The following is a 114793-nucleotide window of genomic DNA, read 5'->3' on the forward strand; positions in this document are numbered from 1 at the left end:
GCGCGCTGTCAGTCACCGGCAACCTGTCGCCGAAGGCGGCGATCAACGGCATGATGCCGGAAGTGCAGTTCATGCCTTATCCGCATGAATACCGCTGCCCGCTGGGCATCGGCGGCGAAGCCGGCGTCAAGGCGCTGACCTACTACTTCGACAACCTGATCAACGACGTGGAAAGCGGCGTGCGTAAACCGGCGGCGGTGATCCTAGAAGCCGTTCAGGGCGAAGGCGGGGTTAACCCGGCGCCGGCCGAGTGGCTGCAGCGCATCCGCAAAGTGACGCAGGAGCATGGCATTCTGCTGATCATCGACGAAGTTCAGGCTGGTTTCGCCCGTACGGGCAAGCTGTTCGCCTTCGAACACGCCGGCATCGAGCCGGACATCATCGTGATGTCGAAAGCGGTCGGCGGCGGCTTGCCGCTCGCGGTGCTGGGCATCAAAAAAGAGTTCGATGCCTGGGAACCGGGCCACCACACCGGCACCTTCCGCGGCAACCAGCTGGCGATGGCCACCGGCCTGACCACCCTGCAGTACCTGAAAGAGCATAAGGTCGCCGATAAAGTGGCCGCTCAGGGCGAATGGCTCAAAGGCAAGCTGACCGAGCTGCAGAAACGTTATCCGGTGATCGGTCACGTCCGCGGTCTGGGCCTGATGATCGGCATCGAGATCGTCAAGCCGAACGAAGCGCAGGATCACATGGGCTGTTACCCGGCCGATGGCGAGCTGTCCGCGCTGCTGCAGAAAAAATGCTTCGAATCCGGCTTGATCCTGGAGCGCGGCGGGCGCAACGGCTGTGTACTGCGCCTGTTGCCTTCCCTGCTGATCACCAATGATGAGCTGGGTATTTTCCTGGATAAATTTGAGCAGGCGCTGTTGGCCGCCGGCGTCAAGCCTGTCTGATTGGAGCGAATGACCGCGATGTCCAAGTTAAACCCGATTCTGGCTTCCTCGGCGCACAGCGCCGAGGCTTACCGCCAGGCGATCGCACAGAGCAGTGAAGCCGTCGTGCAGTGGCTGCAACAGCCCGAGATGTATCAGGGCAAAAGCGTTGCCGAACTGCGCGAGCGCATTCAGCTAGACTTTACCCCGCAAGGCCTGGGCAACCAGGCGGCGATCGAGCGCGCCATCGAGTACTTTTTGAAAGACAGCCTGTCGGTGCACCACCCGCAGTGCGTGGCGCACCTGCACTGCCCGAGCCTGGTGATTAGCCAGGCTGCCGAAGTGCTGATCAACGCCACTAACCAGAGTATGGACTCCTGGGATCAGAGCCCGTCGGCCACGCTGATCGAAATGAAATTGATCGAGTGGCTCCGCGCCCAGGTCGGTTACCCGTCCGGCGACACCGGGGTGTTCACCAGCGGCGGCACCCAGAGCAACCTGATGGGGCTGATGCTGGCGCGCGACGCGTTCTTCGCGCGTCAGGGCCACTCCGTGCAGCAGGACGGTCTGGTGGGCGATCTGCGCAAGCTGAAGGTGTTCTGTTCTGAAAACGCCCACTTCTCGGTGCAGAAGAACATGGCGCTGATGGGCCTCGGCTATCAGTCCGTCACCCTGGTGAAAACCGATCGCTTCGCCCGCATGGACGTGAACGATCTGGCGGAAAAACTGGCGCAGGCCAAGGCCAACGGCGAGCAGGTGATGGCGATTGTCGCCACCGCCGGCACCACCGACGCCGGTGCCATTGACCCACTGCGCGACATCGCACGGCTGGCGGCGGAGCAGCAGATTTGGGTGCACGTGGATGCGGCCTGGGGCGGCGCGCTGCTGCTTTCCGAGCAGTACCGCGACTACCTGGACGGCCTGGAGCTGGTGGACTCCATCACCCTGGACTTCCATAAACAGTTCTTCCAGACCATCAGCTGCGGCGCCTTCCTGCTGAAAGACGAGCGCCACTATGAGCTGATGCGCTATCAGGCGGCCTACCTGAACTCCGAGTTCGACGAAGCGCAAGGCGTGCCGAACCTGGTGTCCAAGTCGCTGCAGACCACCCGCCGCTTCGATGCGTTGAAGCTGTGGATGGGGCTAGAAGCGCTCGGGCAGAAGCAATACGCCGAGATCATCGATCATGGCGTGACGCTGGCGCAACAGGTGGCGCGCTACATCGCCGATCAAGAAGCACTGGAACTGGTGATGCAGCCGCAGCTGGCCAGCGTGCTGTTCCGCTACCGTCCGGCGCAGCTGGCGGCGAACGGCGATGCGGCCGTCGCGCTGTTCAACCAGCGTATCGGTGACGCCCTGTTGGAATCGGGGCGCGCCAACGTCGGCGTGACCGAGTTCGATGGCGTGACCTGCCTGAAGATGACGCTGCTGAACCCGATCGTGACGCTGGAAGACATCAAGCTGTTGCTGGCGCTGGTCGAGAAAACCGCCCAGCAGCTGCCCGCGTAACCCTCTGCCACTGCGCATTAAAAGCCGATAACCCCAGGTTATCGGCTTTTTTATCGCGCTCACGCCGTGCGCGTATTCAATCCGTTGACATGTTTTCCCAGGATGTCGCTTGTAGGTCCAGATCGATTTCCAGCGTTTCCAAAAAGCGCGCCGTCATCATGTAGTGCCCAATCATTAATGCCAGTTCAGCCAGTTGAACCTCGTCATAATAGCGCCTGACCGCGTTAAATGTGTCGGCAGAGACCTTCACCTGCTTCACGCATTCATCGACAAAATGCAAGATGGCCGTCCCTCTGGCGTCGATGCCCACACCCTGCTCTATTTTCTCGATGTCGTCATCGCGCCACCCCGCAAGGATCGCCAGCGGATAGTGTTGCATACGCTCATAAGCGCTGTGGCTTAACGCGCCAACCCTTAATATGATCATTTCCCGATCTTTATCACACAGTCGCCCGGCCGGAAAAGAAGCGCCCAGGGACAGATATCCCTGCGCCGAACGGCTGGTTTTCAACAGACCCAGCGTAAGATTGGCGGGAAAACGGGCATATTGCTGCTGCTGCTCAGCCGTTAATTCACTCACTACCGGCAGTTTTATTCTGGCCATCGCTTATTCTCCCGCTTGAGCTTCGATAATTGCAACCGGCCGAGCCCAGCCGGCGGATGCCTTATAAACCTTCACCGGCAGACTGATCACGTTAAATCCGCAGGGCGGCAGCAATTCAAGATTGCACAGTTTTTCAATCTGGCAATAAGGATATTGACTGCCGGCATAGTGCCCTTCCCAAATAAGCGAAATATCGCCGCTTTGTTCAAATTTGGTGCGCGTATGGCTGAATGGCGCGTCCCAGCTCCAGGCATCGGTGCCCACCACTCTGACTCCACGTTCAGTAAGATACAGCGTCGCTTCACGGCCCATGCCGCAACCGCGATGAATAAAATCTTCGCTGCCGTAACGCCCGCCGGCCGCCGTGTTGACCAGGACAATATCGCCGGCGGCGATAGGATGGCCGATCCTCGCTAATTCACGCTCAATATCATGTGCAGTGGCTACATAGCCGTCGGGAAAATGCCGAAAATCCAATTTGACGCCAGGGCCGATACACCATTCCAGCGGTATTTCATCAATGGTTTTTGATGCAGAGCCGTCGTCCATATGCGAATGGTAGTGATAAGGGGCGTCCATATGCGTTCCCGCGTGGGTGCTCATGCGGACAAATTCCACCGCCCAGCCCTCCTGACGCGGCAACTCCCGGGGATCCAGACCGGGGAATGATTCCGCCAGCTGCAACGCTCCGTGCTTGTTATCAACATACTCGATTTCCGGCAGAAACCGCTCCGGATCGGAAGCGATCCCGCTCATCAGCGGCACCGAAAGATCAATGATTTTACCGTACATATTGTTACCTTTATCCAGGGGAATGACCTGCCCAGAGTAAGCTTTCCCCATAGAATAGAAATGCCGATTATCAGACAACTTATTGTTATAATAGGAAGACACAGCCATGAACGGACAGGAAGGCGTCATGAAACCGTCAGAATTGACCGGGGAAATCCCAATATCGATTTGGTTCAGAAATAAATCCTGGCCGGCAGGAACGCAATTCCCTTTACAGGCGTTGCCATGGGGCAAACTGATGTATTCCATGAAAGGGTTGGCGGAAATAAATATTGAGAACAATATTTATTTATCCACACCGGAATATGCCATTTGGCTCCCCGTTAATACCGAACATGAATCCGTAGCAAAGAGTGCAATTGACTATGTCATTCTTCATGTCAGCCCCTCGCTATGCCAATCCTTACCGAGCAGACCGCAAACCCTGCGGCTGAATAAGATCGTCAAAGCGGTGCTGGCCGATTTTTCAGAAAGGCTTATTGGCTATCCGCACACGCCTCAGGACCAGACGCTGGTTACCGCGTTGCTTGAGCAGCTGGCGCTGTCGGAGCGTTTTGACAGCTACCTGCCGCTCGGCAGCGATGACGTTGTCAAGATCATGACCGAAAAGATGAGCGCCGCGCCGCACGATCTCAACACCCTGACACAATGGTCGGGCATGCTGGGCTTGAGTGAGCGTACGCTGTCGCGGCGATTTCTCGCCGCTACCGGCATCTCTTTCAATGAATGGAAGCTGAGAAGCAAAACCCTCATGGCGATGACGCTGTTACAGGAAGGGAAAGCCGTCAAATATGTCGCCTCTACCCTGGGATATAACGATCCGTCCGCGTTTATCGCCATGTTCAGACGGCAAACGGGCCAGTCCCCCTCCGGTTTTTTAGCGGTAAGTCATGGCACAGCGAAAACAGGCTCAGGCATAATGCATGGCGACTGATGCAGCATTCGCACGCACAAACTGCATCGAACGCCTTCCCCCCTATTCAGCACGACAGGATGCGCACGCATGACCGACCCTGATTTCAACCTGCTGATCGCACTCGACGCGCTGCTGACGGCGGGCAGCGTTGCCGGCGCGGCGCGGCGTCTCGGTTTAAGCGCCTCGGCGATGAGCCGCACCCTCAGCCGGCTGCGCACGGCCACCGGTGATCCTCTGTTGGTGCGCGCCGGCCGTCATATGGTGCTGACGCCTTATGCCGAAACGCTGCGCGAACGGGCGCGAAACGCGGCATTCGAAGCCCGTGCGGTGCTGCGTCCGGCGCAGGGAGCATTGGATCCCGCCGCGCTGGATCGTACCTTCACGCTGCGCGCCAATGACGGCTTCGTCGAGGCCTTCGGCCCGGCGCTGATCGCCGCCGCCGCCGAACAGGCGCCGCGGGTGCGGTTGCGCTTTGCGCCCAAGCCGGAGAAAAGCGACCGCCCCCTGCGTGAAGGTCTGGTCGATCTGGAGATCGGCGTGTTGGGTGACATGGGCCCGGAAATCCGCCTGCAGGCGCTGTTCCGCGATCGCTTCGTTGGCGTGATGAGAACCGCACATCCGCTGGCGCAACAGCCAGAGATTGGCGTCGCCGACTACGCCGCTTGCGGCCACGTGGTGGCCTCGCGCAGCGGGCGCATTCTAGGGCCGGTAGACGCTGCGCTGGCGGAGCTGGGGCTGGCACGCCATATCGCCGCCGTGGTGCCAAGCTTTCCCGCCGCGCTGGCGGTGGCGCAAGCCTCAAACCTGTTGGCGTTGCTGCCCACCTCTTTCCTGCAGGCTCAACCTGCCGATGGCCCGCTGCGCGTCTTCGAGCTGCCGGTGAAAACGCCGCCCATTACCGTCTCGCAAATGTGGCACCCGCGCCTGGACGCCGAGGCGGATCACCGCTGGCTGCGGCAGTTGGTGTTGTCGGTTTGTCATCGGGAGGCGCAGCCCTCGGTGAATGACAATGTCACCTAAAAAGCGTTTACGGCCTCTGATGCCGGTTTAAATCGGCCAGATAAGCGCAAAACATGTCCGCCATCGCATCGGCATAAGCCGCGATCTCGGTATCGGTTCGCGGCGTTTCGGAGAATTGCTTGCCCGCCGCCCCCAACGTGCCGACGATCAGAGCGCCCGCCAACCGGCGAGTGACCTGCGGAACACCAGGCAACGCTTCGCACATGAAAACCTGCACGATATCCTTGCTGGCTGCCTTTACCGCCTGTGCCTCCGGCGCATCGCGGTAAAGCGGCGCCGCATCATTCAACGCTACGCGCATCTGCGCCTCTTCACATTCCGAACGGATAAACGCCTGCACCAACAACCGCAAGCGCGCGAACGGCGTTTTCTCGCGATCGGCCAAAATACGGCTCAGCATATCCGTGGTCTGCCGCCATTCGTCGCTCTGCAAACGAAACAGGATCGCCGCCTTATTGGGGAAATACTGATAAAGCGACCCGACGCTGACGCCGGCACGCTCGGCCACCCTGGCGGTGGTGAAACGCGCCGCCCCCTCCTGCGCCAAAACCTGAATAGCGGCGGTCAGAATAGCGGACACCAGTTCGGCGGAGCGCGCCTGTTGCGGTTGTTTTCTCGAAGAAATTTGCTTACTGCGGCGTTCAGTCATAGCGGGCGGCCAATGCGAATAGAGGAATGCGAATAGTTCGTCATATTATAACGGCATGCGCTAACGCGCTCCATTTACGACAGGAAATTTGCCATGAGTACCCTGACCACTGCCCCCTTAGCGCCGCTGCTAACCCGTCTGTTCCAACAGGCATCCCGCCGGTCCCCGGCGCTTGCCGCCCTGTTCCGCGACGTGCCGGACGCAGAGCAAAGCCGGCTGATGCAGAGCAAAACCGAGTACCGCGAACTCTACCACCGCCTGAAGGATTTACCGCTGGCCGTGTCGCCGGCGACCGGTGCCTTGCTCTACATGTTGGCGCGGGGTTGTCGGGCGCAAAACATCGTCGAATTCGGCACGTCGTTCGGTATTTCGACCCTGCACCTGGCCGCCGCACTGCGCGATAACGGCGGCGGCCGATTGATTACCTGCGAGTTTGAACCGAGCAAAGCGGCGCGGGCGCGTGACAACCTGACCGAAGGCGGCGTCATCGACCTGGTGGAGATCCGCGTCGGCGACGCCCTGGAAACGCTGCGCGGCGATCTGCCGGCCACGGTCGACCTGCTGCTGCTCGACGGCGCCAAGGGACTTTATCCCGATATTCTCGACCTGCTTGAGAGCCGTCTGCGGCCCGGTGCGCTGATCGTCGCGGACAACGCCGATGACAGCCCGGATTACCTGGCGCGGGTGCGCGATCCGGCGACGGGCTATCTCTCCACGCCGTTCGCGGATGACGTCGAATTGACAATTCGGCTTTAAAATCCCCATCGAGCGAGGGTTGTTCCCCCTCGCTCGATGGGAGAACATAGCGTTCACGATGCCTGACTCAGTGAAACGCCCATGACGCTTCCCCCTCTCTGGCCGGTCTTCGACGGCCATAACGACCTGCTGCTCAATCTGTGGCTGCAGCATGACGACGATCCGGTCGCCGCCTTTTATTCCCGCGTCACGCCGGGCCACCTCGATTTCTCCCGCATGCGGCGCGGCGGATTTTTCGGCGGGCTGTTCGCGGTATTTATTCCTCCGGTCAGCTATATAGCCCAGATGCGTAATCAAACGCAAGACGAGGCGCAGGCCGCCTTCGATCCGCTGGCGATCGCCGAACGGCAGATCGCCATCCTGCAGCAGCTGGAGCAGGCTTCTCAGGGGCAGCTGCGCATCTGTCGCACCGCCACCGAAATAGAACAGTGCCGCCTCAACCGGCAAATCGCCGCGGTGCTGCATATCGAAGGCGCCGGCATGATCGATGCAGAACTGACGCAGTTGGAGGCCTTCTACCGGCTGGGCGTGCGCAGCATCGGGCCATTCTGGAATCTGCCAAACGCCTTTGGTACCGGCGTCAGCGGGTCGTTCCCCGGCTCACCCGATACCGGCCCCGGCCTGACGCCGGCCGGCGAGGCGCTGATCCGTGCCTGCAATCAGCGCCGCATCATGATAGACGTCTCGCACATGAACGAGAAAGCCTTCTGGCAAACCGCCGCGTTGAGCACCGCACCGCTGGTCGCTACCCACTCCAATGCCCATGCCCTCTGCCCGCAGCCACGCAACCTGACCGACGCGCAGCTGGACGCCATCACCCAGAGCGGCGGGATGGTCGGCGTCAATTTCGGCACCGCCTTCCTGCGGGCGGACGGTAAACGTGACAGTGCAACGACCGGCTTAACAGAAATTGTTAAACACGTTGAGTATTTGATCGCTAAACTTGGTGAAGATCGCGTGGGGTTTGGCTCTGATTTTGACGGGGTCAACGTACCGCAACCGTTGGAGGACGCCGCAGGCCTGCCGCGCCTGACGCAAGCGCTGGCGCAGGCCGGGTTCGATAACCGGCTGCTGGAGAAGCTGACCTGGCGCAACTGGCTGAACGTGCTCGCCGCCACCTGGGGTGAATAACCCGGTTACGCTTTAAAGGTTGCGATCTCCGTCACATTTCGCCAACATTGTGCCGGCCGAATGCGAACGTTTCTCATTGGGTTCGACATATTACGATGCATGCTAAGGAGCACCGCTATGACTACCTGGACTAAACCTGAGTTTGTTGACCTGCGTCTGGGGCTGGAAGTAACGCTGTACATTTCCAACCGTTAATCGCCCGTCTGCCCGCCCTTCGCGCGGGCATTTCTTTCCCTCTCTTTCTGGTTTAGACATGCAGATAAAAGTTCTCGGCTCGGCGGCGGGCGGCGGCTTTCCCCAGTGGAATTGCAACTGCGACAACTGTCGGGGCGTTCGCAACCACAGCATCAGCGCCACGCGCCGCACGCAGTCTTCCATCGCTATCAGCGACGACGGTAAAAACTGGGTGCTGTGCAACGTTTCCCCGGACATTTGCCATCAACTGTTGGCCTCGCCCGAATTGAATAACCCCGACGTGCTGCGTGGCACCGGCATCGGCGCGATCGTGCTGACCGACAGCCAGATCGATCACAGCGCGGGCTTGCTCAATTTGCGTGAGGGCTGTCCGCACCAGGTCTGGTGCACGCCTGAAGTACATGACGATCTCAGCACTGGCTTCCCGGTGTTTCCCATGCTCTCCCATTGGAACGGCGGGTTGATTCACCACCCGGTGACGCCCGGCGAACCGTTCCACACGGCGGTCTGTCCGACCGTGCGCTTTACCGCCATTCCGCTGCTCAGCAACGCGCCGCCCTATTCGCCGTACCGCGATCGTCCGCTGCCGGGCCACAACGTGGCGCTGTTTATCGAAGATACCGCACGCGGGGTCGGGCTGCTGTACGCACCGGGCCTGGGTGAGCCGGACGAGGCGCTGATGCCGTGGCTGCGCCGCGCGGACTGCCTGCTGATCGACGGCACGCTGTGGCGCGACAACGAGCTGGCCAACGCCGGCGTGGGCCGTAATACCGGCAAGGACATGGGGCATCTGGCGCTGGCGGAAGAACACGGGCTGGCGGCCCTGCTCGCCACCTTGCCCGCCAGGCGCAAAATCCTGATCCACATTAACAATACCAACCCTATCCTCAATGAAAACTCGGCAGAGCGGCAAAGCCTGACCGCCGCCGGCATTGAAGTGAGCTGGGACGGCATGAATATCGAACTGTAGGGAACCGCCATGACGCAACCACTCCCCCTTGACCCACAGGCGTTTGAAGCGGCGCTGCGCGCCAAAGGCGCTTATTACCATATCCACCACCCGTACCACATCGCGATGCACAACGGCGAAGCGACCCGCGAGCAGATCCAGGGCTGGGTGGCCAACCGGTTCTACTACCAGACCAGCATTCCGATTAAGGATGCAGCGATCATGGCCAACTGCCCACAACCGGAAACACGCCGCAAATGGGTACAGCGCATCCTGGATCACGACGGCTACGGCGGCAGCGAAGGCGGCATCGAGGCCTGGCTGCGCCTGGGCGAAGCCGTTGGGCTGCAGCGCGACACTTTGCTCTCTGAAGAGCGGGTACTGCCGGGCGTGCGCTTCGCGGTGGACGCCTACGTCAACTTCGCGCGCCGCGCCTGCTGGCAGGAAGCAGCCTGCAGCTCACTGACCGAACTGTTCGCGCCGCAAATCCACCAATCGCGCCTCGACAGCTGGCCGCAGCACTACCCGTGGATCGACGCCGCCGGCTACGACTATTTCCGCAGCCGCCTCGGCCAGGCCAACCGAGATGTGGAACACGGCCTGGCGCTGGCGCTGGACTATTGCGACACCGTTGAAAAGCAGCAGCGCATGCTGGAGATCCTGCAGTTCAAGCTGGACATTCTGTGGAGCATGCTGGACGCCATGAGCATGGCCTACACCCTGAACCGCCCGCCTTACCACAGCGTGACCGCCGCGCGGGTATGGCACAACCAGAGGCTGGTGTAATGACGCTGAACCCTGAACACACCCCCGTCTTCCGCCGCGGTTACCGCCTGCAATGGGAGCAGGTGCAAAACAGCCATGTGATCCTCTACCCGGAAGGCATGGCCAAGCTGAACGACAGCGCCGCCGCCATTTTGCAACTGGTCGACGGCCACACTACGCTGAACGGCATCATCGCCCAGTTGAACGCCCGCTTCCCCGGCGCCGAAGGGTTAGCGGACGACGTGCTGGAATTTTTCCAGCGCGCCTACGAACAAAAATGGGTGACCTTCCGTGACTGAACCACGTGCGCCGGCGGTGAATCCGCCGCTCTGGCTGCTGGCGGAGCTGACCTACCGTTGCCCGCTGCAGTGCCCCTATTGCTCTAACCCGCTCGATTTTGCCGCGCAGGAAAAAGAGCTGACCACCGCGCAGTGGATCGAGGTGTTTCGCCAAGCGCGGGCGATGGGCAGCGTGCAGCTCGGCTTCTCCGGCGGCGAGCCGCTGGTGCGTAAAGACCTGCCCGAGCTGATCGCCGCCGCCCGCGATCTCGGGTTTTACACCAACCTGATCACCTCCGGCATCGGCCTGACCGAGAAAAAGCTGCAGACCTTCGCCGACGCCGGGCTGGATCACATTCAGATCAGTTTTCAGGCCAGCGATGAAACGTTGAACGCCGCGCTGGCGGGCTCCGCCAAAGCATTTCAGCAGAAGTTGGCCATGGCCAAGGCGGTCAAGGCGCTCGGCTATCCGATGGTGCTCAACTTCGTGCTGCATCGCCATAATATCGGCCAGATCGACCGCATTATCGAACTGGCGATCCAGCTGGACGCCGACGACGTCGAGCTGGCGACCTGCCAGTTCTACGGCTGGGCGCACCTGAACCGTGAAGGTCTGCTGCCGACCCTCGAACAGATCGCCGATGCGGAAACCGTGGTGAAACGCTACCGCGAATGCATGGCCGCCGACGGCAAGCTGGCCAACCTGCTGTTCGTCACGCCGGACTACTACGAGGAGCGCCCCAAAGGCTGCATGGGTGGCTGGGGCGCCATCTTCATGAGCGTGACGCCGGAAGGCATGGCGTTACCCTGTCACAGCGCCCGTCAGTTACCGATTGCCTTCCCGTCGGTGCTGGAGCACGATCTGCAGCATATCTGGTACCACTCGTTCGGTTTTAACCGCTATCGCGGCTATGACTGGATGCCGGAGCCCTGCCGTTCCTGCTCGGAGAAAGAGCAAGACTACGGCGGCTGCCGCTGTCAGGCGTTCATGCTAACCGGCAACGCCGACAACGCCGACCCGGTGTGCGGCAAATCGCCGCACCACGGCACCATTCTGGCGGCGCGGGAAGCGGCGAACCGTTCGCAGATCGGTATCGATCAGCTGCGTTTTCGCAATCAGGCCAACTCCCGTCTGATCTTCAAGGGTTGACGATGGCACTCGCCGGCGCCTCTTGGCAGCTCGATAACGGTTTGGCCGTCAAGGCGATAAGCGACCCTGCTGCCGACTGCGCCGCCGCGCTGGTGCGCATTGAGGCGGGCAGTTTTCAGGCGCCCGTCGCCTGGCCGGGCCTGGCGCACCTGCTGGAGCATATGTTGTTTCGCGGCAGCGCGAACTTCAGCGCGCAAGAGGGCCTGATGAGCTGGGTACCGTCGGTCACTGGCCGACTGAACGCCACCACCCAGGCTACGCAAACCGCGTTTTTCTTCGAGGTGGGCACCGAACATTTGGCGCAGGGGTTGGCGCGGCTAAGCGATATGCTCGCCGCCCCACAGCTGGCGACCGAGGCGATTGAGCAGGAGATCGAGGTCATCGACGCCGAATACCGCCTGCTGCGCGCCGAGGTAGAAACCCGCTGCGAAGCGGCGCAGCGGCAGATGTTCGGCGGCCTTGGTGCAATGCATCGCTTTCATATCGGCAGCCGCGCCGCTTTCGGCAACGACATTTCCGCGTTGCAGCAGGCGCTGCGGCAGTTTCACCAGCGCTATTTTCGCGCGCCAAACATGACGCTGTGGCTGCAAGGCCCGCAATCGCTGGCGCAGCTGCATGCGTTGGCACAGCGCTACGGCAGCCGCTTGCCATCGGGCAGCGCCATACCGCACGAAGCCTCACCGTCGCTGACCGCTGCGAAAGATTACACCCTGTCTCTTCCCGGCACGCCGCAGCTGAGGCTGGTGTTTGCCCTGTCGCGTTCCCATTCACGCGGTTGGCTGCGGCGGCTGGAGCGCCTGCTGTTGGACGAAGCCCCCGGCGGGCTGCTGGCGCGGCTGCGCGCTCAGGCGTGGTGTGACGCCGTTCGGCTGGATTATTCGCGCTGCAGTGAGAACAACGCCCTGCTGAGTTTTATCTTTACCGTTAATCACGGTTCAGCCGCTGAAGCTGCCCACATCGAAAGCGCCCTGCTGGCGTGGCTACAGGCGCTGCAGGTGCTGACACCGGCTCAGCTTGCGCATTACGAGCGGCTGGCAAATCGCGATTTCCACCGTTTGGCGCCGCTCGATCAGCTGCGGGCCAGAGCGCTTGGGCTACCGCCGGTGGAGTCGAACGACGATTGGCCGCGGCATATTGCGGCGCTGATTAGCGCGCCGCGCCGTCGCCTGGCCGTGCGGTCTGATGGCCACGGCGAAACCCGTGAAATTCAAGGGCTGCCGCTGGCGCTTGGCCCCTTCGCCGGCGCCGCGCTGACGTCTGCCGCGGAACCATTCCGCTTTTTCGCCACCTCGGCGGCGCTGCCGAGCCCGAGATTGCCTTCCGGCCTGGCGCCGCTGCGGCATCTGCTCCCCGGCGAAGCGCAGCCTGTGCTGCTGCTGCGGCCGGCGCCGTCGAGCCGCTTCAGCGATGGACAGGCCTACGGCTTACAGGCGGCGCTGCGCACCGGGGCGGCAGAACTGGCGCATCGGGAGGGACATTTGAGCTTCGAGCGCCATCAGGGCGTGTGGCTGCTGCAACTGGCGGGCAGCCACGCGCTGATCTGCCACGGGCTGAGTGAGGTGAACCGAGCGCTGGCGGTGTTGCCGCCGACCGTTCTCAGCGAAGCGGCGAGAAACCTGCGCCATACGCAGCTGAAAGAACAAAGCGATATCGCCATTCGCCGCCTGTTAGCTCAATTGCCGGCGGCGCTCAGTGCGCCAACCGAAGCAGCACAATGGCATGCCACCTTGATCGGCGGCGATGGCGAGTTAAAACGGCAGCTGTCGCACCTGCTGTACGACTTCCCCTATTTCGTGGCCGCGGAGCCGCCGCTGCCGACACATCAACATCATTGCCCCATCACGCTGACGGAAAGCGGCGCCGAAAGTGCCTTACTGCAGTTTTACCCGCTGCAAAACGATGAAGCCGAAGGCCGTTGGGCGCTGCGGGTGCTGGCCCAGCTTTACGCGCCGCGCTATTTTCAGCGGCTGCGCGTGGAACGCAACGTGGGTTACGTGGTGCAATGCGCCTTCCACCGCTGCGCCGATGCCGAAGGCCTGCTGTTCGCGCTGCAATCCCCGACGTTCACCGTTGAACAGCTGAGGCAGTTAACCGACGAATTCTTATTGCAGATGCGTCATGAGTTGCCGCACGTTAGCGCGGGTGAACTGGCGCAAATACAACAGGCGACGCAACAAAACTTGCAGCGCCTCAGCACCGAATCGTTGCAGCGCGCCCGAGAAATTGCCTTGGAAGATCGCGTGGCCATGGCTGACGCGGCGCCAGTCACGCTGACCCAACTGTTGCACTGGCAGCAGCGTTTGCTTTCCTCTGATTGATTAACCCGACGGGAAACACCAGCCGGGGGGAATAGGACGCGGAGAAAGTATCACCTCATGCCAAAGAAGGCCGGCTGGCCGCGAAAAAAACCCCCATCGTCACGATGAGGGCTGAATAAAGCGAAGCACGCTAACCGCGATCAGAAGCGCCAGGTCAGACCGGCGTTGACGCTGTTATCCTGGTGGTTGGACGACAGCTGCCCGCCGTAGCCAAGGGACAGGACGGCGTTTTTGTTAATCGACACATCGACGCCCGCTTTCAGAATCGCCCCATCGCGGGAAACCGGCACGCTGTTTACGTCGAACGCCGCATCAGTGCGTTTGAACATCAGCTGCGTTTTACGTTCCAGCTTGCCGTACTGATGTTGCCAACCCAGCTCGCCGCGCAGCGCGATCGCCACACTGTCGGTTTGCCACTCGGTGTCGGCGCGGAGACCCAGCGTCGAGGCGGTGGCGGACTGACTTTGTTTGTCGCCGCGCAGTGCCGCTGCCCCGCCTTGCTCGTTGATCTCCTCGTTACGGTAATGGGTATACGCCAGGTTGGCGAACGGCTCAAGGTTGACCGCATCGCTCGACCAATCGTAGCCGCTTTCGATGAACAGCTGACCGGTACGCGCGTTATACTTGGCCTTCTCGCGATCCGACTGCGCGCCGTAGTTCACCGAGCGCGAGGTGTCGATGCGATGCCAGGTATAGGTGCCGCCTGCTCGCAGGGCCAACGCGCCGAAGCGTTTGTCGCCGTACAGCCCCAGATGGTAGTTGTCGCTGTGGGCATCTGACTGATAACCGCCATCCAGCGAAGTGCGGGTATACCCGGTCATCACCCCAAGCCGGCCGTCGTCAAACAGTTCGCTGTCCAGACCTAACAGTACGCCATAGGTAGAGGTCTGGTAGCCGGTGGCGTTGTCGTTGCCGGAAGCATGCCCCCAGTTGCCCAGCAGTTTCGCCCAGGCCCCATTATCATCCGCCTTGATATCGGAAGCGATACGGCGGCCTTCCGCCTGGCGCAAGCGCTCGGTGGCGGCATCGCGCAGGTAACGGCTTCCGTTAATCTGGGCGGAAGCCATATCCGCGTGGATCTGGCCGGACAGTTGACGGGTCGCCTGTTGCAGCTCTCTGGCCGACGTGAAGCCGAGGAAGCTTTCATACACCGGATGGCCGGTTACGACGCCCGCATCTTCGGTAGCGGCTTGCGCTTTGCCTTCATCACCTTGCAGTGCGCTTAGCGCCTCAGCGGTAGGGGCAGCCACGCTGCGCTTCACCGTTTCCGTGACTGGCTCCGTCGCGTTGAGCGTCTCCACCGCACGAGCTACCGCTTTCTCGTTCTCAGTGCTGGCCAGGCTGTCAAAGCTGGCGTCGGTGCGCGTGATGCCAAGGCCGACGTCATTGCCCTGATAATCCAGCGCGACTTTAACAAACGGATACGCTGGGTTGGCGTTTTCGAACCGGCCGTTGACGCCGTCCGTCGTGGTCAGGATGGTGTACTTGTTGCCCAGCAGACTCTGCGCCTCATTCTGCGACAGCAGGTTTTGGCTGCGCTCCAGGCTGACATTCACACTGCCGCCGTTGAGGAAAGCGCGCCGCGCGGCGATCTTATCGCTGCGGCCATTGTCCGCCACTTCCACGTTATACTGCGAACCGCGATCAAAAATGGCGTCGTGCAACACATGCAGCGTGCCGATGCCGTTACCCGGCGCGACGCTGCCGCCCCGAACCGCTCTGAAGGCGCCTACGGTACCCTCACCGGACAACGTGCCGCTATTTTCGATATAGACGTTGGAGGCCACCGAACCGTTGATCGCCAACACGCCCTGTTTCACCCAGGTATCACCGCGATAGGTGTTATTACCCAACAACGCCAGCGTACCGGCGCCCGTTTTGGTCAAGCCGCCGTGCCCGCTGATGTCGTTACTCCACGAATCGAAGTCGCATTCGCTCGACGTGCAGCGCCGCTCAACAGAGGTACCGGGTTCGACGATATTTCCCAGGCCGGGGATATTCACCACGAACTGTTTTTCACTGTAGGAGCCCGGTACATAATATTCCTGCGGGATATCCTCTTGGGTAATAAACATTTTCGGACCGTTGATCGCATCGCGTAAATTGACACGTCCCCAGCCGAACAGATTATCAATACCGGCAACACCCAAATCGGTGGCGGTGGTTTTAATTACCGCGGATATTTGATCGGCGCTCATATAAGGGAAACGTTGCATCAATACGGCGGCAACGCCGGTAACGTGCGGCGCCGCCATTGAGGTGCCGGATTTATTGCCGTAGCCGGGATTAACCGACAGCTCGCCCTTATTATAAGCTTCGCGATTCACGGCGCCACCGGTATTGGATTCCAGCCGGCCAACGGTGCTGTAAATATCAGAACCCGGCGCGGAAACGCAGTAGCTGGCCGTTTGTCCGCAGCTGGTCGAGGAAACGCTTAACTGATTTTCGTCACTCAGGTTGGTCACAATCAGGTAATTATTCAGTACGTCCGGGAAAGCGTAAGGCAGTGACTTTTGCGCTTCCGGGATATTGTAGTTGTTGTAATTTCCTGCCGAGAAGACGATCAGCTTGCCGTGCCTGGCCGCCCGCAGCAGCGTCGACATGGCGCTGTGCCCGCCGGTGGGCACCGGTTGTTCGCTGCCCCATTCCACGCTGGATTTGCTGCGCATCATCTCGGCGATCACTTCGTTTTTTACAAATGCCACGTAGTCCGGCCTACCGTTCGGCAACCAGATGATATCGCCTTTGGCGTCTCGCCGTATATCTGGCGCGATCCCCCAGCTGTTATTGATGACGCGGGCTGCGCTCTGAATCAGCTCTTCACGGCCGTTGCGATTACCGTAATCATTCAATTTGGTGCCGATAATATCCGCGTCGAAAGCAACGCCGTGCATACCTGCGCCATCTCTTTTAGCCGCCGCGATACCGGCTACGTGCGTGCCGTGATCGCCGAAAGACATATTATCTTGTTTATCATACGAGAAGTTATAACTGCCGTTATCCAGGCGCGTCAGTTTACCGGCGAATTCAGAATGGGAAAGAATGGCGTTATCGATAATGCCGATGGTTATACCTTTACCGGTATAGCCTCTGGCATAGGCGAATTCGGCGGAAATAGCCTTAAGCCCCCATTGGCGATTAAACTCCGCGGTTTTCCAACTGTCAGGCACGCCCAATCGACCGGGATCCTGATAAGCGGCAAGAGAAGAATGAATGGATAAGCCATAACAACCCAGAAAAACGCAATACGCTAACTTCAATCTTTTATTAAGTATCATTTTACGCTCCATGTTTATTTATACCCAGAAGAAAACTTACGTTTTAACCGCGCTGAAACCTCCTATGATCGTGAAACGACGGATAACACATGCGGGCCCGACGCGGGCCGCGCGAACAGACAGGCTGAGAGATGCAAATGGGCGCAGACAGACAAAGAGATGCCATCGCGCCGGGCGCCTATGGCGCAGACGTTTGGAGAGGAGGCGAATGTACGCTTGCCGGCGCCGTTGCGCCGAAATGCCCCGACCATCGGGTGCGGGCGTAAGGATCAGGCTGTGGGTGCATTTCGCCTCACCATCCAGTTTTGCTAATGATTATCATTCGCGAGGCTATCTTATACGTAAGCAAAGTGTCAACAGATGAAACAAAACATTTCTTGATTTGCATCATAACTTTTCTCTAAACGCCGGGCGACGGTGCTGCGACAACCGCTGAAGAGTGCATAAAATGGCGGTTATTGCCGCCATAAGTGAGATTTTCGTCAGTGAAGACGCATAGCGCCGGCAGAGCAACCGGTGGAAGAGCATAAAAACACCTGAACATTTCATCAAATAGAAACATCAGATTGATTAATTTTTATGGCAAAACCCCATCGTGGTCCGATCACTTATTTTTCGTTGCAATATAAGGGGGGCTTATAAATAACAGGAATATTCCTAATGCGTTCACGCTGGATGTATTCCATGCTAGCGGGCTGATTTTTAGCCGCGCCCGCTGGCTATTCCCAATTTCATTGGCAAGACTATATTGAAAGAGGCTCTGCTAGAGAGCGAGAATATGGGTAATTTTCCGAGGAAATGCCGCATGACCCTGTTGCCCAAGCAGACCAATAACAAAAATCCGATTGATCTCTATAGCGAAATCGTAGACGACTTGCCCGGTCTGATTTGCTTCGGCAACCGCCTTGGCGGCTACTTCAATAAACAGTGGCGCGACTATACCGGCGCAATCGCCGGTGAACACGGCGCCGCTGATTGGCTCGATACCCTGCACCCCGACGATCGCGAGCGGCTGGCCACACAATGGCGCCAGGCGATCGTTGCCCTCTCCTCATTCGCCGGTGAGGCTCGCCTGCGCGATCGCAGCGGCGCCTACCGTTGGTTTATGTTGGCGTTTAACGCCCGTCAGGACGGCATGGCGCTGGAGCCCAGCTGGTACCTCACCGCCACCGACATCCACCCGCAAATGCTGCAACGTCAGCAAAACGTTCAGGCGCTCTCTATCCAGCAAGACATGCTGGACGCCAGCGTCGACTGCATCAAAGTGATCAATCGCGACGGCACGCTGCGGCACATGAACCGCTCCGGCAGCCTGGCGCTCGGCCTGGATCCGGCGCAAAAAGAGTTTGGCATGCCCTGGCTGGGGCTGTTGTCGCCCGAAGTCCGCCGCCGTGGCAGCAAGGCGCTGCACAGCGTCAGAGCCGGTAAAAATGCGCGCTTCGCGGGATTAAGCGTGACGCCGCAAGGAAAAAAACAGCATTGGGACAACATTCTCTCTCCCGTCAGCGATGAACACGGCGCAGTGGCCGAGATCTTGTGCGTCTCGCGCGACGTGACGTCGCAACGCGTGATGGAACAGCGTCTGTTGCTCGCCAGCGAATATGACGAATTGACCGGCCTGCCCAACCGGCGCTTATTCAAGAAAAAGCTGAAGCAAGAGATGAAGCGCGCCCTGCATGGCAACAAGTCCCTCGGGCTGATGCTGCTGGATCTTGACCACTTCAAGCTGGTGAACGACACGCTGGGCCACGCGGCGGGCGACCATCTGCTGCGGGTTCTGGGTAAAAGGCTCAGCGCCTGCATGAATACGCATTCGTTCGTCTCCCGCCTCGGGGGGGACGAATTCGCGGTGGTAATCAGCGACGTTGAAAACGAGCAGGATATTTTCCGCATCGCCAACAAGTTTCTGCTGCAGCTGGAGACGCCGATCACCCACGGTGGCAAGACGCTGCATTGCGGCATGAGCATCGGCGGCGCCATCTACCCCAAAGATGCCCGCGACGCTTCGGAACTGATGAAATGCGCCGATACCGCGCTGTATGAGCTGAAAGACGGCGGCCGCGGCGGCGTCTATATGTTCGATCGCAAGATGATGGACAAGGCCCGTGCGCGCGCCAGCCAGCTCAACTACGCGCGCCAGATCGTGCGCGACAACTGCATCCGTCCCAGCTACCAGCCGAAGGTCAGCCTCTCCGACGGCAGCATCGTCGGCTTCGAAGCGTTGCTGCGCTGGCATTGCCCGCAAAACGGCATACAGCTGCCGGCGACGGTCAGCGAAGCCTTCAACGACTACGAGCTGGCGACCAAGATCAGCGAAGCCATGCAGCTGAAGGTCTTCGCCGATATCGCCCGCTGGCGCACGGCCGGCGTGGCGGTACGCCCTATCTCGCTGAACGTGTCGCCGATCGAATTTTTACGCGACAACTACGCCGAAACCTTCCTGCAGCGCCTGCTGAAATTCCATATTCCCCACCACCTGATCGAACTGGAAGTGACCGAGCACGCGTTCAACAAACATGGCTCCAAGTACGTGCTGCGCGCGCTGCAAATGCTCAAAGAGATGGGCATCCGCATCGCACTGGACGACTTCGGCACCGGCCATTCCTCATTCAGCCATATCATGGATTACCCGCTGGACTGCATTAAGCTGGACTGCGATTTCGTTCAACGCATGAACACCGAACCGGCGATCCTGGCGATCGTGGAAAGCATCGGTATCCTCGGTCAGAAGCTGTCGATCGATATCATCGCCGAGGGCGTGGAAACCGAGCAGCAGCGGCAAACGCTGTGCGAAGCCGGTTTCCATATTGGCCAGGGTTTTCTGTTCAGCCGGGCGGTGGAATCCCAGCGGGTGCCCGAGCTGCTGCAAGCGGTGCCGCAATCTGTCGAGGGCCGTTAAGCCCCCTGCCGTGCGCCAAACGGCGCCAGTTGCATACCGATAAGCGTCACTACGCAGATGAGTGCCCCGGCGTAGAAGGTGGAGGCGGAACCGAACAGCTCCCACAAGGTTCCAGCCCCAAGACTCGCCAGCAGCAGCGCCACGCCGCTGATCAGATTGAACATGCCAAACGCGGTGCCGCGCAGATGAGCCGGCGCTGTATGCGCCACCATCGCCGCCAATAGCCCCTGGGTCATGCCCATGTGCACCCCCCACAGCGCTACGCCAAACAGCACCCCGCCCCAATGATCGCTCAGCGCCAATACCAGGTCGGCGGCGATCAGCACCAGCAACCCGGCTTTCAGCAATCCTTCATGGCTCATGCGGTCAGACAGTTTTCCGAACGGATAGGCCGAGCAGGCGTAGACCAGATTCATGGCGACCATCACCAGTGGGATCAGCGCCAGCGGCGTGCCGCCCTGCTGCGCCTTCAACACCAGGAACGCTTCGCTGAAGCGCGCCAGCGTAAAGATCGCGCCGATGCTCACCACCCACCAATAGCTGCGCCCCAGCAGCCGCAGGTTGGCGCGGGTGATCGGGTTGGTACGCTTGTGGGTTATCGCGGCGGTCGGCTCTTTCAGGCCGAAAAACAGCAGCGCAATCGCCAGCGCCGCCGGGACCGTCGCCACCCAAAAGATGGCGCGAAAATCGTTGTGCCACAGCAGCATCAGGCCGACGGCCAGCAGCGGCCCTAAAAAGGCGCCGACGGTATCCAGCGACTGCCGCAGCCCGAAGGCCGCGCCGCGAATTTCCGGCGGCGTCACGTCGGCCACCAGGGCATCGCGCGGCGCCCCGCGGATGCCTTTGCCCACGCGATCCAGCAGGCGCGCGCTCATCACCATGCCGGACGACGATGCGATAGCGAAAAACGGCTTGCTGATGGCGCCCAACCCGTAGCCCAGCAGCGCCAGCCCTTTGCGTTTACCGAGGTAATCGCTGAGCACGCCGGAGAACACCTTGACGATCAATGCCGTCGCCTCCGCGAGCCCTTCGATCAGCCCGATGACGATCACGCTGGCACCGAGCGTCGTCGCCATAAACAGCGGCAGCAGGCTATGGATCATTTCCGAGGAAACGTCCATCAGCAGGCTCACGCTACCCAATACCCACACGCCGCGCGGTATGCGGCCCAACGTAGCGAAACGCGACGACATGGTTCATCCTCGATCGATTCAGCGCCGCCAGAGGCGCCTCATGATTTTTCCAAGATTGGTTAGTTGATTTTGTTCGTTCACAGATCTGCAGCCTTTAGAGATAGTGCAACGACCGTGTGACACCCATAATAATGAAGGTAATTAACATAATGATATATAGCAAAAAGATGATAGTGATTGCGGCGCTGCTGAGTTTTTCCGCCGCCGCCGCACCGGGCGTGGATCTCGTCGCCAACGAAACGCCGATCCACACGGTGAAGAGCGCCGAAGCCGTGGCCAAAATCCCCGCCGGCTTCCGGTTCGTGGAACCCGGCACGCTGACGGTGGCCATTTCCCTGCTGGGCAGCGGCCCGCCGTTCGGCCTGTACGCCCGCGACAATAAAACGGTGATCGGCAGCGAGGCGGACATCGCGCGCCTGGTGGCCGACGGTTTGGGGTTGAAACTCAAACTGGTGCCCACGTCGTGGGAAGACTGGCCGCTGGGGGTGGCCTCCGGCAAATATGACGCCGCGGTTTACAACATCACCGTGACCAACGAACGCAAGACCAAATTCGATTTCGCCACCTATCGGCAGGATACGCTGGGCTTCTACGTCAAGTCCGACAGTAAAATCACCCAGATCAAAACGGCGCCGGATATCGCCGGTAAAAAAATCATCGTCGATTCCGGCACCAATCAGGAAGCGGTGCTGCTGGCCTGGGACAAGGAGAACCGCGCCAAGGGATTAGCGCCGCTGCAGCCGGTGTACGTCACCGATAAGGCCGCCTCCACGTTGGCCATTCAGTCTGGCCGCGCCGACGCCACCTTCGGGCCCAACGTCTCCGGCGCTTATCAGGCGCGGCTGACCGGCAAAACCCGGCTGGTGGGCATTGTGCCCGGCGGCTGGCCGAAGACCGCCAACATCGCCGTCACACTGAAGAAAGGCAACGGTCTGGTGGACGCGGTGCAGGCTTCGCTCAACAGCGCCATCGCCAACGGCAGCTATCTGCAGGTGCTGGATCGCTGGGCGGAAAGCGACGAGAAGATTGCCCGTTCGGAGATTAACCCGCCGGGGCTGGGGGACTAGAGCATGAACCGGCCCCGCATCGAGGGGCCGGTTATTGATGAGCAATCATGACGTTTCATTCCGCCACCGCTTTCTGCCTCCACAACTTGCGGTACAGCGTGCTGCGCGAAACGCCCAGCGCCTTCGCCGCCCGGCTGAGATTGCCGCCCGCCCTGTCGATCGCCGTCTGCAGATCCGCCTGGCCGGTATCGGCGTTCTCCTGGCGCGGCGCCAGCACCGCGATGGACTGAGGCAGATCGTCCAGGGTGAGCACCGCATGATCGTCCGCCAATGCCAGCAGCACCTTGAGCGTACTCAACAGCTGCCGCACGTTGCCGGGCCATGGATAGCGCGCCAGCATCGCCAGCGCCTCCGGCAACAGGCGAATGTCGCGCCGCTCGCCGCCCAGCTCACGCCACAACTGCAAAATGAAGGTCTCCAGCTGCGCCCGCTCTCTGAGCGGCGGGATGCACAGGCTGTATTCCTGTATGCGGTACAGCAAATCCTCACGAAACGCCCCGGCCTCTACCTGCCGATGCAGATCGTGGTGCGTGGCGCAGACCAGCGCGAAATCGACCGGATAAGCGCTGCGGCTACCGAGCGGCGTGACCGTTTTTTCCTGTAACACCCGCAGCAGGCGCGTTTGCAGGCCCGCCGGCATGTCGCCGATTTCATCGAGGAACAGCACGCCGCCGTCCGCCTCGCGGATCTTGCCGATATACCCTTTCGGGTTGGCGCCGGTAAACGCCCCCGGCGCATAGCCGAACAGTTCGGATTCGATCAGCGGCTCAGGCAGCGCCGCGCAGTTGATCGCCACGAAGTTGCCGTTGCGCCAGCGGCTCTGTTGAAACAAGCGTCGGCTGAAATGCTCTTTACCGCAGCCGGTTTCGCCGGTCACGCACAGCGAAAGGCCGGCGTTGAGAATGCGTAGCGCCTTCTGATGCTGTTCGTCATGCCTTTCCGCCGGCGGCGGAACCGACCGCAGGGCGCTAACGCGGCGCTGCGGCGCCTCGAGCAGCGAATAATAATGCCGTTGATTGCCGGCCAGCGTCTGGTGCGGTGCGCCGGAGGGCTGTCGCAGCAGGTCGGGAAACAGCTGGGCAAACTCAACCGAGCCTAATGCGGCCGGTGAAAGCCGGAACTCCAGCATCGCCAGCCGATTGGCGGCGACCAGCACTTCGTCGTGAAACACCAGCAGCAGCTCCTGCGCGCTGCCCAGGCTCCCGGCGTTGGCGTGCAGGCGCAGCGTCCAGTGACGGTCGGCGATCGCGCTTCTGACCCAGCGGTGTTCGATATGCCGCACCGCCTGCATGATCAGGCGCTGTGCATCGCGGTACGGGCGCTGCGCGGGGGCGGAGAGATCCAGTATGCCGGCAATGCGGCCATCCGGCCGATAGATCGGTGCGGCAGTGCAGTTCAATCCGGCATTTTGGTTGAGGAAATGCTGGTCGCCTCGGACCTCGCAGAACGCGCCGAGTGCCAGCGCGGTGCCGATGGCATTGGTACCCCGATCCGCTTCGCCCCACTGGTTGCCCGGCGCCAGCGCAAAGCGCGACGCCTTGTGCAGAAAGTCGGTATTGCCGCGGGTTTCCAGCACCAGTCCGTCGGCGTCGGCGATCACCACGATGGCGGGCTGGCGCGTAATTTGCGCGCCCAGCTGCTCGATCAGCGGCTGTACCCGTTGCGGCACCCAGTCATTGCGGCTGCGTAGCTCTTCGAGTAATCCGGCTTTGATAAAAGGGATATGTTGATCGGCGCGCGTCAGGCCGTAGCCCCGGCTGCGCTGCCAGGATTCCGCCAGCGGGCGGGTCAACAAACTGGCGCCCTCGGTGGGCAAGCGGTCATCAGGCAACATGCGTTTCTCCCCCCGTTTACGAGTGTTGCAAATATGTATCACATATGTGTATCAGGCGTTGCGACACAGAACACAAAAACCCAGCGCCGGCGGCGGTACCGCATGATTCGTCACGTCATATCAATTTTTAACGCGTTAATAAATGAGATCTTTTAACGATCATCTTCGCCATTCATCAATCTGGCACGGGCCGTGCTTCTCCGTGCTGCGGCGACATGCCGCACTCACAGGCGCAGCCCAATAGCGCCGGTTATCATCTGCAGAGAGGTGCTTCACATGAAATATGTCCACCCCGGTTTGCCTGGCTCGCTGGTTTCGTTCCGCAAACGCTATGGCAACTACATTGGCGGTAAATTCGTCGAACCGGTATCCGGCAACTACTTCACCAACACCTCGCCGGTGACCGGCCAGCCGATCGCCGAATTCCCACGTTCCGACGCCAAAGACATCGAACTGGCGCTCGACGCGGCGCATGCGGCGGCGGACGCCTGGGGCAAAACCAGCGTGCAAGAACGCGCCAACGTGCTGCTGGCGATCGCCGATCGCATCGAGTCGCGGCTGGAGATGCTGGCGCTGACCGAAACCTGGGACAACGGCAAACCGATCCGCGAAACCCTGAATGCCGATTTGCCGCTGGCGGTCGACCATTTCCGCTACTTCGCCGGCTGCCTGCGCGCGCAGGAAGGCACTGCGGCGGAGATCGACCAAAATACCGTGGCCTACCATATCTATGAACCGCTGGGCGTAGTCGGTCAGATCATACCGTGGAACTTCCCGCTGCTGATGGCCGCCTGGAAACTGGCGCCGGCGCTGGCGGGCGGTAACTGCGTGGTGCTGAAACCGGCGGAACAGACGCCGCTCGGCATCAGCGTGCTGATGGAAGAGATCGGCGATCTGCTGCCGCCGGGGGTGCTCAACGTGGTGCAAGGCTTCGGCGCCGAGGCCGGCGAAGCGCTAGCGCGCAGCAAACGCATCGAAAAAATCGCCTTCACCGGCTCCACGCCGGTCGGCCGCCACATCCTCGCCTGTGCGGCGGAGAACATCATCCCCAGCACCGTCGAGCTGGGCGGCAAATCGCCGAACATTTATTTTGAAGACATCATGCAGGCGGAGCCGGAGTTTATCGACAAGGCGGTTGAGGGGCTGGTGCTGGGCTTCTTCAATCAGGGGGAGGTGTGCACCTGCCCTTCACGCGCGTTGATCCAGGAATCCATCTACCCGCAGTTTATGGAGAAAGTGCTGGCACGCATCGCCACCATCCGCCAGGGCGATCCCTTCGACACCGAGACCATGATCGGTGCCCAGGCGTCAAAACAGCAGTATGACAAGATCCTGTCGTACATCGACATCGCTAAAAACGAGGGAGGCAAAATCGTTGCGGGCGGCGAACCCGCTCAGCGCGGCGACGAAGTGCAAAACGGTTTCTACCTGCAGCCGACGCTGATTACCGGCAACAACAGTATGCGTTTCTTCCGTGAGGAAATCTTCGGGCCGGTGATTGGCGTCACCACCTTCAAGGATGAGGCCGAAGCTCTAGCGTTGGCCAACGACACCGAGTTCGGACTGGGCGCCGGGCTCTGGACCCGCGACATCAACCGCGCCTACCGCATGGGACGCGCGATCAAGGCCGGGCGCGTGTGGACCAACTGCTACCACCTGTACCCGGCGCACGCCGCGTTCGGCGGCTACAAGAACTCCGGTATCGGGCGCGAAACCCACAAGGCGGCGTTGTCGCACTATCAACAGGTGAAAAACCTGCTGGTCAGCTACGACGCCAAACCGCTGGGCCTGTTCTGAGCCGGGCATAGCGACAAAAAGGCCACCCGCGGGTGGCCTTTTTTAGCGATGCTTATTTCGCCATGCCGAGATCGATCACCATGCGACCGCGAATGGTGCCCGCCTTCATCTCGTCGAAGATGGCGTTGATATCGCCCAATGGCCGTTTGGTCACTTTCGGCGTCACTTTACCTTCGGCAGCGAACTGGAACGCCTCTTTCAGATCTTCGCGTGTACCGACCAGCGACCCCACCACCTGAATGCCGTCCAGCACCAGGCGCGGAATGCTCAGATCCATGCTCTCCGGCGGCAGCCCCACGGCCACCACTTTACCGCCGGCGCGCACCGCATTGACCGCCGAGTTGAAGGCGGCTTTCGCCACCGCCGTCACCACCGCCGCGTGAGCGCCGCCGGTTTGCTGCTGAATGATCTCCTCCGCATTTTGCGTTTTGGAGTTGATGGTCAGATCGGCGCCAATCTGTTTGGCGAACTCCAACTGGCCGTCGTTGACGTCGATGGCAATCACTTTGGCGTTAAACACGTTTTTGGCGTACTGCAACGCCAGGTTGCCCAGCCCGCCCAGGCCATAGATGGCGATCCACTGCCCCGGCTTGATATCGGAAATTTTCACCGCCTTGTAGGTGGTGACCCCGGCGCAGGTGATACTGCTGGCGGCGAAAGAATCGAGCCCGTCCGGCACTTTCACCGCGTAGTCCGCCACCACGATGCACTCTTCCGCCATGCCGCCGTCAACGCTGTAGCCGGCATTTTTCACCGAGCGGCACAGGGTTTCGTTGCCGCTGACGCAATATTCGCAATGGCCGCAACCCTGGTAAAACCAGGCGACGCTAGCGCGGTCACCCACTTTTAACGAGGTAACGCCCTCACCGACGGCGGAGACCACGCCGATACCCTCATGTCCCAACGTAATGCCCGGCACCTCGCCGAAATCGCCGTTTTTCACGTGCAAGTCGGTGTGGCACACCCCGCAACACTCCATTTTTAACGCCGCCTCGCCGTGCTTCAGCGGGCGCAGCACTTTATCCTGAATGTCTACGGTATGGTTTTTCGTCACTACGGCAGCTTTCATGCTGTATTCCTCCAGCCGGATTATAAAAACGGTCTTGATCACGGTCGTTACTGTCACCCAGGGCGACAATTCACATTCTCTTTTTCCGCTAAACGGTTAGCTTTAAAATATAGCAGAGAAATTTTTTTTATTGAATTAATTGCACGGCATTGCAGAAGCATGAGTGCCATTCACTTAACACAATAAAAACAACGCTCTCTAATTAATGTAACATCACCTGTCACAGAAATACCCTTAGTTCAATAACGACTGAATAAGATTATAATTAACACGCTTAATATCATTGATAAAAAAGTTATTTTATTTATCATCATGATTTTGAAATGGTTTAATTTTATTTATACTTTCATTGACAGAATCAATTACCTCCCCTAGTTTTAACTATGCTGTTTATCTCTGATAAGACTTTTCTTCACCTTCTATTTTTCATCGCCGCTATTTTTAGCGGCGCTACCCACAGCTGTCTAAAAATTCGAGGTTATATATGTCGACGACACAATTTAAAGTTATTAGCGTCAGTTCCGGCTCCACTCAAAGTTTGGATTTTGGTTCACGGGTGATTAATGCTTCCGTCGCCGTTCAGGGGTTTAACGTTTCTTACGGCAACACCGACCACCACCTGAAAACAATCGACGTCTCCAGCGCGATCGCCGGCCTCAGCGGCAGCAGTGTCACGGTGTCCGCCACCTGCTTTATGGAGGACAAATCCAACAATAAAACCTCAGGTACGGTAAGAGTGCTGGTGATCGCCGAATGCGAATCCTGAGACGTTGAGCGGCCGCTGGCCCGCCGTTTGGGCGCAGAGGCGCATCGCCTGGCTTTCAATCGCCCCTGGCGATTGAAAGCCATTTTGTTTCCCTGCGCTTTATCGATGAGGGTATTTAAAAATGAGTGACAAAACCAACGGTCAGATCCCGCCAGTACGGCCAAGCCAATTCGAAAGCAATGAAAAAAACATATTCGAAGACAGCGTCAATCTGTTTCGCGGCGATGTGAATTTATCGCTTGATTTGGTTGCGTTAACCGGAAGGAATCAACTCGACGTCAAAGTCACTGCATTTTATGGCAGCAACATCAAAAATGAAATTTATCAATCAAATGTTAGCGCACCAACCGGAATTATGGGATTAGGCTGGCAATTGCCTTTCGAACGCATTGAAGTCGATCACCGGGATAATGCAACACCCGGTGACAACCTTTATCGAATTTATACCAACAACGCCTCATCAGAATTAATTCGCGCGCCCAACGATTGGCTGAGAGCGAAATTACCAATCGCCGCCACCACCGCGCTCAATAGCGGCAAAGTGGACACCGAAAGCCAATCCGCTTTCATCGCCGCCGGCCTGCAGTTAGGTTGCCATGCTCAGGTCGTCACGCGGTTCGACGATCGACAATGGGAAATTATCGACCCAGTCTATCAGCGCACCTTCAACGTGCTGCGCCAGGACGCCGAACTCGCCGTCTTCTCCGGCGGTGAAGCGTTTGAGTGCTTCCACTATGATTTCAGCAAGGTCCTGTATTATCCGCAGTTCGAACGCTGGGAGCTGGTCAAGGACAACGGGGTCAGCTACTTCTACGGCGGCAACGCGCAGGATGATCAGAGCATTCAATGGAAAGTGCGCTGGGGCAACTGGTCGGGACAATCCGCTTTGACCCACTCGCCCCAGGGCGATGCCTTGCAGTCTCGCTTTGCGGCAATCTGGAATCTGGCGCAGGTGGAAAGCCTGTGGGGCGATCGGATCGCCTTCCGTTACGAGGCCGTTGAACAGCCGGTTGGCGAACGAGGTTTAAGTTTTACCAAAGCCTGCTACCTGACGCGCATCACCGACATGTTCGATCGCACCGTCGATTTTGGCTATCAGGAGAAGCGGTACGACACGCAGTCGCCCGCAGGCCCACGGGAATACCTGTCTCCGCATTGGGATACCCCCTACAGCAAGGCCCCCGGCAACGCCGCTTCAGCCTATCAGGATCGCTACGAAACGCGCTATCTGGACAACATCGTCGTCAAAAACTCGCAGGGCACATTGCTCTATGCGGTGCAGCTGAGCTACGACACGCAGAGTAATTTCAGCGGTTACCCGCAAAGCGATCCGCTTTACGGTGATACCGTCAAACGCACGCTCACCGGCGTCCAGCGGCGCTATGCGGAAAATTGTGCGCTGCCGCAGATGCAGTTCAGCTACTGGCCGGCAGGTACGGTCAATGCCGGCGCGCTCAGTGGCGCCGTCACGCCGGACGGTGCGAAAATCGCCTACCGGTATAAGCAACAAACGCTGCCGCTGTGCGATCGCCAGCGGCAGATCGTCAGTCCCTGGCCGCGCAGCGCCAAACCGCGCGTATGGTTCGGCGGCGATTACGCGGTCTGCCTGTGGCTTAACGAGTCGAGCGACCAAATCCACGTCACGTTTTACACCTGGCTTGGGCGCTGGCAATGCTGGGCTCCCGAGCAGCAAACGATCAAGGCCGCTTTCGACATCAACAGTGTCAACGTCGTCACTGCCGGTGATTTCGCCTGCCTGACCTATGCCACCCCGCAGAGCGGCAAATCCTATGCGCATGTCTATCACAAGGATAACCGCAAATGGGGCGAGTGGTTCGACAGCGCGCCAATCGCCGCCAACACCACCCAACTGCAGCTGGCCGCCGGCGACAACTTTTTTGTGGTCTGCGACAAGGATCAACGGACGCTGCTGCGCTACACCTGGGATAATTTCACCAAACGGTGGGCGATCGCCGATAGGTCGGGCGATCTCAACGCCACCGCCCGCCCCTACATCGCGGCGGCCAACGGCTATTACGCCGTCCTGGATTATGCCCCCCTCACCGGCGGCGAACACCGTAATCGGCTGGCGCTTTATTATCAGGATAGCCAAGAACAATGGCGAAACGGCGCCTCACTCCCGCTGGTGTTCACCCTCGGCGGCGATGCGTCGGCCACCCGTTTCGGTTTTGCCGCCGGCGCCTCGTTTATCGCGCTGACCTACATCACGCAGGAGGTTTCGCTCAGCGTTGATTACACCGTCAAGGTCATCGGATGGGACGCGGCATTCGGCGCCATGACCAGCACTGACTTTCCCTGCCGCCTGCCGAAAAGCGCGCCGTCGCAAACCCTCACCATTCCGTTCCTGGCAAAATTCGTCAACAACGCCATGATTGCGTCCGGCCCCTATCTGCTGCGCTATAACGGCGCAGACTGGCTGCGTAACGACAGCCTGCTGTTACGCAGTACCTGCAGCGATCAGGACATCAACTGGTTCGCCTACGGCGCCGATTACGCAATCGCCGTCAGCAACCGCGAATTCGCGGCTCAGGCGCGCATGGTAGCCTACGATCCCAACCGGCAAATCACCGCCTGGAACGATGCGGCGCGCGATCTCTATACCCGTGACGATCCGACTTCGGAAAGAAAAAGACACTACTTCCCGACGGCAGGCGCGGATATCGCCACCATGGGCAACCGCGTCTATCACCGCGGTTCCTGGTGCAATTGGTTGGACGCGGCAGCCGGATATGCCGAAGTGCCCTACGCGATAGACAGCACCACCATGATCAATCAGGGACCGCGCTTTATCTCTTATCTGAACCTGGACGGCACGGCAGCCAAAAACACCACCGTGAAAACCTTCCGCAATCAGGCCTTCGCCGGCGATGACACGCTCACGCAACGTTATTTCACGCAGATTGGCGTCTCCGGCATGGTCAAACCCAATATCAACGGCCAATATCCCGCCGGCCTGTCCGCGTTCGTTACCTATCTACCGCTGAACAAAGACTTCGATAATGCGGAAAGCCTGACGCTGAATCGCTACCTCGACAACACGCTGCAAGGCGCACTGGTGGATTACTGCGTCGACACGGTCAGCATCGATGACGGCTACGCCGTCAGCACCACCTGCTACGTGTTCGACATTGCGACAGCGACCTGCGACCCTACCGGCGCGGTCTTCAAGTACTACAAGAGTGCCAGCTATCCCGGCAGCGAGAGCATGTCCGCGCCGCGCTTCGGCTATCGCGAGAACTATTACTTCAATGGCCTGACGCGCCAGGATCCGCAGGTCGGCGAGCGAGTTCGCGCTGCAGATCAAGCGTCATCCGGGCTGTTGGACGGCCAATTGATCGAGCAAAAGGTGTTTGACGCCGACGGCAATCTGTTGGTTCACGAACAAAAAAACCTGATGGCCTTCACCTCCGTAGCGATCGACGGCGTCGAGCGACCGCTGTTCGGCGGTTATACACGCTGCATCGCCGACAACAGCCTTAATGATGGCCTAGCGATACGTACCGATTATCGCTATGACTCACGCTTCGGCAAATTGATCCGCGAGCGCTTTGACAATGTGACCGCCACCGGAGAAACGCAGGGCGTTGCCAAACTCTACGGCTATGCGTTCGAAGCCTATCCCTGGTTCTTACTGAAAAATGCGATCGACGCGCCCTTCAGCCAATTCGACGCAGCGGGGAGCGCGGCGCTGGGAGAGGCGCTGCCAATCTACGCCGGCAGTCTGCAACGCTACGGCGCTCTGCAACGGCAACAGCCGCTTGCCGATGAAGCTGCGCCGACAGTGTGGGCCGCCACGCAAGCCTATGTGCTGCAAGCCGCGATTGGCGCCCAGCCCCCCAGCCCGCCGGCGCTGGCAAGCGATCCGGGTGACGCGTGGTTGCCGGTAGGCACAATACTGGCCAGAACATTCTATGGTGCGATCCTCTCCCAGAAAAACAGCGAAAGCCAGGTCGAAAGCACGCTGTGGGACAACAACCAGATCCTGCCGGTGGCGGCGTTCGTCAGCGGCGCGGCGGATGAGTGCGATTTCATCGGTTTCGAACCCTATCAACACAGCACCGATCCCTGGCGGCTCGACGGCGATACGGCGATCGTCGACGACGACGCCTATGTCGGCAGCCGCAGCCTCAAACTCGGCGTCGGTGCGACACTGACCCGAACGGCGCCGCTGCGGCAAACGCAGCCGGTCGTTGTCTCCGCCTGGATCAAAACCTCGCCCGGTTTCAACGCGGCACCCGGTGCGGCAAACTTGATCAGCCGTAGTGGCAACGCCGCGCCGCACACCACGCCGATCGTCCCCACGGCAGAAGGCGCTTGGGTTTACTGGCAAAGCGTCATCCCCTATAACGGCGATCCGGAGCGTCCGCTCGCGCTCGCCTTCGACAACCAAAAAACGGTCGGCTATGTGCTGTTCAACACCGTCAGCGTCACGCCGTTGGCCAGCAAGATGGAGGCCCGCTGCTACGATCCGCTGTATCTGGATGAGATCGCCGTTATGGGTAACAACGCCGATGTCCTGCGCTGCGGCTACGATCCGCTGCGGCAAAAGTTCGTTGAGACCGGGCCACAAGGCGAAAGCAAGAAAGGCGTGGTGAACTATGCGCCACGCAGTTGGCACGATACGCTGCCATTCATCTACCCGCAGCACGATCCCGCCAGCAGCTGCGAAATTCTGGCCGCCGACGGCGGGCAATACGAAACCTTCACGCAGGGCGAACAAACCTGGACGCGCTGGCGGCGCGACGACGACAGCGCCTGGCGTCTCAGCCAGGGCCGGCTACTGCATTGCGGTACGACGCTCAACCGCCTGCGTTGGTTGGCCACCGCCGGCCGCTACGCGGTGGGCTTCACCCTTTCGTCGCCGGCGACGCAGAACCTCGCCTTCGGCCTGACGATCGGCGACAGTCTGAGCGCCCAGTGGGACGCCATTGCGGGATGGCGGCTGACGCTGGCGGGCAACACCTACACTGACGACGCGACCAACGGCTGCCTGCCCACCTCGGTGCTGCTGGTACCGGGCGACGATGCCGTTCTGTTATATGCCGACGGTCGTCAGGTTTTCGCCCTTCAGACCGATGCGAGGATCGACGGTGAATTCAGCCTGCAGGCACAGGGGGAAATCTATTTTGCCAATGCGGTTACCTTCCGCTCGCCACAGCTGGCCATCACGTATAAAAACGCCAACCGGCAGGAAACGCAGCATCAGGTGCTGAACGAAGGACGATGCCTGGTGCGTGAAACGCTGTACGACGCGCTGGGCAATACGGTTGCCGAAACCAAGATCGCCGCCTTTGAACGCACGTTGTTCGGCTACCGGGCGGCCTTTGTCCGCACACTGGACGCCGCAAACGGCGTGATGACCGGTGAAGTGAGTGATTATTACCCGCAGGACGAAGGTTACCCCTATAGCGGCACCCGTTATGAGGCTTCCTCGCTGAAACGCCCGGTGGCCAAAGGCATGCCAGGCAAAACCTTCGCCATTACCGGCGACAACCCGCATATTACACGATTCATTTACGCCGTCAGCGATCACACGCAGGTGGCAGGTATCGCCTGTCGCCCTGGAGAATTGCGGGTGAGCGCCCTGTACGATGCCGATGGCACCGGCGTGCTGTCACTCAACGATCGCCGTGGCCAGACGCTGAGCAAGCAGACCGAGGCCGGCGGCGTTGTTCGCGACGCTGTCCAACAGATCTTCGACGCGGCGGGCAATATCGTGCAGGTTCGCCACCCGTCGTCTTCCCCGGCGGATGACGCCTTCATCAGCCACAATCGCTACAACTTCCTGTGTCAGCTCGCTGCACGCGTCACGCCGGATGCCGGAGAAACGACGTATATCTACGATCCTGCCGGACGTCTGCGTTTCAGCTCAACGCCGCTGAGCCGCGCGAAAGACCGCGTGTTGTATAAAAAATATGACGTTCTGGGGCGCCTGAGTGAGGATGGCGAAGTGGCGCAAGCCTGGGGTGACGGTTCGGCGCTGCAGGCGATCGCCGATAACGATCCGCACTACCCGCACCATGATGACTGGCAAACGCAAAACGTCTATGACGGCGAAGGCGACGAGCCGACTCTGCGCGGCCGCCTGTGGAAAATGTACCGTCGCGCCGCTGACGGACTCTGCGTCGAAAACTGCTATGGCTACGATACGGGAGGCAATGCGACCCTGTCGCAACTGCGTCTGCCGGACGCTGGCGATTACATCACGGGCTATGCCTACGACAACCTCGGCAACGTCATCCGCATCGATTATCCCGCCGGCGCGCCGCTCGCCAGCGTGGCCTATCGCTATAACGACATGGGACAAACCGCCGCCATCGGCACGCCGGACGATCCGGAGAAGTTCGTTCGCTACCGTTACCATGCCGACGGCAGCCTGGCTGAAGAGCAGCTGAATTCACAGGGGGGGCGGGCGCTGCGGCGCACCATGAGTTATAACTCTCCCGGCTGGTTGAATGAAATCAACAACCACTATGCCGACGGCGCACCGCTGTTGAAACAACGCTTCAGCTACACCGACGGCGGCTACGAGGGCGCCGGTTACTTCAACGGCAATATCGCCGGCGTAGTGCACGACAATGCGGTCAGGCCCGAAAACAGCTTCGCTTATCGCTATCGCTACGATCCGCGCGGCCAATTGACGGTCGCCGAGCACAGCGTCAATTCCGCCTACAGCCTCGGCGTCGGCGCGCCGCTGACCTTCGACGCCGGCGGCAACATCCTCCGGCTGCAACAGGGAGACACCCTCTTCAGCTACGAGTATCAGCCGAACAGCGGCAAAGTCGCCGCCGTGCTCGCCAATGACGCGGTCGCGCAGCGTTACGAGTATGACGTCGTCGGTAACGTCACGCTCTCCGCCAGTCGCGGTATTCAGCGTATCGATTACAACCCACTGAATAATCTTCCGTTAACGATCGCACTGGATGACGGCCGCCAGCTTGCGCTGTGCTACAACGGCATCAATCAGCGGGTGCAAAAGCGGTTCGCCGACGGCAGCAAACTCGCTTACGTACACGGCCTGAGCGACGCGCCGCTGATGGAGTTCGGCGCTCGTACGACGCAATATCTCTATGGCGTCGGCGGATTGCTGCTGCTCATCGACGGTGGTGAGGCCCAGTACGTGCTGAAGGATCAGCAAGGTTCGATCCGTGCCGTAGTGGCGGAAAACGGTCAGGTCAACGCATTGCTCGACTACATGCCCTTCGGCCAATCGTTGCCGACTGGCGTCGGCACGTCCTCGTTACTGCGCTATCGCTACACCGGCCAGGAGTTGGACGAAGATTTGGGACTCTATAACTATCGGGCGCGCTTCTACGATCCGCAATTGGGGCGCTTTTACTCCTGCGATCCTAGATTCCAGTATGGCGGCCCTTACGTCTACTGCGGCAACAACCCGGTTAATCAGACCGACCCTTCCGGTGAGATCGCCCCAATCATTATCATCTTGCTGATCGGGGCCGCCGTCGGCGCCGTGCTGGGCGGCGGGGTCGCCCTGTACAGCGGCTATCAGTCCGGATTGCGCGGTGGCGCGCTAGCCGGTTATGTATTCGCCGGCGCAGGGATAGGAGCCCTCGCCGGGGCTCTGTCCGCCGCCGGCGGAGTCGGCGCCTTTGCCGCAGGGTCGGCAGCGGCGGCGGCAGCTTCCACCACCGCCGGCGGCATTGCGGCGGGCCTGGCGGCCGGCGCAGGGGTCGGAGCCACCGTAGGCGCGGCAGTAGGTGCGGCGCAGGGAGTGAGCCAATTCTTCATCAACGACGCCTTTGGCGTCGCCAACAGCGGCAGTTGGCAACAGTCGCTGCTGAAAGGCGCCGTTACCGGTGCCGTCGGCGGCGCGATCAGTGGCGGCGCCGCAGGGGTTGGCGGTGCGGCCGCCTTCCAGCAGGCTGCGCGTTTCGCCGAGCTGACCGGCGGCAACGGCTGGGCCTTCAGCCCGACCTCGCTCACCCAGGTCAGCAACGCCTACAACGCTTTCGGTAGCCTGGGCATCGTGCCGTTGCCAGCCTTCGTCAGCCGCATCCCCAACTACAACCTGCCACTGGTCGGGGGAATGCAAAGTTTCGTCCTGGGGAAATTCAGCCTGCCAACTTTCAGCAGCCTCGGCGGTGCGGTGGCCAAGCAGGCCGTCTCGCCGCTGCTGCCGAGCGGCGGTGGCACGGCGACAGGAACCCCGCCGACGGCCTTCTATGGACAACAGGCCTACAGCCCGGCGATGACCGGCAGCATCGGGCTGCAAACGGCGCTGGTATTGGATCCCGCCGGCTGGAGCAACGGCAAAGCATAACCCACGCAGGGTGCGGGACTGCGCGTCCCGTCCCTGCGTCTTGATGAGAGGCAACGTCATGAATGATGCAACGATTCGCTACCATCAGGTGCGGCAAAAGAGCACCCACAACTCGTATCAACGCACGGAAAGCTACCCGGCTCAGGCGCTGTACTGGCGCATCCGTTCCCTTGAGATCGATATCCACAACAGTAATAACGCCGCCGGTTGGCCGCAGTTAAACGGCAACTGGTACGTTTATCATCTGGCGGTCATCGATCAGGTCAGCTCAGTCAACACCTTGGCGGATGCACTGGACGCGTTGTTGGCGTTTCATCGCGCGGTGCCGCAGCACGAAGTCGTCACCCTGTGGCTGGATTTGAAAGACGACTTCAACGCCGCCCGAGATCAAACACCCGAATCGCTCGATCGTTTGTTGGCCGAGCGCCTGGGGCGCGAACACATTTGGGGACCACCCGATCTGATCGGCGACTGCACCGATCTGCAAGCAGCGATCGCCGCCTATGGGTGGCCGTCGCTCGACACCCTGCGCGGCAAGTTCATTGTTGGCTGCACCACCGGCGATCTCGCCTCGCCGAATTCGGTGCTCAATCAGTATGTGCAAAACGGCGCCACCGCCAATCAACGGCTGGCGTTCGTCACGCCGGAAATCACCCAGGCGCAACAAATCGACCAACACGCCTGCGCCGTGATGTTCAACCTCTCGGCCGCCCACACCGCCCTGGCGAACGCGGTGTTTACCGCCGGCTTTGTCGGCCGCGCCTACGGCCTGAACGACGCAAACAGTTGGGCTACCGGCTGGAACAGTCGCGCGCACCATCTGGCCACCAACAAGGTTAACGCCGATTGGGACGGGTGGGCGCGCACCGATCTGCCGATGACCGGCTATCCGTTTACCGGCATCGACGTCACGCTACCGCCGGATCTGACCGAATCCGGTGCACTCTGCGCCATCAAGGTCGACTCCGGCGATATCTGGAATAAACGCGACAGCGGCTATTTTCGTTTCGATCGTGCCACTATCGGTGCCGAACGCACGCTCAGCGCCTTCGTCGCCAACCCGCAGTCACATACCGACGGCTTTATCAAAGGCGGAGTGATGGCGCGGGCCACGACCGCCGATGACGCCGCCTATATCGCAATATTTCAAACCGCTGCTCACGAAATCCGCATGCAGTACCGGCGGGATAACGGCGCCGGTACGGAAAAAATCGATGCCCGTCTGCCAAATGGCGTCAACGGCAAGCCCGTCGTCAGCAGCAATACGCCGATATGGCTGAAGCTGACGGTTCGGGGCGATGGCCACCAGGCACAAGGCAGTTATTCAATCGACGGCCTGATCTGGCACGCCGTAGGGGAGATCGGCGTCAGCCAAACGCTGCCGCTGCAAGGCTGGGCGGCCTCTTCACACGGCGCCGGCTCCGTAAAATGGCTGTTCGGCGGCGCAAAGGCGCCGACAGAGAGCACCGTCTTCGGCAACTCGGCCACCGGCGAATTCATCGCCGACAGCGCCCCTGCCGCGAGCCTCGGCCCCTACCGTTAGGAAAATTGACAACGGCGGTGCGGCAGCTGATGATGCAAGCACCGCTTCCTACTCGATCCGCCAACGATGAAAAATGCCCCCGCAGTGACGATCCACTACTGTTCGCAATGCAACTGGCTGCTGCGCGCCGGCTGGATGGCGCAAGAGCTGCTAAACACCTTTGGTGACGATCTCGCCTCCGTCACCCTGATGCCGGGCACCGGCGGGGTCTATCAAATCAGCGTCGATGGCGTGATGATTTGGGATCGCAAGATTGACGGCGGCTTCCCCGATGCGGCGCAGTTAAAGCAGCGGCTGCGCGATCACAGCTTCCCCGATCGCTCTCTCGGCCACAGCGACGGTAAAAAAGCCAGGCACTGAAGGCCGTCAGCGCCCCGTCGGCGGCTGCGCGCCGATAATGCGCGGCATCGTTTCTTTCATCATTTCCATGAATTTGCGTAAACGCGCGGGATAATAGCTGGCGTAAGGATACAGCAGGTAGATAGGCAGTGGCTCGGCTCGCCACAGGGGCAACAGCGTCTGCAGAGATCCTTGCGCCAACTCTTCTTTCACCACCCAAGACGACACGATCGCTACGCCCAGCCCTTCCAGCGCCGCTTTACGCGCCGCATAAAGGCTGTCGGTGCTCAACCTGGGTGCGATGCCGAAACGCCGCTGCTCGCCGCTGGTCGCGTGGGTCAGGACGACCTCATTGCGATAAAAACTGTTTACCGCCAGCCACGGCAATGATGCCAAATCGTCGAGATCGACGATCGCCGGTCGTTCAGTCAACAGTGCGGGTGACGCCACCGTACTGCGCGGCACTTCCGCCAACAGCACCGCCACCACCGAAGGATCGGTCACCGCGCCAACGTGAATGGCGCAGTCTACGCCTTCGGAAATGAAATCGGGAGAGTGGTCGTTCAGCGTCCACTCCACGCTGGTTTGGGGATAGCGCCGCAAATACTCCCCGAGCGGCCCGATCAGCTGATCCTGCCCAAAGGCGTGCGGAGCGCGCACGCGCAGTGCGCCAACCGGTTCGTCGCGCGCGCCGCGCAGCGCATCTTCCAGGCTTTGCCATTGCGCGAGCAAGCCGCGCGCTTGCTGATAGCAGCGTTCGCCGTCATCGGTAAGATGGAGCGCATGCGTCGTCCGTTGGATCAACCTGGTGCCCAACAGCTGTTCCAACGCCCGCAGACGTCGGCTGATGGTCGGCTGCGAGGTGCCCAGCTGCTGCGCCGCCGCCGACAGGCTCCCGCTCTCGACAATACGCACCAGGGTTTGCAGCAGGATTATACGGTCGCCGTTGGGTAAATTAATTTTATTCATACGTGTTACGTATAACAGTTCTACCCATATCGGGTCTACCCGCCGATAACATTCACGACAAAAATAGCCGCACATCCACCTTGTCAGGAATTATCGAATGAGCCTCTCACCCACCGGCGGTGCGCTTTCCGCCAAAACCGTTTTCCTGTTGGCCACCGGCGCCGGCCTTAGCGTCGCCTCTATTTACTACAGTCAGCCGATGTTGAGCGTCATGGGTGCCGACTTCCATGTCGGCGTTGGCGATACCGGATTCGTGCCGACCCTGACCCAATTGGGGTATGCCTTGGGTATTCTGTTACTGGCGCCGCTGGGCGATCGCCACGATCGCCGCGGGATCATTCTGGTGAAGGGCGTGCTGCTGGCCATGATGCTGCTGTTGTGCAGCCTGGTTTCCTCTTTTTCGCTGCTGTTGCTCAGCAGCCTGACGCTCGGCCTGGCCGCCACCGTCGCGCAGGACATCATCCCCGCCGCCGCGGCTCTGGCTCCTGATGCCCGACGCGGTAAAATCGTCGGCACCGTGATGACCGGGTTGCTGGCCGGTATTTTGCTGTCGCGCGTGTTCAGCGGGCTGGTCGCCGATTATTTCGGCTGGCGCAGTGTTTATGCGTTAGCCGCGCTGGCTGTTTTACCGATCACGCTGGTGATAGGGCGAGCTTTGCCGCGCTTTCAGCCACACAGCACGCTGAGTTATCCCGCCTTGCTGCGTTCGATGAGCCGGCTTTGGGCTACCTACCCTGAATTGCGGCGCGCGGCGTTGTCTCAGGCCTTTTTGTCCGTCGCCTTCAGCGCCTTCTGGTCCACGCTCGCGGTGATGCTGGCCGATCGCTATCAGCTGGGCAGCGCAGTCGCCGGCGCGTTCGGCCTGGCCGGCGCAGCGGGTGCACTGGCGGCACCGTTGGCGGGCAGTCTGGCTGACCGACACGGCCCAGACGCCGTCACTAAAATCGGCGCTGCGCTGGTAACGGTTTCTTTCGCCCTGATGTTTTTACTGCCGTTGCTACCGCAATCGGCGCAATGGGGGCTGATCGCGCTGAGCGCCATCGGGTTTGATCTCGGCATTCAGGCCACGCTGATCGCGCACCAGACCATTATTTACGGCCTCGATCCGGCTGCCCGCAGCCGCCTTAACGCCATTCTGTTCACGCTGGTATTCATCGGCATGGCCACCGGCGCCGCACTGGGCAGCCGCGTACTGGAACACCTGGGATGGCCGGGCGTAGTGGCGCTGACGACGGCCGCGGCGGGTGTTGCTTTGCTGATCCGCATGACGCGCCACTCTTTGCGTGCAACAGCCTGATCCGCGCCGTGATAGGCGCTCGGATAACGCAACCGGTTGATTTCGCCCGGGCCACCTGCGCTATACTGAGCGCCCTTTTTGCCACGCATTTAAAACAATTTTATGATGGAACGCTTGCTAGAAAACGCGATGTACGCCTCCCGCTGGTTGCTCGCACCGGTTTATTTCGGCCTTTCACTGGCCCTGGTCGCCCTGTCGATCAAATTTTTTCAGGAGATCCTGCACGTCCTGCCCAACATTTTTTCTGTCGCGGAAGCCGATCTGATCCTGACCCTGCTGTCGCTGGTCGATATGGCGCTGGTGGGCGGGTTGTTGGTGATGGTGATGTTCTCCGGGTATGAAAACTTCGTCTCGCAGCTGGATATCACCGAAGGGAAAGAAAAACTGAGCTGGCTGGGCAAAATGGACGCCACCTCGCTGAAAAACAAAGTCGCCGCGTCTATCGTCGCCATTTCCTCCATTCACCTGCTGCGGGTGTTTATGGACGCCAAGAACGTGCCGGACAACAAGCTGATGTGGTATGTGATCATCCACCTTACCTTTGTGCTGTCCGCCTTCGTGATGGGCTACCTGGATAAAGTGACCCGCTCCAAGCACTAAAACGTACTGCCACACCCGGTCGTCATGATCGGGTGCCTCCCTCACGCGCCCTTCTTCGCCTGTTTCCCCGCCGTCGTTTTTTTCATCTGGCACATCTGATGATAATTTTATTATAATGTTATTACACTCATCATGGACTGAACGCCGGCCCTTGCACCGGTTTCGCCGCAGACAGGATCACGCTCTCTCATGCCATTGACTGGTCACCCCCTGCAATTCAACGATATTCAGGCGATTTTGCCTCATCGTTATCCCTGCCTGTTGGTCGATCGCGTGCTTCCCGCCGGCACCTGCATTGCCGAAGGGAGGCTGAGCGCCATCAAGAACATCACCGCCAATGAGCCGACGTTCTGGAACGGCCACGCGCACTTCGCCGGTTTTCCCGGCGTGCTGTTGGTGGAAGCGCTGGCGCAAAGCACCGGACTGCTGGCGCATTACTATCTCGGGGCGCTAAACGAGGGGGAGCATTACTATTTTGCGGCCATTCAGCGTGCGCGGTTTTATCGCGCCGCCCGCCCCGGCGACCAGGTGCTGATGGAGGTGGCCTTTGTGCGCCGCCGCGGGGCGATCGCCCGCTTTACCGGCCGCGCCAGCATCGATGGCCAGCGCATTTGCACCGCCGATTTCATGTGCGCCCGTAAATAGGCCGCTTGCCGAAGGAGCCCTGCGAATACCATGTCTCTGGTTGACAGCTTACTCAAAACCCTTGATTTCTCTCCGCGCGGCCAGGTGATCGCTCGCGAAACCGACGCCTGGGGCGAAATCATCGTTTCCGACCACAAGGACTACCGCACGCTGCGGTTTGACGGCATCTGCGAACAGAGCAAGATGAGCCTCAGCAACCCCGCGCAGCCGATCCACAACTACATCAAAGCGATGCTGATGGCGGTGGCCTGGCAGCCGCCGGCCTCGGCGTTGATTTTGGGGTTGGGCGGCGGCAGCTTGCTGCGTGCGCTGCACGCGCTCGATCCGGCGATGCGCCTCGACGTCGTCGAGCTGCGCGCTGCGGTGATCGCCGTCGCACGCCGCTATTTTACGCTGCCGGCCACCGACACCATCAGCCTGCGCACCGCCGACGCCATGGACTTTGTGCGCCCGCCCGCCGAGACGCGTTACGATCTGATCTTCTCCGATCTCTATTCGGCGTTCGCCATGGATCCGCAGCAAGGCACCCAGACATTCCTGGAAAACTGCGCCGCGCGGCTGAACGACGGGGGCTGGCTGGTGCTGAATTACCACGATCTGCCCGACGAAAACAGCCTGCTGTACCACAGCCTGCACCGGATATTCGGCACCGTATTGTTTTGCGTCGCCCCCAGCGGCAACGTGATCATTTACGCCACGCCGGCCCAGGTGACATTGCCGCTGAGCGCGCTGCGCAACCTGGCCGCCGGCAGCGGCGAGCTGTTCAACTGCGAACTCGGCTACCTGTCACGCAAAATAGAGCGGCTGCATTTCCGCTAAAGACGAGAGGCGACGCGGTCTGGCTGGCCGCTTCGCCCACGTGGTATTATCATTCAGTTATCATTCTCTGGAGGATCCTGATGGAAAAGAAAACGGCGCGGCTAACGGTGCTGATTGACCCGGACAAGAAGAAAGCTCTGGAAGAACTGTGCCTACAGCAGGACGTCACCCCTTCCCAGGTGGTACGCCAGCTGATCCGCGATTATCTGCACAAGCATCAGGTTGACTATCCCAGCCAGCCGACTCACGCCAATCCACGCGTCGAAAGCAATTGAGCGGCTGCCTGTTCCGCCTACTGTGAAGCGCGCGTTGCTCCTGCGCGCGTCCCTAATCCGAATCCTCCGTTACGGTCTGTCCATTCTGCAATATCGCTGCTACTGTTTGCGTTCATACTCTCTCTTCGGAAAGGAAGCGCCATGTTCAGCCATATTACCGTCGGCGTCAGCGATCTGGACGCCGCCGCCGCCTTCTACGACGCCATTCTGTTGCCGCTGGGATTACAGCGGCGGGAAGTGACGCCGGACGGCGGTCCCGCTGCCCGCTGCTGGGTGAAGCCGGGCCAAACGCTGCCGCGTTTCTATGCTTACCAACCCTTCGACAGGCAGCCAGCCAGCGCTGGCAACGGCAGCATGCTGGCCTTTCTCGCCGCCGATGAGCTGGAGGTTAAACGCGCCTACGCTGCTGGCCTGCTGGCGGGCGGCAGCAGTGAAGGCGAGCCCGGCGAACGCGCGCATTACGGCAAGGGCTATTACGGCGCTTACCTGCGCGACCCCGACGGCAACAAGGTCCATGTGGTGTATCGGGGAGATCTCGCCTGATGAAATGTTCGGTTTATATCGCCACCAGCGTAGACGGATTCATCGCCGGCGCGGACGGCGACATCGACTGGCTGCTGCGCCCCGAGTACGCGGTTTCGTTGCTAAACGGCCTGAGTTATGAGGCATTTATCGCCGACATCGACGCACTGGTAATGGGGCGCCATACCTATGAAAAAGTCCGCGCCTTTCCCGAATGGCCCTATGGTGACCTGCCGGTGGTGGTGCTGTCGACGCAGCCGCCCTCGCCGCACGAGACAGGCCACGTTCGCTGGATGAATGGCGAACCGGCGGCCATCGTGGCGCAGTTGGCCGAGCAAGGCTGCGGTCACCTGTATATCGACGGCGGCCAGACCGTACAGCGTTTCTTGCAGGCCGGATTGATCGACGAACTGACGATTACCCGCGTGCCGCTGCTGCTGGGTGGCGGCATTCCCTTGTTCGGCGCCGATGGCCCGGAGCAACGCCTGCGCCTGCTCGCCGTCACCCAGTCGGACAATGGTTTCGTGCAAGAACGCTACGCGGTTCAGCGCGCATCGTAACGCAGCATCCGTCGGCGGCCGCCGAAGGCGATGAGCAACGCCGCCAGCGCCAACAGCGCCGCCACGCCGTAAGTCACCCGCATGCCGTCAACCGCGGCCGCCGCCGCAGTACCCGCCACCTGCTGCGAAGCCAGATAAAACAGCGCCCCCATCGCCGAAGCGCCGGTGATCGCCCCGAGATTGCGCGCCAGGTTCACCATGCCGGCGATCAGCCCGCGCCGTTCAGGAAACAGATCCTTCATCAGCATGGTGTTGTTGGCCACCTGAAACAGTGCATAGCCGGCGGTCAGCAGCGCGATGGGGGCGATATAGCCGAGCACGCCCCAGCGGTTAAGCAACGACAGCAATGCCGCCCCGGCGGCCACCGCCGCCAGCCCAAACTGGGCGATGCGCTGCGAGCCAAAACGATCCACCAGATAACCGGCCGGTATGCCGGTCAGGATCGCCACCGCCGGCCCCGCCGACATCACCAGCCCGACCTGCGCAGCGCTTAACCCCAGCGCGCGTGACAGATAGAACGGCCCGACCACCAGCGTGGCGGTCATCACCGTCATCACCAGCGCGCTGGCCGCCAGCCCCGCCGTCAGGGCCGGATGGCGGAACAGCGTCGGCGCCAACAGCGGCGATACGGCGCGGCGTTCCACACCGATGAACAGCGCCCCCGCCAACAGCGCCCCCAGCATCAACGCCAGGTTGAGCGCACCAAAATTGCCGCGCCCAAGGGTCATCGCCAGTGAATAGCAGAGCAATGCGCCGCCCAGCAGCAGCGTACCGGCGCGATCGAACGGTTCCGGGGGCGCTGCCGCGCGCGGCCCATTCGGCAAGTATCGCCAGGCGAGCCACAGCGCCAGCAGCCCCAGCGGCAGGTTGATCAGGAACATCGCCCGCCAGCCGAAACCGACGATCAGCGCGCCGCCCAACGACGGCCCCAGCGCGGTGCCCACGGCCGACATAGTGCCGAGCAGCCCCATCGCGCGGCCGATTTTTTCCGTGCCCAGCGCCTCGCCCGCCAGCGCCATGGCAATTGACATCATGACTGCGCCCCCCAGCCCCTGCGCCAGGCGCGCCGCCAGCAGCAGCCAAAGCTGCGGAGCCAACGCACAAGCCAACGAAGCGGCGGTAAACAGCGCGATGCCCGCCAGCAGCAGGCGGCGGCGATTGAGGCTGTCGCCCAAGCGGCCGATGCCGATGATGCAGGTGGTGACGGCCAGCAAATAACAGAGCAATACCCACTGCACCGCTTGGAACGAGGCATGGAACGCGGTGGCGAGCGCCGGCAGCCCGACATTGGCGATGCTGATGCCGAGCGATGACAGCAGCATGCTCAAAGACAGTGCGGCCAGTATGCCGCGGACGCCCTGCGGCGAAGGATGGGATAACATGATAAGCACTCCTGACATAGACTGAGGATTAGCCTATGTCAGGAGGTAGGATGGCGGAAGACGCACGGCGTGCACTGTATCCATGCGCCTGACGCCTTATCTGACGCGAGCCGTTACCAGGCGGCGATTTCCGCCTCGGTGAGCGGCAACGGCTGAGTCACACCGGTTTCCGCCGCCAGGGTGGCCGCCTCCAGCACCGCCATTACCGCCAGCGCCTGCGGTGCGGTAACCGGATTGCTGCCGGCGCCGCGCAGCGCGTCGCGCACCTGGACGTAATATTGACGCTGGTCGCCATCCGGCGTCGGCAGCGTACGCACCGGCTCCGTGCCGATAAACAGGCTCATCGCATCGTCGTCTTTGCCCCACTCCGCCGAGCCCGGCGTCACGCCAGCCAGCAGTTGGCTCTCCTGCCCGTCGGCGCGCGCTTTGACCACGCTGCCTTTCTCGCCGTGCACGGTAAAGCGTGAGACGCCGCCCGCCACCAGCATGCTGCCGTGCAGGATCACGCGGTGCGTCGGGTAGTTGAGCACCACGTGGGCCCAGTCGTTAATCTGCGCGTTGGGGCGCAGCGTAGCGATGTTGGCCTGCACGCTGTGCGGTAAACCGAACAGCTGCAGCGCCTGATCGACCATGTGTGGCCCCAGATCAAACCACAGCCCGCTGCCCGGCAGGTTCTGCTCGCGCCAGCGCACCCGCACTTCTGGGCGGTAACGATCGATGTGCGACTCAAAGTGCGTCACCTTGCCGATCAGCCCCTGTTCGATCACCTGCTTCACGCCCAGGAAATCGCTGTCCCAGCGGCGGTTCTGGAATACCGACAGCAGGCGATCGTGTTTTTCCGCCGCCGCAATCAGCGTACGCGCCTGCGCCAAATCCAGCGTAAACGGCTTATCCACCACCACGTGCTTGCCCGCCTCCATTGCGGCCAGCGCCAGCGGCGCATGGGTGTCGTTCGGCGATGCGATCACCACCAAATCCACCTCCGGCCGGCGGATGGCCTCCAGCGGATCGGCGATCACCTGCACGTGCGGCAGATCGGCATGCACCTTGGCGGCATCGCGCGAAGCCACCACGCTCAGTTCCAGCCCCGGCACCGCGTTAATCAGCGGCGCGTGAAACGCCTTGCCGACAAAGCCGTAGCCAATCAGCGCCACCTGCAACGGTCGAGCAGTATCGTTCATCAGTGTTCTCCTCTAGCGGTCGTCGGCGACGACACAAAGTTCAATCAATGATTGTTCGTCCAGGTTGTCCCACGGGCGATCGGTAAACAGACGTTGGATCTGCGCCAGATCCGCAACGTGATGCGGCTCGCAGCGGTCCAGTTTCATATGGTCGGCCACCAGCCAGCGCTCGCCGCTGTTGGCCAACATGGCGCGTTTGACCTCTGCATCGGCCTCTTCGCCGGCGCTCAGTCCCAACTGGGGATGCACCGCACAGGCGCCCAGTAAGGCGATGTCCGCGCGGTAGCGCGCCAGCAACGCCAGCGTGGCGCTGCCGGCGAATAGCCGCTGACGCACATCCCACTGGCCGCCAAGCAGGATCAGGTTAATCTCCGGCCTGTCGCTCAGGCACTGCGCGATATCCAGCGAAGCGGTGATCACCGTCGCCGGGCCGCGCAACGCCTGCGCCACCGCCAACAGCGTACTGCCCGCATCCAGCATCAGGGTGCTGCCGGGCGGGATCTGCGCAGCCACCGCGCGGCCGAGCCGCTGCTTGATCTGCGGCAACAGCGCCGCGCGCGCCTGACGTGGCATGCCGGACGGTTCGAGCGCGATCGCCCCGCCGTGATTTTTCTGCGCCAACCCTTGCCGCTCGAGATCGGCCAGATCGCGACGCACGGTATCGACCGAAACGCCGATGGCGCCGGCCAATTCCGCCACCGCCGCCTGCCCGCGTTCGCTGAGCAAATCCAGTAAATGGCGCTGTCGTGCCGCTTTGTGCATGGGCTTATTCCGCCGTAAAAAGCATAAAACAGCAATATACAGCAGATAACAGCAATGGAGAAGCCGCAATTGTGCGCACCGGCGATCAAACATCTTTTCGCCTGTAGGACGATGATGATGAAGACATAACGCATAACAATCCGGAGAAACGCATGAACATCGATCTGACGTTTGAAGACCTGAACGCACGCGCCGTGCAATACAATGCCCGCGCTTCGGTGGAGGATTTTGACGCCTGCATGGCGGAATACGCCGCGCTGGCCCAGCGCGCCAAGGCCCAGACGCCGGGCATTTACGATCTGCGCTACGGCATGAGCGCCGCCGAGCGCCTCGACCTGTTCCCGGCCAGCGCACAACCCGCCCCGCTGCTGATCTTTATTCATGGCGGCTATTGGCATTCACAGCGCAAAGAGGAAGCCTGTTCGATGGCCGCCGCGTTTGCTCGCCGCGGCGTGGCGGTCGCCACGCTGGAATACACGCTGGCGCCGGAAGCGACGCTCGCGGAGATCGTACATGAGGTGCGCAGCGCCGTCGCCTGGCTCTATCATCACGGGGCACCCTTCGGCATCGATCCGGCGCGCATTTTCGTCAGCGGCAGTTCGGCCGGCGGTCACCTGTGCGGCATGCTGATCGCCGACGGTTGGCAGCAACGCTATCGCCTGCCGCCCGACGCGATCAAAGGCGCGCTGGCGCTGAGCGGCCTCTACGATCTGCGCCCGCTGTGCGATATCTACATCAACGACTGGTTGCACCTGACGCCCGAGCAGGCGCAAACCCTCAGCCCGCTGTTTTTACTGCCGGCGAAAGACCATGCGCCGCAGATCCTGCTCGACGTCGGCCAACGGGAAACGCAAGGTTTCAAAAACCAGACGCAGGCCTATTATGACGCTTGCCGGGCGCATGGCCTCGACGTCCAGCTGCTGGCCGACCGTCACTGCAATCACTTTACGCTGGTCAACGAGCTGGCGGATGCGGAAAGCGCGATGTTCCGGCAGGTGATGGCGATGATCGACGCAACGCAACGGTAGCCTGCCGCTGCAACCGCAGCCTGGCGGCGATCGTAATCACCGCCAGCGCGGCGAACAAGGCTCCGCACAGCAGGCTGCCCTGTAGCCCCCACGCGGTAATAAACCCGCCGCCCGCCAGCGAGCCCAGCGCCACGCCCAGATTGATAAAGGCGATATACAGCCCGGTGGCGAACGCCGGCGCTTGCGGGGCTTCGGAGGTCAGCCAAATCTGCGTGACAATCAAACCGCTGGTGTGCGCCGCTCCCCAATACAGGCAAAGCGCCGTCATCGAGCCAATATTCACGCTGCCATAGCGATACAGCAGCGCATAAGCCGCAATCAAGGCTATCGGATGCAGCAGCACCGTCACCGCACGATGGCGGCTCAGCCATCTGCCGGCCAACAGGTTGCCCACGACACCGCCCACACCGAACGCCACCAGAAGAAAGCCGATGACGCCGCCGCTGAGACCGATTTCGCGGCTGAGGTACTCGGCCGCGTAAGCATAGACGGCAAACATGGCGGCAAAGATCAGCACGCAGGTAGTGATATTCAGCCACAGCGTACCGCTGCGCAGTATCGCCAACTGTTTGCCATAGCTGAGGCGCTGTACGGCCGCATCAGGCAAACGCCACAGCAATCCCAGCGCCGCCAGAAGGTTCACCCAGGCACAGAACCTGAACGACGCTTCATAGCTGAACTGTCCGGCGATCCATTGCGTCAGCGGTATCCCCAGCACCATGCCCATGCTGGTGCCGATGAACGCATAAGCGGTTGCTTTGGTAGCTTGATGCGGCGGATAAAGCGCCGCGGCCGCCACCATGGCCAGTGAAAAATAGATCGGATGAAACAACGCCGGCACAATGCGCAGCAGCATGAGCATGGAGAAGCTGTCCACCTGGGCGGACAGCGCGCTGGCCGCCGCAAACACGGTCAACGCGATCAACAACATGCGTTTGCGATTGAATTGCGACGCCAACAGCACCAACAGCGGCCCGAGCAGCGCAATGGTCAGGGCGAAGATCCCGACCAGCCAGCCTGCCTGCGCCGTGGAGATGCCATACCGTGCAATGATCAGCGGCAAAATGCCCACCACGCCGAACTCGATGCAGTAAACGCCGAACAGCCCCAGCGCGAGGAAGAAAATCGGTGGCATCAGACCCATCACCTCGCTCCCGTCGCGGCATAAACCGCCTGACAAATCTCGCCGACAAAGGCGCCGGACATCCCCTCCAGCGCCGTGTTGGTAAACGCCACCACGCTGAGCTGTCGGGCAGGATCGACGAACCACGAGTGGCCATAGGTGCCCCCCATCCGCCAGCTGCCTACGGACTCCGGCGTTTGTGCGGCGACGGGATCTTTCAGCACGGTGATGCCCAGGCCAAACCCGCGCCCTGGCCAAAACGGCATCGTTAAATCGCCGATTTGGTTGGTGGTCAGCGCCGTCACCCACTCGGTTGGCAGTACCGGCTTTCCTCCCTGGCGCAACGCTTCCAGCAAGCGCAGGAAATCCTCGGCCGATCCGACCATACCGGCGCCGCCTGAAGCGTAAGCCTGCGGATCCAAGGCTCGCGCCGGCGACAGAAGAAAACCGGCACTGCCATCGATGAACGGTAAACGATCCGGTTGGCGCAGGCGGCGTGGCCCACCGGGATGGTCGGCGTAAGCGGCCGCCAGGCGCGCGGCGTCCACCGCCAGGAAGTCGGTATCCGTCATCGCCAGCGGCCCGGTCACCCATTTTTTTACTGCCTGCGCCAGCGGCAGGCCGCTCGCCTGTTCAATAACCGCGCCCAACACATCGGTGGCGATAGAATAGCGCCACGCCGCGCCGGGCGGAGCCAGCAAAGGGGCGCAGGCAATACGCCGCATGTTTTCCTGCAGGCTGACGGACGCGTCATCCATACCGTCGGAGACCGCCGACTGAGCGTAGAATCCCCCTTCCGGCTGGAAAAATCGGTAGCTTAACCCGGCGGTGTGGGTCATCAAATGGCGCAGCGTCAACAACGGGACAGTGCCGTCCGCCAGCCGCGGGCGAAAATCCGGCAGCCAGCGGGTAACGGGATCGTCCAACCGCACGGCGCCTTGCGCCATCAGCGCCAGCGCCGCCGTGGACACGATCGGTTTGGACACCGAAGCCAACCTGAACAGCGTATTGCACGCCATCGGTTTGCCCGCTTCGCGATCTGCCATGCCCGCCGCGCGTCGATAAACGATCTCACCGCCCTGCGCTACTAAAACGACCGCGCCAACCAATCGTTTTTCGCGCAAGGCTTTCTCTATCGCGCCGTCGATCGCGTTGGCGGAGGATCCGTATTCATTCATCTTTATTACCCCAGGTAGTCAGCCCATGCTGTCGCCACCGAGCATAGGGCGTGGCGATTAACGAAAAAACAGGCTAGATTTCCTTTCATAGCGGACACTCACGTCCGTAATGGGGCAAGCAATGGATAATCTGTCTGGGGTGAGCGTCTTTGTGCAGACCGCGGAGACGCTGAGTTTCGTTGAGGCCGGGCGCGTGCTCGGCATTTCCGCTTCCGCGGTGGGGAAAAGCATCGCCCGCCTGGAAAACCGGCTGGGCACGCGCCTGTTTCACCGCAGCACGCGCAGCATGACCCTGACCGCCGAAGGCCGGCTGTTTCTGCACCGCTGCCAGCGCATTCTGGAGGAATTGGCGGCGGCGGAACGGGAAATCAGCGATACGCACAGCGCGCCGCGCGGCAAGCTGCGTGTCAGTTTGCCGCTGGTGGGCGGCCTGCTGAATCCGGTGCTGGCGGAATTTGTTCGGCGTTACCCGGAGATTGAGCTGGAAACCGATTTTTCCGACCGTCGAGTCGCGGTGATTGAAGAAGGGTTCGATGCGGTGATCCGCGTGGGCGATACCGAGGACTCTCGCTTAATGAGCCGCCAACTGGGCACGTTTCACCTACAGCTAGTGGCGGCGCCGGACTATCTGCGCCGGGCGGGAATACCCCGCCAGCCGGCAGAACTGCGCGATCACGCCTGCCTGTTATACAGATTCCCCACCACCGGCAAAGTCGAGACCTGGCCGGTGGCGGGCGGAGATAAACTGCTCGACGAAGGCCTGGGCAAGCGCACGGTATGCAACACCGTCGATACGCTGATTTACCTGGCGGAACAGGGCCTGGGCATCGCCTGCCTGCCCGATTTCGCGGTGCGGGAGGCGCTGGAGCAGCAGCGGCTCCAACCCGTGCTTGGCGACCAATGCCGACACAGTGGCAGTCTCAAAATCCTCTGGCCTTCAAGCAAACATCTTACACCGCGTCTCAGGGCATTTATCGACATCATGAGCGTTCGCCTTTTCTCAGCCTAAGTCCTCTACCGTGTTAGAACAAATTCAGCTTTGTTTTGCACAAAAATAGCTAAAGCGTAGCCTGCCGCGCCTGCCAGCAGCCCTGACGGCGGCGCAGTGCCGTCGTGATATTCCATTCAGCGATATAGAAGCGCCGTTCGTTCTTTCGGGACAAAGAAAACCGCCACACAATACCTTTTACCCCGCACTCGTGCATAACCATCTATAAATTCAGGTGTTAACGCCTTGTCATTATCGATAACCGCCCAATTCGCTCATCTGATATTGAACAGCCAGCCGGATCAAACCGCCCTGTCAGCCGCTCTCCGCGGCGTGAAAGATTACTTCGCCTGCGCATTGCCGATTGCCCGCGGGGCGTTGAGCGATGCCGGTCTGGCAGCGATCGGCACGACGTTTCCGCCGACCAGCAGTGAGAACCGTGCACTGCGCTATGGCTATGTCAGCCACTCGTTGGACTTCGATGATTACCATCCTGCGCTGCGTGGCCATCCTAGCACCGTAGTGCTCTCCGCCCTGCTGGCGCTGAACGGTGAGAGTGACAATGTCACTGAGCTGTTAACCGCCTATGTCATCGGTGTAGAGGCCGCTGGCCGGCTGGGATTGGCCGCTGGCACGCAACATTACGTGCAGGGTTTTCACAGCACCGCCACCCTGGGCGCGGTCGCCGCCTGCGCCGCCGTGGCGCGTTATCTGCAGCTTGACCAGCGGCAAACGCAGATTGCTCTCGGCCTGGCGGCCACCCAGGCGGCGGGCCTGCGCAGCCAGTTCGGTTCGGCGGCCAAACCGCTGCACGCAGGGCTGGCGGCACGCAACGCGGTCAATGCCGCCCTGCTGGCTCAGGCCGGTTTCATCGGCCAACCGGAGGGCGTGCTGGACAGCCTGCTGACTTCCCACGGCGGCGGCAGGCAAAAACCGGAATGCCTGACCGCCGACTGGGGCACGCCCTGGCGCATCCTGCAACCGGGGCTGGAGTTCAAGCGGTATCCGACCTGCGGTGGCACTCACAGCGCGGCCGAGGCGGCGCTCGCCCTGCGCGCGCGGCTGCTGGAACAAGGCGACGCCCTTGCGGAGATCGCACTGGTTGAGGTCAGTTTTCCGCCCGGCGCAGATACCGCACCCTATATTCGCCAACCGGCCACCGGTGTGGAAGCGCGCTTTAGCCTCGAATACGTCATAGCCGATGCGCTATACCACGGCGAGGTCCCGCTGACGCATTACGGCGAACAGCCGGTCGATGCGGCTATCGCCGCCCTGGCGGCAAAAGTTGAGCGCCATGTCGATCCCGCAGCCCCGCCGGACGCGCTCGATCCGGAGATGCGCTTCCATCGCCTGACCCTGACGCTGCAGGACGGAAGGCAAATAAGTGACATGGTCACAAGAAAGCAAACCGCCGCCCGGCCGACAGACCTCGACGCCAAGCTGCACGCCATTCTGCAGCTGCTTCCGGGCCTCGAAGGCGAAAGCGTTATCCGCGACTGCGCCCTCATGTCCCCTGGCGCGCTGCCGCGACTGATTGCATTGTTAAATTAATAATAAAACAGGAATAATTATGAGTACTTCACCTTCAACACCATCGCGCCAACTCCGTCTCGGCCTGTTCGTTCAGGCGCTGGGACACCACATCGGAGGATGGCGCGCACAAGGCGCCAGCGGTTCACCGACCGATATCGACTGGTTCACCTGGATCGCAAAAAAAGCCGAAGAAGGCACCTTCGATATGTTCTTCGTCGGTGACGCGTTGGCAACCAGCGTGCACCGCCTGCCCTCGACGATGTCACGCCTGGAGCCGCTGACGCTGCTGGCGGCGCTGGCGGTTAACACCCGCCATATCGGGCTGGCGGCGACCGCCTCCACCACTTTCGATCAACCTTTCCATCTGGCACGCGCCATGGCCTCCATCGACCATATCAGCCACGGCCGCGCCGCCTGGAACGTGGTGACCTCTTTCTCCAGCGATGCGGCGCGCAATTTCAGTCGTGAAGACCTGCCGTCGCACGCCGAACGCTATGAAGTGGCGCGGGAATTCCTCGAGGCCAGCTACAAACTGTGGGACGGCTGGGAAAAAGACGCCATCGTGCGCGATAAGCAAAATGGCGTATACGCTATCGACGAGAAAATCCACGCCGCCAACCATAAGGGCAAGCATTTCTCGGTGCAGGGCCCGCTGAATATTTCCCGCTCGCCGCAGGGGCGGCCAGTGATCATTGAGGCCGGCTCTTCCCCGGCCGGCCAACAGCTGGCGGCGGAAACCGCCGAAGTGGTGTTCACCGCCGCCGCCAGCCTGGAAGAAGGACAGGCTTTCTACCGCAGCCAGAAAAAATACGTGGCCGACGCCGGCCGCAACCCGGACCACCTGCTGATCCTGCCAGGTGTGATGCCGATTGTCGGCCGTACCAAAGAAGAAGCACAGGAAACCTGGTATCAGCTGAATCAACTGGTGGATATCGATAACGGCATTGAGCAGCTGTCGGCGCGCTTTGGCTTCGATTTGAGCGATTACCCGCTGGACGGCCCGGTGCCGAACGTGGGCGCCACCGAAGGCGGCCAAAGCCGCGTGAAACTGCTGACCGATCTGGCCGCGCGGGAAAACCTGACGCTGCGCGAGCTGGCGGCCGTCGCGGCCGGTTCGCGTGGCCACCGCGTGGTGGTAGGCACCGCCGCAGAGATCGCCGACGACTTCCAGCTGTGGCTGGAACAGCAAGGCGCAGACGGCTTCAACATCATGCCGGCGGTGTTGCCCAACCAACTGGAACTGTTCGTCGAGCTGGTGATCCCGGAGCTGCGCCGCCGTGGCCTGTTCCGTGAAGAGTATCAGCATGCAACCCTGCGTGAAAACCTGGGCCTGCCGGAACCGGCAATCAACTTCGCTAACGTAAAATCGGCTTAATCCGCAGGGAAATCATGATGAAAAACACATTCAAACGCACCGTACTGTCCCTGCTGTTGGCTTCCTCCACGCTGGCGCCGTTGGCCGCCGGTCATGCCGCTGAAGGCGATGTTCCCTTCAAGGCGGCGGTGAAAGCTGCCGCCGATCCGGCGCTGCACGACAGCCTGCCTGACGCTATCAAAAAGGCCGGCTATATCGTTGCCGGCACCAACCCGAACACCCCGCCGACCACCTTTTACCAGGCGGACAACAAAACGCTGGCCGGGCGTGAAATCGACGTGATGAGCGCAATTGCCGATCGCCTGGGCGTGGCGATCCACTGGAAGGACACCGGCGGTTTCGACAACATCATCCCCGGCCTGAAGTCCGGCCGTTATGACGTCGCGCTGGCCAACATTGACGCCAACAAAAAGCGCTTCCAGCAGGTGGACTTCGTCGGCTATTACAACGCTTCCAAACTGGCCTTGATCGCCCGCAAAGACGCTGCGCTTGGCCCTTACACCGAGCTGGCCCAGCTGTGCGGCCAGACCGTCGGCGCCGGCGCAGGTACCTCGCAAATCACCCGCCTGCAGCAGGCCAGCGATCAATGCGTCGCCGCCGGCAAGCCGGCCATCACCATGCCGATCTTCCCGGACCGTCCGGCCGGGGTGCAGGCGGTGATCAGCGGCCGCGTGCCGATGTTTTTCGGCCCGTATGAAGGGCTGCGCTACCAGGCCACCCACGTCAAACCGCTGACGCTGGCCGGTGATATCAACATCGACGGTACCACGGTGGCCATCGCCCTGCCGAAAGGCTCCGAACTGGTGAAACCGGTGCAGGCGGCGCTAAATTCGCTGATCGCCGACGGCAGCTACCAGAAAATCCTCGACGGCTGGGATATCGGTTTTGGTGCCGTGAAAACCGCCGGCATCAATGAAGAGATCGCAAAATGAGTGGGCAATACCCTGTCGACGACGCGGAACTGAGCATCGTTGGCCACCGGCATTACGGGCGCTGGCTCAGCGCCCTGGTTGTGCTGCTGATCGTCGGCGTTATCGTCAATTCCATGCTGCACAACCCGCGCTTTGAATGGTCGGTGGTGGCAGAAAATCTTACCGAGGCGTCCATCCTCAACGGCGTGCTCATGACGCTGAGGCTGACGGTGATTTCGGTGGTGTTCGGCTTCGCCGGCGGCGTGCTGCTGGCGCTGATGCGCCTGTCGGCCAATCCGGTATTGGTGGCGGTAAGCTGGTTCTACACCTGGTTCTTCCGTGCAGTGCCGATGCTGGTGCAGCTGTTCCTGTGGTACAACATCGCCGCGCTTTATCCCCGCATCAGCTTGTGGATCCCGTTTCTGGGCGAAGTCGCCAGCGCACCGACCAATACCCTTATCAGCACCTTCAGCGCCGCGGTGATTGCGCTGGTGATGCATCAGTCGGCCTATGCGGCGGAGATCGTGCGTGCAGGCATCCAAAGCGTCGGCAGCGGCCAGTTGGAAGCCGCCAAAGCACTGGGCTACCGTCGTGGGCAAATCCTGTGGCGCGTGGTATTGCCGCAGGCGATGCGCACCATCCTGCCGCCGGCGGGCAATGAGGTGATCGGGCAGTTGAAAACCACCGCGGTGGTGTCGGTGATTGCCCTGCAGGACGTGCTGTATTCGGCGCAGATCATTTACCAACGCACCTACGAGGTCATCCCGCTGCTGCTGGTCGCCACCCTGTGGTATCTGGCCATGACTTCGATTCTGTCGATTGGTCAATACTACGTGGAGCGCTATTTTGGCCGCGGCACGCAGGCAACGCGCAGCGGCCGGTTCTTCCTCAACCGCAAAGCCCCTCAGGGAGGTGAACAATGAGCGCATCTATCCACATCAACCGGGTGCGGAAATCCTTTTCCGGCACCGACGTGTTGAAAAACATCAGCCTGACCATTCCGGCAGGTTCGGTAACGGTGATCCTCGGCCCTTCCGGCTCCGGCAAATCCACCCTGTTGCGCTGCATCAACCACCTGGAAAAGCTGGACGGCGGCACCATTCGTGTTGGCGAACAGCTGATCGGCTATCGCCAAAAAGGCCGGCATCTGTACGAGCTGAAAGAAGCCGAGGTGGCCGAACAGCGTAAAAGCATTGGCATGGTATTTCAGCAGTTCAACTTGTTTGCACACCGCACCGTGTTGCAAAACGTCAGCGACGCGCCGCTGCGGGTGAAAAAGGAAAAAAAAGCCGAGGTGCAGGAACGGGCGAAACAGCTGCTGACCCGCGTCGGGCTGGAACATCGCATCAACGCCTGGCCGCGTGAACTGTCCGGCGGCCAGCAGCAGCGCGTCGCCATCGCCCGCGCGCTGGCAATGAACCCACAGGTGTTGCTGTTTGATGAACCGACCTCCGCCCTCGATCCTGAATTGGTTGGCGAAGTGCTGCAGGTGATGAAAGACTTGGCGCATTCGGGCATGACCATGGTGGTGGTCACGCACGAAATCGGCTTCGCACGCGAAGTGGCCGACCAGATTGTCTTTATGGATCAGGGAAAGGTGGTAGAAACGGGCAGCGTGCAGCAGGTTCTGGATGCGCCGGGACATGAGAGGACGCGCAACTTCCTGGCGACGGTATTGTAAGCCTCCGTCAGGGGGCGTTGCGTCCCCTGACGTTCAAATTCAGCCGTTATTTTTTCTGCCGATAGCGGAAAAGACGTTGAACACTTCACCCAGGCCGTAAATCGCGCCGAGCAAGACGGCCACCATTACCGGCACCAGGACCACCACGGTGGCCAAGCTTTCAATCATTTCTAACATCGTTCTCTCCTGGTTTATAAGCACAGCGAATCTACGCCGGAAGAAAAGGTTTCCGGCCAATCGATCGATTATCGTGGGGAGGCAGTCTAAAACGTGAGCTACATCACACTTGATGCGAGCTAATGTAACTTACACAATTACATTAACGCAATGCAAAAAATGCTCTGCGCGTAGCGAGAATTTGCGTGGTTTTTTATTGCGTATCCGCTTGATATTGCGGTGAACAAGGGACAAAAGGATAGCCTGCGCACCGTTCGACCTGCCCGGCCATTTCGGCGATGCTGGTTTGCGCCAGGCTGGCTTCCAGCGCGTGACCGACGCGTGCAAATTCTTGCTCCAGCACCGGGGTTATGGCGTGGCCGATATAGCACGCATCGTTAGGCCGGGTACGGTGCAGCATGAAATACGGTTGATCCTCTACCGCGCGATACACGTCCAGCAGCGAGATCGTTTCCGCCGGCCGCGCCAGCAGCGCCCCACCGCCTTGTCCCATCTGTGAATAGGTCAGCCCGGCCTCCGCCAGCGCGCCGAGGATGCGCCGTACTACCGTCGGATTCGTGTTGACGCTGCGCGCGATGTCTTCGGAACGCACCGTCTGGCCACGACACAGCGTGATATTGGTCAGAATATGGATGGCAACGGCAAATCGCGTGGAGGTAGACACCTTGGCACCTGCTCAGAGTTTCGTTTATGTCGGATTAAAACATAAGGAAAGCGTATCAATTTACGGTAATACACATAATGAGTAGGGATAATGAGAATGTCAACCTGCCCCGCCCGATGGCGGCGGCGGCTCACGCTTCTGTGCGGATCTCCGTCACTTTATCGGGATAAAATGCCAGATGATCCTTGATCGCTACCACGGCGTTGTAGGGCATTTCATAACTCCAGGCCACATTGGCCTCCTGCTCGCCGTTAAGCACAAGGGAGAAATAACTGCAGTCGCCCTTATAAGGGCAGTAGCTGACGTGCTCGTTTTTCTGCAACAGCGCCCGATTCACATCCTCACGCGGAAAGTAAAACACCGGCGGATAGGTGGCTTCCTGCAGGATGAGCACGTTGCGGCTGTCGGCCAGGGTCTGACCGGCTGCACGCACGACAACCCGCGCCGGATGGCGGGTCAAGGTGATTGGGTGGTCCGGGCCGGGGATTTTCACCGGTTTGCCGGATGCGGAAACGAGATCGGACATGGCGGCCTCCAGAGTGTGCGCCCCGCACCCCGCGAGGCGTCTTTCCAGTATAGACCCACGATTTTACCGGCGGCCGCACATTCGGCGAGCAATCGCTTTTCACCGCCGCAAAATTAAGAATTTTTACCTGTTCGATTTTCTTACGGAGGAATACATTCATCCCAACTTCTACCGGCAGGTTAATCGGATTATTTTTAATCCATTAATCAGTCAATTTACCAGGAACTCATTATGAATATTAAACGTGCCGCAGGTGTGTTGGTGGTGGTGATGGCAACGCTTTCCGTTACCGCATGTGGGCATATGTCCAATCGCGATCGCAACACGGCGATCGGCGCGGGCGTCGGTGCAGTCGGCGGTGCGGTGCTGACCGACGGCAGCACGCTGGGTACCCTCGGCGGCGCGGCGCTGGGTGGCATTATCGGCCACCAGACCAGCCGTTAATCATCGCGTTAAAATAATCTCTGCAGGCCGGCACTTTTTTAATCCATAAGCGCCGGTCTGTTTTTTATTTATCGAAATAACGTCCCTCAGCGGTGGAAAATAATAAATAACGTTTAGCGCAGCTTTATTATTCATTAACCTGCGTCAGGGTTATTTATTGCACAGGCAGCCTGAAACGCGCCATCGCTTTTTCCAACCGTTCCGATTCGCCCTGCAGCGACTGAGAAGCGTCGGTCACCGCGTTCACCACGGCGCCGGTTTGTTGCACCACCTGATTCAGCGCCGCAATGCGCGCCGTCACGTCCTGAATGCTCTCCCCCTGATTGAAAGACGCCTGCGAGATTTCCCCCATCAGGGCACTGCATTTGTTCACCAGATCGATAATCTGGCGCAGGTTGCCGGTCAGCAGATCCACCGCCTGCGAACCTTGATCGATTTGCTGCAGTGAACGGTTGATCAACTGCTGAATATCGCGCGTCGAATGGCTGCTCTTTTGCGCCAACAGACCCACCTCTTTGGCTACGATGGCAAAGCCGCGGCCGTGAACGCCGGCATGCGCGGCCTCGACCGCCGCATTCAGCGCCAGAATATGGGTCTGGAACGCCACGCTGTCGATCAGCGCGACGATGCCACGCATCTCGGCCGATTGGTTGACGATCCCTTGGATTGAAACATTGACGGTTTCCATCATCTGCTCACCGGCGCCGGCGTACTGCCGGGCTTGTTCGGTTCGTTGGCTGGCCTGCTGGGCGTATTGGCCGTTTTCTTCCACCCGCGCCGCCAGCTGCTGCACGTGCTCGGTCGCCAACTGCAATTCGCCGTCCTGCTTCGCCGACTGTGCCGTCAACTGGCGATTGCCGTCCGCCAGCCGGCCGACGCCACTCAGGATCCCGCTCGCCGCATCGCGCACCTCGCTCACCAGCCGCTGCAGGCCGTTTTGCATATGGCCAATGCTGGTCTGCAGCTGACGCATCTCGCGGTTCAACGCCCGCTCAGGCGGCAACGGCCGCGAAAGATCGCCGGCGGCCAGCACGTTGAGGTGCGCGATTGCCCGCTGCAGCGGTGCGATAACCCAGCGAGAGACACCGACCCAGACCCCCACGGCAATCAGCGCCAGCGCCGCCAGCGCGCCAAACGCAAAGATCTTGGCCTGCTCCAGCGCCGCCAATTGCCGCACGTTGACGTCATCGCCACGCCGCTCGTTCAGCGTCTGGTAGGCAAGATACTTCTCGTTGAAATCCGCCTGAAACGCCTGGATCGGCACGGCGAAAAACGCATCGACGCTGGCGCTGCTTTGCAACCCTTGCGCCTGTTCCTTCAGGCCGTCATAGAACAGACGATAGCTGTCTTTCAGGGCGCCCGTCGCTTCGGGCGCAGCCGTGCTCAAGCGCTCGAACCGGGCAAAGGCCTGCTTTGAAGCCGCCAACGCCGCCAACGATTCATCCAGCAGGCTATGCCAACTGCCCTCGGAGCCGGTGGCTTTATCCTGCAGATAATAGATGCCCGCACGGTTCAGGGTATCGCTGGCCGTCAGCAGCGACAGTCTGGCGCGATCCATTGTCGCCTGCTGGCGATGCAACGCATCGCCCGTCACCAGATTAACCTTGGCGTCGCGCAAAATATTGGAAATAAATAGGGTGGAAAACAATTGCAGCAGAGAAAATAGCGCGATAACGCAAATTACCCCGCTTAATAAGCCCATGCTCTTGCCGAAGCCAAACGCACGCGGTAGCGCTGCCGCAGGTTTTACCCTGCGGCCCAGTGTCAGTTTTATGTTCATGATTTTTAGTCAGTCATACCAGGATGCCGCGAGTCTAACGGGCATTGATGACACGACTATTTCAGCCTGCTCTGCGTCGCCCCCGCCGGCCAAGATCCCCCAATAATCGGTATTGCCCGTCAACTCTCATTTTTATTTCTTGACTTGTTTAATACCGGATTTATAGTTTTTCCATTAAAAAAGAAACAAAGTTTCATATATTAACCGGCGCGGAATTTAATATATGAAACGCTCAATAAAATCGTCTCAAATATAAAACCGATGAGCGTAAATGCCCTGTTCACAGGTGAAACTCGCTCGCCTTAATAAACAGTCTATTTTCTTCAGGGGCCTGCTATGCGCAAGATCACGCTTTGTTTTTTCCTTGTTTCACCAGTGAGTTATGCAACCGTCGCCGCATTGCCCAACGATGCTGCCACCACCGCAGCGCCGGTAAAAAAAAGCCGCCCGGCATTTCCGCATATTCATTGGCAAAGCGAGGATAATAAAAAGAATATTGATATCGGCGGCGCACTGCGCGCCAATTATCGCTATGAAGACTGGCACAGCAGCAATTATCGTAATCCTCCGCATTTACGCTTTGACGCCTTTCGCATCGATGCCGCCGGCCAGGTAAACGATGCATTTTTCGATGGCGGATTCTGGTTTCAGGATCGGCGCAAATACGCCATCGACCGCGCCTATGTCGGCTATCACCTGTCTGAACGTTCCGCCGTGCAACTGGGCGCGCCGTTCAAACCGTTCGGCCTGATGCCCTACCCGCAGTTCGGCTGGTCGTACGGCATTCCGTTTTACCTCGGCTTTGGCGTCAACACCGGGCTGGGCGCCAAATACCAATATCAGCATGACGATTGGGCCTTCGACGCCGCCTATTACCCGCGCATGATGCCGACCGGCGTGCGTTACGCCCCCGACGTCGCCAGCTACGACGATTTGAAAAACACCAACTATGCGTCACAGCACCTGCAGCGCAACGAAAAACGCGATCAGATAAACCTGCGGCTGACGCGCGCTTTCCACCAGGGCGGCTGGGACAATGAGCTCGGCGGTTCGCTGGCGGCCTCACGGCTCTACAACCAGGCTACCGGCGATAACGGCAGCTTCTGGGCGGCAGGCCTGCATACGCTGGTGAATAACGATCCCTGGCATCTGTCCGGCCAGGTGATCCGCTACGGTTACGACGCCAAAGGCCCGGCCGGGGCCAACAATTCGGTGATCCTGATGGGCGGCAACGGCCTGACGCCGGCCTATCTGATCCCGTCGCAGGCCACCACCGCCGCCATCAACCTGGCGCGCGACGTCGACGTACCCTGGGGGCCGGTGAAAAAGCTGCGCTTCTACAACGACTACAGCGTGCTCTGGAAGGATAAGCACGGCGGTTCCGACTCCAAAATGAATACGCTCGGGGTGCAGGTGTTCGCCATGCCGGTGATGCTGTGGGTGGATCTGACCTGGGCGCAGAACGCCAACCCGTGGGGCGGCGTGGAAAACGCCACCGGTTGGACCGGCACGCAATCCTCCGGCAGCAATAAATGGTATTTTCGCACTAACGTGAACATCGGTTACTACTTCTGAGCACGGCGAGATCTACACTGAAGTATCACCGCCAACCGGAGAAGCCACGATGCTGAGCACGCAAACGCTGCATATTGCCATCAACCGCCCCTGTGACGAGGTGTACGCCTTTCTCAGCCAGCCGGAAAATTTCCCCTTGTGGGCCAAAGGGTTAGCCAACAGTTTACGGCAGGAAGATGAAGAATGGGTGGCAGACACCCCACAGGGAAAACTTCGTATTCGCTTCAGCGCGCCGAATGCCTTCGGCGTGCTGGATCATTGGGTGACGCTGCCGAACGGCGGCGTGGTCTACGTGCCGCTGCGCGCGCTCGCCAACCGGCACGGCACCGAGGTGATCTTCACCCTGTTCCGCCAGCCGGGCATGGACGACGCGCTGTTCGCCCGCGACGCCGGGCTGGTGAACGCCGATCTGCGGGCGCTAAAGCGCCTGCTGGAATCGCGCTAATCCCCATCAGCTCTTGACCGACGACACCACGTTAAGCGGTTGGGCATCCGGCAGGATATTCATGTGCTCCAGCACCTGGGCCATGATCTTGCCGAACACCGGCCCCGCCACCGAACCGCCGAAGTGCTTGCCGGCTTTCGGGTTGTTGACCATCACCACCAGTGCCACCTGCGGATCGCTGGCCGGCGCCACGCCGGCGGTGTAGTTGATGTAGCCGCCGTCGTATTTGCCGCTGGGGCCCATTTTCTCGGCGGTACCGGTTTTGATCGCCAGCCGATAGCCCGGTACCGCGGCGCTCACCCCGCTGCCGCCAGGCAAGGCGTCGCTCTCCATCATATGCACCACGGACCGTACCGTATCCGCCGGCAGAATACGTTGCCCCATCACCGGCGGCGTCACCTTGGTGATCGACAGCGGCCGATAAATGCCGAAGGAACCGATAGCAGCATATTCGCGTGCCATCTGCAGCGGCGTCACGCGCAGCCCATAGCCGAAGGAGAAGGTAGCGCGTTCGATATCGGCCCAGCGTTCACGGTGCTGCGGCAGATAGCCGCTGCTCTCGTTGCCGATGCCAAGCTCGGTCGGCCGCCCCAGGCCAAAGCTACGGTAGACCGCCGGCAGCACGGTGGCCGGCAGCGCCAGCGCAATGTGCGATACCGCGATGTCGCTCGATTTTTGCAGCACGCCGGTGATGGTCAGTTTCGACCAGTGGCCGACGTCTTTGATCAGGTGACCGTTCACCCGATACGGCGTGGTGTCCAACACGGTATCCGGCCGGATCAGCTTATGTTCCAACCCCACCATCACCACCACCGGTTTCACCGTCGAACCCGGTTCGAAGCTGTCGCTGCTGCACACGTTGCGGATATCTTTCGCCGGCGTGCTGCCATAGTTGTTCGGGTTGAACGACGGATAGCTGGCCATACCGAGGATTTCGCCGGTGTCGATCTTGACCAGTACCGCACAGCCGGAGTCGGCCTGGTTAGCCACCACGCCGTCGCGGATCTGCGCATAGAGCACGTACTGGATAAATTTGTCGATGCTGAGCGTCACGTTCGGCGGTGGCACCGGATCCACGCTTTTGAGCACGCCGATCACCGCTCCGCTGCCATCCTTCTGATAGACCCGCAGGCCGTTTTTTCCCTGCAACAGCGGATTGAAGCCCAGCTCGATGCCCTCCAGCCCCTGATTGTCCTGGCCGACGATACCGATCAGCCCGGCGGCATCCTGGCCCATCGGATAAAAGCGGCTGAAATCCTGCTCGGCGCTGACGCCGGTCAGGTGCAGTTTGCTGATGTAGGCGGCGTTGTCGTCCTCCACCTTGCGCGCCAGGTAGACAAAACGTTTGTGCGCGTTGCTCTGGATCAGATGCTGGATGTCCGCCAGCGGGATCTTCAGCACGTTGGCCATACTCTGCCAGCGTTCGTTACCGGTATCGGTCTGGGTATCGAGAATATGCTTCGGGTCCAGCACGATGTCTTTGGACGACACGCTGACCGCCAGCGCCTCATCGTTGCGATCGGTGATCATAGCGCGGTTGGTCGGCACCACCTGGGTGCGGATCGAACGCTGGTCGGCCTGATCCGCCAACTGCTGGTGTTCCAGCAGCTGCAGGTAGCCGACCCTGAACGCCAACAGAAAAAAACAGACCAGCATGCCGGCGCAAATCCAGCCGAAACGAACTGTGGAATAGGTTTTACCGCTCTTTTTGGTCGATGGCGCCACTGTTGTGTTAACCCTACGTTTTTATTCGGTTTATGGTGTTATTTCAGTCTACCTTGCCGGAAATGGTCAGGAGATTGCAGTTTGTAAGAAAGTAAAAACAAACCGCATCACCGTTGCACATCCGCACTGTCGTTTAACTGCGGTTTACTTTGCGGCATATCACCGGGCTGTGGCGCGTTGGCCGGGTCAAAAATATGGTCGAGGATCGCGCGTGCGGTCGGCCCCGCCACCACGCCGTCGCCACCGCCGTTTTCCAGGATCAGCGCCATCGCCACCCGGGGGTTTTTGTAAGGCGCGAACAGCGTATAGAAGATGTGATCGCGTAGCCGCACCGGGATCATTTTGGCGTTGTAGGTCTGGTTTTGCTTCAGGCTGAACACCTGCGAGGTGCCGGATTTGGCGGCGATCTGGTACGGCGCGGTATGGAACAGCTTGTAACCGGTGCCGTTCGGCAGGTTGGCCATGCCGTACATGCCGTTGCGCACGATGCCCCAGTAAGGCGAGTGGGGATCACCGATCTGCGCCGCTTGCGCCGGCGGCTGGTAGCGCGTCACCCGGTTGCCCTGCTGCAGCGAATACAGCAGATGCGGCGTTTTCACCTGGCCGTTGTTGATCAGCGTGGTCAGCGCTTTTACCATCTGGATTGGCGTCGCCACCCAATACCCCTGGCCGATGCCCACCGAAACCGTATCCCCCTGATACCAGCCTTTTTTGTGCACCTTCAGCTTCCAGTCGCGGCTCGGCAGCACGCCGCGATACTCTTCGTTCAGATCGATGCCGGTGGACTGGCCGTAGCCGAACTGGCTCAGCCAGTGGTGAATACGATCGATGCCCATCTCATACGCCACCTGATAAAAGAAGGTGTCGGCAGACTCCTCGATCGCTTTGGTGACGTTGAGCATGCCGTGGCCGGTTTTCAGCCAGTCGCGGTAGCGGCGCTCCGTGCCGGGCAGCGTCCAGGTCGGCGCGCCGAAAAAGGTGGTGGTGGGCGTGATCACCCCGGCGAACAGCGCCGAAACGGCCATGTAGGGCTTCACCGTGGACGCCGGCGGGTACAGCCCCTGGGTGACGCGGTTGATTAGGGGCAGATCCGGGTTGCGGAGCAGCGCCTTATAGGCCTGATAGCCGATGCCTTTGACGAAGGGATTGGGATCGTAACTGGGGCTGGAGACCATCGCCAGAATGCCGCCGTCGCGCGGATCTTCCACCACCACCGCGGCGCGTTGCCCCTTCAGCACCGATTCAATGTACTGCTGCAGCGGCAGATCCAGCGTCAGGTAGATGTTTTTGCCGGCCTTCGGCGGCTGCTCCTTCAGCAGGCGGATCACCCGCCCGTGGTTATCCACTTCCACCTCCTGATAGCCGGTGGTGCCGTGCAGCTCGGACTCATAATAGGCTTCGATGCCCTGTTTGCCGATGTTGCGGTCGGCGGCGTAGTTTTCGCTCAGGCCGGCCTTGTCCAGGCGCTTGAGATCGCTGTCGTTGATCTTCGACACATAGCCCAGAACGTGCGCCAGCTGAGCGCCGTAAGGATATTCACGCTGTTGATAGGTATCGATTGTTACCCCGTCGAAACGGTATTGATTGACGGCAAAGCACGCCACCTCGGTGTCGCTCAGACCGGTTTTTAGCGTCACCGGCTTGTAACGGCTGTTGTGGTGCATGTCATCGCGAAACGCGCTGATGTCCTCCGGCGTCAGGTCGACGATCGGCGTCAGCGCCTGCAGCAGCGCCGCCATGTCGGTGATTTTGCTGGGCGTGATCTCGATACGATACAGTGTCACGTTTCGCACCAGCGGAGTGCCGTTACGATCAAAGATCAGCCCGCGGCTGGGAGCTAGCGGCAGCATCTTGATGTCGTTCTGGTTGGAGCGCGTCTGGTAAAAGCCGTGCTGGCGGATTTGCAGCCGGTAGAGGTTGACGATCAATACGCCGAAGCACACCACTACCAGCGCCAGCGCCACGCCTGCCCGGCGGATAAACAGTCTTTCTTCCGCAGAGTGGTCGCGAATTGTTTCTTTTAACAGGGCCATGCAGTGCCGGTACCTTTTGCGTCACATTTCCCCGCAAAATCAGGGAGCTGAAAAGCCGGCAAGCATAGCGTTATCGGGCGCGACGCCCCATGAAAAGGTTGCTAATGAAATGGCATAACTGTTTCAGCATATTGGAATGTTACCGGCGGCGATTTTTTCACCGCGATCCCCATTGAGCCCCCGTTCGCCCCAATGCTACAATGTGATCTTAATCACACTATTACCGATATTCCCCCGCATTTCCCTGTCGGCGCCCTGCCGGATGCGGCTTTTTGTTACATAGGATCGAGTTCGATGAGTACCATTGCCACCGGTTTAGTCATGATGCGCTGGGAGTTGCTGAGCGCCGTGATGATGTTCTTCGCCAGCCAGTTAAACGTCGTTTGCCGTAAAACCAGCCGCAACGGCATGGCGTTCATGTTCAGCAGCCTGGGCCTGTTTACCGCCTGCTGGTTCGTGATGGGCCTGATGGGCATCCACCTTACCCTGGAAGCCTTCACCCAGTTCTGGTCATCGGCCTGGGATCGCTACGTGGACGTGGTCAGCACCATGCCGGCCGATTGGCCGATGCCGTAACTTCGCTGCACGGGCGGCGCACCGGCCGCCCAGCGATTATTCCTCGTCCGTTGGCGCCGCCGCCAGCCGCGCCATCAACGCCCCCGCCTCAACCAACAGCGCCTGTTCTTGCTCCGTTAAACAACTTTCCATCGCCGCCAGCAGCCACGCCTCGCGTCGGCTGCGGCTTTGCTGCAGCAGGCCCAGCCCGGCGGGCGTCAGGCGTACCCGCACCCGGCGTTTATCTTCGGCATCCGGCGTGCGCACCAGCAGCCCGTCGGCCTCCAGCTCACGCAACGCGGCCGCCAGATTAGAGGAACGCATGCGCTCCGATTCCGCCAGCAGCGACGGCGTCGCCTCGCCGCCGTGGCGATCGATAGCCCCCAACAGCATCAGCTGGGCCCAGGATTTTTCGTCGCTACGCGACTCGCGCCGTAAACGGCGCACCAGCGACATTAACTGCGTGCGCAGCAGCGTCACGTCTTCAGGGTGATCTTTTTTCATTGGCATCAATCTAGCGTTCAGTTTATCCCTGCTTTCACACCGCCGGATCGCGCAGTGCCCTGCCTGGCTACCGCGCCGCTCTGGCTTAACCTAGTTACCTATGATAATATAGCTATTAATATATAGCAAAAAAGACACTGCATCGGCAGGGTTACGTTTGCTCACGCATTTGCCCCTCGCCGATTAATTTGCAGTGTTATTATTATTTTGCTTAATAAATCCCTCCTTATTCAACGTGGTACGGTAAGCCGATGGAAGCGTGGAAAGTCAATCTGATCTCGGTCTGGCTCGGGTGTTTCTTCACCGGGCTGGCGATGAGCCAAATCCTCCCTTTTCTGCCGCTGTACGTCGAACAGCTCGGCGTCAGCGATCACCAATCCCTCAGCCTGTGGTCCGGGCTGGTGTTCAGCGGCACCTTTTTGGTCTCGGCGGTGGTCTCGCCGCTGTGGGGCAGCCTGGCCGACCGCAAAGGCCGCAAGCTGATGCTGCTGCGCGCCTCGCTGGGCATGGCGATCGTCATCGCGCTGCAGGGGCTGGCCACTAACGTGTGGCAGCTGTTCGCGCTGCGCGCCCTGATGGGGCTGACGTCCGGCTATATTCCCAACGCCATGGCGCTGGTCGCCTCGCAGGCGCCGCGTGATAAAAGCGGCTGGGCGCTGGGCACGCTCTCTACCGGGCAGATCTCCGGCGTGATCGCCGGGCCGCTGTTGGGCGGGCTGATGGCCGACCATCTGGGGCTGCGGGTGGTATTTTTCGTCACCGCCGGGCTGATGTTCGTCAGCTTCCTGGTGACGCTGTTCCTGATTAAAGAGCGGCGCATCACGGTGAAAAAAGCGGATCAGCTGAGCGGCAAGGCGGTATTCCGTTCGCTGCCCTATCCGACGCTGATCGTCACCCTGTTCGTTTGTACCCTGATGATCCAGCTGGCTAACTCATCCATCAGCCCGATCCTGACGCTGTTCATTCGCGAGCTATCGGGCGACGTCAGCAATATCGCCTTTGTCAGCGGCATGATCGCCGCCGTGCCCGGCATTGCGGCGCTGATCTCGGCGCCGCGCCTCGGGCGGCTCGGCGATCGCATCGGCACCGCGCGCATCCTGATCGCCGCGCTGCTGTTCACCACCGGCCTGTTCGCCGTGATGGCCTGGGTCAATACGCCGCTGCAGTTGGGCATTCTGCGCTTCCTGCTGGGTTTTGCCGACGGCGCGCTGATGCCGGCGGTGCAGGCGCTGCTGCTGAAGTATTCCTCCGATCAGGTGACCGGGCGCATCTTCGGCTATAACCAATCCTTCATGTACCTGGGGAACGTGGTTGGCCCGCTGCTGGGATCGGGCATTTCGGCGATGATGGGGTTCCGTTGGGTGTTCGCCGTCACGGCAGTCTTGGTGCTTTGCAATGCGCTGCAGCTGCGCCATCAGTTCAAAAAAGTGGAAAATCAACGTGCGGGATAACGGGGAATGTGGGGAAACGCCTCAAGCAGTGGCGGGACAATGACGCCCATCAACCGTACCACCACTGCCAAAGGCGGCCGTAGCCTACTCGACGCGGCGGTCATTTAATATTTATGTAAGTAAATAAAGTGTTGCAGGCGCGTAGAGGGCCGCCGCAGCGGCCCTTGTGGCTCAGAACATGGTATTGTCGTTAGCCGATTTTTCCGGCACATCCTGATTGACGTCCCAATGCTCGGTGATTTTCCCCTGATCGTTCACCCGATAAATATCCACGCTGGCGGTGCCGCGATCCTGCGGGTTATTTTGGTATTTGACGTGAACGTAGACCAGATCGCCGTTGACCGCGCTGCGGTATATTTTGGCGCTGTATTGCGGATTGTCTTTAAAGGTCTGGCTGAAGAAATCGAGGAACGGCTTGATGCCGTCGCCGACGAACGGGTTATGCTGCTTGTAGTTTTCCACAATCAGCCTCTGCGCCACGCCGATGTCGTGGCGGTTGAAGAAGCCCGCGTACAGATCTTCCACCACCTTCAGCTTTTGCTGGGCATGATGATAGCCGCCCTTGCCGGCCGACTTTTGCGACGCCGCCTGATCCGTTGACAACGCCGGGTAACTCGCCAGCAAGCCGCCGACGATCGCACAGGCGATCAATGCCTTTTTCATAACTGCTCCTTAGTTTCCTGAGTGACCTACGATTTTCAGCTGCCCTTTCAGATGGGTGAAGCTGCCGTCCTTGGCGGCGATGTTGGTGTACACCTCGCCGCGCTCAAAGTCCTCGATATGCGTCACGTTGTCGCCGGACTGCGGTTCGTGCCAATAAACCATGTAGACCTTCGGCCGAATCTCCACTGCGGTGTACTGTACCGTGTCGGTAATGCCCTGCGACGCCTCGCCGATACCGGTGAAGGTCATGGTCTTGTCATCGGTAAAATCCAGCTTGAAGGCGAAATCGCCGAAGGTCACCTGCACCACTTTACCGACCGCAATAAACTGCCCGTGTTTTTCCGTCATCGTCGCCGCCTTACTGTTTGTCAGGGAGGGTTGCGCCGCCATAGCGGCAGGCAATGCCAGGGGGAAAGTCAGGGCTATCGCCAACGCGATGCCCGTTCGTTTCACTGTTTTCATCGTTCCTTCTCCTTTCCGTGGTTGAAAACGAGAATCATTATTATTTCTTAAGCATTGATGGAAATATAAGAATAATCTCTATTCCCATCAGTCACCTGGCGGCAAAAAAAGACGGGGGAAAATCGCCGTAAAATGGCATGGCAATAGCGCGTTCTGGCCCTTGGTTTTTACGCAATGAACGGGATTACTGCTTTCAGGGAAGGAAACAACTCGGGGATTCGATAGGTCTATAGCGCAGATCGCTTTAAGCTAATGCGTATTTGTTCTTAGGCCGCCCGCCGCTGCAAAACGGCGGCGAACGGCACGGCGTTTAACGCAGCCAGGGCGTATAGGTGACGCCAACCAGCAGTCCTTCCGGGCTGAGCAACCGGGTAACGCGTTGCCCCCACGGCTCTTCGCGGTTGGCGACCAACAGCCGATAACCGCGATCGACCAGCCCCTGGGTGGCTACCGCCATGTCGGCTACGTCAAACTCGATCCACGCCTGCGGCACCGCGAGATCCGCCGGCCAGCGATCGTCGCCAAAGCAGGACTGCGCCGCTTGCGCCAGCGGCCACAGGGCAAAATGCTTCACGCCGTCCAGCGCGCCTTGCTCCGACAGCAGATAGGTTTCGTTGCCCGGCATCGGCTTGAGCGGCAGCCCCAGCGCCTCGACATAAAATGCCTTACTCTCGTCGCTCTCACGCGTGATGGGCCCGAATCCGGCGACAAACAACACGCCCAGCCCGGCAAATTGTTGATCCATGCTGCACTCCCCTTCGGTTAGCGCCCCTGCCGCACCTGCAGCGGAGCAAATCCATAGGCCGCCTTGAAGCGGTTGCTGAAATGGCTGGCGGAACTGAAGCCGCACGCCAACGCGATCTCGGTGATCGGCTGTTGGCTATGCCGCAACAGCTGTTCCGCCCGCTGCAGGCGGGCGCGCATCACAAACTGGTGCGGCGCCAGGCCAGTGGCGTGCTTGAACATGCGGGCGAAATGGTATTCGCTCAACCCGGCCTGCGCCGCCAGATCCGCCAACAGCAAAGGCCGATCGAGGTGGCTTGCGATATATTCCCGCACCCGCCTGGCTACCGCAGGGGCCAGGCCGCCGCGCACCGGCGGCAGCTTCCACTGCAGCTGGCTGTAGCGCTGGATCAGGTGTGACATCAGCAGGTTCGACGCGCTGCTGAGCGCCAGCAGATTGGCGCTGTCTTGCCAATCGCAGTTGAGCAAAAACTGGCGGTACAGCAGCGTGATCTGCGGATCTTCGCCGAAGCTGCGCTGCTCCACGTTGATCGCCGCCGGGCTGCGATCCCAGGTCTGCTCCGCCAGCTGCCGCAGATGCCCATCGGTGCAATACAGATGCACGAACGACAGATCGCTGCGCACATCCCAGGTGGAGGCGTATTGGCGCGGCATGATGCAGAACCGATCCGGCCCGCCGCCGTTGCGCCAGCCGCCCGGCACCTGCTGGTAGCACTCATAGCCGTCGGCGACGTACAGGCTCAGGGTATGGTGGTCGGCGCTTTCCTGCGTGACGCGATCGTTGCAGTTGGACCAGGCGGCCAGCTCCACGCCGGTGCCCAGCAGCACGCTGCCGTGCAGCCGCGCCTTGTGCTCACGCAGTGTTTCAAACGCCTGATAGTTGGACATCGCCGGCCCCGTTGTTCGACATGCCGACAGTGTAAAGAGTGGCGCCGCGGCATGCCAGCCGCCGCCCCGCGCTTTTGGCAAAAAAAGCGCAAGAATATGCAACTGAGCGCAAAGCGCTGCAAGCGCCGCCGCGCGCCAAAGCGGATACTGCGCCATCGGTTTTTTCGGAGTAACAAATAGAATGAATGCGCTGTTGTACCTCGCCGTGGTGCTGATTTGGGGCACCACCTGGATTGCGATCACCCTGCAACAGGAAGGCCCGGTGGCCATTCCCGTCTCAATCGCTTACCGCTTCGCCATTTCCGCCGCGGTGATGTTCGCCGTGCTGTTGTTAACGCGCCGCCTGCGCCGTCTCGCCCCGCGCGATCATCTGTTCTGCGTGCTGCAGGGCTGCTGCGTGTTCGGCTTCAACTTCTTCTGCTTTTACCACGCGGCGGCTTACATCAGCAGCGGGCTGGAATCGGTGATCTTCTCGATGGCGGTGCTGTTCAACGCCCTCAACAGCCTGCTGTTCTTCCGCCAGCGCCCCAGCCCCAACCTGCTGCCGGCGGCGCTGCTGGGGTTGACCGGCATCGTGGCGCTGTTCTGGCAAGATCTGGCCGCCACCCGCATGGCGCCGGAGCTGCTTAAAGGCATCGGCCTGAGCGCGCTCGGCACCTACGGCTTCTCGCTGGGCAATATGATCAGCACGCGCCATCAGCGCCGCGGGCTGGATATTTTTTCCACTAACACCTACGCCATGACCTACGGCGCGATGCTGATGGCGCTGATCGCCCTGGCGCAGGGCGCGTCGTTCCAGATGGAATACAGCAGCCGCTATATCGGCTCCCTACTGTACCTGGCTGTCTTCGGATCGGTGATCGCCTTCGCCGCCTACTTCAGCCTGCTCGGCCGCATCGGCGCCAGCGCGGCGGCCTACAGCACCCTGCTGTTCCCGCTGGTGGCGCTGACCATCTCGACGATCTACGAAGGCTACCAGTGGCACTTCAACGCCGTGCTGGGCCTGTGCCTGATTTTGCTGGGCAACCTGGTGATGTTCGCCAAGCCGGGGCTGAAGTGGCGACGGGCAGATATCTCAAAACAAAACTCAACCCTTTGAAGCCATTGGCGAATATCGTTATCATCAGGTTTTGTTGATAACGGATGATGGCCAATGCTCAGAAGTGATGATGTGACACCCCGCGCCTACAAACAGGTGGACGTTTTCACCGCCACGCCGCTGCTCGGCAATCCCGTGGCGGTGGTGCTGGAGGCCGAGGGGCTGAGCAGCGCGCAGATGCTGGCATTGGCCCGTTGGACCAACCTTTCGGAAACCACCTTTGTGCTTAAACCGACGCACCCGGCGGCGGATTATAAGGTGCGCATCTTCACCACCGAAAAGGAGCTGCCCTTCGCCGGCCACCCGACGCTGGGCACCGCCCACGCCCTGCTGGAAGCCGGATTGGCACCTAAACGGCCTGGGACGGTGATGCAGGAATGCGGCGTCGGTCTGGTGGCGGTCAATATCCAGCCGGAAGGCACCTTGGCGTTCGCCGCGCCCGAAGTTGAGCTCCGCCCAATGGCGGCTGAGGAAACAGAACGGCTGATGGCCGCTTTACGGCCCGCGATGATTGCAGCAAGCCCCCTGCCGGTGATTGCCGAGATGGGTATTCGCTGGCTGATGGTGCGCCTGCCGGACGCGCAGTCCTGCCTGGCGGTGACGCCGGATCAGGCCACGATTAAACAGCTGCAAACGGCTTGCGATGTGGATGGCGTGGTGATTTATGGCGCCTGCCCCGCAACCGAACCGGCCGATTACGAAATGCGCGCGTTTATGGTGGAATGCGGTGTTTTGATTGAAGATCCGGTGACCGGCAGCGCCAACGCCTGCCTGGCGCGCTTGCTGCAAGCCAGCCGCTTCCCAGACGGCGGCCAGACCGCACAGGGCTACCTGGTGCGCCAGGGCACCCAACTGAATCGAGATGGCCGCGTGAGCGTGCGCTTTATTGACGGCGAGCCCTGGATCGGCGGGCAGAGCTGCACCCTGATTAACGGCACATTGGGTATTTAGTTTGGGGGCGATCGGCGCCAGCGGCAGGTGCGCGTCGATGTAATTCTGCAGGCTGCGCTCGCCCAGCAGGTTATCCGCCAGATCGTACACCAGCCGCGCGCCCGGTTTACCCTGATTGGGCTCGCGGTGTTGCAGCAGGCGGCCTTTGATGCAACTAACAATCTAATGCTTTTACTCTTCCTCTTTTTTATTTATAAAGAACCTAACATTTCCTTTTCAGGCATCTACCTTACATCTCATATTCAATGTTTCTCATATTTTTTGTAAAACACTAACAATCTTTATCGCCATTGATTATCTTATTGCTCTCAGGTCGCCACACACTCCCCCATTTTTCTCCAAATTCACAGAATAGTTTTCAATTGAATAATAGTCATTATTATCATTGTGGGTGCGAAACACTGAGCAATACCATTAACACCCCGATAGCAAATTTAAAACATCCGTATCATGTAATAAGCATGTAGCAAGCCACATAACCATAATAAAAACACATAAAAAAGATGTCAGCTCATTAATAAAATCAATCTACTCATCCCATCAAAGGTTAGAATATTACCATAATCCACCTTAATTTCATTATTTTCGAAACCACAGCTAAATATGTAGTTCCATCCAGGAACTCTCCAATATGCAGAGTCAATATTACTTAATCCAAATTTGGTTTCGCAAACAACACAAGGGTTATCCTTTCCATACCAAAACAATACGTGTGAATTACCTTCAAACGAGCTTTCCTTTAAAAAAACCTTTAGATTATCATATGTTATATCACCATCATGACTCAACATCTCCTGTATATCTGCGCTCCGATGATTTAGTTTTTCATAGTCTATATGACCAGCTTCCCAAGGTAGAGAAGATAATTTATAAAATAAGTCATCAGATAACGAGTCGTTAATCATCGCATTGTTATTAGCGAGCCATTCCTTAACAACACCACTATCAATAAAATTCATTTTCTTATACCTCAAGGGAAATGCTCTATGAGTGAATAATAATCATTTAAAGTGCCATTTTCTATTTTGTTAGCACCAAACAACCAGTCTTTCCTCTTTGGTCCACCACGCTGATCCCACCAGTTTACGTGATAACCTTTTTTATCATCATAATCTAAACGCCATCCTTGCTTTCCATCCGGTGACATTCGACCAGTAACTCTCCCTTTCTGAGGCCCTATTTCCTGAATAAAGTCTACTGCGTCATCACCTATACCTGATGCCTTTCTAGCATGATCACGGGCGTCATTGAGCGATTTGAACGTTTTCTCATGCTCAATGCCTTTCTCTACGCTACAGGTATTTTTAGACAGCCCATACGGATCCACCCACATCAGCGGGTTAGGCGCATACTGATAAAGGTTCAGCCCGCCACGCAGCCCTATCGGATCCTGCTTGGTGAAACGCCCCACCTCGGGTTCGTAGTAGCGGAACAGGTTGTAGTGCAGGCCGCTTTCGTCGTCCTGGTATTGCCCGGCGTAGCGCAGCGGCTGCTGATATTGCGCGCCCTGCCGCTTCGCCGCGCCGGCCACCGTCTGGCCCTGCAGCTTGCCGAAGGTGTCGTATTGCCCGGACCAGCACAGGTTGCACGCCGCGTCGGTCACCTCCAGCGGCGCGCTGTTCAGATCGGTGTGATACCAGTAAATATCCGCCGAGCGGCTGTCGCCCGCCTGCTCCAGCGCCGCCAGTGGGCTCCACGGGCTGGCCGGATCGTAGCTCCAGCTGCGGCGGCTGCCGTCGTCGCGCTGCTCCTGCAGCAACCGGTAGCCCTGCCACAGGAAACGGGTCGTCTGTTCGGTTTTGCCCTTGTAGTGCACCGTTTTGCGGCTGCGGCGGCCCAGCGCGTCGTAATGGTACTGCGCCTCGAACTCGCCCAGCAGGTTATCCGCCAGATCGTACACCAGCCGCGCGCCCGGTTTACCCTGATTGGGCTCGCGGTGTTACAACAGGTTGCATGCTCTACAATAAACACTTGGAATATTAATTTTCTATGATTCTTTATTTTTAAAGAGCTGAAGATTATCTATTCACATTTTAATTTTTCATATCAATTAGATGTTATCTGAAATCAGACCATTATAAAAAAGTTACTCATTAGCTACCGACAGACAACACTTAGCCCCCCCTTGCTTTATTGAATTCATTGCTTCCCATGAAAACCCGAGAAAATTGAGTACGCGATTGCGGCTAAACAGAGCATCACAATGGTCTGATATGCCAATCCAACCCTAAAAAAATGCTCTATTTTAATCATTAAAAAAGCGCCGCATTAATTCAAAGTCGAGCACCTTTTCAGTACATTTTTTATTTAACCAAAAGTAATAGAATCAATGCTTCGTCACCAAACGAGATAGCCCCCTTATTGACAGCCTCTATCGCCAATAAAAAATTATATCTAATATCGTCAGGCAATGAATGTATTCCATTGATTTTCATCAGCAAATACTCATCCTTATCTAAGTGTATGCTAGTCATCCCATCATCAGGAAATCTAAGGCTATTTAAACAGTCAACAAAAGCGTTGAAGTTATTCCCATAAAAATCGGGAAAACCAAAAACCCTATTCATTTCATCATGAAATTCATCATCCGTATTTATTTCTGAAAAATCAGCAACCACCCGTTTAAACTTCATCATTTCCGCCCTGAAGGATCTATTTCTATAAAGGAATCGTAATGTTCATGACTGTAGTAAACTTTCCCTGTCACTTTTTCAACGACAATACACCTTGCACTCGATTGGCAACCCCTAGGATCTTAACCGTTCACTATCTATATATCCCACTTTACCTGTGGTGCTGGCCAATTTAGCTGTACTTAAATTGCCTGGCGTCGCGCAGCGGCTGCTGGTACTATGCCTCCTACTGTTTCCGTCTTTTTCTGCTCTAGAATTAAATTCTAAATTCGTTTATTTAGCAGGAGGCACCACGCTATTCCTGTAGTGCCTAATTTTCTTTGAGGCTAGTCTCCCGGCTTCTCCCAATAAGGGGTATCCTCTGTAGCTCTCTCTATATCATCCATATCATCATCACCAAGACTATTATCAAACTTACTGGATAATATCCTTCTAATTTCTGCCAACCTATGTGTAACTTTATTCTTGTCTATAAATTTAGTTGTTTCGCTCTCATACTCTAACCGCTTATCGTCACTAATAACTGGCTCGCTATAATAATAATGTGCGATATTACCAAGTGAGATCAATAAATAATTAACCTCCTTGATTATATTAACAGCTTCTTCACCTGTGAGTTTGATTATTTCATTTTCTTTTAACATCTTACGCCTTTATAAACTCATTAACCACTCCAAAGTTGATTTTATATTCTGAACTTAAACTATTTTTATCCATTTAATCAAATCATACTAATAAAAACACTTTAATGAACTAGCACCAGACAGCTATAGCTACATTTAATCTATATCACCATCGATATAGTTACTAAATCCTTGGAATATAAAATCATCAAACTCAATGTTCACACTCCAATCATCTCCCAACTGTGAAATGAACTTTTTACCTTTTTCACATACAATGTTAAGTTTTGCATAAGAGGCCTTTCTCCAGTTGAGAATATTAATGTTATCACAACCAGTGCCGTTTAACTCTATGACCAAAACATTGAAATCCTTTCCCCAAGCCCCCCACTTACTCACATCAACTGCTGGTTTCTGATGTGTATGTATCTTAACTGACAAACGTCCCTCGACATCGAAAACAATCTGCCCAATATATACACTTTCTTCCAAACCATTAGGGAACACTTTTTTTAAAAACTCGTTTCTTCTTACAAAATCCAATAAATTCATATAATCACCAATTGAAAATTGTAATGGCCATGCGTCCCGGGAACACTGCCTGTATTTAAATTATCAATAGGTCTAACATTAAAATGTGGCTCTGCCCCATGTAATGCAGTTGCCTTTGTATGGCCAAGACTATGCTCTTGGATTACAATAGGGACCCCTTCTCTATTTGTATAGTGATATTGCCTGACCTGTATAGGTGTTCCATTAGCATCAAGTATCTTATTACCTTTACCATCCAATAAGTCAACCCGATCTATTTTTGGATGTTGGTTATTACTGATTTTTGCATCACGCTTAGCTTGTCTAAAGGCATCTCTTCTACTGGTGCCAATGTATGTGGTTTTTTTATTTTTTTCAGCACCACACGCACTCAACCCCAGTGGATCCACCCACATCAGCGGGTTAGGCGCATACTGATAAAGGTTCAGCCCGCCGCGCAACCCTATCGGATCCTGCGTGGTGAAACGCCCCACCTCGGGTTCGTAGTAGCGGAACAGGTTGTAGTGCAGGCCGCTTTCGTCGTCCTGGTATTGCCCGGCGTAGCGCAGCGGCTGCTGGTATTGCGCGCCCTGCCGCTTCGCCGCGCCGGCCACCGTCTGGCCCTGCAGCTTGCCGAAGGTGTCGTATTGCCCGGACCAGCACAGGTTGCCCGCCGCGTCGGTCACCTCCAGCGGCGCGCTGTTCAGATCGGTGTGATACCAGTAAATATCCGCCGAGCGGCTGTCGCCCGCCTGCTCCAGCGCCGCCAGCGGGCTCGCCGGGTCGTTATTTAAAAGCCATCATTGCATAAAAACGAGCATTTAAAATTAGTAAATCAAACTCAGATCAATAATCTTTATAACTAAGTTCTAAGCAACGATACAAACTCTTTAAATGCTTCTATTACAGTTTCCTCGCCTGATAATTCTCTTCGTTCATTAATTATATAGTTCCCGGTTTCAACATCAATGATCTCCAGCATACAAGATGCATCATCCCACACCGTAAAACGCGCAATCTTCGTATCATCATCTATATCAACAACCAGACTATCTGTAAAATCATTAGCATTGCACTTAACTTCATAATGGCTATTGGATAATATCCAATCACTTATTTTTTTGAGCATCTTGAAATTCCTGACTCTGTTTTATGAGCCTTAACCTCAATGTTTTTCACAATCGGCATTTCTAATACTGGCCCCTTACGTTTGGCTAATCGCCCCTCCAACGAGTCAGGACCAACTATTTTTGCCCAGCCTTCATTTGTCTTGATTAAAGATCGTTCAGGCACTTCGAATTCAACGCACATAGTACCCGGACACCTAGAATATTTAACTTCTATGATTCTTTGTTTTTAAAGAGCTGGAGATTACCTATTCAAAATTTAATTTCCTCATATAAACCAGATGTTGTCTGAAAGCAGGGTGTTATAAATATAGTTACTTATTCCCTACTGTCAGACAACACTCAACACTACCCTTAATTTAGTTGAAAATCATTGTTTCCAATGAAAACCTGAAAAAATTGAGCTTACGGGCTTATCACTCACAGCTCAAAGAACCATTCTAAAAATGAGTTGAAATCTTTCCATTGAGGTTTCAACCGCCCATCTTTAAAATCTTGCAACTTCTCGCCTAAAGCTAAGTCAACCACCTCACCAGTTTCTTTGTTGTAAAAAAAACCAGTTTCCCCCTCGAAGCTGTCAAGTGGAATAAATGATTTCGGCAACCCAAGGACTTCATGACATCTCTTCAAGTCAAACTCATAGTTTGAATTTAGTAAAAACCAGCCCAATTGATATATTTCTTTTTTCCGACTGTAAAAAGTAGGCCCATCTTCCGCATGGGAGTAAAATAAAGAAATATCAGATGATGGCTCAACCCCTAATTTCTCAAGGGCTTTCTTGTAGTCTTCAGATGCATCATCGAACCACCAGCCTTTATTCTTAAGATGCACTACAATATTTTTAGATAACATATTACCCCCTGCAATTAGATTTTAAATTTCGCTTGCGCAATTCATTTTCACCACGCTGACGCCAGTAGCCATCACGATCGCCATTAAAAGCATCCCTGTTAACAGGGTTTATCGGATGTTGGTTTGGTAAATGAGGATGTAATGCATTTGTACCATAATACTTCTGATGTGTATCTGCTGAAAGCTCAAATAGCGAACCTAATCCATTTTGTTTAGAGTGATGGAGGTTTATTTGCGAGTACTTACCATTTTTCACTACAAATGGACTCTTACCATCCAACGCTAGATCCAAATTAGTCTTAACACCATTCCTCGTATTAACAGGAAGGTCCCAATCAATCTCTTGTTGATAAACAGTATGAGTACTCCCTGATGGCGCATTGAACACAACCGGTGTAAAGAAATTATTCAACCCCAACGGATCCACCCACATCAGCGGGTTCGGCGCATACTGATACAGGTTCAACCCGCCTTCCAACCCTATCGGATCCTGCGTGGTGAAACGCCCCACCTCGGGTTCGTAGTAGCGGAACAGGTTGTAGTGCAGGCCGCTTTCGTCGTCCTGGTATTGCCCGGCGTAGCGCAGCGGCTGCTGGTATTGCGCGCCCTGCCGCTTCGCCGCGCCGGCCACCGTCTGGCCCTGCAGCTTGCCGAAGGTGTCGTATTGCCCGGACCAGCACAGGTTGCCCGCCGCGTCGGTCACCTCCAGCGGCGCGCTGTTCAGATCGGTGTGATACCAGTAAATATCCGCCGAGCGGCTGTCGCCCGCCTGCTCCAGCGCCGCCAGCGGGCTCCACGGGCTGGCCGGATCGTAGTTCCAGCTGCGGCGGCTGCCGTCGTCGCGCTGCTCCTGCAGCAACCGGTAGCCCTGCCACAGGAAACGGGTCGTCTGTTCGGTTTTGCCCTTGTAGCGCACCGCTTTGCGGCTGCGGCGGCCCAGCGCGTCGTAATGATACTGCGCTTCGAACTCGCCCTGCGGGCCGCGGCCGTGCGCCTGCACCAGCCGGTTGTCGGCGTCGTAGCGGTAGTGCTGTTCGTACAGGCCGTTGCGCCGGCTGATCAGGTTGCCCCAGGCGTCGTAACGGTAAAACAGTTTTTGCCAGTGCGTCAGGCGGTTGTCGACAATCGGCGCCAGCGGCAGGTGCGCGTCGATGTCGCTCTGCGGGCTGCGCTCGCCCAGCAGGTTATCCGCCAGATCGTACACCAGCCGCGAGCCCGGTTTGCCCTGATTGGGCTCACGGTGTTGCAGCAGGCGGCCTTCGGCGTCGTAACCGTAGTGCACTTCGCCGCGCAGCGCGTCGCTCACCCCGGCCAGCTCGCCGCGGCCGGTGTAGCGATAAGCGCGCCACAGCACGCCGTCTTCCGGCCGGGTCAGTTTGTCGTGGCCGAAGGCGCTGCTCTGCCAGCTGCGGCGGCCCATGGCGTCGTAACGCCGCTGCTGCTGCAGCGCGCCCTGGCTGCGGCCGGTTTCCCGGTGCAGGCGATCGCGGGTGAATTCGCTCACCACCTGCTGGTTGAATTTAATGGCGCTGGCGTGGCCGGAGCCGTAATACAGCCACTGCAGGCGATCGCCCTGCGGCAGCGTCAGCGTCTGCAGGTTGGCCAACGCATCCCACTGGTATTGCAGCTCGCCGTTGACGCCTTGCTCGCCGAGCAGCCGCCCGGCGGCGTCATAGCGCATCTGCACGCTGTCCGGCTCGATGCCCAGCGCCGCGCCGCTCGCCGTCGGCAGGCGGTTCAGCTCGCGCAGCCGCCCCATGGCGTCGAAACGGTAATGCCATTCCGCACTGGCGTTACTGCGCCAGACCAGCTGCCCGGCCTCGTCGAAGCGGAAGCGCTGTTCGCGCTGAGTCAGCTCGCCCGCGCCGCCCGGCAGGCCGACCTCACGGTGCTCTTCCAGCAGCCCGGCCGCGCCGTAACGATAATAGTGGCGGGTGTCGTCCGGGCGCTCTTCGGCCACCACACGGCCCACCGCATCGTAGCTGAAGCGGTAGTCGCCGCCGTTGCCGTTCTCCAGCCGCGTCAGCCAGCCCTGCGGGCTGTAGTGATAGCGCCGGGTGCGGTTGATGCGATCGGTGATGCTGACCGGCAGCCCCAGGGCGTTGTACTGCCAGCGGGTCAGGCTGCCCAGCGCGTCCTGATGTTCGGCCAGCTGGCCGTGCGCGTTCCAGTTAAAGCGCTCTTCGCCGCCGTCCGGGTGGATCAGGGTGTGCAGGCGCCCGCCGTTATCCCACCGGTAGCGCGTCTGGTGGCCTTCGGCATCGGTCTGCGCCGTCAGTTGCCCCAGCGCATCGTAGGTATAAGCCGTGACGCTGCCGGAACAGTCGGTGTAGCGCGTCAGCTGGCCGCGGGCATCCCACTCCAGCTTCACTTCCCCGCCCAGCGCGTCGATCACACTAGCCGGCAGGCTCTCTTCGTCATCCGGATAGCGGTACAGCGTGGCATTACCCAGCGCATCGACATAGCGCGTCGGGCGCCCCAGCGTGTCCCAGTGCTGCGCCTCGCTGCTGCCGTCCGGGTACGCGACGGCGAACAGCCGGCCGCTGTTGCGCGAATATTGATAGCGCGTCACGCGGCCGAGCGGATCGGTCTCCGACAGCAGGCGGCCATAAGGATCCCATTCGCTCTGGCGCTGCGCGCCGCCGGGCAGCAGCACGCTGCACAGCTCGCCGCGTTGGTAGATAAAACCGTAGCGGCGCTGGTCGAAATCGGTGTACTGCGCCACGTTGTCGTCGTCATCCAGCCGCCACTCCGCCCGTTTGCCGTCGCCGCGCACCGCGCTGCGGCGCCCGCCGGCGAAGTCATAGCCGAACTCAAGGGATTCTCCGGCGCTGTTGCGATAGGCCGTCACGCGCGGCACGCCGTCGATCTCTTGCCATTGGTATTCGTTCAGCAGCCCGGCGGCGTCCTGGTGGCTGATCATCAGGCCATCGCGCCAGCCAAAGCGGCGCGTCACCTCACCGGCGCGGTTGCTCACCGTCGTCAGTTGGCCCTGCTCATCGTAGCCGTAGCGCACCAGCGTCCGTTCGCCTTCGGCGGTTTGCAGCGCCACTTCGCGCAGGCGGCCCTGTGCATAGCGGCACATCAGGCGCTGCCCGGCGCTGTCCACCAGTTCGCTCAGCAGCCCCTCGTCGTCGTAAAACAGCGAGGTGGCGTTGCCGATGGCGTCGGTGATCATGCTGAGCCGGCTCGGCTGCTCGCCCGCCAGCGGCGGGTAGTGGAAAATCTGTTCGCCGACGTCAAACAGCTGCCAACTGCCGTCGTCGTTGTGCATCAGCCAGCATTTTTCGGCTTCGCAGTAGGTTTTGTGGCCGCGCGGCACCATAGGGAAAGCGACGAAGTCGCCGGAAGGCGCGCGCCACACCAGGCCGTCCTGATACGGCTGCAGGCTGCTCTCCCAGAACAGGTTCCAGCCGCGGCCCAGTACGCTGTCGCCGGGGTTGCCGCTGCGCCAATAGCGCTGCCAGGCGACCGGCAGGCGCGATGGCAGCACGAAATCGAGATCGTCTTCGCCGTCGAGGAATTTCTGGCCGCTGACGATATCCACCGGCCGGGCGATAATGCCAACCGCGGCGGTCGCGGTCATCAGGGTGCCGGCACGGCAGGCGATGCGCGCCAGTTTGTTGATGCCGGGCAGCTTGCCCAGCAGTTTGCCGAGCGCCCCCAACTTGCCGGCGGCGCCGCCCACGCCGCCCACCAGGCCGGCGAACAGCAGCGTCAGGTCAGAGACCTTGTACAGCCAATCCGGCACTTCGGGCTTGATCGGCAAGGTGGTGACGGTGCCGCCGCCGATAAACACGTTGGGCGAACCTTCCATCACCTGCGCGTCGCAGTTGGTTTTGTCCCCCACGCGCGAGGCGGGCTGGCCATTGATGCTGACCTTGTCGGAGCCCTGCGCCATCTGCATGCTCGGGCCGTCGTCGCTGCAGGCCACCTGGCTATTGGTGGCGAGCGCGGCGGGTTTGCCGTTGATGAAAACGTTGGGGGAACCGGTGACGATATTGCCTTTGGGGGTCAGGCTACCGGCACCGGCGTCGGCAATGCCGTCGCGCGCCGCGGTGGCCGCCTCCCCGGTGAGATACCCCACCGCCAGGCTGGCGCCGATAAGCAGCACGCCGACGCCGATACAGGAGGCCGCCAGGCCGGCGACGAACAGCGCCCCCGCCGCCACCGCGCCTGCGGCGGCGATCAGGCCGCCGACAAGGGTGCCGGCAATCATGCCGGCCAGGGCATGGGAATGCCCGATAATATCGCCGACGCGAGCCGCTTCGGTCATCGTAAGGTCCTTTTACGCAAAGAGTTCATCGTTAGGCCGCCCGGTAGCTGCTCAGCACCTGCTGCAACAGCGCGTCATCTTGTGGCGTCAGCTTGCGCGCCATCGCCAGGGTGAACACCAGCACCCGGCCTTCCGCCAGGGCGAACACCGCCTGGTTCTGCCAGATGCGTTTGCCGTCGCGCAGGTAGCTGGCGCGCACCCATTCACCGGCGGCCAGCCCATCGCCCAGCGTCGCCGGCTCGCGGCTTTTGAACGCCCAACCTTTCAGCCCCTGTGCCAGCGCATCGAGCTGGCGGGTGACGTAGCCTTCCAGGTTCTCCGCCGGCTGCAGCGCATCGCGGGAAATATTGACTGAGGGGGAAACATCATCGCCGGCCAACAGGACGTTGACCGTGCGATCGGCATAGCCTTCCGGCAAAGCGACGCTGCCTTCGCTGAAAGCGCAGCGGGATAAAGCGGACATGCGAGGATCCTTTTGCATAAATAATGCTTAAGCATCGCATAACTTAGCCTTGAAATAAAACCATCAGGCGCCGCCAATGTTGCGCGGCGTGACCGCGTTCACTGTGAAAAAGAGCGTTGCCCGGAATCTGGCCGGGAATCAAACCGTCATATACAGAATTATCTGAAACCACTGGCGCGCCGCCGCGCCGATTATGGCTATACTCGGCTCTCGTCCGTTTTCAGGAGATCAGGATGCTGAGATTCACCCGTAGTGCGCTGCTGTGCGCCGCGCTGGCCGCGTTCAACGCCGGCGCCGCCGAAACGCCGACGTTCGGCCCGGAGCTGCAGGGCTTTCACTACCCCTACCCGTTGCAGCAGTTCAGCTTCACCTCGCAGGGGCAGCCGTTAAAAATGGGCTATATGGACGTGCCGCCGGAAGGCGCCGCCAACGGCCGCACCGCGCTGTTGCTGCACGGTAAAAACTTCTGCGCCGCCACCTGGCAGGACACCATCAAGGCGCTGAGCAAGGCCGGCTACCGCGTGATCGCGCCGGACCAAATCGGCTTTTGCTCCTCTACCAAGCCGGCGCATTACCAGTACAGCTTCCAGCAGCTGGCGCAAAATACCCACGGCCTGCTGCAGAACCTGAACATCAGCAAGGCCATCGTCATCGGCCACTCCACCGGCGGCATGCTGGCCACGCGCTACAGCCTGATGTATCCGCAGGCGGTGGAACAGCTGGTGATGGTCAACCCGATCGGCCTCGAGGACTGGAAGGCGAAAGGCGTGCCGTGGCGCAGCGTCGATCAATGGTTCGCGCGCGAGCTGAACACCACCGCCGAGGGCATCCGCAATTATGAGCAGCACACCTACTACGGCGGCCGCTGGAAGCCGGAGTACGATCGCTGGGTGGATATGCTGGCCGGGCTGAACAACGGGCCGGGCCACCGCCTGGTGGCGTGGAACTCGGCGCTGATCTACGACATGATCTTCACCCAGCCGGTGTACTACGAGTTCAAGGATCTGCAAACCCCCACCACGCTGATGATCGGCACCGCCGACACCACCGCCATCGGCAGCGATATCGCCCCGCCGGCAGTCAAGGCCAAAATTGGGCATTACGCGGTGCTGGGCAAACAGGCGGCGAAACTCATCCCGCACGCCACGCTGATCGAGTTCGCCGGGCTGGGCCATGCGCCGCAAATGGAGGAGCCGGCGCGCTTCCATCAGGCGTTGCTCAAGGCGCTGCAACCCTGAGCGGCCGGTTGGCGCGGCCGCCGCACGGCGGCTAAACTTTCAGCTGGCACTCAACTGCAGGAGACAGCCATGCGACAGATTATTGCCAGCGCGTTCGTCAGCCTCGACGGCGTGATGCAGGCGCCCGGCGGGCAAGACGAAGACCGCAGCGGCGGCTTTCGCTTCGGCGGCTGGACCGCGCCCTATTGGGATGACGCCGTCGCGGAAACGATGAGCGATCTTTTCTCTGCGCCTTTCGATCTGCTGCTCGGGCGGCGCACCTACGATATCTTCGCCGGCTACTGGCCGCATATCACCGACGAGGCCGACCCGTTTTCCGCCGACATCGCCCGCGTGTTCAATCAGGCGGCCAAGTACGTCGCCACCCACCACGGCGAGACGCTGACGTGGGAGAACAGCCAGTGGCTGGGGCAAGACATCCTCGCCCGGCTGCGCGAGCTGAAGCGCACCCAGGGGCCGGTGCTGCTGGTGCAGGGCAGCAGCACGCTGATGCAACAGCTGCTGGCCAACGATCTGGTGGATGAACTGCGCTTGCTCACCTACCCGGTGCTGCTCGGCGGCGGCAAGCGGCTGTTCGATGACAACGCGGCGCCGGCGGCCTTCACGCTGACCCACTCGGTGGTCTCGCCCGGCGGCGTGATCGTGGCCCACTACCGCCGCGCCGGCGAGGTGACGACCGGTTCCTTCGTGACGGAAAGCGCGGCGGCGGCCCAGCCGTAAAAAAAGGGCCGTTCGGCCCTTTTCTCTTTTCCCTTCATCACCTCAGGCAAACAAGATATCGCTCTGCTCGACCTGCCCGACCACGTGGATCTTGAAGTCGGCGGCATAGCTGTTGCTCTGGGTGTTCATCAGCAGATCGGTGGTGCCGTTGAAGGCGTCGAAGTTGAGCTGGATCTCGCCTTTCTGGCCGCTGAAGGCGCTGCCGCTGTCGATAAAGCGCAGCTCGCTCAGGCTGTTGTTGAAGCGCAGGCCGGAGAGATCGATCTTGTCGATGCCGTGCTCGAAGTCTTCAATCACGTCGAACGCCGCCACCGTGGACTCTTTGGCGTTGAGATAGACGAAATAGTCGGTGAAGTTATTGGCGTCTTTGCCGCCCCACAGATGATCCGCCCCCAGGCCGCCGTACAGGATATCGGAGCCGGCGTTGCCCGCCAGCAGGTTGTCCTGATCGTTGCCGATGATCACATCGCGCCCGCTGCCGCCGATGGCGTTCTCGATGATCGCCCCGCGCGCGATGGCGACGTTCTGCGTGCCGCCGCCGACGCTGGAGAACGCGCCGTCGTTCAGGTTGATCATCTGCTGCTGGCTGTAGCCGGAGAAGTCCAGCGTGTCGTTGCCGCCGGCGTCCCACACCGCGAAGTTGACCGGTTTGCCGTTGTCCGCCGTGGCGGTCAGGAAATCGCGCCCGGTGTTGGAGTTGAAGCCGTACACCGTGTCGCCGGTGCGGGTGCTCATGTTGGCGCCGTACAATTTTTGGATCGCGGCGATGTCATCCACCATCGGGCCATAGCCATAGACCCCTTTGGTGTCGGCGCCGGTGTAACCGGCGTTGAAATAGCTCATGATCGAGTATTGCAACGAATCTTGATAATAGGCGGCATCGTTCTGGTAGCTCGGGTTGCCCAGCGACGCGTCATAAGATCCCGGGTGCGCCAGCCCCAGGGCATGCCCCAACTCGTGGGTGAAGGTCTGGCTGCTGAAGTCACCGCTAACCGGCGCCTGATGGGTGGCAAAGTTCTTGTTGAACCACACCGTGCCCGCAAAGGCGTTATCGCTGCCCGGTTTGGCGCTCGGCGGGTAATAGGCGTACGCGTTGATGGCATTCGGGCCGCTGCCGGCGGCGGTGCTACCGTCGGCGCGCTGGGTGAAGTACGCGAAGGTGATGTCCGCTCGGTGGTTGATATCGGTGGACGCCGCCTCGGTAAAGGTCACGTTCGCCACGTCGGCCCACGCCTGCATCGATTTCAGCGCCTGAGCCTGCGCCGCCTGGGTCAACGGCTGCAACCCCTTGTCGCCGTCACCGGTCTGGCCGATGCGGTTCAGCGCGCTCTGCGTCAGGAAGGAATAGGTCAGCGCGACCGGCTGGTGATACACCTGGTCGCCGTTGTGCGTCAGGCCCGGCCGCGTCAACTGATCGGCGGCGCGATCGAAGCTGAAGTTATCGCGGATTTTACCCAAATTATTAATCGCCGCCCCGCCGCGCTGGTTGCTGTACAGGTTAGCGTTGTCCAGCGTGAACAGCGCGCCGTAGCCCAATCCGTCATAGGGGCTGCCGGGCTGGTGATAGTAAAACTGATAGTTATGATCGTTGGGGGATGTGGCGGCCAGGCTGGTGAACTCATCGTCATCTTGCAAAATGTCGTTGTGGCGACTGCGCATTGTATTCTCCTTTTACACAATAGGAACCCACTCGCTTTGTAAGACTATTCATCAGTCGTTCTAATCTAAGCCAAGGCTTAGGAATGACCAGTATAGTGACTCACCCCGCTGGCGCGAGCCCACCCGGCCTGGCTTCACCGCGCCGTGCATAGAGATGGAGATACGCATAACAATTTGTATTCTCACTATATTAATGAGAAAAATGAGCGCATTAACGGGTTAATTATTCGTCTTTTTGCGTATTTTATCACCGATCAGATCAGAATAATCGAGGATTAAAAAACCTAATCCTTCCCTCATCATCAAGATAGGTACGTGCTAAAGTGTGAACGGACAGCCGAAAGGAGTGACCCGATGCCAACCCATTTCCTTATGCGCGCCTTGCGCCGCGCCAGCCTGACAGGAGTCGTTATGAGCATATTGTGCAGCAGTGCCCTGGGCAGTTCACTGCCGTTGCTGGAACCCGCCGCGCTGAAGGGCGACTGGCAGCTCGCCGCCATCGGCGACGGTAAAACCGTCTGCGAGGTGCAGCTGAGCGACGAAGCGGTGGCCAACACCAACGCTTTCCGTTTCAGCGCCCCCGCTCAATGCCTGCAGCCGCTGGCGCTGCACGCGCTGCCGGTCGCCTGGCGGCCGACGCCGGACGGCATGACGCTGACCGACGCCGAAGGGAGCATGGTGGCGTTTCTGGCCCTGACCGCGCCGAAGCGCTATGAGCTGATCGACCGCAACGGCCCTTCGCGCTTTGTACTGATCCCGCGCTAACCCTTCAGGCGAACAGTAACCCGAGCAGCGCGCCGCCCGCCAGCACCCACAGCGGATGGAGACGCTTGCTCATGCTCAACCCCGTCGCCAGCGCCACGATTGCCGCCAGCCGCCAGCTGGGCGCGGAAGCCTCGGCGATCAAGATACCGCTGGCCGCCACCAACCCCACGGTCAGCGGCACCAGTCCGGCCTGCACGATGCGGCGCCACGGGCGATCCTTAAAGCGCCGCCAGGCGCCCATCACCAATAGCGTAACGATGGAAGACGGCCCGAACTTGGCGATCGAAGACACTAACAGCCCCGCCCAGCCGGCGACGTGCCAGCCGACCAGCGGCACGATCATCATGTTCGGCCCCGGCGCGGCCTGCGCCATGGCGAACAGCGCGCTGAACTCCTGGGCGCTCATCCACTGATGCACCTCAACCACCTGCCGCTGCATTTCCGGCAGAATGGTCATGCCGCCGCCGAACGCCAATAAAGAAAGCTCGGTGAAGATCAGCGCCAACGCAATCAACACCCCGCTCATGACGGCCACCGCCACATCAGCAGAATGCTCAGCGGCGCCAGCACTAGCATGGTCGGCAACAGCGGCAGGCGCAGCCAGGCGATGGCGATCAGCGCCAGCGCGACGATCGCCATCGCCGGCCATTTACCGCGCAGCGGCAGCAGCATCTTGATCCCGGTAGACAGCAGCAGCCCGGCGGCGGCGGCGGCCAGCCCGGCGAACACATGCTGCACATGCGGATCGTTTTGGAAGCGGGCGTACACCACGCCCAGCCCCACCACGATCGCCGTCGGCGCGCTGATGAGGCCCAGCAAGGCGCACAGCGCGCCGCGCAGCCCGCGAAACTCCATGCCCACCGCCACCGACAGGTTGATCACATTGCCGCCGGGCAGGAACTGGCACAGACCGAGCAGCTCGGTAAACTGTTCGCCGCTCAGCCAGCGCCGGCGCTCCACCAGCATACTGCGCGCCATCGGCAGCACGCCGCCGAAGCCGATCAGCCCCAGCCAGAGAAAGCCCAAAAACAGCTCCGCATTACCCGGCGCTGCCGCCGGGTGCGGTTTTAACGTATTGATATCTGACATGACATTGCCGTTCCACATCGCTTGTTTTGATGTCTGGTATCATGCGCGCCGCCGTGCCATGATGTCTAATGCATTCCGGAGAAACTAACAATACCTTTGAGGTATGGCTATGATCGAACTGCGTCGCCTGCGGGCATTCGTCACCGTGGTGGAAGAAGGCAACATCACCCGCGCCGCCGAGCGGCTGTTTATCCAACAGCCGCCGCTGACCCGCCTGCTGCAGGGGCTGGAAGACGAACTGGGCGTAACCTTGTTGCAGCGCCTGCCGCGCGGCGTGCGCGTCACCGAAGCGGGGGGCGTGCTGTTTGAAGAGGCTCGCGCCCTGCTGGCGCGCGCCGAACGCCTGCGCGAAGCGGTACAGCGCGCCGCCCGCGGCGAGCAGGGCCACATCGCCATCGGTTTCACCAGTTCCGCCGCGCTGCATCCGTTCGTGCCCAACCTGCTGCGCCGCTACCGCGACATCCTGCCGGGTATCACCACCCAGTTGGAAGAAGCCGGCAGCGGCGAACTGATGGAGGCGTTGCTGGAACAGCGCCTCGACGCCGCCTTCGTGCGTTCGCCGGCCAACGGCATTCCCGGCCTGAGCGTCGAGCCGGTGCTCAGCGAGCCGATGATCGTCGCCCTGCCGCTGGGCCACCGGCTGGCGCAAGAAACGCAGCAGCCGCTGCCGCTGGCCGAACTGGCCCACGAGGCGTTTATTCTCTATCGCCGCCCGGCCGGCCAGGGGCTGTACGACGCCATCCTGGCCGCCTGCCACCGCGCCGGCTTCAGCCCGCGCATCGTGCAGGAAGCGCCACGCCTGCCGGCCACCCTCAGCCTGGTCGGCGCCGGGCTGGGGTTGTCAATCGTGCCCGGCTCGATGCGGCGGCTGGGCGGCGACGGCATTGTCTACCGCACTCTCGCCGAAGAAGCGCAGCTCAGCGCCCCGCTTTACCTGGCGCTGCGCCATAGCCCGGCCTCGCCGATCGTCGAGCGCTTTCGCGAACTGGTCGCCGAGGCGGTTCAGGCCTCGGGCTGATCGGTGATGCGCGTCAGGTGGATCATCAAATACAGCAGCTCATCGTTCGACATCTCCATTTGCAGCAGATTCTTCACGTAATCGCGGATCAATAGCGCGCCACGATAGGCATGCGGGTACTCGGCCGTCATCTGAGCAAACAGAAAATCGGCCTTCGAGGTCATCTGTTTGCCGTCGAGCATGCGCTGGATAAAGAACTGCATATGCACTAAAAAGCGCGCGTAGTTCAGCGAATCGGTGTCGATATTGAGGCGAAAGTGATACTTGATGATATTGAAAATATCTTTCAGCATCTTCACCGCCAGCAACGTGTGCTCCATGTTTTGCACTTCGGTCTGGCCGTTGACCAGGTGAAAGGCGATATTGCCCGCTTCCTCTTCAGGCAGATGGATATTCAGCCGCTGGTTAATGTAGGCCAACGCTTGCAGCCCCACCGCAAACTCTCGCGGGTAGAAACGCTTCACCTCGAACAGCAGGCGGTTTTGGATGGCGATACCCTTGTGATGACGTTCGATAGCAAAACTGACGTGATCCACTAGCGTAAAGAAAATCTGTTCATTAATGTTGCCGTTCAGTTGGCGGTTGGCCTCACTGAGGATCATCTGCACAATTTCGATGTGCTCCGTCGGGGCAGTTTCAATCAGCCGCAGATAATCGCGCCCTTTTTGCCCCTCCTGCACCACATACACTTTCTCAATGGCGGCCGAGTTGATCTCGTCTCCGGTTTTGCTGTTAAAACCAATTCCCTTGCCCATGACGATAACCTCACGGTTATCGTCGTCCGCGGTTAACACCAGACTGTTGTTGAGCACCTTAATGACTTTCATCGTCTCGGCCGTCACCTTGCTTATTTGCCCAACCGGCCATTGGCGGCGATAAGCTGCCGATACCAGTCAAAACTGCGTTTTTTGATGCGCCGCAGATCCTTAAGATCCCGTTCTCCGCGGTTCACGTAGATAAATCCATAGCGCTTGGCGTAACCTTGATGCGTACTGACTACGTCAATCGCCGCCCACGGGCAGTAACCGAGCAGCTCGACGCCATCGTTGATCGCCAGCCGCATCTGTTCGACATGCTGCCGCATGAATTCAATGCGATAGTCGTCGTCGATGGTCTCATCCGCCCGCAATTCATCCGGCGCGCCAATGCCGTTCTCCGTGATGAGTATCGGCAGGTGATAGCGTTCGAAGGTCTTGCGCAGCGTTAAGCGCAGGCCAACCGGATCGATCACCCATCCGTAGCGCGTCTTGCCGACAAACGGGTTTTCCGCCGCACGATACACACCCGGTTCGCCGAGCATAATTTGCTGATCGCCGGCGCGTGCGCTCACGTCTGCACCGTCGCCGCGGCTAGCGGCGATCGTGGCGGTGGAATAGTAATTGATCGCCACATAATCCGGTCGTGCCGCCAACAGCAGCGCCGCGTCCTCCGGCTCCCTGTCCGGCGCCCACCCCCGATCCTCGAGATAACGCCAGGCCAGGGCGTTGTAGCGGCCATGCACCGCCACATCGAGAAAACTCCAACAGCGCAACGTCTCCCAGTTATGAGCGGCAATGGCATCCAGCGGATTGCAGGTCTCCTGATACATCGAGGTGGTATTGATCGCCGGGCCAATTTTCCCGCCGGGACAGCGCTGATGGCATAATGCCATGACTTTGGCCTGAGCGACCAACATATGATGACTCTGCTGATACAGCGTCCGTTTGTCAGGCAACGCACCGCCTTTGGGCGTGCCGATAGCGCCGGGGTGCAGGATCATGGTGTTCTGTTCATTGATGGTGAGCCAATACTTCACCCGATCGCCGAAGGCGTCGAACAGCACGCCGGCGTAAGTGACAAAAGCCTCGATGGTGGCGCGATTGGACCAGCCGCCCTGCTGCTCCAGCACATAAGGCAGATCGAAATGATACAGCGTCACCACCGGCTCGATGCCGTGCGCCAGCAATTCGTCGATCAACTGCCGGTAAAACGCCAGCCCCGGCGCATTGACTTCGCCGACGCCATCGGGCAACACGCGCGTCCACGCAACCGAAAACCGGTAGGCCTTTAACCCCAGTTCTGCGAACAGCTTCACATCCTCGCGAAAGCGATGATAGTGATCGCTGGCCACCGTAAAATCCGCCGTGCCTGCGGGATGTTCAAGCATATCGACGATCGACGGGCTTTTTCCGTCTTCATTCCATGCGCCCTCCACCTGATAGGCGGAAGTCGACGCGCCCCAGAGAAACTCGGCGGGAAAATCGTGCAAGCGTTGATAAATCATGCCGGCTCCTTATTGGCCTTCAGCGCCATAATCGTCTCACCGGCATGAACGCCATGCGGCTTAGGTAACACCTGAACCTGAAACGCTTCGCTGTTGACGATCAATACCGGCGTCGTCAGATCGAAGCCCAATGCGGCGATCGCGCCGATGTCAAAACGCACCAGCTCGTCGCCGACCTTCACGCGATCGCCAATCTGCAGTCCGGAGTCAAAGTGTTGGCCACCCAGGTTTACCGTGTCGATGCCGATATGCAGCAACAGCTCCGCACCGTTGTCCCCCTTGATGCCGACCGCATGTTTTGACGGCAGGAAAGTCACGATCTCGCCGTCCAGCGGCGCACGCAGCACCCCTTCCGACGGTATGATCGCCATGCCCTGGCCCAACAAGCCCTGTGAGAAGACGTCATCGTTGACCTGATCCAACGTCACGGCTTTGCCAGTCAGCGGGCTGAAAACCGGCGATACCTCGTCGGCCGCCACCTGAGTCACTTCGGTCGCCTCCTCGACCGGATCGTCGAAGCCAAGGATCCAGGTCAGGGCAAAGGTCACGACGATGGCAATGGCGCAAGTGATCAGCGCATGCACGATATTCATCGGGTTCTCACCGATAAACGCCGGCAAAGCAGCCAGGCCAGGAGAAACGAAGGCATAGCGCACCAACCCGCTCAACCCGGCGTAAATGCCGGCGCAGCCACCGCCGATCATCGCTGCGATCAACGGCTTGCGCAGTTTCAGCGTCACCCCGTACAGCGAGGGTTCAGTGATCCCCAACAACGCGGTAAAACCGGCGGAGGACGCCAACTGGCGCAAATTCGTGTTCTTGGTGCGGAATGCCACACATAGCGTCGCCGCACCTTGCGCAATATTGGACGCCAACATGCCCGGCCCGTTAATCATCTCAAAACCATTCTTGGTCAATTGGCCGGTGGCTATCGGTGTCATCGCCCAGGCGGTGCCGGTGATCACCAAAAATGGCTGCAGCCCGCCCATCAACATAGGAATCAGCCAGCTAGCCCTACCATCGACGATCGCCGCACCGGCGGCCACCATGTCATTGAGGAAAATGCCGAACGGTCCGACCACCACCAATGCCAGCGGCGCGGTGACCAGCAGCACAATCATCGGTTTGGTGAAGAACTTGATCATCGTCGGCGAAACTTTCTCGGCAAACCGCTCGATATAGGACATCAGCCACACGGTAAAAATGATCGGCAACACCGAGCCGGCATAATCCGCCAGCCGCACCGGCATGCCGAGAAAATCAATCGCGGTGCCTGCCGCCAGCATCTGAGCCAGATTAGGGTGCAGCAACGCGCCGGCGAGGGTCATCGCCAGGATGGGATTGCACTCGAATTTTATCGCGGCACCGTAAGCCAACAGCACCGGCAGGAAGAAAAACGCCGCATCGGCGACGGTATCCAGCAATCGATAGGTCGTGCCGGCGGGATCTATCGCCCCGGCCAGCTTGAGGATCGCCAGCAGTGCCTTGATCATCCCCGCGCCGGTAATGGCCGGGATCACCGGGGTAAAGGTCGTGGAAATCACGCTGATAATCCGTGACACCACGTCACCTTTCGGCTGCTGCTTTTGAGCGCCGGTTTGCGGCTGGCCAATCTCCTTTTGCAGCACGCGGAACGTTTGCTGCACGTTATTGCCGACCACGATCTGAAACTGGCCGCCGCGCACCACCACGCTGATAACGCCCGGCAGGGCTTCGATCGCCTTCGAATCCACTTTAGCGTCGTCGTTGAATTCCATACGCAAACGGGTCGCGCAGTGCGTCAGCTTGCTGACGTTGCCTTTACCGCCGACCCGCGCCAATATTTCTAAGCCAAGTTTCTGATAGTCCATCGTTTTCCCCAGTAAAATGCAAAAAAAAAGACCAAAATGGAAATGCGCCTCGTCACAAGGAGAAGTGCATTCCTATTTTGGTCTTGCCTGCTTTAGCAGTAACACGCCGCAATAAAAATGGTGTGCGGTCTTCTCGACCGCGCTAAAAGTATCACCATACTCGCGAATACTCGGCAATAGCCATACGTCAGCGTTGTGAAAGGCGTCACGATTTAGCGTAAATGCACTGCAATGTCGCCGCTGCACGCTTTTTGCGCACACCCATAGCGCAATCGGAAGGAAATAACCCAAAATAATGCGCTTTATTGTCACTTTGTTTATTTAATTACGGGGGAAGATTAATTCAGATCCATGACTATTCAACTTCCGGACAATTAATTAAACCTGCACTCACTTAGTAACAAACGCAAACAAATAAGCGCCTACGCAATACATTCCAGCCGCTAGGATTTAAGGGTCACAGCCTATTCCCGCCGATGACAAAAAATCATTTCAATGGCGATCGCGCCTTCCCCGTCGCCTGCTGCTGCAGGCGCACGGTTTATATTGGAGAAAATGCTATGCTATCGCGTCGTGATATATTGAAAGTCTCCGCCGTCAGCGCGGCCGCCGCCGGCATGATCGGCGGCATCGCCAAAAATGCCGCTGCCGACGACCATCGTAATATCGTGCCTCCCAGCAGCTATCAGCCGCCTGCCGATGCGCAGCATCTCTATAAATACAAATTCACCGACAGCAAAAAACGCAGCCTGCCCAACGGCTGGGCACGCGAAGCCACCGTCGAGCAATTCCCGATCTCCGAAGGCGTGGCGGGCGTCGACATGACGCTGGAGCCGGGCGGCGTGCGCGAACTGCATTGGCACGCCATCGCCGCCGAATGGGCATTCATGCTGGAAGGCCATGCGCGCATCACCATCCTCGATCCCGAGGGAAAATGTGAGGTGGCGGATTTCGGCCCCGGCGACGTCTGGTATTTCCCGAAAGGCTATGGCCATTCCATTCAGGCGCTGGCGGACGGCGCGCATTTTATTCTGGCATTCGATAACGGGCATTTCTCCGAATTCGGTACCTTCAGCATCACCGACTGGGTGGCGCATATGCCGAAAGAGGTATTGGAAAAAAGCGTCGACATGCCGGCGGCGGTATTTTCCAAGGCCAAACAGGGCGAAGCGTATATTGTCGGCGGCGCCGTTCCGCCCGCCTTGCCATTGCCGAAAAGCGACGGCGGATTAAATAATGCCCCGCTGACCCACCGCTATGAATTAATGAAGCAAAAGCCGTTCTTTGAAAATGACGCCGGCAGCGTCCATTTGGTGTCGTCGAAAGAATTTCCTATTTCCACCACCATGACCGGCATCATCGAGATCGTGAAACCCGGCGCGATCCGGGAATTGCACTGGCACCCCAACGCCAACGAATGGCAATACTATATTGCCGGCAAAGGCCGGATGACGGTGTTCAGCTCGCACGGCCACGCGCAGACGGAAGAGTACGCCCCTTCGGACGTCGGTTACGTGCCGCAGGGCTTCGGCCATTACATCGAGAACATCGGCGATGAGGATTTGAAGGTACTGATCGTGATGGACAACGGCATTTATCAGGATATTTCGTTGTCCGACTGGCTGGCGAAAACCCCGGCTTACCTGCTGGCGGACAACTTCAATAATCAGGTTGAGGACTGGCAGGATAGACCGAAAGACAAACGGGTGATGTCGCGGCGCAGCCGCTGACGCCGCGGCGAGGGAGAATCTCCCTCGCCGCTTTCTTTACTGCTTGCGCTGCTCCGCCACCTGTTTGGCGGTGACCTTGCCCTGCTTGTCGCCGAAATGGCCGACCACGAAGTTGGCGACCGCCGCCACTTCCTCGTCGGAATAGGCGCTGCCGAACGACGGCATCATCTCATGCCGCTCGCCGACGCTGATGCTCGTCCCCTTCAGGATAGCCTGCACCACGCTGCGCCCCTGCGGATCGTTCACCGCCGTGCTGCCCACCAGCGACGCGTACTCGCTCTGGCGGCCCGGCCCGTTCCACTGGTGGCAGCCGCTGCAGTCGTTGGCGAACATCCGCCGCCCGAGCGAGCTGTCTTGCCCGCCCGGCAGGATCGGGGTGGAAGCCCCCGCGCCCTTCGGCTGCAAGTTCACCGCTGCCGCGCTGTCGCCGGCGATGGGTTCGATGTCGCGCAGGTATTTCACCAGCGCCAGATTATCTTCCGGCGTCAGGAACTGCAGGCTGTTTTCCACCGCTTCCGCCATCGGGCCGGCGGCGCTGCTGCGCCCCGGCGCATGGCCGGTGGCCAGATATTGCGACAGTTGCTGGTCGCTCCAGCCGCCGATGCCGGTCTGTTTGTCCGGCGTGATGTTGGCGGCGAACCAGCCCTGCACCACTTCACCGCTCAGGTGCTTGCTCTGGTTAAGACCAAACCCCAGATTGCGCGGCGTATGGCACTCGCCGCAGTGGCCGAGCGCCGTCGCCAGATAGGCACCGCGATTCCACTGTTCATCCTTGTTGAGATCCGGCGCGAAACGCTGCTCCTGGAAGAACGCCAGGTTCCAGAATTTCATGCCCCAACGCTGGTTGAACGGGAACGACAGCTCGTTTTGCGGGTTGGCCTGTTTCACCGGCGGCAGACTGAACAGATAATCCTTGATCGCCAGCACGTCATCGCGGCTCAGTTCGGTGTACGAGGTATAAGGCATCGCCGGATACAGGTTGCCCTGTGGGCCGATGCCCTCACGCACCGCGCGCACGAACTGATCGTCGCTCCAGTTGCCGATGCCGGTTTCCTTGTCGGCGGTGATGTTGGTGCCGTAAATGGTGCCGAACGGCAACTTGAAGGCGAAGCCGCCTGCATAAGGCGCGCCGCCCGGCGCGGTGTGGCACGCCACGCAGTCGGCGGCACGCGCCAGGTACTCGCCGCGCGCCAGTTTGTCGGTGATGCCGGCCGGCGCCCCGGCGATCGGCGCCGCAGGCTCAGCGCCGGTGGGCCGCAGCAGCGTATACAGCGCGTATCCTCCCGCCAACACCACCACGGCGATAATCAGCCATAACAGCCCTTTCAAGGCATTGCTCATCGCATCTCTCCCTAACCCAACGCCTTGGCGGCCTGGTGGATGGCGGCGCGAATGCGCACATAGGTGGCGCAACGGCAAACGTTGCCGCCCATCGCCGCGTCGATGTCCGCATCGCTCGGGTTCTTGCTTTGCGCCAGCAGCGCGCTGGCGCTCATGATCTGGCCGGACTGGCAGTAACCGCACTGCACCACGTCCAGATCAAGCCAGGCTTCCTGCACCGCCTTGCCTTCCGGCGTGGCGCCCACGGCTTCGATGGTGGTGATTTTTTTGCCGACGGCGGCGGAGACCGGCATCATGCATGAACGCACCGGCACGCCGTCCAGATGCACGGTACAGGCGCCGCACATGGCGATGCCGCAGCCGAATTTGGTGCCGGTCAGGCCGGCTTCGTCACGCAAGAACCACAGCAGCGGCATGTGCGGATCGCCCTCGAAGGTCAGCGGCTGCTCGTTTACGGTTAATTGAATCATCAGGTTCTCTCCTTGTCAGACGCCGGATTCGCAGTGGGATTATGCAGCGGCAGGCTCAGCGAGGTGCGCGGCCGCCCGAGCAGCGCCAGCGCGTTGCCGACTGCCGGGGCAATGGTCGGCACCCCCAGCTCGCCCACGCCGGTCGGTTTCTCGGTCGAGGGCACAATGATCACCTCGATCTCCGGCATCTCATCGATGCGCAACGGGCGGAAGTTATTGAAGTTGGACTGTTCGACCACGCCGTCTTTCAGCGTGATATTGCCGTACAGCGCCAGGCTCAGGCCGTAACCGATGCCGCCCTCGATCTGCGCGCGGATCACGTCGGGGTTCACCGCCACGCCGCAATCCACCGCGCACCACACTTTATGCACTTTCGGGATGCCGCCTTCGCCGATCGACACCTCGGCCACCTGCGCCACATAGGTGTCGAACGCCTTGGCGACGCCCACGCCGCGCGCGCGTCCGTCTACCACTTTAGCGCCCTGCCAGTCAGCGGCTTTCGCTACCGCCCGCAGCACGCCCGCCGCGCGCGGCGCATCGCCCATCAGCGCCAGCCGCCCTTCGACCGGATCCTGGCCGGTTTCCTGCAACAGCTGATCGATAAAGCTCTCCACCGCGTGGCCGGTGTGGGTGCTGGCGACCGACCGCAGCGAGGTGGTCGGCACCTTGCCGGGCACGATATGCGCATCGCAGCGGAAGGCTTCGAAGGTGTATGAGACCTCGCTGGCGCCTTCGACCATCATCTGATCGAGGCCGTTGACCACCAGCGCATCCATCGCGCTGTGGCGCGTCCAGGAGTGACCGACCACGGTATCGGTCCAGCCCACCACCTTGCCGCCCCGAATGGCGCCGCGCAGGCGGTGCAGGATCATCGGGCGATACCAGCCGTTGCGGATGTCGTCCTCGCGCGTCCACACCACCTTCACGCCGTGGCCGGGGCCGATGCCTTTGGCCGCCGCCGCCATGTCGGCCGCCAGATCCGGCCCCAGCGTCGGGTTGCCTAAATCGATGCGCCGGCCGAAGCTGCCGCCCGCCAGAATGGTTTCAATCTGTACCTTGTCCGGCGGCAACTCGAACAGATCGCACAGCTGCTTGTGGTCGAGCGTTTGGATTTGGCAGCCGTAGCGCGCCTTGACGCTCTCGCCGTCCCAGAACAGATAGCCGTCCAGCGGCTCCATCGGCGCGTGCGCGACGTACGGGAAGGTGTATTCGGCCTCGATCACCTTGTCGGCCTTGTCGAACACCTCGTCCGGCTTGCCAAGACTCTTCGCCACCACGCCGGTTTTCTGCGCCACCTGGCGGAACTCGGCGTAGATTTCCTCGGTGTTGCGTCGCTCCGCCTGCGCGTCGTCCCAGGTGACCCGCAGCCGGTCCCGCCCCTGGATCGCCGCCCAGGTATTGTTGGCGTAAACCGCCACGCCGGTGGCAACCTGTTTCACCGCCACCACGCCCGGTACCGCCAGCGCGCGTTCGGCGTCAAACGTCGCCACCTTGCCGCCGAAACGCGGCGGTTTTTTGATGGTGACGGTCAACATGCCCGGCTCGTGGATATCCTGCGAGAACTGCGCGCTGCCGTTGGTTTTCGCCAGCGAATCGACGCGGTGCAAACCGCGCGTTTTGCCGATCAGGGTGAAATTGGCCGGATCCTTCAGCGTCAGGCTGGCGGGATCCGGCGGCGGCAGCGTGGCGGCCAGCGCGGCGAATTCGCCGAAGCCCGCTTCGCGCCCGCTGGCGGCATGGTGGATCTTGCCTGCCTGCACGGTGATTTCCTGCGCCGAGGTTTTCCAGCTCTGCGCGGCGGCCTGCACCAACAGCGCGCGCGCCATGGCGCCCATGCGCCGCATTTGCTCATAGGCATTGGCCACCGAGCTGGAACCGCCGGTGCCCTGGAATCCGAAGGCCAGGTTTTTGTAGATATTGGTGTCCACCGGCGCGGCCACGACCCGCACCTGTGCCCAGTCGGCATCGAGCTCTTCGGCGACCAGCGTCGCCATGCCGGTATAGACCCCCTGGCCCACTTCGGTGTGTTTACTGATGACGGTGACGACGCCGTCGGCGCCGATCTGAACGAAGGCGTTGGCGTCTAACGCCGCCGCGCCGGAGGCGATCGGGGCAGCCGAACGCGCCAGCGCGCCGGTGGACGGCAGATAGGCGCCGATCACCAACGCCCCGGCGCCGACGATAAACCGCCGCCGCGAAAGCGGAACTTGGGATATGCTCATTGCTCATGACTCCAAAAAAACCGAAGGCGTCACTGCCTTCGGCGAAACAAATCTTGTTATGGGAATGGCTTGTTGCGCCCGTCAGGTGATATAGCGCAACAGAGCAATAATTAGCGTAGCCTATTATCCAGTAGACTTAATGTTGAAGAGGGTTTTTCTATTGGAGAATCGTGCGGTGCGGGCAGGCACCCGCACCGGGGTCAACTCTGCGTCGTCGCCAGATAGGAGAAGACGCTGAGCAGGTTGATTTGCGCCGCCATGTTGTCGCTGTCGAAGGCCACGGTCAGCGCGTCCTGGCGCTCCACGCCAGGCACCAGGCTGAACAGATCCGCCAGCACCGGTTTGGCCGCCATCAGCGTCAGCCGGTAAGGTGGCATAAAACGGCGCTCCACCGGCAGTCTGGCGCCCTGGCGCACCTGTTGCATCGCCCGCTCGCGGATCTCCGCCCGCGCCCGCTGTGGGCTGAGCGATTCGGCGGCGGTTTGCGAGAGGGCGCGTTTTACGCAAACATAGCCAGATTGCGGATAACGTTCAGCGATCCAACGTTGCAGCTCGTCGTCACCGCTCACCAACCACAGCGGCACGTTCAACTCCGCCGCCATCGCCGCATACAGATCGCTTTCGCCTACCACCTCGCCGTTCAGGCTGACGCGATAAAAGGCCCGGCCGTTGATGGTATGCGCCAGCACGCCGCGTTCGCCGGCGGCGCTGTGATAACCGATAAACATCAGGCCGTCGTAACGTTGATGCTGCAGCCCTTCCACCATCGACAGCCCGCGCGGCTTGCCCTGCACCAGGCGCGCCCGCGCATCGATGCGATCGGCGCGCAGATTCTGCATCATGGCGTGGCTGTCGGCCACCGTCACCTCGGTGGCGCCGCCGGCAAAAGCGCCGTCGATGGCGGCGTTGACCTCCTGCTCCATCAGCTCGCGCGCCACCGCATAGTCAGCATGGGCCGGGTTGCACTGCTCCGGCCGCATCACGCCGGCAATACCCTCGATATCCGCAGAGATAAAGACTTTCACATCACACTCCCGTTATTCAATTTGCCGCCAGCCGATCGAGCAGCGGGCCCAACGCCATACGCGCGTGCTGCTGGAAACCGCTGACGCCCTCGGCGCTCAGCAACGCATCCAATACTGCGTATTCGGTGGCATCCGCGGCAGCCGCAAACAGCGGCTCCAGCCGTTCGTCCGGCAGCGTGGCCCCCAGCAACCGGGTGGAGAACGCCAGCGCGATGTCGCCGGAGCCGTGCCCCCAATGGCTGCCCACCCGCCCCAGACCCGCGCCCGCTCGGCGGGCGATACGGTTCAGTTGCCGGCTGTCCAGCGCCCGATCGCAGGCGATGATGATAATGACCGAACCGGCGTCCACCTGCGGCGGTGGGTCCGCCAGCAGCTTGCCCAGCGCCGGGCCGACGCGCACGCCGCTCAGCGTCAACGAGTCGAGGGTACCGAAGTTGGCCAGCACCAGCACGCCGAGCGTGGTGCCAAGCCCCGGGCAATAACGCGAGGCGGTGCCGATGCCGCCCTTCAGGCCGAAGCTGCTCATGCCGCGCCCGGCGCCGACGCTGCCGCGCGCAAAGCGGGTGGAATGGTTATCCAGCGCGCTGAAGACGTGCTCCTCACGCACCGCCATCGCCTGAATATCGTTGAGGTAGCCGTCGTTGCACTCCAGCACCAGCGGGTTGATGGTGGCGCTGCCGCGGCCGATCTGCGGGTAGCGCAAGCAGCTGCGCCGCACCATGGCGTTGAACAGCGTGCCGACGGCGAAGGTGTTGCTCAGCAGGATCGGCGTTTGCAACTCCCCCAGCTCATTCAATTGCACCAATCCCAGCGGCTTGGCGAAGCCATTGAGCACCGCGCTGCCGCACGGCAACGGTTGGTTGAACAGATCGCCCGGCGGCACGATGGCGGTGACGCCGGTCTGGCATTCGCCGTCGGCCAAGGTGTGATGCCCGACGCTGACGCCCGGCACGTCACACAGGCTGTCTGTCGGCCCGGCCGGATAGCGCGCGCCCGGCAGGCGGCGATGGCGCCGCCAATAGCTCAGCAGATTGTCGAGGCTTTGTTGTTCAAACACCTGGCTGTCAATCATGGTTCCCTCATCCGCCGTTAGCCCATCAGAAAACCAGAATATCGCGCAATGCGCCGCGCCGTAAATTGAAAGCGGAAGCGGGCAGCAAAAATCGCCTTGCCCCATCGCCGTTCAGACCCACTCGCAGGGCATCGAAGACACCCTGCTGCGTTATCAAGATCTGGTGCTGAAGGCACGCAAACGCTGCGACGTGGCGCACGGCAAAGACATGGCTATCACCCACGGCGGGTATGAAGACTGAAGAGCGAAATCGGCAAACGCATTCTCGCCGGCATGTGGGAGACCATTTTGGGCGGCCCGCAGGCCTGAGCCTTATTGGGTTTTTAGCGGGCAATCGGATAGTATAAAAAAATGAATGATTCAAAACTGGATTATGGCTCAATTGAATAAATAAACCATGACCATAACAATGACGCAAACAGAGCAAAACAATAAATCACCGGAAAAATTTCTCAATGAGTCCAAATAGTCATTGCTGTTCTTATTTAGTTGGTTAATGGCATCATTTTCGTTCTCAGCTTCTACTTCAATATGATGCTTTCTGAACCCTTTCTGCTTCATATCTTTAATTATTTCTCGTGTAACCACTTCCTTTCTCTGCACCCTTGATTCATCGCTCTTTATAAAAACAACATATTTATTCATCATATACCCCATAAAAGCACAGAATTTTACTTCTGTGCTGGGATTGCAGCTGTTAATTAGCGTTTGGTTCTGGATTCTCTGGCCTCTCTCGGTCCAGTGCCATTGCCGCCATAACCATTGCCTGTAGAACTGCCATTCCCCAGAAACCACTGGCGCAGGAACCGCTGTCATAAGGGCTATTTTTTGACAAGAATGACTGAAGGTGTATTCTCACTGCTGAAAATAATTATATTGGAATAAAATCCAGAATAATATACCGAACCTAATTACACGCAGATGCTATCGATTCAATTAATTGAATCGCCAAATAATCTCAATGCCCAAGATTAATAACCCAATAAAGAAGAGGCGGCGGAACAGCTGCGGGCGACAATGACGACGCACCCTCTCCCCCAACCACATGCCGGCAAGCGCCGGCAACAACGCCAACAGCGAACCGCCGAGCAGCGTAGCGGGCAGCGCCTGATGCCAGGCTAATCCGGCGGCCAGCGCCAGCGTCGAGACGGTGAACGACAGCCCCAGCGCCTGCACCAGATCGTCACGCGCCAGGCCCAATGCGTTCAGATAGGGCACCGCCGGTATGACGAATACGCCGGTGGCGCCGGTCAGCACGCCGGTCACCAGGCCGCACAGCGGCCCCAGCCAAGGCTCTGCCGTGGCGGAAACGCGCCAGTCGAAACGGGTGAATCCCAACAGCGCATAGCCGATCAGGCAAACGCCCAGCGCCAGCGGCGCCAGGCGGCCATCGGTTGCGGTGAGCGCGCCGGCGCTCAATAACGTGCCCAGCATGACGCACAGCATCATCGGACAGAGCCGCCGGCACAGCGCCCCCAACCGTGGCCCGCACAGCAACTGCCACAGGTTGGTGATCAGCGAGGGCAACAGCAGCAGCGCGGCGGCCTGCCCCGGCGGCATCATCAGGCTGAGCAACCCCATCGACACCGTCGGCAACCCCAGACCGATCGCCCCTTTGACCGTGCCGGCCAGCGTAAAAATGCCCGTCAGGGCGATAATCTCGAGTAACGTCAGCGACATGCGTCTATCCTTATGGCGAATCAACGGCTCGATTGTGGCCAGCGCCGCGCCGCAGCACAATGCGGCAATGGCAGAGCCTGCCTGCGGCAAAGACAGAGGAAGAACGCATGCATTTTGACTTTATCGATCTGCGGCTGTTGGTGGCGGTGCTCGAAACCGGCAGCATCACCGCCGGCGCCGAGCGCGTCGGGCTGTCGCTGGCCGCCGCCAGCGCCCGCATGCGCGGGCTGGAACAACAGGCCGGCGTGGCACTGTTGACGCGCAATCCGCGCGGCGTCCAGGCGACGCCCGCCGGTGAGCGCCTGTTGCAACACGCGCGCGTGCTGCTGCAACAGCGCGACCGGCTGCGGGGTGATATGGCCGAGTTCGCGCCGGGCCAGCGCAGCCAGCTGCGCATCGTCGCCAATACCGTCGCCGCCGACGCTTTTTTGCCGGAGCTGTTGGCGGATTTTCTGGTGCTGCACCCGCACACCGACATCGCGCTGGAGGAGCTGCCCAGCCCGGCCATCGCGCTGGCGATCGCCGAACGGGCGGCGGATATCGGCATCGTGGCGGACCACGCCGATCTGCGTGGGCTGGCAAGCTACCCTTTTCGCCAGGATCGTCTGGTGCTGGCGCTGCCGCCGGGGCATGCGCTCAGCGGCCGCCGCACGCTCAGCTTTGCGGACGCCCTGCCTTTTGATTTCATCGGCCTGCCGGAAGAGAGTGCGCTGCAACAGCATCTGGAACAGCTGGCGATACGCAGCGGCGGCCCGATGCGGCTGCGGGCGCGTGCGGCTAATTTCGACGCCATCTGCCGCATGGTGCTGCGCGGCGCCGGGCTGGCGGTGGTGCCGGAAGAGAGCGCCCAACGCCATCCGGAGATCCGACACGGCGCCCTGCCGCTGACGGACGAGTGGGCAACCCGGCGTCTGTCAATCGCGGTACGTGACCTGGCGCAGCTGCCGCTGCCGGCGCAGCGGCTGGTAGCGTTCCTGCGCCATGCCTGAGGCGGCTCAGTGCGTGCCAGGCTCTGCGCGCAACCGCGCCACCTGAGCCTCCACGTCGCGCCAGGCCGGTTTGTCGCCGGCATAGCGTTGGCGCAGATAATTCACCAGCGCCGTCACCTGCCGATCGGAAAAGCTGTCCTTAAAGCCCGGCATAAAGCCCAATTCGGCGGTGGCCGGCTTGGGGATCCCTTGCAGGATCACCTTGATCAGGTTATCGGGGCGATCGCTGAAGATATTGGTGTTATTGGCCAGATCCGGGCTGACGCCGAACAGCTGCGGCCCGCCGGCGGCGGCGCTGTGGCAGGCCTGGCAAGCGCCCTGGAACAACCGCTCGCCCGCCAGTTGACCCGCAGGCAACGCGCGGGCCGCCAACTGCGCCTGCGGTTCCACATTCAGCGTCGCCTTGGCGCTCAGCGACATCACATAGTTGGCCATCGCCCGCAGATCGCTCTGCGGCAACGTCGCCAGTTCGCTGACCACCGGCCCCATCGGCCCGGCCGCCACGCCGTGCTCGGCGGAATGCCCGGTGCGGAAGTACTGAAACAGCTGCTCCTCAGTCCAGGGCTTGTCCGCATTGGCCAATTGATTCAGCGCCGGCGCTTCCCACCCGTCCACCATCCCTCCCGCCAGGAAGGCCGCGCCGCCCTTTTCCGCCCCCAGCAGATTACGCGGCGAATGGCAGGCGGCGCAGTGGCCAAGGCCGTTGACCAGATAGGCGCCGCGGTTCCACTGCGCGCTTTGCTGCGGATCGGGTTGATATTCCCCCTGGCGCAGGAATAGCGCGTTCCAGCCCGCCATCAGCGGCCGCAGGTTAAACGGGAAGCGCATCTGATTGGCCGGATTGCTCTGGCGCACCGCCGGTTGCGACATCAGATAAGCGTACAGCGCCTGCATGTCGCCGTCGGTCATTTTACTGAAGGCGGTGTAAGGAAATGCCGGATAGAGGTGGCGGCCGTCGCGGGCGATGCCCTGACGCATCGCCCGATCGAATGCGGTAAACGACCAGTTGCCGATGCCGGTTGCCACGTCCGGGGTAATGTTGGTGCTGTAGAGCGTGCCGAACGGCGTCGCCATCGCCAACCCACCGGCGTTGGTCGCCCCTTCCGACGCGGTATGGCAAACCGCGCAGTCTCCGGCGGCGGCCAACTGACGGCCGCGCTCCAGCGTGGCGGCCGACCAGGTGCCGGCGCCAGGCGTCGCCACCGGCGCGATCTCCGTCCGCCATGGCAAGGCGCTGCCGGCGATGCCCAGCACCGCGCCGAACAGCCCCGCCGCGCCGCCGAACCACCATTTACCGCGTTTCTTTTTCTTGGGAGGCGCGTCCTGCCGCTCGGCATCCGGCCCGTTCAGGGCCTCACGCAGCTTGTCCGAGGTGATCGGCAGCTCGCGAAAACGAATGCCGGTGGCGTCGAACACCGCGTTGGCGATGGCCGCCGCGCTGGGCACCGACGCCGACTCCCCGGCGCCCAGCGGCGGATCGTAAGGGCGCGGCATCATCACCACGTCCACCTCCGGCACCTCCGGGAAGGTCAGGATCGGGTAAGCCCCCCACTCTTTGGCGGAGACCGTCGATTCCTCAAAGGTCACGCGCTCTTTCAACACCCGGCTGGTCGATTGCAACACGTTGCCATGGATTTGGTGACGCACGCCGTCCGGGTTAACCATCATGCCCGCGTCGTGGCCGACCACGATGCGCGTTACCGCCACTTCGCCGCTGGCTTTGTCGATCGCCACGTCAGCCACCCAGGCGGCCCAGGCCGCGCCAAAGCCGGGAAACTTGCTGTGGATGTAACGGGCATAAGCAAAGCCGCGCCCGCGCAGCACGCCGTCTTCCGCCGGGGTCTGCATCGGTTCGGTATGCGGCGTCCAGCCGGCGCGTTCTGCGGTGCTGCGCATCAGTTCACTGGCGCGTTCATCATGGATGTAGCGCAGCCGATACTCCAGTGGATCGACGCCGGCGGCGTGGGCCAGCTCATCGATATAAGACTCGTGGGCGAAGGTGTTGGGCAAGGCGGAAACGCCGCGCATCCAGGAGGCGCGCACGATCGGCGCCATGTCCTCGATGCTGACGCGCAGCGACGGATATTCGTATGGCGGCACCGAGGTGCGGTCGCCCATTTCATAGGCCACCGGCAGCGGTTCGACGCGGCCGGTCAGCAACAGCGCCAGCGTCGGCGCGCCGTTGGAAGGATAATAGGTGCGAAAATCGTAGGCGACCGGGTGCCCGGCGGCGTCCAGCCCGCCGTCCACCTCCATCAGTTGCGCCGTGCCCTTCGGTTCCCACACATGCTCTTGCTCGCGGGTCAGCTGCACCCGCACCGGTCGGCCCACCGCCCGCGACAGCAGCGCCGCGTCGGCGCAGACGTCATCGGCGCAATTGCGGCCATAGCAGCCGGCCGCCTCCATGCGAACGATCTCGATCTGCGCTTCCGGGTATTCCAGCAGCCAGGCCAGATCGGCGCGCAGCAGGTGCGGATTCTGGCTGCCTGACCAGACCTGCAGGCGCTCCGGCCGATAGTCCGCCAGCGCGCAGGAAGGGCCTATCGAGGCATGCAGCTGATACGGCCACAGGTAGCTGCGGGTGAAGCGCCTGTCGGCCGCCGCCAGCGCCGCGTCCACATCGCCGGTATCGTGCACCACCCGGGTCGAGTGCGGATTGTCGCGCAGCGCCTGCGCCACGTCGGTCATCTGCGGCAAATTGCGGCGCCAGTCTTTCCAACTGACCTGCAGCGCCTGTGCCGCCTTGATCGCCTGCTCTTCGCGCTCGGCGACGATGCCGATGAAATCGCCGATCACCACCAGTTTGACGATGCCGGGAATATGCGCGATCGAGGTTTCGTCCACCGCCAGCAGGCTGGTGCCGACAAATTCGCCGCTGTCGTAGCCGGCATAGGGCGGCCGCACCACCCGGCCGTGCAGCATGTTCGGCAGGCGCATATCGTGTACGTAGGTGGTTTCGCCGGTCGCCTTGGCCGGAATATCGACGCGCGCGGTGCTGGTGCCCACCAGGCGATACTCCGCCTGCGGTTTCAGCGGCGCGTCGCCGGAAATCGACAGCTCGACATGACCGCCGGCCACCAGCTCGGCGTAGCTGAGCGCCTGCCCCTGCGGGCTGCGGATCACGCCCTCCTCCAGCGTCAGCTGTTCCACCGGCGCATCGAAGCGCTGCGCCGCCTGGCGCAACAGCCAACGGCGCGCTTCGGCGGCGGCGTTGCGCAGCGGCACGGCGGAGATCTGCAGCGTGGCGCTGGCGATGGTGGCGCCCTGATTCGGCGCGCGCTCGGTATCGCCCAACACCATTTGCACCTGATCCATGCGCAGGTACAGCTCTTCGGCGACGATCTGCCCGAGCGCGGTGCGCACGCCGGTGCCAAGATCGACATGGCCGTTAAAGGCATAGATTTCGCCGCTGCCGCACAGGGCGATAAACAGCCCCTGCTCTTTGGGCTTCAGCACCGGCGTTTGCCCTTTGGGCACCAGTCCCGGCGGCGGTTGCACGCTGTCGACGATCAGCAGCACGCCGTCGCGCTGCAGCAAGTCGGCCTGGCTCGGCGATGGGACACGGGAATCAGTCATGGGCGTGGGCGTCCTCATCGCGGCAGAGAATGATGGCGCGCTGAACCGCACGCAGGATTTCGAGATGGGTGCCGCAGCGGCACAGGTTGCCGGACAGCGCCTGACGGATCTCCGCCTCGCTCGGGGCGGGATTACGATCCAACAGGGCTTTGGTGGTCATGATCATGCCATTGAGACAGTAGCCGCATTGCGCCGCCTGCTCTTCGATAAAGGCACGCTGCACCGGGTGCGGGCGCTGGCGATCGCCAAGGCCTTCCAGGGTCACGATCGCCCGGCCGGACACGCCGAGCGCCGGGATCACGCAGGAGCGCGCCGCCACGCCGTCGATCAACACGGTACACGCACCGCATTCGCCCAGGCCGCAGCCGTACTTCGGGCCGTTGAGCGCCAGATCGTTGCGCAGTACCAGCAAGAGCGGCGTATCCGCCATCACCTGCGCATGAAGCTGTTCGCCGTTCACCGACAGCATCAGCGGATGCTCCGTCAGCGTGGTTTTCGCGCCATCCCTGAGCGATTGCACTTCAGATATCGCCATTGTTCGCGTCTCCGCCTGCACGTGATGATCTTATGGGCTGGCCTCTCGCCACCGACCACCAGGCAACCGACGTTGCGCGGGCGAATCAGCCGGTGGGCGGATCTTCCAGCATTTTATTCAGCAGGAATATCAGCGCTATCCGTTCGGCCGGGTTCAGCGTACCGAACGTCAGTTCTGTGATTTTCGCCGCCTGCGGCACCGTTTCCGCCAGCAGCGCGCCGCCGGCGTCGGTGAGGCCGACCACCACCTTGCGCCGATCGATCGGATCCGGCGTTACCGTGATCAGATCGCGCGCCTTCAGCCGTTCGACGATGCCGCGGATGGTGGCCTGATCCACCGCCGTCACCTGCACCAGCTCGGTCAGCGAGCTCGGCCCCATATCGCGCACCGCGCACAGGGTGATGAACTGCACCGCCGTCAGCTGCGAATCGCCGACGTTTTGCTGGAAAATCGCCACGTGGCGCTGATAAACCTTGCGCAGCAGGTGCCCGACTTGCTCGGTAAAATGATAATTTTCAGGTTGGCCGCTCACGGCTGACGGGTATTCGGGGGGCGTCATTGCGTTACTCTCACCATCTATGGAATCCACGAGAATAGTACAAACCCCCGCCGTTGGCAGCAACGATTACGCCCGGCGCACGCGCGACGCTTCCGGCGCCACCACTTCCCCGTCCGCCACCACCGTTTGCCCGTCGAGGCGAATGTCGCAGCGGCGCAGTGCGATATCCATATGGCAAGGCGTTTTGCGCGTGCCGCCCACTTCGGTGTTCGGCCCGGTGGAGAACAGGAAGTTGCCGTAGAACGCGCGCGCGTCCATGCACATGCCGTCGTTCTTGTCGTGCAGACCCATCGCCGTCCACTGGGCGCGCGGCTGCAGACCCCAGCCGATGTGCGAGATGCCGTACACCTCCGGATCGTCGAAGTATTTCATGTATTCGCGCAGGTATTCCGCCTCGAAGCCGCCGTGAATGCGAGTAACGAACCCTTGTTCGATCTCCAGCGTGATGCGTTCACGCGCATAGCTTTTGAACGGCAGCAAGATATCGCCGACCTCCAGCACCAGCACCCCTTCCGCCTGCTCCTCATTCGGCCAGGTGAACAGGAAACCGCTCGGCCAGTGATCCCAGCGCCCCGGTTCATCGGCATAGCCGTACTCGGTCACCGTCGGGTATTGCCCCAGCGGCGCGCGGAAATCGCTGCCGGCGGCGGAGGTCACCTGCATCAGCTTCGCCTGCTCCAGCACGGCGGCGGCGGCCAGCACCCGCGCCTTGTCCTCCGCGTTGGGCAACATGCGCGCCAGCACCTCCGGCGGCTCCACCGCCAGCAGGATGCGGGTGCCAGTTTTCAGGATCTGTTCCTGCTCCGGCGAATGCAGCAGCATCATGGTATCGACGATCAGGTCGGCGGCCTCCAGCGCACGCTGCGCCGCCAGATTGCCGGTCAGCGCGGTATCGCCGCAATAGGCGGTCATGTCGTTGCCCATCGCTCGCGGATGGTTGAACGCCGGCAGTTCGACGGCATACACCTTGGCGCCCAGCCGCAGCGCTGCGTCGGTCGCGGCGCGCACCGTGCGCGCATCGGAATAATGGCTTTTCAAAATCGCCACGCTCTGCGAAGCATCAACCTTCGACAGCGTAAGCACCTGCTCGAACAGCTGTACCAACTGGGTTTCATTGACCGCCATGGCCTGTCTCCTGTCTCGTCAAGGGTGACCGACGCCCGCAAGGCGGCGGTGATTTTTCAAACAATTTAAAGTGAACACACTCATTTCATCTAAGTCAAAAAAGCAAAGGAAAGCAAGCTGCGAATATCCACCATAAGAAAGTCCTATTTCATCCCGCATCAATCCTGTGATTAACATGAGTTTAACAGTAATACGCCGTCAATTAGCGTGAGCGAGATCTGATTTAACACTTTTGCAACTTTGCGTTATCTAGCGCATACACTATAAATCGATCGTCCAGCCACGCGTTGGGCCTACGCTGAAAAAAGCCAACAGACAGGGGAAACATGATGAGCAAACAACCACGCATCGCCGTCGTCGGCGCCGGGCTGGGGGGCGCCGCCGCCGCCGGGCTGCTGCAAAAAGCCGGCTTTACCGTCGATCTGTATGAACAGAGCCCGGCGTTCTCACGCCTTGGCGCCGGCATTCACATGGGGCCGAACGTACTGAAGATTTTCCGCCGTCTCGGTATTGAGCAGCGGTTGGAGCAGATGGCGTCTCATCCCGATTTCTGGTTCAGCCGCGACGCCGAAAGCGGCGACTACCTGTCGCGCATCGAACTGGGCGCCTTCGCCCGCCGGGAGTACGGCGCCGCCTATGTGACGGTGCACCGCGGCGATTTGCAGGCGTTGCAGCTCTCCGCGCTGCAGCCCGGCACCCTGCACTTCGGCAAATGCCTGAGCAAAATTGAAGATCGCGGTGACGAGGTGGTGCTGAACTTCGTCGACGGCACCTCGGCCCACGCCGACATCGTGATCGGCGCCGACGGCATCAATTCGCGCATTCGTGAGCACCTGCTGGGCGCTGAAGCGCCGACCTACAGCGGCTGGGTGGCCCACCGCGCGCTGATCCGCGGCGAGAAGCTGGCGAAATACAACCTGACGTTCGAAGACTGCGTGAAGTGGTGGTCGGCGGATCGCCATCTGATGGTCTACTACACCACCCAACGGCGCGACGAGTATTACTACGTCAGCGGCGTGCCGCACCCGGCCTGGGATTTCCAGGGCAGCTTCATCGACAGCAGCCGCGAAGAAATGTTCGAGACCTTCGCCGGCTACCACCCGATCGTGCAGGCGCTGATCGAATCCAGCGAGCAGGTCACCAAATGGCCATTGCTGAACCGCAAACCGCTGCCGCTGTGGAGCGAAGGCCGTCTGGTGCTGCTCGGCGACGCCTGCCACCCGATGAAACCGCACATGGCGCAGGGCGCGGCGATGGCGATCGAAGACGCCGCCATGCTGACCCGCTGCCTGCAGGAAACCGGCCTCGGCGACTACCGCACCGCCTTCCAGCTGTATGAAGCCAACCGCAAGGAGCGCGCCTCCCGGGTGCAGGCGGTGTCCAACGCCAACACCTTCCTGCGCACCCAGGAAGATCCGGCCTGGGTCTACGGCTACGACCTGTACGCGCAAGCGCTGAAATCGGAGAACGCCGCATGAGCACCTTCCTCTACGGCGCCCACGTTCACGCCAACGACATTCGCCAACACTATCTGCGCTACGGCGGCCACGGCCCGGCGCTGATCCTGGTCCCCGGCATCACCAGCCCGGCGATCACCTGGGGCTTCGTCGCCGAGCGGCTGGGGGAAAAATACGACGTCTACGTGCTCGACGTGCGCGGCCGCGGTCTGTCGTCCAGCGGCCCGGAACTGGCTTATGACGCAGAGACCTGCGCGCAGGACGTCAACGCCTTCGCCGCTGCGTTGAACCTGGGCAGTTACGCCCTGCTCGGCCATTCGATGGGCGCCCGCTTCGCCCTGCGCGCCGCCGCTCTGCAGCCCGCCGGCGTGCGGCGGCTGGTGCTGGTCGATCCGCCGGTTTCCGGCCCCGGCCGCCGCGCCTATCCCGGCCAATGGCCGTGGTACGCCGACTCCATCCGGCAGTCGCTGCCGGGCATGAGCGCCGAGCAGATGCGCGCCTTTTGCCCAACCTGGAGCGAAGAGCAGCGCCGGCTGCGCGCCGAGTGGCTGCACACCTGCTACGAGCCGGCGATCCAACGCGCCTACGACGATTTTCATCAGGTGGACAGCCACCGTGACTACCCGCTGCTGACCATGCCGACGCTGCTGATGGCCGCGGGCAAAGGCGGCGTCATTCAGCCCGAAGACCGGGCAGAGATCCGCGCGCTACAGCCGGAGATCGCCATCGTCGAGGTCGAGAACGCCGGACACATGATCCCGTGGGACGATTTCGACGGCTTCTTCCGCGCCCTGGGCGATTTTCTGGATTAACTGAGGAACACCGACATGAGCAACCACTACCGCATCGGCCAGATCGTGCCCAGCTCCAACACCACAATGGAAACCGAGATCCCGGCGATGCTGGGCGCGCGCCAGCTGATACGCCCGGAGCGTTTCACTTTTCACTCCAGCCGCATGCGCATGAAACACGTCAATAAAGAAGAATTGGCGGCGATGGACGCCGAGTCCGATCGCTGCGCGCTGGAGCTGTCCGACGCGCGGGTCGACGTGCTCGGCTACGCCTGCCTGGTGGCCATCATGGCGATGGGGCTGGGCTATCACCGCGAATCGCAGGCCCGGCTGGCGCAGGTGACGAAAGACAATCAGGCCGCCGCGCCGGTTATCAGCAGCGCCGGCGCGCTGGTCAACGGCCTGAAGGTGATCGGCGCCAAACGCATCGCGCTGGTGGCTCCCTACATGAAACCGCTGACCCAGCTGGTGGTGGACTACATCCAGCACGAAGGCATCGAGGTCAAGGTGTGGCGCGCGCTGGAGATCCCGGACAACCTCGACGTCGGCCGGCACGATCCGGCCAGGCTGCCGGGGATCGTCGCCGAGATGGATTTACGCGAGGTCGATGCTATCGTGCTGTCCGCCTGCGTGCAGATGCCTTCGCTGCCGGCCGTCCCGACGGTGGAGGCCCAAACCGGCAAACCGGTGATCACCGCCGCCATCGCCACCACTTACGCGATGCTGACCGCGCTGGAGCTGGAGCCGATCGTTCCCGGCGCCGGCGCCCTGCTGTCCGGCGCCTATTGAGGAGGCAGAATGAACGACACCCTCAGCGACAACTATCGCGGCGTCTGGGGCCAGCGCATCGGCTTCGGCCGGCGCCCGGCGCTGCTGGCGATCGATTTTATGCAGGCCTACACCACCGAAGGCGCGCCGCTGTTCGCGCCGGGCGTGGTGAGCGCGGTCGAGGAAAGCCGCGAGCTGCTGGCCTGCGCGCGCCGAACAGGAATTCCGGTGATCCACACCCATATCCGCTATCATGCAGGCCATTTTGCCGATGGCGGCCTGTGGGTGAAGAAAGCGCCGGTGATGAAAGACATGGTGGCGGGCAACCCGCTGGCGGCGTTCTGCCCGCCGGTGGCGCCGCTGGCCGATGAGGTGGTGCTGAGCAAGCAATACGCCAGCGCCTTCTTCGGCACCGCGCTGGCGCCGCTGCTGGTGGCGCAAGGGATCGACACGCTGCTGATGATCGGCTGCTCCACCAGCGGCTGCATCCGCGCCAGCGCAGTGGACGCGGTGCAGCACGGCTTCCGCGCCATGGTGGTGCGCGAGTGCGTCGGCGATCGTCACCCCGGCCCGCACGAAGCCAACCTGTTCGACATCGACAGCAAATACGGCGACGTGGTGCACAAACGGGAGGCGCTCGACTACCTGAACCGGTTATGAGTCAACGATTCACCTGCAACGACAATAACGAAGGCGCAGACAGCACCTCACGCGACCGCCCGAAACAGGGCGGCGTCCATGCAACGCAAACACAACAGGCGCCTCCTGCGGAGGCCAACACGCACCACCTGGAGACAACATCATGGCCATTGTCGACACCCCGCTGGCGGGGAAAGC

Annotated in this window: 100 protein-coding genes and 3 pseudogenes (2 of these 103 only partly in view); 52 read left to right on the forward strand and 51 right to left on the reverse strand. The window is 60.3% G+C overall.

All coding sequences use genetic code 11. The annotated features are described in order from the left end of the window. Window positions 1-896: the 3' portion of a diaminobutyrate--2-oxoglutarate transaminase gene (locus BVU99_RS16075; RefSeq protein WP_071826114.1), read on the forward strand. It extends 487 nt beyond the left edge of the window; 896 of the gene's 1383 nt are visible here — the last part of the coding sequence; the start codon falls outside the window, past its left edge; the stop codon is at window positions 894-896. A gap of 18 nt (window positions 897-914) precedes the next feature. Then, window positions 915-2384, forward strand: a complete 1470-nt coding sequence (locus BVU99_RS16080) for an aspartate aminotransferase family protein (protein ID WP_099817630.1) — start codon at window positions 915-917, stop codon at window positions 2382-2384. Window positions 2385-2460: 76 nt separating this feature from the next. On the opposite strand, the gene BVU99_RS16085 is transcribed toward BVU99_RS16080, so the two are convergent. After that, on the reverse strand, window positions 2461-2988 hold the full coding sequence (locus BVU99_RS16085; RefSeq protein ID WP_025302827.1) for a hypothetical protein: 528 nt from the start codon (window positions 2986-2988) through the stop codon (window positions 2461-2463). Window positions 2989-2991: 3 nt separating this feature from the next. Continuing rightward, window positions 2992-3909 (reverse strand): cyclase family protein, encoded by a 918-nt coding sequence (locus BVU99_RS16090; RefSeq protein ID WP_244590505.1) that lies wholly within the window; start codon window positions 3907-3909, stop codon window positions 2992-2994. Here BVU99_RS16090 and BVU99_RS16095 point away from each other — a divergent pair. Further along, the gene (locus tag BVU99_RS16095; protein WP_226905806.1) at window positions 3908-4714 is read left to right on the forward strand and encodes a helix-turn-helix transcriptional regulator; all 807 of its coding nucleotides are present in this window, start codon (window positions 3908-3910) and stop codon (window positions 4712-4714) included. The genes BVU99_RS16090 and BVU99_RS16095 overlap by 2 nt on opposite strands. 69 nt (window positions 4715-4783) lie before the next feature. Further along, entirely contained in the window at window positions 4784-5716 is a 933-nt protein-coding gene (locus BVU99_RS16100; RefSeq protein ID WP_043137378.1) for a LysR family transcriptional regulator, read from the forward strand. A 7-nt stretch (window positions 5717-5723) separates the two neighbouring features. Here the strand turns inward: BVU99_RS16100 and BVU99_RS16105 are convergent, their stop codons facing one another. Continuing rightward, complete coding sequence (locus BVU99_RS16105; RefSeq protein ID WP_099817622.1) at window positions 5724-6365, reverse strand: TetR family transcriptional regulator; 642 nt, start codon at window positions 6363-6365, stop codon at window positions 5724-5726. A gap of 93 nt (window positions 6366-6458) precedes the next feature. Here BVU99_RS16105 and BVU99_RS16110 point away from each other — a divergent pair, with 93 nt between their 5' ends. The 8 genes from BVU99_RS16110 (at window position 6459) to pqqF (ending at window position 13907) form a co-directional block, all read left to right on the forward strand. After that, a complete protein-coding gene (locus tag BVU99_RS16110) occupies window positions 6459-7121 on the forward strand; it encodes a class I SAM-dependent methyltransferase (RefSeq protein WP_043137382.1) in 663 nt (220 codons plus the stop codon). 81 nt (window positions 7122-7202) lie between these two features. Beyond that, a complete protein-coding gene (locus BVU99_RS16115) occupies window positions 7203-8252 on the forward strand; it encodes a dipeptidase (protein WP_099817623.1) in 1050 nt (349 codons plus the stop codon). A 117-nt stretch (window positions 8253-8369) separates the two neighbouring features. Next, complete coding sequence (gene pqqA, locus BVU99_RS16120) at window positions 8370-8447, forward strand: pyrroloquinoline quinone precursor peptide PqqA (RefSeq protein ID WP_004937827.1); 78 nt, start codon at window positions 8370-8372, stop codon at window positions 8445-8447. Between the two features lie 58 nt (window positions 8448-8505). After that, on the forward strand, window positions 8506-9417 hold the full coding sequence (gene pqqB, locus BVU99_RS16125; RefSeq protein ID WP_099817624.1) for a pyrroloquinoline quinone biosynthesis protein PqqB: 912 nt from the start codon (window positions 8506-8508) through the stop codon (window positions 9415-9417). A 9-nt stretch (window positions 9418-9426) separates the two neighbouring features. After that, window positions 9427-10182 carry a pyrroloquinoline-quinone synthase PqqC gene (gene pqqC, locus BVU99_RS16130; protein WP_025302820.1) on the forward strand — a complete coding sequence of 252 codons (756 nt, stop codon included), beginning with the start codon at window positions 9427-9429 and terminating at the stop codon, window positions 10180-10182. Continuing rightward, complete coding sequence (pqqD, locus tag BVU99_RS16135; protein WP_016927749.1) at window positions 10182-10460, forward strand: pyrroloquinoline quinone biosynthesis peptide chaperone PqqD; 279 nt, start codon at window positions 10182-10184, stop codon at window positions 10458-10460. Before pqqC ends, pqqD begins: the two co-directional genes overlap by 1 nt. Next, window positions 10453-11589 carry a pyrroloquinoline quinone biosynthesis protein PqqE gene (gene pqqE / locus BVU99_RS16140; protein WP_099817625.1) on the forward strand — a complete coding sequence of 379 codons (1137 nt, stop codon included), beginning with the start codon at window positions 10453-10455 and terminating at the stop codon, window positions 11587-11589. The genes pqqD and pqqE overlap by 8 nt, the downstream gene beginning before the upstream one ends. Before the next feature lie 2 nt (window positions 11590-11591). After that, on the forward strand, window positions 11592-13907 hold the full coding sequence (gene pqqF / locus BVU99_RS16145; protein WP_099817626.1) for a pyrroloquinoline quinone biosynthesis protein PqqF: 2316 nt from the start codon (window positions 11592-11594) through the stop codon (window positions 13905-13907). A gap of 140 nt (window positions 13908-14047) precedes the next feature. Here pqqF and BVU99_RS16150 read toward each other — a convergent pair whose 3' ends face one another. Continuing rightward, entirely contained in the window at window positions 14048-17077 is a 3030-nt protein-coding gene (locus BVU99_RS16150) for an autotransporter serine protease (protein ID WP_244590506.1), read from the reverse strand. Window positions 17078-17990: 913 nt separating this feature from the next. Here BVU99_RS16150 and BVU99_RS16155 point away from each other — a divergent pair. Beyond that, complete coding sequence (locus tag BVU99_RS16155; RefSeq protein ID WP_049207651.1) at window positions 17991-20084, forward strand: EAL domain-containing protein; 2094 nt, start codon at window positions 17991-17993, stop codon at window positions 20082-20084. Here the strand turns inward: BVU99_RS16155 and BVU99_RS16160 are convergent. Then, entirely contained in the window at window positions 20081-21277 is a 1197-nt protein-coding gene (locus BVU99_RS16160) for an MFS transporter (protein ID WP_099817628.1), read from the reverse strand. The two genes, BVU99_RS16155 and BVU99_RS16160, sit on opposite strands and share 4 nt — an antisense overlap. A gap of 149 nt (window positions 21278-21426) precedes the next feature. Between BVU99_RS16160 and BVU99_RS16165 the strand changes: the two genes are divergently transcribed. Continuing rightward, window positions 21427-22344 carry an ABC transporter substrate-binding protein gene (locus tag BVU99_RS16165; protein WP_025302813.1) on the forward strand — a complete coding sequence of 306 codons (918 nt, stop codon included), beginning with the start codon at window positions 21427-21429 and terminating at the stop codon, window positions 22342-22344. 55 nt (window positions 22345-22399) lie between these two features. On the opposite strand, the gene BVU99_RS16170 is transcribed toward BVU99_RS16165, so the two are convergent. Continuing rightward, window positions 22400-24178 carry a sigma-54-dependent Fis family transcriptional regulator gene (locus BVU99_RS16170; RefSeq protein WP_099817629.1) on the reverse strand — a complete coding sequence of 593 codons (1779 nt, stop codon included), beginning with the start codon at window positions 24176-24178 and terminating at the stop codon, window positions 22400-22402. A gap of 276 nt (window positions 24179-24454) precedes the next feature. Between BVU99_RS16170 and BVU99_RS16175 the strand changes: the two genes are divergently transcribed. Continuing rightward, window positions 24455-25975 (forward strand): aldehyde dehydrogenase family protein, encoded by a 1521-nt coding sequence (locus BVU99_RS16175; RefSeq protein WP_060447184.1) that lies wholly within the window; start codon window positions 24455-24457, stop codon window positions 25973-25975. A 52-nt stretch (window positions 25976-26027) separates the two neighbouring features. On the opposite strand, the gene adhP is transcribed toward BVU99_RS16175, so the two are convergent. Further along, the gene (gene adhP / locus BVU99_RS16180) at window positions 26028-27044 is read right to left on the reverse strand and encodes an alcohol dehydrogenase AdhP (RefSeq protein WP_004928541.1); all 1017 of its coding nucleotides are present in this window, start codon (window positions 27042-27044) and stop codon (window positions 26028-26030) included. 556 nt (window positions 27045-27600) lie between these two features. Between adhP and BVU99_RS16185 the strand changes: the two genes are divergently transcribed. The 4 genes from BVU99_RS16185 (at window position 27601) to BVU99_RS16200 (ending at window position 38015) form a co-directional block, all read left to right on the forward strand. Continuing rightward, window positions 27601-27810 carry a hypothetical protein gene (locus tag BVU99_RS16185; RefSeq protein ID WP_049207659.1) on the forward strand — a complete coding sequence of 70 codons (210 nt, stop codon included), beginning with the start codon at window positions 27601-27603 and terminating at the stop codon, window positions 27808-27810. A 355-nt stretch (window positions 27811-28165) separates the two neighbouring features. Beyond that, on the forward strand, window positions 28166-36112 hold the full coding sequence (locus tag BVU99_RS16190; RefSeq protein ID WP_168186786.1) for an RHS repeat-associated core domain-containing protein: 7947 nt from the start codon (window positions 28166-28168) through the stop codon (window positions 36110-36112). 58 nt (window positions 36113-36170) lie between these two features. Then, window positions 36171-37655, forward strand: coding sequence for a Ca2+-dependent phosphoinositide-specific phospholipase C (locus BVU99_RS16195; protein ID WP_099816835.1), 1485 nt, complete (start codon window positions 36171-36173; stop codon window positions 37653-37655). 66 nt (window positions 37656-37721) lie between these two features. Then, entirely contained in the window at window positions 37722-38015 is a 294-nt protein-coding gene (locus BVU99_RS16200) for a SelT/SelW/SelH family protein (protein WP_004928553.1), read from the forward strand. Between the two features lie 6 nt (window positions 38016-38021). Here BVU99_RS16200 and BVU99_RS16205 read toward each other — a convergent pair whose 3' ends face one another. Continuing rightward, window positions 38022-38963 carry a LysR family transcriptional regulator gene (locus BVU99_RS16205; RefSeq protein WP_025302807.1) on the reverse strand — a complete coding sequence of 314 codons (942 nt, stop codon included), beginning with the start codon at window positions 38961-38963 and terminating at the stop codon, window positions 38022-38024. Between the two features lie 97 nt (window positions 38964-39060). Here BVU99_RS16205 and BVU99_RS16210 point away from each other — a divergent pair, with 97 nt between their 5' ends. The 7 genes from BVU99_RS16210 to BVU99_RS16240 all read left to right on the forward strand — a co-directional run bounded on the left by BVU99_RS16210 (window position 39061) and on the right by BVU99_RS16240 (window position 43681). Next, window positions 39061-40260 carry an MFS transporter gene (locus BVU99_RS16210; RefSeq protein WP_099816834.1) on the forward strand — a complete coding sequence of 400 codons (1200 nt, stop codon included), beginning with the start codon at window positions 39061-39063 and terminating at the stop codon, window positions 40258-40260. A 105-nt stretch (window positions 40261-40365) separates the two neighbouring features. After that, a complete protein-coding gene (locus BVU99_RS16215; RefSeq protein WP_025302805.1) occupies window positions 40366-40860 on the forward strand; it encodes a TIGR00645 family protein in 495 nt (164 codons plus the stop codon). Window positions 40861-41049: 189 nt separating this feature from the next. Next, window positions 41050-41505, forward strand: a complete 456-nt coding sequence (fabZ, locus tag BVU99_RS16220) for a 3-hydroxyacyl-ACP dehydratase FabZ (RefSeq protein WP_025302804.1) — start codon at window positions 41050-41052, stop codon at window positions 41503-41505. 30 nt (window positions 41506-41535) lie between these two features. Beyond that, entirely contained in the window at window positions 41536-42324 is a 789-nt protein-coding gene (locus BVU99_RS16225; RefSeq protein WP_049204011.1) for a fused MFS/spermidine synthase, read from the forward strand. A gap of 80 nt (window positions 42325-42404) precedes the next feature. Next, on the forward strand, window positions 42405-42599 hold the full coding sequence (locus BVU99_RS16230; protein ID WP_004928567.1) for a ribbon-helix-helix protein, CopG family: 195 nt from the start codon (window positions 42405-42407) through the stop codon (window positions 42597-42599). Window positions 42600-42740: 141 nt separating this feature from the next. Further along, window positions 42741-43142 (forward strand): VOC family protein, encoded by a 402-nt coding sequence (locus tag BVU99_RS16235; protein ID WP_025302802.1) that lies wholly within the window; start codon window positions 42741-42743, stop codon window positions 43140-43142. Next, on the forward strand, window positions 43142-43681 hold the full coding sequence (locus BVU99_RS16240; protein ID WP_170311432.1) for a dihydrofolate reductase family protein: 540 nt from the start codon (window positions 43142-43144) through the stop codon (window positions 43679-43681). The genes BVU99_RS16235 and BVU99_RS16240 overlap by 1 nt, the downstream gene beginning before the upstream one ends. Here BVU99_RS16240 and BVU99_RS16245 read toward each other — a convergent pair. From BVU99_RS16245 to BVU99_RS16255, 3 genes are all read right to left on the reverse strand, one after another. Further along, window positions 43666-45063, reverse strand: a complete 1398-nt coding sequence (locus BVU99_RS16245; protein ID WP_049204010.1) for an MFS transporter — start codon at window positions 45061-45063, stop codon at window positions 43666-43668. The two genes, BVU99_RS16240 and BVU99_RS16245, sit on opposite strands and share 16 nt — an antisense overlap. Window positions 45064-45176: 113 nt before the next feature. After that, the gene (locus tag BVU99_RS16250) at window positions 45177-46244 is read right to left on the reverse strand and encodes an oxidoreductase (RefSeq protein ID WP_099816833.1); all 1068 of its coding nucleotides are present in this window, start codon (window positions 46242-46244) and stop codon (window positions 45177-45179) included. 12 nt (window positions 46245-46256) lie between these two features. Beyond that, window positions 46257-47006: a DeoR/GlpR family DNA-binding transcription regulator gene (locus BVU99_RS16255; protein WP_025302798.1), complete on the reverse strand. Its 750-nt coding sequence runs from the start codon at window positions 47004-47006 to the stop codon at window positions 46257-46259. Between the two features lie 152 nt (window positions 47007-47158). On the opposite strand from BVU99_RS16255, the gene BVU99_RS16260 reads away from it, so the two are divergent. After that, the gene (locus tag BVU99_RS16260) at window positions 47159-48034 is read left to right on the forward strand and encodes an alpha/beta hydrolase (RefSeq protein WP_025302797.1); all 876 of its coding nucleotides are present in this window, start codon (window positions 47159-47161) and stop codon (window positions 48032-48034) included. Here BVU99_RS16260 and BVU99_RS16265 read toward each other — a convergent pair. Together BVU99_RS16265 and BVU99_RS16270 are read right to left on the reverse strand one after the other, a co-directional pair. Further along, window positions 47961-49178 carry an MFS transporter gene (locus BVU99_RS16265; RefSeq protein ID WP_025302796.1) on the reverse strand — a complete coding sequence of 406 codons (1218 nt, stop codon included), beginning with the start codon at window positions 49176-49178 and terminating at the stop codon, window positions 47961-47963. The two genes, BVU99_RS16260 and BVU99_RS16265, sit on opposite strands and share 74 nt — an antisense overlap. Continuing rightward, on the reverse strand, window positions 49178-50335 hold the full coding sequence (locus BVU99_RS16270) for a serine hydrolase domain-containing protein (protein WP_049295580.1): 1158 nt from the start codon (window positions 50333-50335) through the stop codon (window positions 49178-49180). Before BVU99_RS16270 ends, BVU99_RS16265 begins: the two co-directional genes overlap by 1 nt. 121 nt (window positions 50336-50456) lie before the next feature. On the opposite strand from BVU99_RS16270, the gene BVU99_RS16275 reads away from it, so the two are divergent. The 6 genes from BVU99_RS16275 to BVU99_RS16300 all read left to right on the forward strand — a co-directional run bounded on the left by BVU99_RS16275 (window position 50457) and on the right by BVU99_RS16300 (window position 56823). Next, window positions 50457-51344, forward strand: a complete 888-nt coding sequence (locus tag BVU99_RS16275; RefSeq protein WP_060433031.1) for a LysR family transcriptional regulator — start codon at window positions 50457-50459, stop codon at window positions 51342-51344. Between the two features lie 225 nt (window positions 51345-51569). Then, the gene (locus BVU99_RS16280; protein WP_099816832.1) at window positions 51570-52874 is read left to right on the forward strand and encodes an MmgE/PrpD family protein; all 1305 of its coding nucleotides are present in this window, start codon (window positions 51570-51572) and stop codon (window positions 52872-52874) included. A gap of 19 nt (window positions 52875-52893) precedes the next feature. Beyond that, window positions 52894-54231, forward strand: a complete 1338-nt coding sequence (locus BVU99_RS16285; RefSeq protein ID WP_049204006.1) for an LLM class flavin-dependent oxidoreductase — start codon at window positions 52894-52896, stop codon at window positions 54229-54231. A gap of 17 nt (window positions 54232-54248) precedes the next feature. Beyond that, window positions 54249-55163, forward strand: a complete 915-nt coding sequence (locus BVU99_RS16290) for an ABC transporter substrate-binding protein (protein WP_049204005.1) — start codon at window positions 54249-54251, stop codon at window positions 55161-55163. Continuing rightward, window positions 55160-56065 carry an amino acid ABC transporter permease gene (locus tag BVU99_RS16295; RefSeq protein WP_099816831.1) on the forward strand — a complete coding sequence of 302 codons (906 nt, stop codon included), beginning with the start codon at window positions 55160-55162 and terminating at the stop codon, window positions 56063-56065. The genes BVU99_RS16290 and BVU99_RS16295 overlap by 4 nt, the downstream gene beginning before the upstream one ends. Beyond that, complete coding sequence (locus BVU99_RS16300; protein ID WP_025302789.1) at window positions 56062-56823, forward strand: amino acid ABC transporter ATP-binding protein; 762 nt, start codon at window positions 56062-56064, stop codon at window positions 56821-56823. Before BVU99_RS16295 ends, BVU99_RS16300 begins: the two co-directional genes overlap by 4 nt. Before the next feature lie 39 nt (window positions 56824-56862). On the opposite strand, the gene BVU99_RS16305 is transcribed toward BVU99_RS16300, so the two are convergent. From BVU99_RS16305 to BVU99_RS16315, 3 genes are all read right to left on the reverse strand, one after another. Then, entirely contained in the window at window positions 56863-57000 is a 138-nt protein-coding gene (locus BVU99_RS16305) for an AcrZ family multidrug efflux pump-associated protein (protein ID WP_016927779.1), read from the reverse strand. 193 nt (window positions 57001-57193) lie between these two features. Beyond that, window positions 57194-57664 (reverse strand): Rrf2 family transcriptional regulator, encoded by a 471-nt coding sequence (locus BVU99_RS16310; RefSeq protein ID WP_025302788.1) that lies wholly within the window; start codon window positions 57662-57664, stop codon window positions 57194-57196. A 130-nt stretch (window positions 57665-57794) separates the two neighbouring features. Continuing rightward, complete coding sequence (locus BVU99_RS16315) at window positions 57795-58190, reverse strand: DUF427 domain-containing protein (protein ID WP_025302787.1); 396 nt, start codon at window positions 58188-58190, stop codon at window positions 57795-57797. Window positions 58191-58421: 231 nt separating this feature from the next. Here BVU99_RS16315 and osmB point away from each other — a divergent pair, with 231 nt between their 5' ends. Further along, window positions 58422-58634, forward strand: a complete 213-nt coding sequence (osmB, locus tag BVU99_RS16320; protein WP_004940700.1) for an osmotically-inducible lipoprotein OsmB — start codon at window positions 58422-58424, stop codon at window positions 58632-58634. Window positions 58635-58788: 154 nt separating this feature from the next. Here osmB and BVU99_RS16325 read toward each other — a convergent pair whose 3' ends face one another. Next, window positions 58789-60336: a methyl-accepting chemotaxis protein gene (locus tag BVU99_RS16325; RefSeq protein WP_210403912.1), complete on the reverse strand. Its 1548-nt coding sequence runs from the start codon at window positions 60334-60336 to the stop codon at window positions 58789-58791. A gap of 414 nt (window positions 60337-60750) precedes the next feature. Here BVU99_RS16325 and BVU99_RS16330 point away from each other — a divergent pair, with 414 nt between their 5' ends. Both BVU99_RS16330 and BVU99_RS16335 read left to right on the forward strand, forming a co-directional pair. Beyond that, a complete protein-coding gene (locus BVU99_RS16330; protein WP_043142747.1) occupies window positions 60751-61989 on the forward strand; it encodes a hypothetical protein in 1239 nt (412 codons plus the stop codon). A gap of 49 nt (window positions 61990-62038) precedes the next feature. Then, complete coding sequence (locus tag BVU99_RS16335; protein ID WP_099816829.1) at window positions 62039-62434, forward strand: polyketide cyclase; 396 nt, start codon at window positions 62039-62041, stop codon at window positions 62432-62434. Between the two features lie 6 nt (window positions 62435-62440). Here the strand turns inward: BVU99_RS16335 and BVU99_RS16340 are convergent, their stop codons facing one another. Together BVU99_RS16340 and mrdA are read right to left on the reverse strand one after the other, a co-directional pair. Then, complete coding sequence (locus BVU99_RS16340; protein ID WP_043142739.1) at window positions 62441-64159, reverse strand: penicillin-binding transpeptidase domain-containing protein; 1719 nt, start codon at window positions 64157-64159, stop codon at window positions 62441-62443. Between the two features lie 107 nt (window positions 64160-64266). After that, entirely contained in the window at window positions 64267-66192 is a 1926-nt protein-coding gene (gene mrdA / locus BVU99_RS16345; RefSeq protein ID WP_099816828.1) for a penicillin-binding protein 2, read from the reverse strand. A gap of 294 nt (window positions 66193-66486) precedes the next feature. On the opposite strand from mrdA, the gene BVU99_RS16350 reads away from it, so the two are divergent. Next, window positions 66487-66768: a YjcB family protein gene (locus BVU99_RS16350; protein WP_004940713.1), complete on the forward strand. Its 282-nt coding sequence runs from the start codon at window positions 66487-66489 to the stop codon at window positions 66766-66768. A 36-nt stretch (window positions 66769-66804) separates the two neighbouring features. Here the strand turns inward: BVU99_RS16350 and BVU99_RS16355 are convergent, their stop codons facing one another. Beyond that, entirely contained in the window at window positions 66805-67251 is a 447-nt protein-coding gene (locus tag BVU99_RS16355; protein WP_038629307.1) for a MarR family transcriptional regulator, read from the reverse strand. A gap of 251 nt (window positions 67252-67502) precedes the next feature. Here BVU99_RS16355 and BVU99_RS16360 point away from each other — a divergent pair, with 251 nt between their 5' ends. Beyond that, the gene (locus BVU99_RS16360; protein WP_004940721.1) at window positions 67503-68702 is read left to right on the forward strand and encodes a multidrug efflux MFS transporter; all 1200 of its coding nucleotides are present in this window, start codon (window positions 67503-67505) and stop codon (window positions 68700-68702) included. A gap of 171 nt (window positions 68703-68873) precedes the next feature. Here the strand turns inward: BVU99_RS16360 and BVU99_RS16365 are convergent, their stop codons facing one another. From BVU99_RS16365 to BVU99_RS16380, 4 genes are all read right to left on the reverse strand, one after another. After that, window positions 68874-69365 (reverse strand): nuclear transport factor 2 family protein, encoded by a 492-nt coding sequence (locus BVU99_RS16365; RefSeq protein ID WP_025302780.1) that lies wholly within the window; start codon window positions 69363-69365, stop codon window positions 68874-68876. Window positions 69366-69374: 9 nt separating this feature from the next. Then, a complete protein-coding gene (locus BVU99_RS16370; protein WP_028127408.1) occupies window positions 69375-69827 on the reverse strand; it encodes a MoaF N-terminal domain-containing protein in 453 nt (150 codons plus the stop codon). Window positions 69828-70137: 310 nt separating this feature from the next. Beyond that, window positions 70138-70572, reverse strand: coding sequence for a glyoxalase (locus BVU99_RS16375; protein ID WP_099816827.1), 435 nt, complete (start codon window positions 70570-70572; stop codon window positions 70138-70140). A gap of 17 nt (window positions 70573-70589) precedes the next feature. Further along, the gene (locus BVU99_RS16380; protein ID WP_070915565.1) at window positions 70590-71459 is read right to left on the reverse strand and encodes an AraC family transcriptional regulator; all 870 of its coding nucleotides are present in this window, start codon (window positions 71457-71459) and stop codon (window positions 70590-70592) included. Between the two features lie 181 nt (window positions 71460-71640). Between BVU99_RS16380 and BVU99_RS16385 the strand changes: the two genes are divergently transcribed. Together BVU99_RS16385 and BVU99_RS16390 are read left to right on the forward strand one after the other, a co-directional pair. Beyond that, window positions 71641-72558 (forward strand): DMT family transporter, encoded by a 918-nt coding sequence (locus BVU99_RS16385; protein WP_099816826.1) that lies wholly within the window; start codon window positions 71641-71643, stop codon window positions 72556-72558. Between the two features lie 54 nt (window positions 72559-72612). After that, the gene (locus BVU99_RS16390; protein WP_099816825.1) at window positions 72613-73509 is read left to right on the forward strand and encodes a PhzF family phenazine biosynthesis protein; all 897 of its coding nucleotides are present in this window, start codon (window positions 72613-72615) and stop codon (window positions 73507-73509) included. A 506-nt stretch (window positions 73510-74015) separates the two neighbouring features. Here BVU99_RS16390 and BVU99_RS25005 read toward each other — a convergent pair. From BVU99_RS25005 to BVU99_RS16440, 10 genes and pseudogenes are all read right to left on the reverse strand, one after another. After that, entirely contained in the window at window positions 74016-74468 is a 453-nt protein-coding gene (locus tag BVU99_RS25005) for a hypothetical protein (protein ID WP_144334733.1), read from the reverse strand. Window positions 74469-74815: 347 nt separating this feature from the next. Continuing rightward, window positions 74816-75457, reverse strand: a pseudogene (locus BVU99_RS25350) (RHS repeat-associated core domain-containing protein); the annotation flags it as partial. Window positions 75458-75812: 355 nt separating this feature from the next. Next, window positions 75813-76145 (reverse strand): barstar family protein, encoded by a 333-nt coding sequence (locus BVU99_RS16405; RefSeq protein ID WP_080350761.1) that lies wholly within the window; start codon window positions 76143-76145, stop codon window positions 75813-75815. A gap of 323 nt (window positions 76146-76468) precedes the next feature. After that, window positions 76469-76786, reverse strand: coding sequence for a hypothetical protein (locus BVU99_RS16410; protein WP_049295558.1), 318 nt, complete (start codon window positions 76784-76786; stop codon window positions 76469-76471). Window positions 76787-76921: 135 nt separating this feature from the next. After that, window positions 76922-77317 (reverse strand): hypothetical protein, encoded by a 396-nt coding sequence (locus tag BVU99_RS16415; protein ID WP_049295557.1) that lies wholly within the window; start codon window positions 77315-77317, stop codon window positions 76922-76924. Continuing rightward, window positions 77314-78081: pseudogene (locus BVU99_RS16420) on the reverse strand (RHS repeat-associated core domain-containing protein); the annotation flags it as partial. The pseudogene BVU99_RS16420 and the gene BVU99_RS16415, both read right to left, overlap by 4 nt. 77 nt (window positions 78082-78158) lie before the next feature. Continuing rightward, entirely contained in the window at window positions 78159-78425 is a 267-nt protein-coding gene (locus BVU99_RS16425; RefSeq protein ID WP_049295556.1) for a hypothetical protein, read from the reverse strand. A gap of 418 nt (window positions 78426-78843) precedes the next feature. Further along, window positions 78844-79275: a hypothetical protein gene (locus BVU99_RS16430; RefSeq protein ID WP_049295555.1), complete on the reverse strand. Its 432-nt coding sequence runs from the start codon at window positions 79273-79275 to the stop codon at window positions 78844-78846. A gap of 1 nt (window position 79276) precedes the next feature. Beyond that, complete coding sequence (locus BVU99_RS16435; RefSeq protein WP_099816822.1) at window positions 79277-83551, reverse strand: RHS repeat-associated core domain-containing protein; 4275 nt, start codon at window positions 83549-83551, stop codon at window positions 79277-79279. A gap of 31 nt (window positions 83552-83582) precedes the next feature. Next, window positions 83583-84014, reverse strand: coding sequence for a DUF1795 domain-containing protein (locus tag BVU99_RS16440; RefSeq protein WP_049207056.1), 432 nt, complete (start codon window positions 84012-84014; stop codon window positions 83583-83585). Between the two features lie 233 nt (window positions 84015-84247). Between BVU99_RS16440 and BVU99_RS16445 the strand changes: the two genes are divergently transcribed. After that, window positions 84248-85252, forward strand: a complete 1005-nt coding sequence (locus tag BVU99_RS16445; RefSeq protein ID WP_049206108.1) for an alpha/beta hydrolase — start codon at window positions 84248-84250, stop codon at window positions 85250-85252. Window positions 85253-85321: 69 nt separating this feature from the next. Continuing rightward, the gene (locus BVU99_RS16450) at window positions 85322-85972 is read left to right on the forward strand and encodes a dihydrofolate reductase family protein (protein ID WP_099816821.1); all 651 of its coding nucleotides are present in this window, start codon (window positions 85322-85324) and stop codon (window positions 85970-85972) included. A gap of 42 nt (window positions 85973-86014) precedes the next feature. On the opposite strand, the gene BVU99_RS16455 is transcribed toward BVU99_RS16450, so the two are convergent. After that, a complete protein-coding gene (locus BVU99_RS16455; protein WP_099816820.1) occupies window positions 86015-87631 on the reverse strand; it encodes a serralysin family metalloprotease in 1617 nt (538 codons plus the stop codon). Between the two features lie 411 nt (window positions 87632-88042). On the opposite strand from BVU99_RS16455, the gene BVU99_RS16460 reads away from it, so the two are divergent. Continuing rightward, entirely contained in the window at window positions 88043-88396 is a 354-nt protein-coding gene (locus tag BVU99_RS16460) for a protease inhibitor Inh/omp19 family protein (RefSeq protein ID WP_043143214.1), read from the forward strand. Between the two features lie 4 nt (window positions 88397-88400). On the opposite strand, the gene BVU99_RS16465 is transcribed toward BVU99_RS16460, so the two are convergent. Next, entirely contained in the window at window positions 88401-88922 is a 522-nt protein-coding gene (locus BVU99_RS16465) for a chromate transporter (RefSeq protein ID WP_025302761.1), read from the reverse strand. Continuing rightward, a complete protein-coding gene (locus BVU99_RS16470; protein ID WP_025302760.1) occupies window positions 88919-89485 on the reverse strand; it encodes a chromate transporter in 567 nt (188 codons plus the stop codon). Before BVU99_RS16470 ends, BVU99_RS16465 begins: the two co-directional genes overlap by 4 nt. Before the next feature lie 103 nt (window positions 89486-89588). On the opposite strand from BVU99_RS16470, the gene BVU99_RS16475 reads away from it, so the two are divergent. Then, window positions 89589-90503, forward strand: a complete 915-nt coding sequence (locus BVU99_RS16475) for a LysR family transcriptional regulator (protein ID WP_043143219.1) — start codon at window positions 89589-89591, stop codon at window positions 90501-90503. On the opposite strand, the gene BVU99_RS16480 is transcribed toward BVU99_RS16475, so the two are convergent. From BVU99_RS16480 to BVU99_RS16490, 3 genes are read right to left on the reverse strand one after another with little or no spacing between them, the layout of a single operon-like run. Then, window positions 90488-91330 carry a PRD domain-containing protein gene (locus BVU99_RS16480; protein ID WP_049295550.1) on the reverse strand — a complete coding sequence of 281 codons (843 nt, stop codon included), beginning with the start codon at window positions 91328-91330 and terminating at the stop codon, window positions 90488-90490. The two genes, BVU99_RS16475 and BVU99_RS16480, sit on opposite strands and share 16 nt — an antisense overlap. Before the next feature lie 20 nt (window positions 91331-91350). Next, window positions 91351-92766 (reverse strand): glycoside hydrolase family 1 protein, encoded by a 1416-nt coding sequence (locus BVU99_RS16485; RefSeq protein WP_099816819.1) that lies wholly within the window; start codon window positions 92764-92766, stop codon window positions 91351-91353. Continuing rightward, on the reverse strand, window positions 92763-94616 hold the full coding sequence (locus BVU99_RS16490; RefSeq protein ID WP_049295547.1) for a beta-glucoside-specific PTS transporter subunit IIABC: 1854 nt from the start codon (window positions 94614-94616) through the stop codon (window positions 92763-92765). The genes BVU99_RS16485 and BVU99_RS16490 overlap by 4 nt, the downstream gene beginning before the upstream one ends. A 560-nt stretch (window positions 94617-95176) precedes the next feature. Here BVU99_RS16490 and BVU99_RS16495 point away from each other — a divergent pair. Further along, on the forward strand, window positions 95177-96346 hold the full coding sequence (locus tag BVU99_RS16495; RefSeq protein ID WP_099816818.1) for a cupin domain-containing protein: 1170 nt from the start codon (window positions 95177-95179) through the stop codon (window positions 96344-96346). A 36-nt stretch (window positions 96347-96382) separates the two neighbouring features. On the opposite strand, the gene BVU99_RS16500 is transcribed toward BVU99_RS16495, so the two are convergent. The 5 genes from BVU99_RS16500 to BVU99_RS16520 form a co-directional block, all read right to left on the reverse strand. Continuing rightward, window positions 96383-97687, reverse strand: coding sequence for a c-type cytochrome (locus tag BVU99_RS16500; RefSeq protein WP_043143228.1), 1305 nt, complete (start codon window positions 97685-97687; stop codon window positions 96383-96385). An 11-nt stretch (window positions 97688-97698) separates the two neighbouring features. Continuing rightward, a complete protein-coding gene (locus BVU99_RS16505) occupies window positions 97699-98157 on the reverse strand; it encodes a (2Fe-2S)-binding protein (RefSeq protein ID WP_043143229.1) in 459 nt (152 codons plus the stop codon). Beyond that, window positions 98157-100379, reverse strand: a complete 2223-nt coding sequence (locus BVU99_RS16510) for a molybdopterin cofactor-binding domain-containing protein (protein ID WP_025302751.1) — start codon at window positions 100377-100379, stop codon at window positions 98157-98159. The genes BVU99_RS16505 and BVU99_RS16510 overlap by 1 nt, the downstream gene beginning before the upstream one ends. Window positions 100380-100579: 200 nt before the next feature. Beyond that, window positions 100580-101404, reverse strand: a complete 825-nt coding sequence (locus tag BVU99_RS16515; RefSeq protein WP_043143230.1) for a M55 family metallopeptidase — start codon at window positions 101402-101404, stop codon at window positions 100580-100582. A gap of 16 nt (window positions 101405-101420) precedes the next feature. Beyond that, on the reverse strand, window positions 101421-102476 hold the full coding sequence (locus BVU99_RS16520) for a P1 family peptidase (protein WP_025302749.1): 1056 nt from the start codon (window positions 102474-102476) through the stop codon (window positions 101421-101423). Window positions 102477-102579: 103 nt separating this feature from the next. Here BVU99_RS16520 and BVU99_RS25325 point away from each other — a divergent pair. Further along, window positions 102580-102785, forward strand: a pseudogene (locus BVU99_RS25325) (monooxygenase); the annotation flags it as partial. A gap of 69 nt (window positions 102786-102854) precedes the next feature. Here the strand turns inward: BVU99_RS25325 and BVU99_RS16530 are convergent. After that, window positions 102855-103121, reverse strand: a complete 267-nt coding sequence (locus tag BVU99_RS16530; protein WP_043143311.1) for a hypothetical protein — start codon at window positions 103119-103121, stop codon at window positions 102855-102857. Window positions 103122-103412: 291 nt separating this feature from the next. After that, window positions 103413-104156: a sulfite exporter TauE/SafE family protein gene (locus tag BVU99_RS16535; protein WP_099816817.1), complete on the reverse strand. Its 744-nt coding sequence runs from the start codon at window positions 104154-104156 to the stop codon at window positions 103413-103415. Between the two features lie 107 nt (window positions 104157-104263). Between BVU99_RS16535 and BVU99_RS16540 the strand changes: the two genes are divergently transcribed. Next, window positions 104264-105145 (forward strand): LysR substrate-binding domain-containing protein, encoded by an 882-nt coding sequence (locus tag BVU99_RS16540; protein ID WP_099816816.1) that lies wholly within the window; start codon window positions 104264-104266, stop codon window positions 105143-105145. A 6-nt stretch (window positions 105146-105151) separates the two neighbouring features. Here BVU99_RS16540 and BVU99_RS16545 read toward each other — a convergent pair whose 3' ends face one another. The 4 genes from BVU99_RS16545 to BVU99_RS16560 all read right to left on the reverse strand — a co-directional run bounded on the left by BVU99_RS16545 (window position 105152) and on the right by BVU99_RS16560 (window position 110940). Next, entirely contained in the window at window positions 105152-108721 is a 3570-nt protein-coding gene (locus tag BVU99_RS16545) for a molybdopterin cofactor-binding domain-containing protein (RefSeq protein ID WP_060447209.1), read from the reverse strand. Next, window positions 108714-109256, reverse strand: coding sequence for a (2Fe-2S)-binding protein (locus BVU99_RS16550; RefSeq protein ID WP_025302744.1), 543 nt, complete (start codon window positions 109254-109256; stop codon window positions 108714-108716). The genes BVU99_RS16545 and BVU99_RS16550 overlap by 8 nt, the downstream gene beginning before the upstream one ends. 85 nt (window positions 109257-109341) lie before the next feature. After that, entirely contained in the window at window positions 109342-109815 is a 474-nt protein-coding gene (locus tag BVU99_RS16555; protein ID WP_043143235.1) for a MarR family winged helix-turn-helix transcriptional regulator, read from the reverse strand. Between the two features lie 66 nt (window positions 109816-109881). Continuing rightward, window positions 109882-110940 (reverse strand): 2,5-dihydroxypyridine 5,6-dioxygenase, encoded by a 1059-nt coding sequence (locus tag BVU99_RS16560; protein ID WP_025302742.1) that lies wholly within the window; start codon window positions 110938-110940, stop codon window positions 109882-109884. 326 nt (window positions 110941-111266) lie between these two features. On the opposite strand from BVU99_RS16560, the gene BVU99_RS16565 reads away from it, so the two are divergent. The 5 genes from BVU99_RS16565 to BVU99_RS16585 form a co-directional block, all read left to right on the forward strand. Then, on the forward strand, window positions 111267-112418 hold the full coding sequence (locus BVU99_RS16565) for an FAD-dependent monooxygenase (RefSeq protein ID WP_033645813.1): 1152 nt from the start codon (window positions 111267-111269) through the stop codon (window positions 112416-112418). Continuing rightward, window positions 112415-113209, forward strand: a complete 795-nt coding sequence (locus tag BVU99_RS16570; protein WP_025302741.1) for an alpha/beta hydrolase — start codon at window positions 112415-112417, stop codon at window positions 113207-113209. Before BVU99_RS16565 ends, BVU99_RS16570 begins: the two co-directional genes overlap by 4 nt. 66 nt (window positions 113210-113275) lie before the next feature. Further along, entirely contained in the window at window positions 113276-113977 is a 702-nt protein-coding gene (locus tag BVU99_RS16575) for an Asp/Glu racemase (protein WP_170310522.1), read from the forward strand. 9 nt (window positions 113978-113986) lie between these two features. Continuing rightward, window positions 113987-114616 carry an N-carbamoylsarcosine amidohydrolase gene (locus BVU99_RS16580; protein ID WP_033634448.1) on the forward strand — a complete coding sequence of 210 codons (630 nt, stop codon included), beginning with the start codon at window positions 113987-113989 and terminating at the stop codon, window positions 114614-114616. Window positions 114617-114758: 142 nt separating this feature from the next. Then, window positions 114759-114793, forward strand: the beginning of a protein-coding gene (locus BVU99_RS16585; RefSeq protein ID WP_016927840.1) for an MFS transporter. It continues 1276 nt past the right edge of the window; the window shows 35 of its 1311 coding nt (coding positions 1-35); its start codon is at window positions 114759-114761; the stop codon falls past the right edge of the window.

The sequence above is a fragment of the Serratia sp. OLAL2 genome (assembly GCF_002752475.1).
In the GTDB taxonomy this organism is placed as follows: domain Bacteria; phylum Pseudomonadota; class Gammaproteobacteria; order Enterobacterales; family Enterobacteriaceae; genus Serratia; species Serratia bockelmannii.

What these genes read in the sequence shown, in the direction of transcription:
- BVU99_RS16275 (WP_060433031.1), top strand. Translation starts at nt 50,457, where the DNA reads ATGGATAATCTGTCTGGGGTGAGCGTCTTTGTGCAGACCGCGGAGACG.
- pqqD (WP_016927749.1), top strand. Translation starts at nt 10,182, where the DNA reads ATGACGCTGAACCCTGAACACACCCCCGTCTTCCGCCGCGGTTACCGC.
- BVU99_RS16480 (WP_049295550.1), bottom strand. Translation starts at nt 91,330, where the DNA reads ATGAAAGTCATTAAGGTGCTCAACAACAGTCTGGTGTTAACCGCGGAC.
- BVU99_RS16190 (WP_168186786.1), top strand. Translation starts at nt 28,166, where the DNA reads ATGGGATTAGGCTGGCAATTGCCTTTCGAACGCATTGAAGTCGATCAC.
- BVU99_RS16545 (WP_060447209.1), bottom strand. Translation starts at nt 108,721, where the DNA reads ATGACTGATTCCCGTGTCCCATCGCCGAGCCAGGCCGACTTGCTGCAG.
- BVU99_RS16390 (WP_099816825.1), top strand. Translation starts at nt 72,613, where the DNA reads ATGCTCAGAAGTGATGATGTGACACCCCGCGCCTACAAACAGGTGGAC.
- BVU99_RS16560 (WP_025302742.1), bottom strand. Translation starts at nt 110,940, where the DNA reads ATGGCGGTCAATGAAACCCAGTTGGTACAGCTGTTCGAGCAGGTGCTT.
- BVU99_RS25005 (WP_144334733.1), bottom strand. Translation starts at nt 74,468, where the DNA reads ATGAATTTTATTGATAGTGGTGTTGTTAAGGAATGGCTCGCTAATAAC.
- BVU99_RS16505 (WP_043143229.1), bottom strand. Translation starts at nt 98,157, where the DNA reads ATGATTCAATTAACCGTAAACGAGCAGCCGCTGACCTTCGAGGGCGAT.
- BVU99_RS16225 (WP_049204011.1), top strand. Translation starts at nt 41,536, where the DNA reads ATGTCTCTGGTTGACAGCTTACTCAAAACCCTTGATTTCTCTCCGCGC.
- pqqF (WP_099817626.1), top strand. Translation starts at nt 11,592, where the DNA reads ATGGCACTCGCCGGCGCCTCTTGGCAGCTCGATAACGGTTTGGCCGTC.
- BVU99_RS16430 (WP_049295555.1), bottom strand. Translation starts at nt 79,275, where the DNA reads ATGTTATCTAAAAATATTGTAGTGCATCTTAAGAATAAAGGCTGGTGG.
- BVU99_RS16195 (WP_099816835.1), top strand. Translation starts at nt 36,171, where the DNA reads ATGAATGATGCAACGATTCGCTACCATCAGGTGCGGCAAAAGAGCACC.
- BVU99_RS16085 (WP_025302827.1), bottom strand. Translation starts at nt 2,988, where the DNA reads ATGGCCAGAATAAAACTGCCGGTAGTGAGTGAATTAACGGCTGAGCAG.
- BVU99_RS16475 (WP_043143219.1), top strand. Translation starts at nt 89,589, where the DNA reads ATGGCTATGATCGAACTGCGTCGCCTGCGGGCATTCGTCACCGTGGTG.
- BVU99_RS16485 (WP_099816819.1), bottom strand. Translation starts at nt 92,766, where the DNA reads ATGATTTATCAACGCTTGCACGATTTTCCCGCCGAGTTTCTCTGGGGC.
- BVU99_RS16540 (WP_099816816.1), top strand. Translation starts at nt 104,264, where the DNA reads ATGCATTTTGACTTTATCGATCTGCGGCTGTTGGTGGCGGTGCTCGAA.
- adhP (WP_004928541.1), bottom strand. Translation starts at nt 27,044, where the DNA reads ATGAAAGCTGCCGTAGTGACGAAAAACCATACCGTAGACATTCAGGAT.
- BVU99_RS16240 (WP_170311432.1), top strand. Translation starts at nt 43,142, where the DNA reads ATGAAATGTTCGGTTTATATCGCCACCAGCGTAGACGGATTCATCGCC.
- BVU99_RS16580 (WP_033634448.1), top strand. Translation starts at nt 113,987, where the DNA reads ATGAACGACACCCTCAGCGACAACTATCGCGGCGTCTGGGGCCAGCGC.
- BVU99_RS16250 (WP_099816833.1), bottom strand. Translation starts at nt 46,244, where the DNA reads ATGAACGATACTGCTCGACCGTTGCAGGTGGCGCTGATTGGCTACGGC.
- BVU99_RS16375 (WP_099816827.1), bottom strand. Translation starts at nt 70,572, where the DNA reads ATGGATCAACAATTTGCCGGGCTGGGCGTGTTGTTTGTCGCCGGATTC.
- BVU99_RS16530 (WP_043143311.1), bottom strand. Translation starts at nt 103,121, where the DNA reads ATGAATAAATATGTTGTTTTTATAAAGAGCGATGAATCAAGGGTGCAG.
- BVU99_RS16175 (WP_060447184.1), top strand. Translation starts at nt 24,455, where the DNA reads ATGAAATATGTCCACCCCGGTTTGCCTGGCTCGCTGGTTTCGTTCCGC.
- BVU99_RS16410 (WP_049295558.1), bottom strand. Translation starts at nt 76,786, where the DNA reads ATGTTAAAAGAAAATGAAATAATCAAACTCACAGGTGAAGAAGCTGTT.
- BVU99_RS16105 (WP_099817622.1), bottom strand. Translation starts at nt 6,365, where the DNA reads ATGACTGAACGCCGCAGTAAGCAAATTTCTTCGAGAAAACAACCGCAA.
- osmB (WP_004940700.1), top strand. Translation starts at nt 58,422, where the DNA reads ATGAATATTAAACGTGCCGCAGGTGTGTTGGTGGTGGTGATGGCAACG.
- BVU99_RS16440 (WP_049207056.1), bottom strand. Translation starts at nt 84,014, where the DNA reads ATGTCCGCTTTATCCCGCTGCGCTTTCAGCGAAGGCAGCGTCGCTTTG.
- BVU99_RS16455 (WP_099816820.1), bottom strand. Translation starts at nt 87,631, where the DNA reads ATGCGCAGTCGCCACAACGACATTTTGCAAGATGACGATGAGTTCACC.
- BVU99_RS16350 (WP_004940713.1), top strand. Translation starts at nt 66,487, where the DNA reads ATGAGTACCATTGCCACCGGTTTAGTCATGATGCGCTGGGAGTTGCTG.
- BVU99_RS16435 (WP_099816822.1), bottom strand. Translation starts at nt 83,551, where the DNA reads ATGACCGAAGCGGCTCGCGTCGGCGATATTATCGGGCATTCCCATGCC.
- BVU99_RS16285 (WP_049204006.1), top strand. Translation starts at nt 52,894, where the DNA reads ATGAGTACTTCACCTTCAACACCATCGCGCCAACTCCGTCTCGGCCTG.
- BVU99_RS16290 (WP_049204005.1), top strand. Translation starts at nt 54,249, where the DNA reads ATGAAAAACACATTCAAACGCACCGTACTGTCCCTGCTGTTGGCTTCC.
- BVU99_RS16575 (WP_170310522.1), top strand. Translation starts at nt 113,276, where the DNA reads ATGGAAACCGAGATCCCGGCGATGCTGGGCGCGCGCCAGCTGATACGC.
- BVU99_RS16210 (WP_099816834.1), top strand. Translation starts at nt 39,061, where the DNA reads ATGAGCCTCTCACCCACCGGCGGTGCGCTTTCCGCCAAAACCGTTTTC.
- BVU99_RS16355 (WP_038629307.1), bottom strand. Translation starts at nt 67,251, where the DNA reads ATGAAAAAAGATCACCCTGAAGACGTGACGCTGCTGCGCACGCAGTTA.
- BVU99_RS16445 (WP_049206108.1), top strand. Translation starts at nt 84,248, where the DNA reads ATGCTGAGATTCACCCGTAGTGCGCTGCTGTGCGCCGCGCTGGCCGCG.
- mrdA (WP_099816828.1), bottom strand. Translation starts at nt 66,192, where the DNA reads ATGGCCCTGTTAAAAGAAACAATTCGCGACCACTCTGCGGAAGAAAGA.
- BVU99_RS16365 (WP_025302780.1), bottom strand. Translation starts at nt 69,365, where the DNA reads ATGAAAAAGGCATTGATCGCCTGTGCGATCGTCGGCGGCTTGCTGGCG.
- BVU99_RS16305 (WP_016927779.1), bottom strand. Translation starts at nt 57,000, where the DNA reads ATGTTAGAAATGATTGAAAGCTTGGCCACCGTGGTGGTCCTGGTGCCG.
- BVU99_RS16325 (WP_210403912.1), bottom strand. Translation starts at nt 60,336, where the DNA reads ATGGGCTTATTAAGCGGGGTAATTTGCGTTATCGCGCTATTTTCTCTG.
- BVU99_RS16405 (WP_080350761.1), bottom strand. Translation starts at nt 76,145, where the DNA reads ATGATGAAGTTTAAACGGGTGGTTGCTGATTTTTCAGAAATAAATACG.
- BVU99_RS16205 (WP_025302807.1), bottom strand. Translation starts at nt 38,963, where the DNA reads ATGAATAAAATTAATTTACCCAACGGCGACCGTATAATCCTGCTGCAA.
- BVU99_RS16385 (WP_099816826.1), top strand. Translation starts at nt 71,641, where the DNA reads ATGAATGCGCTGTTGTACCTCGCCGTGGTGCTGATTTGGGGCACCACC.
- fabZ (WP_025302804.1), top strand. Translation starts at nt 41,050, where the DNA reads ATGCCATTGACTGGTCACCCCCTGCAATTCAACGATATTCAGGCGATT.
- BVU99_RS16300 (WP_025302789.1), top strand. Translation starts at nt 56,062, where the DNA reads ATGAGCGCATCTATCCACATCAACCGGGTGCGGAAATCCTTTTCCGGC.
- BVU99_RS16425 (WP_049295556.1), bottom strand. Translation starts at nt 78,425, where the DNA reads ATGCTCAAAAAAATAAGTGATTGGATATTATCCAATAGCCATTATGAA.
- BVU99_RS16245 (WP_049204010.1), bottom strand. Translation starts at nt 45,063, where the DNA reads ATGTTATCCCATCCTTCGCCGCAGGGCGTCCGCGGCATACTGGCCGCA.
- BVU99_RS16230 (WP_004928567.1), top strand. Translation starts at nt 42,405, where the DNA reads ATGGAAAAGAAAACGGCGCGGCTAACGGTGCTGATTGACCCGGACAAG.
- BVU99_RS16265 (WP_025302796.1), bottom strand. Translation starts at nt 49,178, where the DNA reads ATGGGTCTGATGCCACCGATTTTCTTCCTCGCGCTGGGGCTGTTCGGC.
- BVU99_RS16470 (WP_025302760.1), bottom strand. Translation starts at nt 89,485, where the DNA reads ATGTCAGATATCAATACGTTAAAACCGCACCCGGCGGCAGCGCCGGGT.
- BVU99_RS16380 (WP_070915565.1), bottom strand. Translation starts at nt 71,459, where the DNA reads ATGTCCAACTATCAGGCGTTTGAAACACTGCGTGAGCACAAGGCGCGG.
- BVU99_RS16215 (WP_025302805.1), top strand. Translation starts at nt 40,366, where the DNA reads ATGGAACGCTTGCTAGAAAACGCGATGTACGCCTCCCGCTGGTTGCTC.
- BVU99_RS16465 (WP_025302761.1), bottom strand. Translation starts at nt 88,922, where the DNA reads ATGAGCGGGGTGTTGATTGCGTTGGCGCTGATCTTCACCGAGCTTTCT.
- BVU99_RS16255 (WP_025302798.1), bottom strand. Translation starts at nt 47,006, where the DNA reads ATGCACAAAGCGGCACGACAGCGCCATTTACTGGATTTGCTCAGCGAA.
- BVU99_RS16570 (WP_025302741.1), top strand. Translation starts at nt 112,415, where the DNA reads ATGAGCACCTTCCTCTACGGCGCCCACGTTCACGCCAACGACATTCGC.
- pqqB (WP_099817624.1), top strand. Translation starts at nt 8,506, where the DNA reads ATGCAGATAAAAGTTCTCGGCTCGGCGGCGGGCGGCGGCTTTCCCCAG.
- BVU99_RS16155 (WP_049207651.1), top strand. Translation starts at nt 17,991, where the DNA reads ATGACCCTGTTGCCCAAGCAGACCAATAACAAAAATCCGATTGATCTC.
- BVU99_RS16335 (WP_099816829.1), top strand. Translation starts at nt 62,039, where the DNA reads ATGCTGAGCACGCAAACGCTGCATATTGCCATCAACCGCCCCTGTGAC.
- BVU99_RS16535 (WP_099816817.1), bottom strand. Translation starts at nt 104,156, where the DNA reads ATGTCGCTGACGTTACTCGAGATTATCGCCCTGACGGGCATTTTTACG.
- BVU99_RS16095 (WP_226905806.1), top strand. Translation starts at nt 3,908, where the DNA reads ATGAAACCGTCAGAATTGACCGGGGAAATCCCAATATCGATTTGGTTC.
- pqqC (WP_025302820.1), top strand. Translation starts at nt 9,427, where the DNA reads ATGACGCAACCACTCCCCCTTGACCCACAGGCGTTTGAAGCGGCGCTG.
- BVU99_RS16500 (WP_043143228.1), bottom strand. Translation starts at nt 97,687, where the DNA reads ATGAGCAATGCCTTGAAAGGGCTGTTATGGCTGATTATCGCCGTGGTG.
- BVU99_RS16510 (WP_025302751.1), bottom strand. Translation starts at nt 100,379, where the DNA reads ATGAGCATATCCCAAGTTCCGCTTTCGCGGCGGCGGTTTATCGTCGGC.
- BVU99_RS16565 (WP_033645813.1), top strand. Translation starts at nt 111,267, where the DNA reads ATGATGAGCAAACAACCACGCATCGCCGTCGTCGGCGCCGGGCTGGGG.
- BVU99_RS16200 (WP_004928553.1), top strand. Translation starts at nt 37,722, where the DNA reads ATGAAAAATGCCCCCGCAGTGACGATCCACTACTGTTCGCAATGCAAC.
- BVU99_RS16295 (WP_099816831.1), top strand. Translation starts at nt 55,160, where the DNA reads ATGAGTGGGCAATACCCTGTCGACGACGCGGAACTGAGCATCGTTGGC.
- BVU99_RS16110 (WP_043137382.1), top strand. Translation starts at nt 6,459, where the DNA reads ATGAGTACCCTGACCACTGCCCCCTTAGCGCCGCTGCTAACCCGTCTG.
- BVU99_RS16360 (WP_004940721.1), top strand. Translation starts at nt 67,503, where the DNA reads ATGGAAGCGTGGAAAGTCAATCTGATCTCGGTCTGGCTCGGGTGTTTC.
- BVU99_RS16160 (WP_099817628.1), bottom strand. Translation starts at nt 21,277, where the DNA reads ATGTCGTCGCGTTTCGCTACGTTGGGCCGCATACCGCGCGGCGTGTGG.
- BVU99_RS16330 (WP_043142747.1), top strand. Translation starts at nt 60,751, where the DNA reads ATGCGCAAGATCACGCTTTGTTTTTTCCTTGTTTCACCAGTGAGTTAT.
- BVU99_RS16450 (WP_099816821.1), top strand. Translation starts at nt 85,322, where the DNA reads ATGCGACAGATTATTGCCAGCGCGTTCGTCAGCCTCGACGGCGTGATG.
- BVU99_RS16495 (WP_099816818.1), top strand. Translation starts at nt 95,177, where the DNA reads ATGCTATCGCGTCGTGATATATTGAAAGTCTCCGCCGTCAGCGCGGCC.
- BVU99_RS16520 (WP_025302749.1), bottom strand. Translation starts at nt 102,476, where the DNA reads ATGATTGACAGCCAGGTGTTTGAACAACAAAGCCTCGACAATCTGCTG.
- BVU99_RS16090 (WP_244590505.1), bottom strand. Translation starts at nt 3,909, where the DNA reads ATGACGCCTTCCTGTCCGTTCATGGCTGTGTCTTCCTATTATAACAAT.
- BVU99_RS16170 (WP_099817629.1), bottom strand. Translation starts at nt 24,178, where the DNA reads ATGTTGCCTGATGACCGCTTGCCCACCGAGGGCGCCAGTTTGTTGACC.
- pqqA (WP_004937827.1), top strand. Translation starts at nt 8,370, where the DNA reads ATGACTACCTGGACTAAACCTGAGTTTGTTGACCTGCGTCTGGGGCTG.
- BVU99_RS16370 (WP_028127408.1), bottom strand. Translation starts at nt 69,827, where the DNA reads ATGAAAACAGTGAAACGAACGGGCATCGCGTTGGCGATAGCCCTGACT.
- BVU99_RS16235 (WP_025302802.1), top strand. Translation starts at nt 42,741, where the DNA reads ATGTTCAGCCATATTACCGTCGGCGTCAGCGATCTGGACGCCGCCGCC.
- BVU99_RS16490 (WP_049295547.1), bottom strand. Translation starts at nt 94,616, where the DNA reads ATGGACTATCAGAAACTTGGCTTAGAAATATTGGCGCGGGTCGGCGGT.
- BVU99_RS16460 (WP_043143214.1), top strand. Translation starts at nt 88,043, where the DNA reads ATGAGCATATTGTGCAGCAGTGCCCTGGGCAGTTCACTGCCGTTGCTG.
- BVU99_RS16550 (WP_025302744.1), bottom strand. Translation starts at nt 109,256, where the DNA reads ATGGCGATATCTGAAGTGCAATCGCTCAGGGATGGCGCGAAAACCACG.
- BVU99_RS16115 (WP_099817623.1), top strand. Translation starts at nt 7,203, where the DNA reads ATGACGCTTCCCCCTCTCTGGCCGGTCTTCGACGGCCATAACGACCTG.
- BVU99_RS16260 (WP_025302797.1), top strand. Translation starts at nt 47,159, where the DNA reads ATGAACATCGATCTGACGTTTGAAGACCTGAACGCACGCGCCGTGCAA.
- BVU99_RS16555 (WP_043143235.1), bottom strand. Translation starts at nt 109,815, where the DNA reads ATGACGCCCCCCGAATACCCGTCAGCCGTGAGCGGCCAACCTGAAAAT.
- BVU99_RS16315 (WP_025302787.1), bottom strand. Translation starts at nt 58,190, where the DNA reads ATGTCCGATCTCGTTTCCGCATCCGGCAAACCGGTGAAAATCCCCGGC.
- BVU99_RS16270 (WP_049295580.1), bottom strand. Translation starts at nt 50,335, where the DNA reads ATGAATGAATACGGATCCTCCGCCAACGCGATCGACGGCGCGATAGAG.
- BVU99_RS16080 (WP_099817630.1), top strand. Translation starts at nt 915, where the DNA reads ATGTCCAAGTTAAACCCGATTCTGGCTTCCTCGGCGCACAGCGCCGAG.
- BVU99_RS16100 (WP_043137378.1), top strand. Translation starts at nt 4,784, where the DNA reads ATGACCGACCCTGATTTCAACCTGCTGATCGCACTCGACGCGCTGCTG.
- BVU99_RS16165 (WP_025302813.1), top strand. Translation starts at nt 21,427, where the DNA reads ATGATATATAGCAAAAAGATGATAGTGATTGCGGCGCTGCTGAGTTTT.
- BVU99_RS16415 (WP_049295557.1), bottom strand. Translation starts at nt 77,317, where the DNA reads ATGAATTTATTGGATTTTGTAAGAAGAAACGAGTTTTTAAAAAAAGTG.